Source organism: Pseudoalteromonas sp. M58 (assembly GCF_042604605.1).
Classification (GTDB): domain Bacteria; phylum Pseudomonadota; class Gammaproteobacteria; order Enterobacterales; family Alteromonadaceae; genus Pseudoalteromonas; species Pseudoalteromonas tetraodonis.
Genome location: NZ_CP152390.1, coordinates 115,343 through 230,685, shown reverse-complemented (window position 1 = coordinate 230,685; position 115,343 = coordinate 115,343). Strand labels below are relative to the sequence as shown.

Annotated in this window: 101 protein-coding genes, 3 tRNA genes, 3 rRNA genes and 1 riboswitch (1 of these 108 cut by a window edge); of the genes, 43 read left to right on the top strand and 64 right to left on the bottom strand. The window is 41.5% G+C overall.

What is annotated here, in order from left to right; genetic code table 11:
* The first annotated feature begins 262 nt into the window (after positions 1–262).
* Together AAGD16_RS01110 and AAGD16_RS01105 are read left to right on the top strand one after the other, a co-directional pair.
* Entirely contained in the window at positions 263–1,534 is a 1,272-nt protein-coding gene (locus AAGD16_RS01110; RefSeq protein WP_028835945.1) for an aromatic amino acid transport family protein, read from the top strand.
* 128 nt (positions 1,535–1,662) lie between these two features.
* Positions 1,663–3,000: a M24 family metallopeptidase gene (locus AAGD16_RS01105; protein ID WP_377113112.1), complete on the top strand. Its 1,338-nt coding sequence runs from the start codon at positions 1,663–1,665 to the stop codon at positions 2,998–3,000.
* A 63-nt stretch (positions 3,001–3,063) separates the two neighbouring features.
* Here the strand turns inward: AAGD16_RS01105 and speD are convergent, their stop codons facing one another.
* From speD to AAGD16_RS01065, 8 genes are all read right to left on the bottom strand, one after another.
* Positions 3,064–3,876, bottom strand: a complete 813-nt coding sequence (gene speD, locus AAGD16_RS01100) for an adenosylmethionine decarboxylase (protein ID WP_013463831.1) — start codon at positions 3,874–3,876, stop codon at positions 3,064–3,066.
* 87 nt (positions 3,877–3,963) lie between these two features.
* Complete coding sequence (locus AAGD16_RS01095; protein WP_013463830.1) at positions 3,964–4,377, bottom strand: OsmC family protein; 414 nt, start codon at positions 4,375–4,377, stop codon at positions 3,964–3,966.
* A 95-nt stretch (positions 4,378–4,472) separates the two neighbouring features.
* A complete protein-coding gene (locus AAGD16_RS01090) occupies positions 4,473–4,811 on the bottom strand; it encodes a DUF3802 family protein (protein WP_013463829.1) in 339 nt (112 codons plus the stop codon).
* 136 nt (positions 4,812–4,947) lie between these two features.
* Positions 4,948–6,417: a succinylglutamate-semialdehyde dehydrogenase gene (gene astD, locus AAGD16_RS01085; protein ID WP_024602227.1), complete on the bottom strand. Its 1,470-nt coding sequence runs from the start codon at positions 6,415–6,417 to the stop codon at positions 4,948–4,950.
* Between the two features lie 15 nt (positions 6,418–6,432).
* On the bottom strand, positions 6,433–7,449 hold the full coding sequence (astA, locus tag AAGD16_RS01080) for an arginine N-succinyltransferase (RefSeq protein WP_290191523.1): 1,017 nt from the start codon (positions 7,447–7,449) through the stop codon (positions 6,433–6,435).
* Between the two features lie 84 nt (positions 7,450–7,533).
* The gene (locus tag AAGD16_RS01075) at positions 7,534–8,739 is read right to left on the bottom strand and encodes an aspartate aminotransferase family protein (protein ID WP_013463826.1); all 1,206 of its coding nucleotides are present in this window, start codon (positions 8,737–8,739) and stop codon (positions 7,534–7,536) included.
* Between the two features lie 370 nt (positions 8,740–9,109).
* A complete protein-coding gene (locus AAGD16_RS01070; RefSeq protein ID WP_028835941.1) occupies positions 9,110–10,270 on the bottom strand; it encodes an HDOD domain-containing protein in 1,161 nt (386 codons plus the stop codon).
* 45 nt (positions 10,271–10,315) lie between these two features.
* Complete coding sequence (locus AAGD16_RS01065; protein WP_013463824.1) at positions 10,316–10,897, bottom strand: aminodeoxychorismate/anthranilate synthase component II; 582 nt, start codon at positions 10,895–10,897, stop codon at positions 10,316–10,318.
* A gap of 231 nt (positions 10,898–11,128) precedes the next feature.
* On the opposite strand from AAGD16_RS01065, the gene AAGD16_RS01060 reads away from it, so the two are divergent.
* The 3 genes from AAGD16_RS01060 (at position 11,129) to glpD (ending at position 14,553) form a co-directional block, all read left to right on the top strand.
* Entirely contained in the window at positions 11,129–11,371 is a 243-nt protein-coding gene (locus AAGD16_RS01060; RefSeq protein ID WP_013463823.1) for a YdcH family protein, read from the top strand.
* A gap of 168 nt (positions 11,372–11,539) precedes the next feature.
* Complete coding sequence (gene glpK / locus AAGD16_RS01055) at positions 11,540–13,045, top strand: glycerol kinase GlpK (protein WP_377113103.1); 1,506 nt, start codon at positions 11,540–11,542, stop codon at positions 13,043–13,045.
* 5 nt (positions 13,046–13,050) lie between these two features.
* Positions 13,051–14,553, top strand: coding sequence for a glycerol-3-phosphate dehydrogenase (gene glpD / locus AAGD16_RS01050; RefSeq protein WP_377113100.1), 1,503 nt, complete (start codon positions 13,051–13,053; stop codon positions 14,551–14,553).
* 7 nt (positions 14,554–14,560) lie between these two features.
* Here glpD and AAGD16_RS01045 read toward each other — a convergent pair whose 3' ends face one another.
* Positions 14,561–14,959: a thioesterase family protein gene (locus tag AAGD16_RS01045; protein ID WP_024602231.1), complete on the bottom strand. Its 399-nt coding sequence runs from the start codon at positions 14,957–14,959 to the stop codon at positions 14,561–14,563.
* A gap of 31 nt (positions 14,960–14,990) precedes the next feature.
* Here AAGD16_RS01045 and AAGD16_RS01040 point away from each other — a divergent pair, with 31 nt between their 5' ends.
* Positions 14,991–15,695 (top strand): 2OG-Fe(II) oxygenase, encoded by a 705-nt coding sequence (locus AAGD16_RS01040; RefSeq protein ID WP_024602232.1) that lies wholly within the window; start codon positions 14,991–14,993, stop codon positions 15,693–15,695.
* Between the two features lie 137 nt (positions 15,696–15,832).
* Here the strand turns inward: AAGD16_RS01040 and AAGD16_RS01035 are convergent, their stop codons facing one another.
* From AAGD16_RS01035 to AAGD16_RS01010, 6 genes are all read right to left on the bottom strand, one after another.
* Entirely contained in the window at positions 15,833–17,065 is a 1,233-nt protein-coding gene (locus AAGD16_RS01035; protein ID WP_377113095.1) for a cysteine desulfurase-like protein, read from the bottom strand.
* A 10-nt stretch (positions 17,066–17,075) separates the two neighbouring features.
* A complete protein-coding gene (locus tag AAGD16_RS01030; RefSeq protein WP_013463817.1) occupies positions 17,076–17,708 on the bottom strand; it encodes a 2OG-Fe dioxygenase family protein in 633 nt (210 codons plus the stop codon).
* 201 nt (positions 17,709–17,909) lie between these two features.
* A complete protein-coding gene (gene acnB, locus AAGD16_RS01025) occupies positions 17,910–20,507 on the bottom strand; it encodes a bifunctional aconitate hydratase 2/2-methylisocitrate dehydratase (RefSeq protein ID WP_069440233.1) in 2,598 nt (865 codons plus the stop codon).
* A gap of 255 nt (positions 20,508–20,762) precedes the next feature.
* Entirely contained in the window at positions 20,763–21,827 is a 1,065-nt protein-coding gene (locus tag AAGD16_RS01020) for an OmpA family protein (protein ID WP_013463815.1), read from the bottom strand.
* A 320-nt stretch (positions 21,828–22,147) separates the two neighbouring features.
* On the bottom strand, positions 22,148–23,557 hold the full coding sequence (locus AAGD16_RS01015) for a YdiU family protein (protein ID WP_377113090.1): 1,410 nt from the start codon (positions 23,555–23,557) through the stop codon (positions 22,148–22,150).
* Between the two features lie 8 nt (positions 23,558–23,565).
* Positions 23,566–24,264, bottom strand: coding sequence for a DNA-3-methyladenine glycosylase I (locus tag AAGD16_RS01010; protein WP_013463812.1), 699 nt, complete (start codon positions 24,262–24,264; stop codon positions 23,566–23,568).
* Between the two features lie 187 nt (positions 24,265–24,451).
* Positions 24,452–24,631, top strand: a riboswitch (Lysine riboswitch).
* A 127-nt stretch (positions 24,632–24,758) separates the two neighbouring features.
* Here AAGD16_RS01010 and dapA point away from each other — a divergent pair.
* From dapA to AAGD16_RS00985, 5 genes are all read left to right on the top strand, one after another.
* Positions 24,759–25,643, top strand: a complete 885-nt coding sequence (gene dapA, locus AAGD16_RS01005) for a 4-hydroxy-tetrahydrodipicolinate synthase (protein WP_013463811.1) — start codon at positions 24,759–24,761, stop codon at positions 25,641–25,643.
* 15 nt (positions 25,644–25,658) lie between these two features.
* A complete protein-coding gene (locus tag AAGD16_RS01000) occupies positions 25,659–26,399 on the top strand; it encodes a 2,3,4,5-tetrahydropyridine-2,6-dicarboxylate N-succinyltransferase (protein ID WP_377113085.1) in 741 nt (246 codons plus the stop codon).
* Positions 26,399–27,604, top strand: a complete 1,206-nt coding sequence (locus tag AAGD16_RS00995; protein ID WP_377113082.1) for a PLP-dependent decarboxylase — start codon at positions 26,399–26,401, stop codon at positions 27,602–27,604. Before AAGD16_RS01000 ends, AAGD16_RS00995 begins: the two co-directional genes overlap by 1 nt.
* 5 nt (positions 27,605–27,609) lie before the next feature.
* Positions 27,610–28,731 carry a succinylglutamate desuccinylase/aspartoacylase family protein gene (locus tag AAGD16_RS00990; protein WP_090495045.1) on the top strand — a complete coding sequence of 374 codons (1,122 nt, stop codon included), beginning with the start codon at positions 27,610–27,612 and terminating at the stop codon, positions 28,729–28,731.
* Positions 28,732–28,908: 177 nt separating this feature from the next.
* The gene (locus tag AAGD16_RS00985; protein ID WP_033102728.1) at positions 28,909–29,940 is read left to right on the top strand and encodes a phospholipase A; all 1,032 of its coding nucleotides are present in this window, start codon (positions 28,909–28,911) and stop codon (positions 29,938–29,940) included.
* A 55-nt stretch (positions 29,941–29,995) separates the two neighbouring features.
* On the opposite strand, the gene AAGD16_RS00980 is transcribed toward AAGD16_RS00985, so the two are convergent.
* Entirely contained in the window at positions 29,996–30,889 is an 894-nt protein-coding gene (locus tag AAGD16_RS00980) for a bifunctional GNAT family N-acetyltransferase/hotdog fold thioesterase (RefSeq protein WP_028835930.1), read from the bottom strand.
* Between the two features lie 122 nt (positions 30,890–31,011).
* Here AAGD16_RS00980 and AAGD16_RS00975 point away from each other — a divergent pair, with 122 nt between their 5' ends.
* Entirely contained in the window at positions 31,012–31,758 is a 747-nt protein-coding gene (locus AAGD16_RS00975; RefSeq protein WP_377113077.1) for a spermidine synthase, read from the top strand.
* On the opposite strand, the gene dtd is transcribed toward AAGD16_RS00975, so the two are convergent.
* Positions 31,755–32,192 (bottom strand): D-aminoacyl-tRNA deacylase, encoded by a 438-nt coding sequence (gene dtd, locus AAGD16_RS00970; RefSeq protein ID WP_033102725.1) that lies wholly within the window; start codon positions 32,190–32,192, stop codon positions 31,755–31,757. The genes AAGD16_RS00975 and dtd overlap by 4 nt on opposite strands.
* Complete coding sequence (locus AAGD16_RS00965; RefSeq protein WP_013463803.1) at positions 32,193–33,074, bottom strand: virulence factor BrkB family protein; 882 nt, start codon at positions 33,072–33,074, stop codon at positions 32,193–32,195.
* An 86-nt stretch (positions 33,075–33,160) separates the two neighbouring features.
* Here AAGD16_RS00965 and AAGD16_RS00960 point away from each other — a divergent pair, with 86 nt between their 5' ends.
* From AAGD16_RS00960 to AAGD16_RS00945, 4 genes are all read left to right on the top strand, one after another.
* Positions 33,161–33,814, top strand: coding sequence for a DUF2959 domain-containing protein (locus AAGD16_RS00960; RefSeq protein ID WP_377113072.1), 654 nt, complete (start codon positions 33,161–33,163; stop codon positions 33,812–33,814).
* Between the two features lie 138 nt (positions 33,815–33,952).
* Positions 33,953–35,044, top strand: coding sequence for an MBL fold metallo-hydrolase (locus tag AAGD16_RS00955; RefSeq protein ID WP_350606230.1), 1,092 nt, complete (start codon positions 33,953–33,955; stop codon positions 35,042–35,044).
* A gap of 401 nt (positions 35,045–35,445) precedes the next feature.
* On the top strand, positions 35,446–35,871 hold the full coding sequence (locus tag AAGD16_RS00950; RefSeq protein WP_016900061.1) for a BLUF domain-containing protein: 426 nt from the start codon (positions 35,446–35,448) through the stop codon (positions 35,869–35,871).
* A gap of 79 nt (positions 35,872–35,950) precedes the next feature.
* Positions 35,951–36,682 carry a CBM9 family sugar-binding protein gene (locus tag AAGD16_RS00945; protein WP_368485232.1) on the top strand — a complete coding sequence of 244 codons (732 nt, stop codon included), beginning with the start codon at positions 35,951–35,953 and terminating at the stop codon, positions 36,680–36,682.
* Positions 36,683–36,841: 159 nt separating this feature from the next.
* On the opposite strand, the gene AAGD16_RS00940 is transcribed toward AAGD16_RS00945, so the two are convergent.
* Positions 36,842–37,159, bottom strand: coding sequence for a hypothetical protein (locus AAGD16_RS00940; protein WP_016900062.1), 318 nt, complete (start codon positions 37,157–37,159; stop codon positions 36,842–36,844).
* A 210-nt stretch (positions 37,160–37,369) separates the two neighbouring features.
* On the bottom strand, positions 37,370–39,193 hold the full coding sequence (gene typA, locus AAGD16_RS00935; protein WP_013463797.1) for a translational GTPase TypA: 1,824 nt from the start codon (positions 39,191–39,193) through the stop codon (positions 37,370–37,372).
* A gap of 508 nt (positions 39,194–39,701) precedes the next feature.
* Between typA and glnA the strand changes: the two genes are divergently transcribed.
* The 5 genes from glnA (at position 39,702) to AAGD16_RS00910 (ending at position 44,786) form a co-directional block, all read left to right on the top strand.
* Complete coding sequence (gene glnA / locus AAGD16_RS00930) at positions 39,702–41,108, top strand: glutamate--ammonia ligase (protein ID WP_013463795.1); 1,407 nt, start codon at positions 39,702–39,704, stop codon at positions 41,106–41,108.
* 114 nt (positions 41,109–41,222) lie between these two features.
* Positions 41,223–41,744: a DUF4124 domain-containing protein gene (locus AAGD16_RS00925; protein WP_377113065.1), complete on the top strand. Its 522-nt coding sequence runs from the start codon at positions 41,223–41,225 to the stop codon at positions 41,742–41,744.
* Positions 41,745–41,824: 80 nt separating this feature from the next.
* The gene (gene glnL, locus AAGD16_RS00920) at positions 41,825–42,895 is read left to right on the top strand and encodes a nitrogen regulation protein NR(II) (RefSeq protein WP_128583479.1); all 1,071 of its coding nucleotides are present in this window, start codon (positions 41,825–41,827) and stop codon (positions 42,893–42,895) included.
* 15 nt (positions 42,896–42,910) lie between these two features.
* On the top strand, positions 42,911–44,296 hold the full coding sequence (gene ntrC, locus AAGD16_RS00915) for a nitrogen regulation protein NR(I) (protein WP_010391999.1): 1,386 nt from the start codon (positions 42,911–42,913) through the stop codon (positions 44,294–44,296).
* A 31-nt stretch (positions 44,297–44,327) separates the two neighbouring features.
* Entirely contained in the window at positions 44,328–44,786 is a 459-nt protein-coding gene (locus AAGD16_RS00910) for a Crp/Fnr family transcriptional regulator (protein ID WP_013463792.1), read from the top strand.
* A gap of 1 nt (position 44,787) precedes the next feature.
* Here the strand turns inward: AAGD16_RS00910 and AAGD16_RS00905 are convergent, their stop codons facing one another.
* Both AAGD16_RS00905 and AAGD16_RS00900 read right to left on the bottom strand, forming a co-directional pair.
* On the bottom strand, positions 44,788–45,453 hold the full coding sequence (locus tag AAGD16_RS00905) for a hypothetical protein (protein WP_128583478.1): 666 nt from the start codon (positions 45,451–45,453) through the stop codon (positions 44,788–44,790).
* A 56-nt stretch (positions 45,454–45,509) separates the two neighbouring features.
* Complete coding sequence (locus AAGD16_RS00900; protein ID WP_013463790.1) at positions 45,510–45,788, bottom strand: hypothetical protein; 279 nt, start codon at positions 45,786–45,788, stop codon at positions 45,510–45,512.
* Positions 45,789–46,033: 245 nt separating this feature from the next.
* Here AAGD16_RS00900 and AAGD16_RS00895 point away from each other — a divergent pair, with 245 nt between their 5' ends.
* The 4 genes from AAGD16_RS00895 (at position 46,034) to AAGD16_RS00880 (ending at position 50,282) form a co-directional block, all read left to right on the top strand.
* A complete protein-coding gene (locus tag AAGD16_RS00895; protein WP_013463789.1) occupies positions 46,034–46,417 on the top strand; it encodes an RNA-binding S4 domain-containing protein in 384 nt (127 codons plus the stop codon).
* A 96-nt stretch (positions 46,418–46,513) separates the two neighbouring features.
* Complete coding sequence (locus tag AAGD16_RS00890; protein WP_128583477.1) at positions 46,514–46,942, top strand: hypothetical protein; 429 nt, start codon at positions 46,514–46,516, stop codon at positions 46,940–46,942.
* A gap of 200 nt (positions 46,943–47,142) precedes the next feature.
* Complete coding sequence (gene acnA, locus AAGD16_RS00885; protein ID WP_377113057.1) at positions 47,143–49,887, top strand: aconitate hydratase AcnA; 2,745 nt, start codon at positions 47,143–47,145, stop codon at positions 49,885–49,887.
* 158 nt (positions 49,888–50,045) lie between these two features.
* On the top strand, positions 50,046–50,282 hold the full coding sequence (locus AAGD16_RS00880) for a hypothetical protein (RefSeq protein WP_024601183.1): 237 nt from the start codon (positions 50,046–50,048) through the stop codon (positions 50,280–50,282).
* A gap of 10 nt (positions 50,283–50,292) precedes the next feature.
* Here the strand turns inward: AAGD16_RS00880 and AAGD16_RS00875 are convergent, their stop codons facing one another.
* The 4 genes from AAGD16_RS00875 to AAGD16_RS00860 all read right to left on the bottom strand — a co-directional run bounded on the left by AAGD16_RS00875 (position 50,293) and on the right by AAGD16_RS00860 (position 55,317).
* Positions 50,293–50,823: a DUF4124 domain-containing protein gene (locus AAGD16_RS00875; protein WP_013463785.1), complete on the bottom strand. Its 531-nt coding sequence runs from the start codon at positions 50,821–50,823 to the stop codon at positions 50,293–50,295.
* Positions 50,824–50,959: 136 nt separating this feature from the next.
* Entirely contained in the window at positions 50,960–51,700 is a 741-nt protein-coding gene (locus AAGD16_RS00870; protein ID WP_013463784.1) for a phosphoadenylyl-sulfate reductase, read from the bottom strand.
* A gap of 42 nt (positions 51,701–51,742) precedes the next feature.
* Positions 51,743–53,440 carry an assimilatory sulfite reductase (NADPH) hemoprotein subunit gene (cysI, locus tag AAGD16_RS00865; RefSeq protein WP_036955679.1) on the bottom strand — a complete coding sequence of 566 codons (1,698 nt, stop codon included), beginning with the start codon at positions 53,438–53,440 and terminating at the stop codon, positions 51,743–51,745.
* A gap of 62 nt (positions 53,441–53,502) precedes the next feature.
* On the bottom strand, positions 53,503–55,317 hold the full coding sequence (locus tag AAGD16_RS00860; RefSeq protein WP_377113051.1) for an assimilatory sulfite reductase (NADPH) flavoprotein subunit: 1,815 nt from the start codon (positions 55,315–55,317) through the stop codon (positions 53,503–53,505).
* A 298-nt stretch (positions 55,318–55,615) separates the two neighbouring features.
* Between AAGD16_RS00860 and AAGD16_RS00855 the strand changes: the two genes are divergently transcribed.
* On the top strand, positions 55,616–57,226 hold the full coding sequence (locus AAGD16_RS00855; RefSeq protein WP_013463781.1) for an endonuclease: 1,611 nt from the start codon (positions 55,616–55,618) through the stop codon (positions 57,224–57,226).
* Positions 57,227–57,523: 297 nt separating this feature from the next.
* Here AAGD16_RS00855 and rpsQ read toward each other — a convergent pair whose 3' ends face one another.
* The 11 genes from rpsQ to rpsJ are packed head-to-tail and all read right to left on the bottom strand — an operon-like array spanning position 57,524 to position 62,490.
* Positions 57,524–57,781, bottom strand: a complete 258-nt coding sequence (rpsQ, locus tag AAGD16_RS00850; protein ID WP_013463780.1) for a 30S ribosomal protein S17 — start codon at positions 57,779–57,781, stop codon at positions 57,524–57,526.
* Positions 57,781–57,972, bottom strand: coding sequence for a 50S ribosomal protein L29 (rpmC, locus tag AAGD16_RS00845; RefSeq protein WP_004588692.1), 192 nt, complete (start codon positions 57,970–57,972; stop codon positions 57,781–57,783). The genes rpsQ and rpmC overlap by 1 nt, the downstream gene beginning before the upstream one ends.
* Positions 57,972–58,385, bottom strand: coding sequence for a 50S ribosomal protein L16 (gene rplP, locus AAGD16_RS00840; RefSeq protein WP_008108352.1), 414 nt, complete (start codon positions 58,383–58,385; stop codon positions 57,972–57,974). The genes rpmC and rplP overlap by 1 nt, the downstream gene beginning before the upstream one ends.
* Before the next feature lie 12 nt (positions 58,386–58,397).
* Positions 58,398–59,099: a 30S ribosomal protein S3 gene (gene rpsC / locus AAGD16_RS00835; RefSeq protein WP_008108350.1), complete on the bottom strand. Its 702-nt coding sequence runs from the start codon at positions 59,097–59,099 to the stop codon at positions 58,398–58,400.
* A gap of 12 nt (positions 59,100–59,111) precedes the next feature.
* Positions 59,112–59,444: a 50S ribosomal protein L22 gene (gene rplV, locus AAGD16_RS00830; RefSeq protein ID WP_004588690.1), complete on the bottom strand. Its 333-nt coding sequence runs from the start codon at positions 59,442–59,444 to the stop codon at positions 59,112–59,114.
* Between the two features lie 13 nt (positions 59,445–59,457).
* Positions 59,458–59,736, bottom strand: a complete 279-nt coding sequence (gene rpsS, locus AAGD16_RS00825; protein WP_004588689.1) for a 30S ribosomal protein S19 — start codon at positions 59,734–59,736, stop codon at positions 59,458–59,460.
* A gap of 15 nt (positions 59,737–59,751) precedes the next feature.
* Positions 59,752–60,576: a 50S ribosomal protein L2 gene (rplB, locus tag AAGD16_RS00820; RefSeq protein WP_007376192.1), complete on the bottom strand. Its 825-nt coding sequence runs from the start codon at positions 60,574–60,576 to the stop codon at positions 59,752–59,754.
* Between the two features lie 17 nt (positions 60,577–60,593).
* Complete coding sequence (gene rplW / locus AAGD16_RS00815; RefSeq protein WP_008108343.1) at positions 60,594–60,896, bottom strand: 50S ribosomal protein L23; 303 nt, start codon at positions 60,894–60,896, stop codon at positions 60,594–60,596.
* Positions 60,893–61,498: a 50S ribosomal protein L4 gene (gene rplD, locus AAGD16_RS00810; RefSeq protein ID WP_008108340.1), complete on the bottom strand. Its 606-nt coding sequence runs from the start codon at positions 61,496–61,498 to the stop codon at positions 60,893–60,895. The genes rplW and rplD overlap by 4 nt, the downstream gene beginning before the upstream one ends.
* A gap of 17 nt (positions 61,499–61,515) precedes the next feature.
* Positions 61,516–62,151 (bottom strand): 50S ribosomal protein L3, encoded by a 636-nt coding sequence (gene rplC, locus AAGD16_RS00805; protein WP_008108338.1) that lies wholly within the window; start codon positions 62,149–62,151, stop codon positions 61,516–61,518.
* A 27-nt stretch (positions 62,152–62,178) separates the two neighbouring features.
* Positions 62,179–62,490 carry a 30S ribosomal protein S10 gene (gene rpsJ, locus AAGD16_RS00800; protein ID WP_002957900.1) on the bottom strand — a complete coding sequence of 104 codons (312 nt, stop codon included), beginning with the start codon at positions 62,488–62,490 and terminating at the stop codon, positions 62,179–62,181.
* A 427-nt stretch (positions 62,491–62,917) separates the two neighbouring features.
* Here rpsJ and plsB point away from each other — a divergent pair, with 427 nt between their 5' ends.
* Entirely contained in the window at positions 62,918–65,356 is a 2,439-nt protein-coding gene (plsB, locus tag AAGD16_RS00795) for a glycerol-3-phosphate 1-O-acyltransferase PlsB (protein ID WP_024601283.1), read from the top strand.
* A 52-nt stretch (positions 65,357–65,408) separates the two neighbouring features.
* Here the strand turns inward: plsB and tesB are convergent, their stop codons facing one another.
* Positions 65,409–66,266, bottom strand: a complete 858-nt coding sequence (gene tesB, locus AAGD16_RS00790) for an acyl-CoA thioesterase II (protein WP_013463778.1) — start codon at positions 66,264–66,266, stop codon at positions 65,409–65,411.
* Positions 66,267–66,349: 83 nt separating this feature from the next.
* Here tesB and AAGD16_RS00785 point away from each other — a divergent pair, with 83 nt between their 5' ends.
* Together AAGD16_RS00785 and AAGD16_RS00780 are read left to right on the top strand one after the other, a co-directional pair.
* Positions 66,350–66,805 carry an EVE domain-containing protein gene (locus AAGD16_RS00785; RefSeq protein ID WP_013463777.1) on the top strand — a complete coding sequence of 152 codons (456 nt, stop codon included), beginning with the start codon at positions 66,350–66,352 and terminating at the stop codon, positions 66,803–66,805.
* Between the two features lie 126 nt (positions 66,806–66,931).
* Positions 66,932–67,963 (top strand): cytosolic protein, encoded by a 1,032-nt coding sequence (locus AAGD16_RS00780; RefSeq protein ID WP_377113040.1) that lies wholly within the window; start codon positions 66,932–66,934, stop codon positions 67,961–67,963.
* A gap of 21 nt (positions 67,964–67,984) precedes the next feature.
* Here the strand turns inward: AAGD16_RS00780 and AAGD16_RS00775 are convergent, their stop codons facing one another.
* Positions 67,985–68,176: a hypothetical protein gene (locus AAGD16_RS00775; RefSeq protein WP_013463775.1), complete on the bottom strand. Its 192-nt coding sequence runs from the start codon at positions 68,174–68,176 to the stop codon at positions 67,985–67,987.
* On the bottom strand, positions 68,176–69,243 hold the full coding sequence (locus tag AAGD16_RS00770; protein WP_013463774.1) for a potassium channel family protein: 1,068 nt from the start codon (positions 69,241–69,243) through the stop codon (positions 68,176–68,178). Before AAGD16_RS00770 ends, AAGD16_RS00775 begins: the two co-directional genes overlap by 1 nt.
* Before the next feature lie 166 nt (positions 69,244–69,409).
* On the opposite strand from AAGD16_RS00770, the gene AAGD16_RS00765 reads away from it, so the two are divergent.
* Positions 69,410–70,357 (top strand): chemotaxis protein CheV, encoded by a 948-nt coding sequence (locus AAGD16_RS00765; RefSeq protein WP_013463773.1) that lies wholly within the window; start codon positions 69,410–69,412, stop codon positions 70,355–70,357.
* Between the two features lie 170 nt (positions 70,358–70,527).
* Positions 70,528–71,841, top strand: coding sequence for a short-chain fatty acid transporter (locus AAGD16_RS00760; RefSeq protein ID WP_377113030.1), 1,314 nt, complete (start codon positions 70,528–70,530; stop codon positions 71,839–71,841).
* Positions 71,842–72,278: 437 nt separating this feature from the next.
* Here AAGD16_RS00760 and AAGD16_RS00755 read toward each other — a convergent pair whose 3' ends face one another.
* From AAGD16_RS00755 to AAGD16_RS00730, 6 genes are all read right to left on the bottom strand, one after another.
* Positions 72,279–72,479 (bottom strand): hypothetical protein, encoded by a 201-nt coding sequence (locus tag AAGD16_RS00755; RefSeq protein WP_036955663.1) that lies wholly within the window; start codon positions 72,477–72,479, stop codon positions 72,279–72,281.
* 175 nt (positions 72,480–72,654) lie between these two features.
* A complete protein-coding gene (locus AAGD16_RS00750; protein WP_081875104.1) occupies positions 72,655–74,790 on the bottom strand; it encodes a peptidase domain-containing ABC transporter in 2,136 nt (711 codons plus the stop codon).
* A gap of 308 nt (positions 74,791–75,098) precedes the next feature.
* Positions 75,099–75,305: a hypothetical protein gene (locus tag AAGD16_RS00745; protein ID WP_013463769.1), complete on the bottom strand. Its 207-nt coding sequence runs from the start codon at positions 75,303–75,305 to the stop codon at positions 75,099–75,101.
* Positions 75,305–75,502: a hypothetical protein gene (locus AAGD16_RS00740; RefSeq protein ID WP_013463768.1), complete on the bottom strand. Its 198-nt coding sequence runs from the start codon at positions 75,500–75,502 to the stop codon at positions 75,305–75,307. The genes AAGD16_RS00745 and AAGD16_RS00740 overlap by 1 nt, the downstream gene beginning before the upstream one ends.
* Positions 75,503–75,696: 194 nt before the next feature.
* Positions 75,697–76,938: an HlyD family efflux transporter periplasmic adaptor subunit gene (locus AAGD16_RS00735; RefSeq protein WP_016900067.1), complete on the bottom strand. Its 1,242-nt coding sequence runs from the start codon at positions 76,936–76,938 to the stop codon at positions 75,697–75,699.
* Positions 76,939–77,096: 158 nt separating this feature from the next.
* A complete protein-coding gene (locus AAGD16_RS00730) occupies positions 77,097–78,113 on the bottom strand; it encodes a metalloprotease (RefSeq protein WP_013463767.1) in 1,017 nt (338 codons plus the stop codon).
* Between the two features lie 357 nt (positions 78,114–78,470).
* On the opposite strand from AAGD16_RS00730, the gene AAGD16_RS00725 reads away from it, so the two are divergent.
* Entirely contained in the window at positions 78,471–79,688 is a 1,218-nt protein-coding gene (locus tag AAGD16_RS00725) for an EAL domain-containing protein (RefSeq protein ID WP_036955658.1), read from the top strand.
* Here the strand turns inward: AAGD16_RS00725 and AAGD16_RS00720 are convergent.
* Positions 79,685–80,752 (bottom strand): hemolysin family protein, encoded by a 1,068-nt coding sequence (locus tag AAGD16_RS00720; protein WP_028835911.1) that lies wholly within the window; start codon positions 80,750–80,752, stop codon positions 79,685–79,687. The two genes, AAGD16_RS00725 and AAGD16_RS00720, sit on opposite strands and share 4 nt — an antisense overlap.
* Positions 80,753–80,836: 84 nt before the next feature.
* On the opposite strand from AAGD16_RS00720, the gene AAGD16_RS00715 reads away from it, so the two are divergent.
* Positions 80,837–83,329 carry a prolyl oligopeptidase family serine peptidase gene (locus AAGD16_RS00715; RefSeq protein ID WP_377113023.1) on the top strand — a complete coding sequence of 831 codons (2,493 nt, stop codon included), beginning with the start codon at positions 80,837–80,839 and terminating at the stop codon, positions 83,327–83,329.
* 165 nt (positions 83,330–83,494) lie between these two features.
* Positions 83,495–84,199, top strand: a complete 705-nt coding sequence (locus tag AAGD16_RS00710) for a response regulator transcription factor (RefSeq protein ID WP_377113020.1) — start codon at positions 83,495–83,497, stop codon at positions 84,197–84,199.
* Here AAGD16_RS00710 and AAGD16_RS00705 read toward each other — a convergent pair.
* The 7 genes from AAGD16_RS00705 to nudE form a co-directional block, all read right to left on the bottom strand.
* Positions 84,196–85,707, bottom strand: coding sequence for a YifB family Mg chelatase-like AAA ATPase (locus AAGD16_RS00705; protein WP_036980878.1), 1,512 nt, complete (start codon positions 85,705–85,707; stop codon positions 84,196–84,198). The genes AAGD16_RS00710 and AAGD16_RS00705 overlap by 4 nt on opposite strands.
* Before the next feature lie 34 nt (positions 85,708–85,741).
* Positions 85,742–86,356 (bottom strand): trimeric intracellular cation channel family protein, encoded by a 615-nt coding sequence (locus AAGD16_RS00700; protein ID WP_024601286.1) that lies wholly within the window; start codon positions 86,354–86,356, stop codon positions 85,742–85,744.
* 754 nt (positions 86,357–87,110) lie between these two features.
* Positions 87,111–87,187: transfer RNA gene (locus tag AAGD16_RS00695), tRNA-Met, on the bottom strand.
* A gap of 60 nt (positions 87,188–87,247) precedes the next feature.
* Positions 87,248–87,324 (bottom strand) — tRNA-Met (locus AAGD16_RS00690).
* 82 nt (positions 87,325–87,406) lie between these two features.
* Positions 87,407–87,483, bottom strand: a tRNA-Met gene (locus AAGD16_RS00685).
* 141 nt (positions 87,484–87,624) lie between these two features.
* On the bottom strand, positions 87,625–88,422 hold the full coding sequence (gene cysQ, locus AAGD16_RS00680) for a 3'(2'),5'-bisphosphate nucleotidase CysQ (protein ID WP_028835908.1): 798 nt from the start codon (positions 88,420–88,422) through the stop codon (positions 87,625–87,627).
* Entirely contained in the window at positions 88,415–88,987 is a 573-nt protein-coding gene (gene nudE / locus AAGD16_RS00675) for an ADP compounds hydrolase NudE (protein ID WP_024601288.1), read from the bottom strand. Before nudE ends, cysQ begins: the two co-directional genes overlap by 8 nt.
* A 286-nt stretch (positions 88,988–89,273) precedes the next feature.
* On the opposite strand from nudE, the gene yrfG reads away from it, so the two are divergent.
* Entirely contained in the window at positions 89,274–89,921 is a 648-nt protein-coding gene (yrfG, locus tag AAGD16_RS00670) for a GMP/IMP nucleotidase (protein ID WP_024601289.1), read from the top strand.
* Between the two features lie 267 nt (positions 89,922–90,188).
* On the opposite strand, the gene AAGD16_RS00665 is transcribed toward yrfG, so the two are convergent.
* The 3 genes from AAGD16_RS00665 to AAGD16_RS00655 form a co-directional block, all read right to left on the bottom strand.
* The gene (locus tag AAGD16_RS00665) at positions 90,189–90,815 is read right to left on the bottom strand and encodes a dUTP diphosphatase (RefSeq protein WP_024601290.1); all 627 of its coding nucleotides are present in this window, start codon (positions 90,813–90,815) and stop codon (positions 90,189–90,191) included.
* A gap of 52 nt (positions 90,816–90,867) precedes the next feature.
* Complete coding sequence (locus AAGD16_RS00660; RefSeq protein WP_013463756.1) at positions 90,868–91,236, bottom strand: YacL family protein; 369 nt, start codon at positions 91,234–91,236, stop codon at positions 90,868–90,870.
* A gap of 123 nt (positions 91,237–91,359) precedes the next feature.
* Entirely contained in the window at positions 91,360–91,584 is a 225-nt protein-coding gene (locus AAGD16_RS00655) for a hypothetical protein (RefSeq protein ID WP_036955616.1), read from the bottom strand.
* A gap of 315 nt (positions 91,585–91,899) precedes the next feature.
* On the opposite strand from AAGD16_RS00655, the gene uvrD reads away from it, so the two are divergent.
* Genes uvrD through AAGD16_RS00635 form a run of 4 tightly spaced genes read left to right on the top strand, consistent with a single transcriptional unit; the run spans position 91,900 to position 98,140 of the window.
* A complete protein-coding gene (gene uvrD / locus AAGD16_RS00650) occupies positions 91,900–94,065 on the top strand; it encodes a DNA helicase II (protein WP_008108265.1) in 2,166 nt (721 codons plus the stop codon).
* Positions 94,043–96,133, top strand: coding sequence for a GNAT family N-acetyltransferase (locus tag AAGD16_RS00645; protein WP_036955614.1), 2,091 nt, complete (start codon positions 94,043–94,045; stop codon positions 96,131–96,133). The genes uvrD and AAGD16_RS00645 overlap by 23 nt, the downstream gene beginning before the upstream one ends.
* On the top strand, positions 96,102–97,226 hold the full coding sequence (locus tag AAGD16_RS00640) for an ABC transporter substrate-binding protein (RefSeq protein ID WP_377113011.1): 1,125 nt from the start codon (positions 96,102–96,104) through the stop codon (positions 97,224–97,226). The genes AAGD16_RS00645 and AAGD16_RS00640 overlap by 32 nt, the downstream gene beginning before the upstream one ends.
* 56 nt (positions 97,227–97,282) lie before the next feature.
* Positions 97,283–98,140: a chemotaxis protein gene (locus AAGD16_RS00635; protein WP_377113008.1), complete on the top strand. Its 858-nt coding sequence runs from the start codon at positions 97,283–97,285 to the stop codon at positions 98,138–98,140.
* Between the two features lie 427 nt (positions 98,141–98,567).
* Here the strand turns inward: AAGD16_RS00635 and rrf are convergent.
* From rrf to rhlB, 5 genes are all read right to left on the bottom strand, one after another.
* A 5S ribosomal RNA gene (gene rrf, locus AAGD16_RS00630) occupies positions 98,568–98,682 on the bottom strand.
* Between the two features lie 132 nt (positions 98,683–98,814).
* A 23S ribosomal RNA gene (locus tag AAGD16_RS00625) occupies positions 98,815–101,701 on the bottom strand.
* A gap of 294 nt (positions 101,702–101,995) precedes the next feature.
* Positions 101,996–103,531: ribosomal RNA gene (locus tag AAGD16_RS00620) — 16S ribosomal RNA — on the bottom strand.
* Together the 16S, 23S and 5S rRNA genes form the textbook arrangement of a ribosomal RNA operon.
* A gap of 528 nt (positions 103,532–104,059) precedes the next feature.
* On the bottom strand, positions 104,060–105,553 hold the full coding sequence (gene gppA, locus AAGD16_RS00615; RefSeq protein ID WP_013463751.1) for a guanosine-5'-triphosphate,3'-diphosphate diphosphatase: 1,494 nt from the start codon (positions 105,551–105,553) through the stop codon (positions 104,060–104,062).
* A 45-nt stretch (positions 105,554–105,598) separates the two neighbouring features.
* Positions 105,599–106,876: an ATP-dependent RNA helicase RhlB gene (rhlB, locus tag AAGD16_RS00610; RefSeq protein ID WP_010392673.1), complete on the bottom strand. Its 1,278-nt coding sequence runs from the start codon at positions 106,874–106,876 to the stop codon at positions 105,599–105,601.
* A gap of 91 nt (positions 106,877–106,967) precedes the next feature.
* Between rhlB and trxA the strand changes: the two genes are divergently transcribed.
* Both trxA and rho read left to right on the top strand, forming a co-directional pair.
* Entirely contained in the window at positions 106,968–107,294 is a 327-nt protein-coding gene (gene trxA, locus AAGD16_RS00605; protein WP_013463750.1) for a thioredoxin TrxA, read from the top strand.
* A 192-nt stretch (positions 107,295–107,486) separates the two neighbouring features.
* Positions 107,487–108,746, top strand: coding sequence for a transcription termination factor Rho (rho, locus tag AAGD16_RS00600; protein WP_013463749.1), 1,260 nt, complete (start codon positions 107,487–107,489; stop codon positions 108,744–108,746).
* A gap of 78 nt (positions 108,747–108,824) precedes the next feature.
* Here rho and AAGD16_RS00595 read toward each other — a convergent pair whose 3' ends face one another.
* Positions 108,825–111,647, bottom strand: coding sequence for a tetratricopeptide repeat protein (locus tag AAGD16_RS00595; RefSeq protein WP_377113002.1), 2,823 nt, complete (start codon positions 111,645–111,647; stop codon positions 108,825–108,827).
* Between the two features lie 170 nt (positions 111,648–111,817).
* Between AAGD16_RS00595 and AAGD16_RS00590 the strand changes: the two genes are divergently transcribed.
* The gene (locus AAGD16_RS00590) at positions 111,818–112,399 is read left to right on the top strand and encodes a DNA-J related domain-containing protein (RefSeq protein WP_377112999.1); all 582 of its coding nucleotides are present in this window, start codon (positions 111,818–111,820) and stop codon (positions 112,397–112,399) included.
* Positions 112,400–112,408: 9 nt separating this feature from the next.
* Here AAGD16_RS00590 and dbpA read toward each other — a convergent pair whose 3' ends face one another.
* Entirely contained in the window at positions 112,409–113,797 is a 1,389-nt protein-coding gene (gene dbpA / locus AAGD16_RS00585) for an ATP-dependent RNA helicase DbpA (protein WP_377112996.1), read from the bottom strand.
* A gap of 194 nt (positions 113,798–113,991) precedes the next feature.
* Here dbpA and AAGD16_RS00580 point away from each other — a divergent pair, with 194 nt between their 5' ends.
* Positions 113,992–115,343: the 5' portion of a TonB-dependent siderophore receptor gene (locus AAGD16_RS00580; RefSeq protein ID WP_377112993.1), read on the top strand. It continues 724 nt past the right edge of the window; the window shows 1,352 of its 2,076 coding nt (coding positions 1–1,352); it begins with the start codon at positions 113,992–113,994; its stop codon lies beyond the right edge, outside the window.

The window sequence follows — 115,343 nt, the reverse complement described above, 5'->3', positions numbered from 1 at the left end:
ATAATAAACACGGTGCTGAAACGAGTAAAAAGCATTTATGAGTATGTCCCGCCTTTCACACCAACCATGATTATTATTCACGCATTTCGCGGCATATTCCCGCGCTAATTGCTTGCCTTTTAAACACTGTTTCATATTCGTGACAGTCAGTAACTAATACGCTACAACAAATTTATATCCAAGACATAAAAACACATGAAATGAGTGCCTAAAAACTATATTCTTCGGCGCAATTATTATGATAAATAATGGATACACACACATGACAACATCTCAAGGTGCAACGCTTTCAAATGCACCAGCACAAGACGCACACACGTCTAAATCAAAATGGAATCTGCATGATACGCAGTGGACACTTAGTCTTTTTGGCACCGCAGTAGGTGCTGGTATTTTATTTTTACCGATTAATATTGGTATTGGTGGTTTTTGGCCGCTGATTATTATGGCGTGTTTAGCCTTTCCGATGACCTTTTTAGCCCACCGTGGCTTGGCGCGTTTTGTATTATCGTCAAAAAATAAAGAGGCTGATTTTACCGATGTGGTAGAAGAGCACTTTGGCGTAAATGCGGGTCGACTGATCTCCTTGTTATACTTTTTATCAATTTTTCCTATTTTGCTTATTTACGGTGTGGGTTTAACCAATACGGTAGACAGCTTTATGGTCAATCAGCTAGGGATGGAGTCGCCGTCACGCGTTGCGTTATCGGGTATCTTAGTTGCGCTGATGATTGGCTTAATGATGGGCGGTGAGCGCTTAATGCTGCGCGCCTTTGCTATTTTAGTGTATCCGTTAGTGGGTATATTATTCTTTTTATCGCTGTATTTAATCCCAAGCTGGCAAATGCCGGATACAAGTTTGCCTGAGCTAGGCAGCTTTAGTAAAACACTTTGGTTATCAATTCCTATTATTGTATTTTCGTTTAGCCATGCAGCGGCTATTTCAAGCTTTGTTAATAAACAACGCAGCCACTACGGTGAACTAGCAACGTCTAAGTCAGAAGCGATTCTAAAACGTACTAGCTTATTATTAATCACCTTTGTTTTGTTATTTGTGTTCTCATGTGTGCTATCACTTACCGGTGAACAAATGGCAGAAGCCAAAGCGGCAAACGTTTCTGTTTTGTCTTACTTAGCTAATATTACAGAAAACTCATTCATTGCAACGCTGGGACCTTTGGTTGCCTTTATTGCTATTATGTCGTCGTTTTTAGGTCACTTTTTAGGGGCGCGCGAAAGCTTTACCGGATTAGTAACTAAACACTCAAGCATGAGCCCTAAAGTGGCTGACAAAGTGGGTGCGGTACTGATGTTTTTTGCTATTTGGTTCTGCGCGGTTAAAAACCCAAGCATACTAGATATGATGGATCAGTTATCGGGCCCAATCATTGCGATGATTTTATTCATTATGCCAATGATTGCGGTTTACAAAGTACCTAGCTTACAAAAATACCGTAACCGTTTAAGTACCTTATTTGTACTGGCGGTCGGTTCGTTAGCCGTTTGTGCGTTACTGTACAGCATGCTTAGCTAAACGTTTTGACTCTAAAAAGCCCAGTATTTTGCTGGGCTTTTTTGTGCCTGCGGTTTATCGCAAATGATTTTTTTATCGTATTGCTTGTGAGATGTTAGCTTATATATTCGCCTAAAAATAAGCCAACTATGCAAAACAATAAATGCGTTTTTTTATTAGCCTTTATACTCATACTTCTTAGCCCTGTAATTAAAGCCGCTGAGTCCCCGACTATTTTATCAATGAAAGACAGGGCCGCGTTTATCGATAGCATTACCGAAAAACGCATCAATACGTTATTACCCACATTAATGCAGCAACACAATATAGATATGTGGCTAATGATAAGCCGCGAATATAATGAAGATCCGATATTAAAAACCATGCTGCCAGCAACGTGGTTGTCGGCAAGACGCACCACCATTTTAGTGCTAGCACGCAATGCCTCAGGGGCTGTAGATGCTTTTGCTATTGCGTCTTATAAAATAGGGAATGTGTTTAAAAAGGCATGGGACAAGAAAGCCCAGCCCAATCAGTGGCTTGCTCTTAATGAGCTTATTGAGCAATACCAACCGCGAAATATTGCTCTCAATACATCTACAGACTGGGCACACGCTGATGGCTTAGTGCATGGCGATTACACCACTTTAATGGCCAACTTACCTGCGACATATAAAAATAAAATAACCTCAGCCGAGCCGCTGGCTGTTGCATGGTTAGAGCAACGCATTCCAGAAGAAGTGGACATGTACAAACACATTGTTGCTATTGCTCATTCTATTATTGCTGAGGGCTTTTCAAATAAAGTAATTACGGTGGGCAAAACAACCAGCGACGACTTAGTATGGTGGTTTAGAGAGCGCGTAAGGGAGCTTAAACTGCAAACGTGGTTTCACCCAAGTATTGCAATACAACGCGCCGACAGTAAATCGTTCGACCACGAAGACAGTTTTACCAATGGCTATGCCGACAATGTTATTCAAGCTGGCGATTTACTGCATGTTGATTTTGGTATTACGTATTTACGCCTAAATACCGACACTCAACAACATGCGTATGTTTTAAAACCAGGCGAGACAAAAGCCCCAGATTACCTTGTTGATGCGTTAAAAAAGGGTAATAAGCTACAGGACATTTTTACGGCTGAATTTACAGCTGGTAAAACGGGTAATCAGGTATTAAAAGCCGCCCGCGAAAAAGCCATTGCACAAGGTTTAAAACCCACTATTTATACGCACCCGCTTGGCTATCATGGCCATGCAGCTGGCACGACATTAGGCATGTGGGATTCACAGCAAGGTGTGCCGGGTGATGGCGATTACCCACTGCATTTAAATACCGCTTATTCTATTGAGCTTAACAATGCGGTGTTTATAAAGCCGTGGAATAAAGAAATAAGAATAATGCTAGAAGAAGACGCCCTGTTTGATAAAACCGGTGTGTGGTATCTAAATGGCCGACAAACCGAGTTGTTACTCGTTAAGTAGCATTAAACAACACATACAAAAATGGCGCTCAGTGAGCGCCATTTTTTATTTAATGCGTTGCTATTATTCTGTATCTGGCAGATTACGACCATAGAATATTTCTTGCATTTCACGTGTTAGTTTTGAGCGAATCTCTTCTTCTTCGTCATCTGACAAATCATCAGTAGATAAACCAAATAAATACGTATTTAAATCGGTTTCTTTTAACATCATTTTGGTATGAAACAGGTTTTCTTGATACACGTTCACGTCCATCATTTGGTACGCTTCTTTAGTATCTTCTGTCATGAAGTTTTGAATCGAGTTAATTGCATGGTCAATGTAATGTTTAACGCCGTTAATATCACGGGTAAAGCCACGTACACGGTAGTCAATTGTAACCACATCAGACTCAAGGCTATGGATTAAGAAGTTTAACGCTTTAAGTGGCGAAATAATGCCACAGGTTGATACTTCAATATCAGCACGGAAAGTACAAATACCATCATCAGGGTGTGCTTCAGGGTACGTGTGAACACAAATGTGGCTTTTATCAAGGTGTGCAACCACTGAGTCAGGTAACGGCCCTGGTGCTTCGTCAGCATCATAATTTTGCTGCTCTTCTACCGGCTCTTCTGAAACCAAAATAGTTACGCTGGCACCTTGTGGCTCGTAATCTTGACGTGCAATATTTAAAATATTGGCACCAATAATATCAACCACATCACCTAAAATGTCGGTTAGTCTATCTGCACTATACTGCTCATCGATATATTCTATATATTCTTTACGTTGTTGCTCTGTTTTTGCATAGCAAATATCGTAAATACTAAAGCTTAGGCTTTTAGTTAAATTATTAAAGCCATGAAGTTTAAGTTTATCGAAGGGTTTGTTCATATAAACCAACCTATAAATTAGTGAAATCTGCACCTGCAGAATGAAAAGTTCGCGGATTTTATACGAATTTTACTCACGGAAAAAGCGTTATTTTCCCTGATCTTGAACAACTTCATGGCTGTGGGTAATTTCTACTGTTTTATCAAGCATTAATGCAACTGAACAATACTTTTCTGCCGAAAGCGAAACCGCTCTTTCTAGGTGCTTTTCAGACACATTATTACCAGTTACAACAAAGTGTAAATTAATTTTGGTGAACACGCGCGGGGCTGTTTCTGCTCGTTCAGCGGTTAACTGCACATCTACTGATGAGAACTCTTGCTTAGTTTTTTTTAAAATACTCACCACATCAACCGATGAACAACCACCAACCGACATCAATACCATTTCCATTGGGCTAGGTGCTGCTCCGTCACTGCCCGCATCAAACACGACATTATGATTGCTGTTAGAGCGACCGATGTAAGTATTACCTTCAACCCATTTTACATTTGCTTGCATTGTTTTATCTCAATAATTTATATTCATTACACGCAGACACTCACGCGCATTTAAAATTAAATAGCGAATAAAGCGTGGTTTTAAAGGGGGAAATATTAACTAATAGCGTTATCAAATAAGTTTTTGACTAGCCCAGCAAACTCATCAATAAAAGCATGCTGTTCGACTGTGACGGTGTGAGAAGTCACACTGCTGAGTACTTCTTGTAAGTCGTAAACAATGCCATCAACTTCGCGTACAATTTGACTACGCTGCTCTGTAGATAGATCGGGGTGTTGTTGACAAATGCGTATGACATTTTCGGCAATTACATCTTCAATTAACTCAATAACCGTTGGTGCACCTGGCTTTATTTCACCTGGTTTTTCAAACAACGCTAAGTTCTGAGTTAGGTACATTATTAAGTCATCGTACCCTTGCCTGTTTAAAACCATTGTCTACTTACCTCAAAAATACTGGTTGCTTAATTTAAGCAGAAAGCACTGATAATTGCTAGCTTTGTGAGATTGCAGTATAAAAAAAGCAGCCGAAGCTGCTTTTTTAGTGATTTATTACTAGTTTAAAAATCAGTTAATCGATTTTTAAACCTGGGCTTAGTGTTGCTGGCATGGTTACTTTTTCAAGTTCCACAGACGCAACAGGGTATGCACAGTAGTCAGCGGCATAATAAGCGCTTGCTCTGTGGTTACCTGAGGCACCAATACCGCCAAACGGCGCTGCACTTGATGCACCGGTAATAGGACGGTTCCAGTTAACAATCCCCGCACGGATACGACGTAAGAAATGATCGTAATCGGCTTGGTTATCACTTAGTAGGCCTGCTGATAAACCAAAGCTCGTGTCGTTTGCTTTATCAATTGCTTGGTCAAAGTCATCAAAACGGAATACTTTTAGAAGCGGACCAAAATGCTCTTCATCTGGGAAATCATTGATATTTGTACACTCAATAATACCCGGTGTAACAAAACCAGTGTTTGCTGTGTGCTCAAGTTCAACCAGCACTTCGCCACCCATGGCCTTTAACTCATCTTGTGCTTTAACCATTCCAGCGGCAGCGGCCGTTGAAATCATAGAGCCCATAAATGGTTGGTCAGCATCGTCGTAATTACCAACTTTGATTGCTTTAGTGGCTGTAATTAGGCGCGCTAAAATTTCATCGCCTTTAGCACCTGTTGGTAAAAACAATTTACGAGCACACGTACAGCGTTGGCCGCTTGAGATAAACGCAGATTGCACAATATCGTGCACAACAGCAAGCGTATCTTCTGCATCTTTAACGATTAGCGGATTATTACCACCCATTTCAAGCGCTAAAATCTTACCTGGTTGACCTGCGAACTGTTCATGTAAAATATGACCCGTACGAGAAGAACCTGTAAAGAATAAACCATCAATGCCTTTGTGTGACGCCAATGCTTTACCTGTTTCAACCTCACCTTGTACAAGGTTAATAACCCCTGCTGGTAAACCGGCTTTTTCCCATAGTTTAAGGGTTAGCTCAGCCACCATAGGTGTTAGTTCAGAGGGTTTAAATACCACGGTATTACCAGCTAAAAGTGCAGGTACAATGTGGCCATTTGGTAAATGCCCAGGGAAGTTATAAGGACCAAATACAGCAACAACACCGTGTGGCTTATGGCGGATCATCGCACGGCCTTGCGGCATCGCGTTTTCAACGTCGCCGGTACGCTCTAAAAATGCTTTTTCAGCAATGGCAATTTTTCCGACCATGGCACCCGCTTCAGTACGCGTTTCCCAAAGTGGCTTACCTGTTTCTTGAGCTATTGCCACAGCCAACTCTTCGCTATGCTCTTTTAACGTTGCAGCAAAGGTTTTTACAATTTCTAAGCGCTGCGCAAAGCTTTTATCAGCCCAGCTATAAAATGCTTCACGCGCAGAGGCTACGGCGCTATCTACTTGCTCAGCGCTAGCAGCTGATGCCTGCCAAATAACATCGTTATTTGCAGGGTTAACTGAGTTAAATTCTGTGCCTTGGCCTGGTGACCATTGACCATTAATAAATTGTGCAGGATGAGTCATATACTTTCTCCTAAATTAAACTGGGGTAGCCGTAACAAAATCGCCCGATTTCAAATGTAATGCATCAGCAAGTTCTTGCGTAAGTACTAGGCTGTTTGATCGCTCGTCAAATGCCATTGGCGCTACTGTTGCTCTAAAGTCTTCAAGTTTGTCATTGGCTAACAACACCATGGTATCGCCTGTCATTTCGCCAATTTCAACGCTAAAGTTTTGTGCATTGCGAATTGTCGCAATGTTATCTACTTTTGCTTCAACGGTTGGGCCCGCATCAAAAATGTCAACGTAACCATTAAAAGTAAAACCTTCACTTTTTAATAGTTGAATTGCAGGGCGCGTATTGTCATGCACTTGACCTATAACCGCTTGCGCGTCTTTACTCAATAAGTTGACGTAAATTGGGTATTTAGGCATAAGCTCAGCAATAAATACTTTTTGCCCTATTCCCGTCAGATAATCTGCCGTTGGGAAGTCCATAGAGAAAAAGTGCTCTTCAAGCCACTGCCAAAATGGGCTACTACCGTTTTCGTCAGATACACCGCGCATTTCTGCAATAACGGTTTGTGCAAAGCGTTGTTGATGCTGTTTTATAAACATAAAACGTGCTTTTGAAAGCAGCTTACCGTTACAATTTTTACGATAGCCGTTTTTTAAAAACAGTGTGCACAGCTCTGTCGCCCCAGTGTAGTCATTACAAAGGGTGAGAATATCTACCGCTTTATACACATCTAGCGTGCGCGAAGAGTGAATCACTTTACTCAAATGATAATGATAAAATGCGTCATCTAAGCCAACTGCGGCTTCAATACCTGAAGTACCGACTACTTCACCAGTTTCAGTATCTTCAAGAACAAATAAGTAACCCTCATCACCTGGTTGTGATGTCGTTTTTGTAAATGAGTTAACTGAATGCACTATCTTCTTTTGTAATAACTCTTCATTATTAGGCAAAGAAGTAAAGCCATGTCCCGACTCGTCGGCGATGGTTACTAAAGCTGCATAATCACTTTTTTGGATTGGGCGAAGGATCATCATGAATCCGCTTACTCCCTTATATATAACGGTAAATAGGAACTGCAAGGCAAACTACGTTTGCCCCTAAAGAAGTTGAATTAGCAATTACGCATTTACAACGTGGGCTACTGCTTTTTCAAAGCGTGCCATACCTTCGCGAATATCCGCTTCTGGTATTACTAAAGAAGGTGTGAAACGAACCACATCAGCACCAGCAACCAATGACATTAAGCCATGCTCAGTTCCGGCAACTAAAAACTCTTTTGCACGGCCTTTGTATTGCTCGTTTACCACAGCACCAATTAATAAACCTTGGCCACGAATTTCACTAAATACGTTGTACTTGTCGTTAATGGCATTTAATAGCTCAGTAAATAACGCCGACTTTGCTTTAACGCCCGCTAAAACTTCTGGGTTATTTACAGTATCAAATGCGGCTTCTGCAACTGCACACGCTAATGGGTTACCACCGTAAGTAGAACCATGTGTACCCACTTTAAGATGCTGTGCAATCTCAGTGGTTGTTAGCATAGCGCCAATTGGGAAACCGCCACCGAGAGCTTTTGCTGAGGTTAAAATATCAGGCACTACGTTTAAACCTTGGTATGCGTATAGCTCACCTGTACGGCCAACACCTGATTGTACTTCATCAAAAATAAGCAGTGCGTTGTGTTTAGTACATAAATCGCGAACGCCCTGTGCAAATTCGTCAGTTGGCGAAATGATACCGCCTTCACCTTGAATTGGCTCCATCATTACCGCACAGGTGTTATCGCTGATCAGTGCTTCAAATGCGGCAAGGTCATTGTAATCACAATGAACAATGTCGCCTGGCTTAGGACCAAACCCATCTGAATAGGCTGCTTGACCGCCTACAGTAACGGTGAAGAATGTACGGCCATGGAAACCTTTATTAAAGGCGATGATTTGCGATTTTTCTGCGCCAAATTTATCAAGCGCAAAACGACGCGCTAACTTAAGTGCCGCTTCGTTTGCTTCTGCGCCTGAGTTTGCAAAGTAAACTTTTTCAGCAAAGGTCGCATCAACCATTTTTTTAGCTAGGCGAAGTGCCGGCTCGTTGGTCATTACATTTGATAAATGCCAAATTTTTTCGCCTTGCTCTTTTAATGCGCCCACTAATGCAGGATGGCAATGGCCAAGACAGTTAACGGCAATACCACCAGCAAAGTCGATAAACTCTCGTCCTTGTTGATCCCATACACGAGAGCCTTCGCCTCGAACAGGAATTACGCTTGAAGGTGCGTAGTTAGGAACCATTACGTGATCAAATAATTCGCGATTGACTGTCATTTTATTTCCTCTTAATTGTGTGCATCACAAAGCAGTAGAATAGGGGTGTGATTATTGTTAATAACCAAATGTGCCGGCAAAAATTAATAACTGTATATTTGCCTGAAACTACGTTGTGGTTCAATTTTCAGGCGCTCATTATTTCAGAAATTTAGGGGGATGTCTCTTCAAAAACTTTCATGTACCCCTTTAAAATAAAGGGCTTAAGATATTATTTCATAGATAGTGAATAACTATTTGAGAGCTAATTATGATGTGCATTTACCTTAGTGAGCGCCTCTACAACGAAAAAAGCATGGCGCTTATAAATCAACTGCATATGAATAAGTAGAATTAAAGTGAATGAATAGTCGCAAAAAAATTAACAGATTTAATCAATTTGAAGTGCCAAATTAGTAAAATTACCTGTTTTTAGGGTATCTAACTCTTTTTTAGTAAACTGATAATAGCTAAACCAGCTTTGTAATTCATCGTCTTCAATCAGCTGGTGCTCTTTTAAATTTAAATATTGAGAATAACAGCGAGCCTTTAAAATCACTTGCGATAATGGCAATAAACTATCGCCCTTTTCAACCCCATTCACTAACTGCTGCATAACACTGTTAAAGGGCAAATATTTGAACGACATGGTTTCTATGACCTTGGCGCTGACAAGCAGTGATTTTTCGTGTAGCAGTGTTGTTAAAAATAACGGATCTGGTTTTAACTCTAATAGCGCGGTGTGTAGGTTTTTATCACCTTCTTCACGAGCACGCAGTACTTTGCGCTGCCATACCTGATCAAACACTTTTAGGTATAAGCGCACTAAAGCAATTTGCCCTACATTCAGTAACATGCCCAATGTAAACGCATGCATTGGGTTTACCCCGTTAAGCTGGGCAAGCGTTTGCGCTGCAATGGCACACGACATGGTGTTGTCTTTTAACCTGCGCTTTAATAACGTGAATGGTTCTGTGCTATGTGGCATCCAATGACGCACAGCAAAGGTAGGCACTACCAGCTGTAAATTATCTAACCCTACATAACGCAATGCTAATGCAGGCGAGTCTACTTTTACTGAGGTGGTTTTACTGCGCTGCTTACGATAAAAGGGTAAATTAACTAAGGTAACCAGCTCTCGCCCCAACCAACTTAAATCGTTAATTAGCGGCTCTAAACGGCCAACCGAGGCGGCGCGAGTAGCCAGTATATCGAGTATGGCGCACACGTTATCTTCTATGCCAATGGTGTCTTTAATCACAAAATCGATGTCTTCAAGACGTTTAGCAATCACGCTTTCAATAACGGTATGGAGTTTTTGACTGGTTTTAGCCTGTAACTTTTGATGTGAAGAGCTTTTTTGTTGGCGCTTTTGCTGCGCAGCTACTTCTACTTCTAATAAGGTGCGTTTTTTAACGGGTTTGCCGTCATTAAGATCTAAGGTATGAATAAAACCAATTTGCTGATTGGCAAAACTATGACCCAGTAGCAAATCATGCGCTCGTTGGTTTAGCACATTAACAATACGCTGTTGCTGCAATATGTCAGTCATAAGCTCTATCTTAGGGCAAAAAGTAAATAGCTTGCAGGTATAAGCCTAGAAGCGCGTTAAAAAGTTATCAAGTAAAGCTAAGCCCTGCTCGGTCAAAATCGCTTCAGGGTGAAATTGCACACCTTCAAGTGCGAGCTCGTTATGTAATAATCCCATAATTTCATCACGCTGCCCAGCGATGCTTTGAGTCCATGCTGTTACTTCTAACTCCTTTGGCAATGAGTGCGCTTCAACAATTAATGAATGGTAGCGGCACACCGTAAGTGGATTAGGTAGGCCCTTAAACATGCCTTGGTGCTGATGATAAATAGGCGATGTTTTTCCATGCATAACCTGTTTAGCTCGCACTACTTTACCACCTAGCACTTGAGCAATGGTTTGGTGCCCCAAACAAATACCTAATATAGGATAAACTCCTTTAAACTGCTCTACCACAGATAACGACACTCCCGCTTCAGTCGGGTTTTTAGGCCCTGGAGAAATCACAATATGATCTGGGTTTAACTGTTTGATCTCACTCAGCGTTATTTGGTCGTTACGTTTTACCAACACGTCTTGATCTAAGCGCTGAAAATACTGTACCAAGTTATAGGTGAACGAGTCGTAGTTATCGATCATTAAAAGCATGTAATAAAGTACTCAAAGTAATTAGGGCCTGTCGCAGGCATATTCTAACTGAAGCCTTTGCAGGTGTCAGTGTTTTGCAGCCCAGCAAACATAAATAGACACACTAACAACCAACAACGGTTGATTTATTTTAGATCAGCCCAAGCTCTGTTGTATGGGGACACCCCAAGTCACTGATCATTTTTATATAACGTGACGTGCATTATGCAACAGCCATTTAAGGAGTAACCTATGTTAGGCGAAGACCATTCATTAACGAAAGATTTTCCTGATTACACGCAAACTATTGCAAAACTTAATGCAAACGATGAAAACTTTGCAACCAAAGCAAAGCAATATAATGAAATCGATAAAGAAATTCGAGTGCTTGAGCTACAAGACTCACCCATAGATGACGAAGCCATGCAGCAGTTAAAACACGACCGAATGGTATTAAAAGATTGGCTACATCAACAATTAACGGATGCTAATTAATTGTTGTTATTTGGCGCCTATTAAATTGTAGGCGCCAGAATTGAGTGTTCACCTCCCTCTCCTACCTTTCGCTCATCTATAATTTTAACCATTATGGTGCAAAAGCATTGCTATTCGTTTAGCTTAAAGACAAGCTGTCTTTATCTAAATTAAACAACACTATTTTTTATGTCTAAATACATACTCTCGATTGACCAAGGAACGACAAGCTCTCGAGCTATTTTATACACTAAAGATGCCGAGGTTTTTGACACGGCTCAACAAACCTTCCCTCAACACTTTGTGAAAAATGGTTGGGTTGAACATGACCCTGTAGATATTTGGCAAACCGTATTAAGCAGCGTTAAAAACGTATTATCGCAGCAACAAGTCACTGCCGCCGACATTATTGCCATTGGCATTGCTAACCAACGAGAAACCACCTTAGTGTGGAATAAAAAAACCGGGCAACCTATCTACAATGCGATTGTGTGGCAAGACCGACGTACCAGTGAATATTGCGATAATTTACGTCATGCTGGGCATACACAAATGGTGAATGATAAAACCGGTTTAGTGCTCGATCCTTACTTTTCTGCAACCAAAATTCGTTGGATTTTAGATAACGTCAAAGGCGCTAAAGAGCAAGCACACGCAGGTGAACTAGCATTTGGTACGATAGATACCTACTTGCTATGGCAACTCACTAACGGTAAAGCTCACAAAACCGATGCTACCAATGCCTCTCGTACATTACTGTTTAACATTCATCAGCAATGCTGGGATGAAGAGTTACTGGCTTTATTTAATATTCCAGCGTCGATGCTACCTGAGGTAATGGACTCAGCGGCTGACTTTGGGGTGACTGCAAGCGAGCTATTTGGTGGTGAAATTTCAATTTGCGGTATAGCAGGCGATCAACAAGCCGCCTTAATTGGTCAAGCTTGTTTTGAAGAAGGAATGGCAAAAAGTACTTACGGAACGGGCTGCTTTTTAATGCTTAACACTGGTGATAAAGCACTAAAATCAAATAATCGTTTATTAACCACTCTTGCGTATCGGCTCAACGGCAAACCCACCTATGCGATTGAAGGCAGTATTTTTATGGCTGGTGCCACCATGCAGTGGATAGTAGAAGGCTTAAAGTTATTAGAAAACGCGGGAGAAAGTGAAGCCCTCGTCAAAGATGTTCCCTTGGATCATGGGGTATTCTTGGTTCCCTCGTTTACAGGCTTAGGTGCGCCCTATTGGGATGCAAATGCCCGAGGCGCAATTTTGGGCCTAACCCGAGACTCAGGCATTAGCACTATTGTTGCAGCTGCCTTGCAGTCGGTGGGTTATCAAACCAAAGATTTACAAAAAGCTATGGAAGGTGACGGACTCCGCCCTAGTATTCTAAGAGTTGATGGCGGCATGGCAAACAATAATTGGGCAATGGCGTTTTTAGCCAATATTTTAGGCGCAAGCGTTGAGCGCCCCACTCTAACCGAAACCACTTCGTTAGGGGTTGCTTACTTAGCCGGTTTGCAAACTGGGGTGTATGAATCAACTGCGCAGCTTGCCAGCATGTGGAAAAGCGATCGTCGCTTTGAACCAACCATGAGCAGTGAAGAGCGCAACGATTTATACGCAAAGTGGCTACATTGCATTGCACAAGTTAGACTTTCTAATAGCAATGACGGCGAGAGTGAGTAAAATCTATGAGCGCACACGACAACGAATATGACTTACTCATTATTGGCGGCGGTATTAACGGCGCTGGCATTGCTGCCGATGCCAGTGGTCGCGGTTTAAAAGTATTATTGTGTGAGCAAAACGATTTAGCCTCAGCCACCTCCTCTAATAGCAGCAAGCTTATTCATGGCGGGCTACGCTATTTAGAGAATTATCAATTTAGATTGGTAAGAGAGGCATTACGTGAACGTGAAGTGCTATTAAAAAAAGCGCCGCATATTATGTGGCCACTGTCTTTTCGACTGCCGCACCAAGCACATTTGCGTTCGCCATGGATGATTCGTGTGGGGTTATTTATTTACGACCACCTAGCCAAGCGTAATACTTTACCCGCTTCAAAGGCGATTGAGTTTAACAGCGATAGCGTTCTTAACAGCAGCATTACCCAAGGCTTTGAATACGCAGACGGCTGGGTTGATGACGCACGTTTAGTGATTTTAAACGCCCAAGCGGCGCATAATTTAGGCGCTACCATTGCAACACGCACGCGCTGCATTAAAGCAACGCGTAACGCAGATTATTGGGATGTGATTTTAGAGCAACAAGCCAGCAAGCAGCACCTAAATATAAAGGCAAAAAGTGTTGTAAATGCCGCAGGCCCATGGGTCGCGTCATTATTTGAAGATGTATTTACCCAGCCCACACCGCACACTATTCGCCTTGTGAAAGGCAGTCATATTGTAGTGCCCCGACTCCACAATGAGCCAGTTGCCTATATTTTACAAAATGAAGATAACCGCATTGTATTTGTCATTCCTTATGAGCAAGATTACTCACTGATTGGCACCACTGATGAAGAGTACACCGGCGATATTGCTGATGTAAAAATTAGTGAGCAAGAAATACAGTATCTCATCAGTATCACTAACCATTACTTTAAAAACACAATAAGCGCGGCCGATATTGTGCACAGCTTTAGTGGGGTGCGGCCACTATTAGATGACAAATCAACAGATGCTCAAGCGGTGACCCGTGATTACAAGCTGATATTAAGCAACGACACCGATCATGCCCCATTATTAAGTGTGTTTGGTGGTAAAATTACTACCTATCGAAAGCTTGCAGAAAATGCCGTTAATAAGTTAGCGCCTTTTTACCCACAAATGAGTGGCTCATGGACGAAAGATGCCCCTTTACCAGGCGGTGACTTTAGTAACCAAGCATACCTTAGCGCACAGTTAGAAAGCAGCTACCCTTGGCTGGCAATCGACACATTAAAACGTATGGTTCGCAGCTATGGCACGCTTAGTTATCAATTACTGGGGAACAGCCAAGCAATCGGCGATTTAGGTTATCACTTTGGTCATGGTTTGTATGCGCAAGAAGTTGATTACTTAGTAAACCATGAATGGGCAAGAACCAGCGCAGATATACTTTGGCGACGAACAAAGCTTGGGCTGCGCTTTACTGAAAAACAAGTCATTGCCTTGGGGCAATATTTAACTAAACATCCTGCTTGTCATAGTTAAGCTGCGATTAACTAACTGCTACAAGGTGCTGTGTTAATGCGGCTTTTTCATCAGTCGAAAGTGGTTGCTTTGTTTTACTAACAAAGTCATAACGTACCATCACCGTTTTACCAATGGCGCAGCACTTATCTTGCTGCCATGCTTCTTGGCGGATCACAAATGAACTATTGCCAATTTGCTCTATGCTGGTGTTAATTGTCACCTCATGGGCATAAAATAGTTCGCCAACAAACGACACTTCAACTTTAGCAATGATTAACTTCCAGTTGTGTGGATTTAGATCTGGCGTAAAAAATTTAAAAATAGGTACTCGGGCCGCTTCAAACCATACGGGGAGTACGGTATTGTTGATGTGTCCGAGTGCATCCGTTTCGCTAAAACGCGGCATCACTTTTTCAGTAAACATAATAATCCAATAATAATTAAACAGGTAACTCATGACGGACTTTATCCGCGTGTATGACAACGCGCTCAGTAATGAATTTTGCGATAACTTTATCACTACCTTTTCTCAAAGCCCGCATATTAAACAAGGGATGACATCGGGCGGTGTTGATCTTAATAAAAAAGATAGCCACGACTTATACTTAAACAATCATCCTGAATACGCAGAACAATTAAAACATATTCAACAAACCACTGCACAGTATGTTTTCAACTACATTGAAGAACATATTTTTATGATGATTGGGGCATTTGGTTTAAAGGTATATCACCCAAAAACAGGACAACCGGTTGATTTAACTCACGCCAACTATGACGAGGTAGGTAAACCACAACTCCCCTTATTGGTACAGCAAATTTTTAGACTCGGTAATATTCAAGCGCAAAAATACGAAGTAAATAAAGGCGGTTATCCGTATTGGCACAGTGAGGTGTATCCGCAGCTACAGCATAATGAAGCACTGCATCGGGTGTTGTTATTTATGTTTTATTTAAATGATGTTGAAGAAGGCGGAGAAACCGAGTTTTATTATCAAAATCGTAAAATAGCCCCTAAAAAAGGCAGTATGGTGGTTGCCCCAGGCTACTTTACCCATACACATAGAGGCAATAAGCCAGTATCAAACGATAAGTATATTTTAACCTCATGGGTTTTGTTTAATCGAGCAGAGCAAATTTATGGAACGCCACAAAGCTAAAGCGGTCAGCGGTCAGCGGTCAGCGGTCAGCGGTCAGCGGTCAGCGGTCAGCGGTCAGCGGTCAGAAATTAACTAACTGCTGACTACTGTCAAGTATTTGCATTAAACTGAAAGCTGACGGCTTATAGCTGACAGCTTCAAATCAGCTCATCAAACAAGTCAAACAAAGTGTCCATCTCTTCAATGGTGTTGTAGTGCATACAACCAATGCGTACTACGCCGCCCTTATCAAGCACACCCAGTTGTTTGCATAAACCTTGGGCGTAAAAATTACCATCCCATACACATACATGGTGTTTACCCAAAAGTTCAGACATTTGGCGAGGCTCTAACCCTTCAAAGGTCAGTGCGAACGTAGGGGTACGCTCACTCAAACGCTCTAAATCGTCTATACCAAACAACTTAATTTTTGGGTAGTTAACTAGACGCGTTAAAAAGTATTCACTCAATGCCATTTCATGTTGTTTTGTTTTAGCAAACGCAACACGTAATTTTTCTCGGCGTGAGTGACTGTCATCAAGTTCGCTAATCGCCGCTATGTAATCAACCGCCGCAATAAAGCCTGCAAGTGCCTCAAAACTTTGTGTGCCGGTTTCCCAGCGACCTGGTGCAACATCTTTTGCTGGCTCTACTTTATAAGGTGTAAACCCTTCTAAGTGCTCAGTTTTACCATAAACCATGCCTAAGTGCGGGCCAAAAAACTTATATGCAGAACAAGCTAAAAAGTCGCAATCTAACGCTTGTACATCAATCAGTTCATGTGGCGCATAATGCACCGCATCAACATACACCAACGCACCCACATTATGAGCAAGCTCTATAATACGTTTAATATCGTTAATAGAGCCAGTGGTATTTGATGCATACGTAACCGCAACCAATTTAGTGTTAGCGTTTAATAAGCTTTCAAAATGCGCCATATCTAAACTACAATCGGCTTCGTTAATTAGCGCTGTGTTAACCACTGCGCCTTTATCTTCAGCGGCTTGCTGCCAAGACGATACATTTGAAAAATGATCAGCATTGGTCACTATAATTTCATCACCTGCTTGCCAATTGCGTGAAATTGCTCGGCTAAAGCTAAATGTTAGGCTAGTCATATTAGGGCCAAACACAATATTTTGTGCACTGGGCGCATTTAACAAATCAGCCGCCGCTTGACGCGCATTCGCCATCAGCTCAACCGTTTTGTCACTTGAGAAAAACGCACCGCCCAAGTTTGAATTGTAATGCCCTAAATAAGCGGTCATGGCACTGAGTACCGACTGGGGTACTTGTGAGCCACCTGGCCCATCTAAAAACACCGGTGACTTGCCATCAACAGTTTGCATTAAAGCAGGAAATTGCGCGCGCAATTGCATTAAATTCATTTTATTTCTCTTAAGCAGTTAGTACAAAGCAATCCAGGTAACCTGGTTTGTTAGCATCAATTTTGTTCATTGGCGTGGCGTTATGCCATACCTGACGGTCATTAATTAGTGCAAACATGCCGTCTTTTATTTCCATTTTAAAACACGGTTCAGCTTGTTGGTTTTCATAAACCAATAGCTCACCACCTTCTAAATTTTCATGAGAAACACCACATACACACACATGGTCAAACCCATCTTGATGCACACCTTCTGGAGCTGCTGGCGTATCGCTATCAATGGCAAGCATTCTAAATTGGTGAATTTCAATATCACGCTCTGCGTCAATGCCGGTGATCGCTGCAAATTCGCTAACAATGCTTTTCATACCCTCAGACTCAAGCAAGCTTTGCTCTAAGTTTTCGTAAGTACGCTCAACATTACCTTGAAAGGTATTAATTGAATCGTCTTGCACAAACGCTTTGGTCGCTTGAAGATTAAGCTCACCATTTTGTAATTTAACCACTGAATAACGGCGTTTACGAAACGCACCATCTGCATAAGGATTTGCAGGTAAGTTATCAAAAGAAGGCTTAACCAAATCAATATTGGCTTGGTTAATAAAACGAAGTTGCAGTAAATTCTGGTTGTTTAATGCGGTCATAAAATCCTGCTTATAATAATGATAATATTGTCGAGGATTTTAATGCATATAGAGAGGATTTTTTGCTTTATTAACCATATCAATGACGACATTTAACGAAAGTTAATACAATCATGCAACGAATTAAGCATTAACTATCTAATATTTTATTTGGACAATAAAAAACCCGCCAAAGCGGGTTTTTTAAACACACTCTATAAATTATACAGCTTGCTGAATAATTACGTTGTCTGCCTTTTTAGTGTACTGAGGCATACGGTGAAAGTTCAAGTAACGGTAGGTATCTGCTGCCGTTGCATTGATCTTCGCTGCGTATTCTTGGTACTCAGTAGGTGTAGGTAATTTGCCTAAAATTGCTGCTACTGCTGCCAGCTCTGCTGATGCTAAGAATACGTTTGCCCCTGTACCTAAACGGTTAGGGAAGTTACGTGTAGAAGTAGACACAACCGTTGCTTTGTCCGCAACACGTGCTTGGTTACCCATACACAGTGAACACCCTGGCGTTTCAATACGTGCACCAACACGACCAAAAATACCGTAGTAACCTTCGTCTGTAAGTTGGTCTTTATCCATTTTCGTTGGTGGAGCAACCCAAAGCTGTGTTGGGATACGCCCTTTAAAGCCATCGAGTAATTTACCTGCAGCACGGAAGTGACCAATATTAGTCATACAAGAACCGATAAATACTTCATCGATTTTCTCGCCTGTCACATCAGAAAGTAGGCGTGCATCATCAGGATCATTTGGCGCACACAGTACTGGCTCTTTAATCTCAGCAAGGTCGATTTCAAGTACGTGTTTGTACTCTGCGTCTTTATCAGCTTCCATTAGCTCTGGGTTTGCTAACCAGTCTTGCATTGCAGTAACACGACGTTCAATCGTACGTACATCGCCGTAACCTTCAGAAATCATCCACTTAAGCATAACAATATTAGACTCAAGGTATTCGCTGATAGACTCTTTAGAAAGCTTAACAGTACAGCCAGCAGCTGAACGCTCTGCAGATGCATCGGATAGCTCAAACGCTTGCTCAACCGTTAAGTGCTCAACCCCTTCAATTTCTAGTATGCGACCAGAGAATTCGTTGATTTTACCTTTCTTCTCAACCGTTAATAGGCCTTCTTTGATACCAAAATAAGGGATAGCATGTACAAGGTCACGTAAAGTGATACCCGGTTGCATTTCACCTTTAAAACGAACCAAAATTGATTCAGGCATATCTAGTGGCATTACACCCGTTGCAGCTGCGAACGCTACCGCCCCCGAACCTGCTGGGAATGAAATACCTAATGGGAAACGTGTATGTGAATCACCACCCGTACCTACGGTATCTGGTAATAACATACGGTTTAACCATGAGTGAATTACACCGTCACCAGGGCGAAGCGATACACCGCCACGATTCATAATAAAATCAGGAAGCGTATGGTGCGTGTTTACATCGATTGGCTTAGGGTAAGCGGATGTATGACAAAAAGACTGCATTGTTAAATCTGCAGAGAAACCTAAACAGGCTAAGTCTTTAAGCTCATCACGCGTCATAGGACCTGTTGTATCTTGCGAGCCAACCGTGGTCATTTTAGGTTCACAGTATTGGCCTGGGCGAATACCGGCAACGTTACATGCTTTACCAACCATTTTTTGCGCAAGCGTAAAGCCTTTGTCTGATACTTCAGTCACTGCTGGTACTTTAAATACGTCAGTTGCGCCTAAACCTAATGATGTACGTGCTTTGTCTGTAAGACCACGACCAATGATCAATGGAATACGACCACCAGCACGAACTTCGTCTAAAATTACCTCTGATTTAAGTTCAAATGTAGAGATCACATCATCAGTACCATGACGTTTCACAACACCTTCATAAGGGTAGATGTCGATTTGGTCACCCATGTTGAATTCATCAACATTTAATTCGATTGGTAACGCACCCGAGTCTTCCATTGTATTGAAAAAAATAGGCGCAATCTTGTTACCTAAACATACACCACCCACGCGCTTGTTTGGTACGAATGGGATATCATCCCCCATAAACCAAAGCACAGAGTTTGTTGCAGACTTACGCGAAGAGCCTGTACCAACAACGTCACCTACGTAAGCAAGTGGTAACCCTTTAGTTTTTAATTCTTCAAGCTGAGTGATTGGACCTACTTCACCGTCTTTGTCAGGGTTAATACCATCACGCTCATTTTTAAGCATGGCTAATGCATGAAGCGGAATATCAGGACGTGACCATGCATCTGGTGCTGGTGATAAATCATCGGTGTTTGTCTCGCCAGTGACTTTAAATACCGTAACAGAGATTTTTTCAGCAACGGCTGGCTTATTGATAAACCATTCTGCAGCAGCCCAAGACTCTATAATTTGCTTGGCGTATGCATTACCTGCTTTTGCTTTTTCTTCTACATCGTAGAACGCATCAAACATTAATAATGTGTTCGAAAGGCCTTTTACTACAATTGGCGCTAACGCTTCGTCATCAAGTAGTTCAACCATTGGCGCAATATTGTAGCCACCGAGCATAGTACCTAGTAACTCAGCTGCTTTTTCTTTAGAAATCAACGGAGAAACAGCTTCACCTTTAGCAACAGCCGCTAAAAATCCTGCTTTAATGTAGGCTGCATCATCAACACCTGGTGGTACGCGGTTGATCAGTAGTTCTAGGATGAACTCTTCTTCACCTGCCGGTGGCGTTTTAATTAGCTCAATAAGATCAGCCGTCTGCTGAGCATCTAATGGCGCTGGTACGATACCTAACGCGGCACGTTCTTCTACGTGTTTACGATATTCTTGTAGCACAGTATTGCCCTCTTGGTGACGTTAAAGTATTCGGTGGTGTTTACTAAACACACCATAACCCAATACTTATAGTATTCTATCTGCCGATTATAAAGCTTTTGTGCATAGATTAAAATCCATCCAGTTAGGCAACTAGTTATACCGATTATTAATAATATGAATAGTGAACAAAGTAAAACCAACTCCCATGAATACCTATTAAGCAACCATAAAAAAACCCAGCTTAAGCTGGGTTTTTACTCAATAATGAGGCTATTAACGTAATACTTTTACACGTTTAATAGATTTTACGTGTGCTTCAACGCGGCGGTTTTCAGCATGCGCTTTTGCCGTATTCGCTTCATTTTTAAGGCGTTCTTCACCTAAACCTGCCGTTGTAATGCGATCTTCTGCAATACCATCAGCAATTAGCTTTTTAGCTACTGCATCAGCACGTTTTTTAGATAACCATTTATTGTAAGACGCTTTACCTACTGCAGAAGTATGACCTTCAAGAAGCACTGTTGTATCTGGGTACTCTTTTAAGAAAGTCGCTACTTCATCAATATCATTTAAGTACTGCTGTGAAACTGACGAGTCATTGTTAGGGAATGTTACTAACAAGCTTACTGTTACTTCAGTATCTTCATAAAGTGTACAACCATCGCTACCAACAGCATCTGTCATAGGTGTATTGGCACATTTATCATCTACATCAGGAATGCTGTCTTTATCTGTATCAGCAAGTGCTACCGGCACAGGAACAATTTCTGGCTCTGGCTGTGGTGCAGGCTCAACCGGTGCTACTGGCGCCGATTTTTGACCAAAGAAGTAGTTTATACCTAATTTAGCGCCAACATCTGTGTAGCCTTTGTCTAAACCTTGGTAAACACTAGTTTCAGCATTAACAAAAAAGTTGTCTGTAACAAAGTGTCGGTAACCTACACCTGCGTTTACAAACGTGTTGTCATCAACAACATCAATATCTTTCAGACCAAATAAACCGTAGAAAGGACCGCCACCAAAGTGGTAAAGTGCATCGATACCGTAACGTTCGCCGTCAATATCGTTGCGGTTGTTCAATACTTTGTCGTGAGCATTAAAGTCTAGGTCTGCGTACTCTAAACGCGCACTCCAGTAATCATTAAAGCGGTAGCCTAATTCAGCACCCCAGCCTGTTGACTCATTAACGTCAAGGCCAGCTTGCTCACGCATGTTTTTCCACGAAGCATCGTAATAATCGCCGAATGCACCGATGTAAAAGCCTTCTTGCTCGGCTGCGAAAGTAGATGCGCTAGTTGCAGCTAACGCAATAGCCATTGTAAGTGATTTTAATTTCATTGTTTTCTTCCCATTTTAACAACTAAAAATGTAGCTAAGCATTGCTAGCTCTTCTAACTTACCTATACAGTAACTGAGTCTTTGTTAATCAATACTTAACGCAAATATATTTTTTCAATATCTAGGATAATAAAACTAGCTCATAAAAAATGTCGATGAACACAGGCTAGCTCAAAAAGCAAACAATCGCTTTAAACCCCACACGATCACTGGCTTTTGTGGAGTTATGGTATCACCCGTTCATAGTTTGCTCTATGAATGAACGTCGCTGGGGTAAAAAATGACCTTTTATATTCATTTTAAAATGCAAAAAACCATACTTAAGTACCACAAAAAGTACGATAATTCTTATCATCTTCGGGCGGCGTTTGAAACTCTGTGGCCTGCACATGGTTTGTGTAAGGGCTCGCCATCACTTGGCTAAAACGACTGAGTAGCTCACTATCCCCATGCGTAGTGTACTGAGTAATAATATCTTCAATAATATGGTTACGTGGGATCACGCTCGGATTGGCTTGTCGCATCACTTGATAGCTGTGCTCATTAGTTCGTGTTTGCCATTGCTGTGCCCAAGAGGTAAGTGCTGATGGTATTTCAGCTTGCCCATTTAACGACTCAGTGAGTGCATTAAAAGTATTGGTATAATCAAGCTGGTGTTGTTTTAATAACCCTAGTAACTCCCCCACCAACTCATTATCTTTATCATCCGCGACTGTTAACCCTAACTTTTGCGCCCACATCGCGCTAAATTGTTGGTTAAATTGCGTTGAAAAGCCCTCAATTAAAGGCGTCATCATTGCCACCGCTTGCTCGTCATCGTCACTGATCAGCGCTATTAGACTCTCTGCTAAGCGGGCACAGTTCCAACTTGCCATGTTTGGCTGATTACCAAACGCATAACGCCCTTGTTTATCAATAGAGCTAAACACGGTATCAAAATCAAACTGGTTCATCATGGCACATGGGCCGTAATCTATGGTTTCACCACTAATTAAGGTGTTATCGGTGTTCATAACACCATGAATAAACCCCACCCTCATCCAACTTACGACTAATTTGACTTGGTTGGCGATCACTGCAGCTAAAAAATCTAAATAACGCTGAGCGCCAGTGCTGTTAATCTCGGGATAGTGTCTTTGAATGGCTAAGTCGGCTAAGTTTTTTAGGCTAGTAACGTCACCTTGAGTGGCTAAATATTGAAACGAGCCCACCCGAATATGACTGCTGGCGAGTCGGGTTACAATAGCACCTGGTTGAGGTGGGTTGCGATAGACGGTTTCGCCACTGCCAACCACGGCTAAACAACGCGTTGTTGGAATGCCAAGCGCGTGCATAGCTTCGCTCATTACGTACTCACGAATAGCTGGACCTAATGCACAGCGGCCATCGCCTCCGCGCGAAAATGGCGTAGCACCAGCGCCTTTTAATTGCAGATCCCAAAGCTGATTTTTATCATCGCTAATCGCACCGAGCAAATGCGCCCTACCATCCCCTAGTCGCGGTGAAAAGTGACCAAACTGATGACCAGAATATCCCAGTGCCACCGGAGAAATCGCTTGGGGTTCATTACCGCTAAATATATTTGCTCGGGAATCTGCATCCACTTGTATATTAAATTGCTTAGCTAGGGGCTCATTCCATAACAATAACTGTGGCGCTGTCACCTTGGCTGGATGATCGCTAATTGCAAACCCCTCACCAATGTCGGTATACCTTGGCACTAATTTCATAATTAATCCTATTGTTTTTGGCTGATACCTACGCGATTGTCGCCTACACCATAAGCGACAATTAAGCTTAGCTCTTGCATGCTTAAGCCGCTTTGCTGCTGCAGTTCATTAAAGAATGCCTGCGCCGCACTTAGTGACTTTTTAGTTTGTAATCCGCCATCTATAATTTTATGGGCACGCAAATAGCTTTCTACGTCTCTTGAAAGTAAAAAAGTATCTTTTCCTAAGGCGCGCAGCGCATAAGGGCCGGTATTACCACCAAGCCTTGCACCATGCTTTTTTAAATACGCCCACAAGCCAATAATATCTTCACTTGGCCAGTTAGCAATAAACTCACTAAAGCTGCCGTATTGCTCTGCAACTTCGTGGATCATATACGCATTTTCAGTAATAGTTTTTACTTTTTTATAGTTGCGTACAATCCGCTCATCACTGGCTTTTTGCTCAAGCATATCCGGTGGCATCATCAATAGTTTTTCAACATTGAAATCCCAGAAAACCTCTCTAAATCCGGCCCACTTACTGTTGATCACCGACCAATAAAAACCACTTTGAAAAACTTTCCGAGTAAATTCTTCTAGCCAATCATCATCACTTAATGTGACGAGTTGCTTTGTTGATAAAGGTTTTGCGAGTAACAACTTAAGCATTTTTTCAGAGCCCTTTCGCTCTACCGCTCGCTTATAAATATCACTAAATTTTTCCATCTGCTTAATACCTTACTTCGACAATAGTACTAGTGTACGAGAAAAGCAGCTAATACGTAATAACTGTCAATCAGGATGAATCTATCTATATTTAGTCACTTGACACCTAGACGGCTAAAGTGGTTTAATCGCCACACTTACCCTATTACATTGTATTTGCTGATTGATTTTTCAATAGCAAGTGCAAAGGGCTGGAAGAGGTGCGTTATTCAGGTAGCGTATGTTAGGAGCGCAAACTCCATTGAGCATACGTGAGGGGAATTAACGCCGAGAGGTAACACTTTTTTGTGAAAGGTTGCTTCGGGCGACTAGGCTGAATCCTAGCGACTGTCACCAATAACATATTTGGTGGAGAGCTTCTGGTCTTAGTATAATAAGGCCGTGCGCCCTATTATTTAAGCCCATTCGCTCTTCGAATTATAAACACATTCAAAGAGTCAGGCATCCTAAATACCCGCCAAAAACTCGACGAATGCCCTATAAGTTCGTGAGAGATGATCAACAACTTCAATATTAACAATTTCCATTTATGGACTGCGCTGATCACCCCATTTGATCAAAATGGCCTAGTTGATTACGCAACCTTAGACACCTTGGTGGCCGAACAAGAAGCCGCTAACAATGGCATTTTACTGCTAGGTAGCACCGGCGAAGGGTTAGCCCTGACCCTCAAAGAACAGCAAGCCATCGTAGAGCATGTCTGCCAATTACAGCCGAGCGTCCCCCTTATGGTTGCGGTAGGCGGTAGTAACTTAAAGCAACAGCTTGAATGGGTTAATTACTGCAACCAGCTGCCTATCCATGGTTTTTTACTCGGCTCGCCTTTGTATGCCAAACCCGGTGCAGTGGGGCAAACGCATTGGTTTGAAAGCTTACTCAATGCCAGTTCTCATCCTTGTATGCTTTATAACGTACCAGGACGTAGTGCGGTTAGCATTCCCATTGCAACCATTGAAAACCTCAAACAACATAAAAATTTATGGGCACTGAAAGAAGCCAGTGGCTCTATCTCTCAATTTGAAGCCTATCGACAAGCAGCGCCTGAACTAGCCATTTTTAGTGGTGACGATGCCCTCATGCCTTATTTTGCCCAAGCAGGTGCAAAAGGTTTAGTGTCGGTTGCAGCCAATGCATGGCCAGTGCAAACCCATGAGTTTGTAAAGCGCAGTTTAAGCGGCCAACACCCTAATCTTTTTGTCCAGTGGTCTAGTGCTATCAATAGCTTATTTTCAGTAGCCAACCCTATCCCAGTCAAAGTGTTAATGCATTTACAAGGGCGTATTGGCAGTCCGTATTTACGCCCACCTTTAACACACCTTGAGCTGACACACACAGATGACATTTCATCGGCAAACAACACCATTTTATCTTGGCATTAAATACAGGTTTTTATAATGAACTGGTTAGAACTATTAAATAATTTAGAAACGGGCGCGGTTCGCGCAGCAACACAAGACGAAAACGGCCAATGGCACGCTAACGTAGAAGTAAAGCAAGGCATTTTAGAAGCCTTTAAAAACGGTCAAAACACCGAGTTTGCTGGCGGTTTTGTTGATAAACATAACTTAGCGCCGCAAAGCTTTGAAGCCACAGCAGGCGTTCGCATGGTACCCGGTGGTTCAAGTGTGCGCCGTGGTGCACATGTTGCCAAAGGCACTATTATTATGCCACCTGCGTACGTAAATATTGGTGCATTTATTGACGAGGGCACTATGGTAGATAGCCACGCGCTCGTAGGGTCGTGTGCTCAAGTAGGTAAAAATGTGCATTTAAGCGCAGCGGTACAATTAGGCGGAGTACTTGAGCCCATTGGTGCCAACCCTGTGGTCATAGAAGACGATGCATTCATTGGTGCAGGCTGTGTGATTGTTGAAGGCGTGGTAGTTAAAAAAGGCGCGGTACTTGCCCCAGGTGTTCGCTTATCTGCAACCATCCCTGTTTATGACTGCGTAAATGAGCGCCAGCTTGATAAAGGCGAAGCAATCCCTGAATACGCGATTGTGATCCCTGGATCTCGCCCTGCGTCAAACGATTGGGCGCGCGAGCAAGGCTTAAGCATGTCGTGTGCGTTAATTGTTAAATACCGTGACGAGCAAAGTGATGCGTCATTATTGCTTGAAGAGGTTTTACGTTAATGACCTTTTTGAGCACGCCCGTTAAAACCGCTATTGATAAGCTAGCAACTGAGCTTGATACGCCCTTTTTTGTTTATGATCTTGATTCACTAAACACACATTTAACGCGTTTAGTGGCACAAACCGAGGTAAAACTCTGGTATGCAGTTAAAGCGAACCCGTTATCTAGCGTGATCCAACGCTTAAATAACGCTGGTTTTAACTTTGATGTCGCCAGTAAAGGCGAGCTTGAGCAAGTCCTTGCTCAAGGAATTAACAGTGAACGCGTGCTCAACACGGGGCCTGCAAAAAGCCCTAAACAAATTAAGCACTTTATTGCGCGTGGCGTGCGTACCTTTGTGGCCGAAAGTCTCAATCAGGTACGTTGGCTCAACGAACAAGCGATTGCTCAGCAGTGCCAGTTGCAGGTTTTATTAAGGGTACAATTACGCTGGCCTGAGGGTGATAAAAATCCTTTAGGGGGCGATAGTCTTACTCCATTTGGCTTAGGGTGCGACGAGTGGCAGGCGCTAAATACCAGTGACTACTGTGCACTTAATTTTGACGGTCTGCATATTTTTCAGTGGGGCAACATGCTTAGCAGCGACAAACTCGCTGAGCTGTGGACACAAATGATTACGCCGTTAAGGCAACTTGCTGAGGATTTAAATATTAACCTCAAGGTGCTGGATTTAGGTGGTGGTTTAGGTATTCCCTATACGCTTGATACGCCCACTCTAAGTTGGGATGCACTCATAGAGGCGCTTGCAAAAATTAAATGCGATGCGGGGGTTACTGAGCTATGGATGGAACTAGGTCGCTACGCTGTAGGCGAATGCGGCCACTACGCCACACCTGTTGTTGAGCGCAAACTAAATTACGGCCAACAACAGGTGATTATGAGCGGCGGCATTAATCATTTATTGCGCCCTGCGGTCACCAGTCAAGATTTCCCTGCGCGTTTATTACGAGATTCAAATGCAGAAAATCAAGCAATGAGCCTATACGGCCCCTTATGTACTGCACTTGATTGCTTAGGAGAGCACCAATTACCCAGTGATTTAAATGAGCAAGACTGGCTAGTATTTAGTCAATGCGGTGCCTATGGTTTTACCGAAAGTATGCCGTACTTTTTATGTCATGAACTGGCCGGTGAATATGTAATAGACAATGGCGTATTGAGTTGCGTGCGACAAGCAGAAGATGCAAGCCACTACTTGAGGTAAAAAAGATGAATAACACCACAGCTATTAGCCAAGAAAATATTGTAGTTGGCGAAGTCGCAAACGGACTACCACTGACTATTCCTGTGTATCGTTTAAAAGGCGATGGCACCGGCCCAAGTGTGTATGTACAAGCAAATATGCATGGCGCAGAAGTGCAAGGCAACGCGGTAATTTACCAATTACTTGAGCAACTAAAAACACTTAATTTAAAAGGTGATATTACCTTAGTTCCTTACGCTAACCCCATTGGCTGTAATCAAAAGTCGGGGGAATTTACCCTTGGCCGGTTCGATCCCATTACGGGGACTAATTGGAATCGCATGTATCACTGCAATAATAAACTGGCGACCCAGTTTGCACAGCAGTTCAGCGATGCCGATGATAAGATTCTGAAAACAGCCTTTAAAGCCGCGTTAATTAATGACGTTGAGCAACAACTCAACGGCCCTGATTATCGTTTAACAACGGGGAAACGGATTGCGCTAAACTTACAAAAATTGGCGCATCAAGCAGATATAGTTTTAGATTTACACACCGGCCCTATTTCTAGTCAGCACTTATATTGCCCTGAGTATGCGACCGATAGCGCGCGTTACTTTAATATTCCCCATGTGCTGGTTATTCCTAATGCCTTTGATGGCGCAATGGATGAAGCAAGCTTTTGTCCATGGTGGCAGCTTAGTGAGCAACTTGCTCAGCAAGGGCGTGAATTTAACGTGCAAGTTGAAGCCTTTACGGTAGAGCTTGGCAGCCAAGAAAAAATCGATTTAAGCGCGGCTCTAGACGATGCCAATAGTATTTTAAGTTATTTAAATCATAAGCAAGTATTTGTTGATGCCCCCTACAAGCCAAAATTGATGACAAGATATGGCTGCCAACTAAATGATTATATCGCTTATTACGCGCCTATGGGTGGCATGGTTGAATACCTCGCACCTCTTGGCGGGCATGTTAAAGCTGGAGAACCCATTGCTAAAATACTGCGAATGGAGCGCTATTTAAGCGAACAACCGCTGCAAACTCTAAGCTTTGATCTCGATGCAATTGCGATATTGCATTTTGCCTCAGCGAGTGTGAATCAAGGTACCGAGCTGTATAAATTTTTTACCAACGTCTTTGAGCTTTAGCTCACCCCTTCTCATTGCGTGAGAGTTAGCTAGTAAATAACTAGTTACACAGTAAAAGCGACTTAGGTCGCTTTTCTTTTTAAAGTATTAAAGTTCAGGACAAATTCACCATTTATGTGTTAAAAAGGCGCTATAATTAGCAAAATACTGACTTCCCTCACTTACAAAGGAATTATAATGAGTTGGCGCCATTGGATACTACTTTCTACATTACTCAGCACAACCGTTGTTGCTGAAGAAACAGCAAATAACGAGCAAAACAATGAACTTGAGCTGGTTAAACAATGTATTTTAAATGAAGTGATCGGTGGAGACGGTAAACAAACGCTCGATCAATTACGTAAAAAGTGTTCTGCCGTTGAAGAAAGCAAGCAGCTAACGGCTATCGACAAACGCCAAGCCCGTGAAGCGGTTGGTAAAAAAAATCGTAATGTAATTACCCCGCATAAACGTAATTATATTTTACCTGTTTCTTATATGTCGAACCCAAACACTCGCCCGTTTGATGGATTTGCAGAGTTAACCGATAAAAAAGATGGCGACCCACTTGATAACCTAGAAGCTAAATATCAGCTATCAATTAAAGTGCCTTTGTATGATGAGTTTGCCGATTCAGACCAAGCGATATTTTTTGGCTTTACTTTGCAGTCATACTGGCAAGTATATAACGACGATATTTCTTCCCCTTTTCGTGAAACCAACTACGAGCCAGAAGTATTTTGGATTAATTACTTAGACCCTGAAAACGTTTTATGGGGCGATGAAATGGCAATAGCCATTGGTATTTCGCACCAATCTAATGGTCGTAGTCAGCCAAACTCGCGTTCTTGGAATCGCATTTATGCCGATTTCATTTGGGAAAAAGACGGCTTTGTATTTAGCTTTAAACCTTGGTATCGCATTCCTGAAAACAAAAAGCCTGCGCCGTTAGATGCACGAGGTGACGATAACCCAGATATCTATAAATACATGGGTTACTTTGAATTTGGTGGCGCGTATCGCTTTAACGATCATGAATTTAGTTTTATGACTCGCAATAATTTAAATTCAGATAACCGCGGGGCAATTCAGCTTGATTGGTCATTCCCATTATGGGGAAGAGTTCGCGGCTACGCACAATATTTTAATGGCTATGGCGAAAGCTTGATAGACTATAACACCGATATTGAACGCTTTGGTGTGGGTATATTACTGACAGATTTACTGTAAAAAATGCTTATAAAAAAAAGCCAAGCAACTCCCTTGGCTTTTTCGTTTATTCTTATTATTTTTTAACCACAAATTGCCCTTCAAACTGAGCAACCACCTCGTCACCATCAAAAATGGTTACCGGCACTAGGTAACTTGCTTTACCCGCATCTTGTAACTCATTTAAGTTCCCTTTACAGGTTTGAATATTCACACAGCCCTTAGGGTCAGTATTCAGTGGCTTTAAATACTTAATGTTGGCATCTGCTAACACGATATTCCCTTCAAGCCCGGCTTCTTTTAATGCTAAATACGTTGCACCCCAACCCGTTAATGTAGCTAGGCTATAAATAGAGCCCGCAAACATAGTGTTGTGTAAATTTAAGTTAGCATTTAAATCTGCACGAGTAGTAAATTGCCAATCTGTGTAACTTTCAACTTTTATTCCCATTGCATCACTAATGGGGATTGATTCACGCCATGTGTTTTGCAGTACTTGAGTCCAATTTGGGTGGCGAAACCAACCTGGTTCACTCGGTTTGAGCTTAACCATTTTATAATGCTGTACATCACCATAAGCCAAATGTGCTTTTTCTTTATTTTCATAGCCATGGCGCTGATAAAATTCCAGTGCTCGCTCGCGAGCAAACAACACTAATTCATCAGCATCTTGATTCCACGCTATTTTTTCGAGTTCATGTAGCAAGCGGCTACCAATATGTTGATTACGGTTACCCTCTGCAACCGCCATATAACGTACTTGAGCTTGTTGCTGATTATTAAAGTGCAAACGAGCCACACCCAATACTTCACCCGCTTTATTTTTAATGAAGCGATGCTCAGCCTCTTGCTCTAAATCGTCTTGCTCAGAGCCCCGAGGTTCGCCCCATGGGGCACGTAAAACCTGCCAGCGTAATTGGTAATAGGCTTGCCAGTCTTCACTACTTTGTGGGGTGCTCACTTGAAACATACATACTCCATAAATTAAAAATGTAAAATATTACGCTGTGCATTTTGTGAAAAACACCATACTCGATCTGGATAAAACTGCAAATAAGACTTTGGTGCTGAGAAAACAGCTGTAAAAAATTAATGACAAAAGCCGTTGCGATTTACCTCCGCTGGTTTATGCTCAATAGCATGAATAAATATATCCATTGCAGTAGTGGCCTGATCAGCCAACATTTTATTGAGCATAGCTCATCGCTAGGCCAGTTACTTTATTGGCATAATCAACATGGTGAGCACATACAAGTAAGAGAGTATCAACAACTTCGCTGGCTACTCATTAATAACACGTTGCAGTCTGTTATTTTAAAAGCAAAACCACATGCATTACTGTTTCCACACCTTGCTTATTTAGCAACGGCTTGGCAACAGCTACCTGCGCCTAAAAAAGTACTCGAACTGGGGTTAGGTGGCGGTGCCATTCGTAATTACTTATTAGAACAGTATCCTCAAGTGCAGGTTACTTCAGTAGAGAAAAACCCCCATATTATTGACTGTTATCAACAATTTTTTGCCCCCAGTGAACAACAACAGATTCATTGCGAGGATGCGCAAACAATTTTAAAATCAGCAGAGCAGATGGACTGGGTCATTTTAGATTTATTTAGTGAATTAGACGCCCCGCGATTTTTATTTGATTCATGCTTTTATCAAACAATTTATGATGCACTTGATCAACAGGGCATCTTATTTATTAACTTTTTATCGCAGCACTCATCACAACTCACTCAGTTACAACATGTACTACTGACTGTATTTGGGAAGGCTATTAGTATTCAAAAAATTACCGGCTTTGTTAATCATATTGTGATTGTAGAAAAAGCACGTTAAGCGGTTAAATTAAAGGTAACCGGCCCATCGTTACATAAACTCACCTGCATATCGGCTGCAAATTCACCGGTCGCGACCTTAATACCGAGTAATTTAGCCTGCTCTACAAAGTAATTATATAGCGCTTGCGCTTGGTCTGGTGTAGCTGCCGATGAAAAACTAGGCCGCATGCCTTTTTTTGTATTGGCTGCGAGCGTAAATTGCGATACGACTAACAGTTCGCCTTGTATGTCTTTAAGGCTGAGATTCATTTTATCGTTTTCGTCATTAAAAATACGGTAATTGGTGACTTTGTGTAATAGTTTATCAGCGCTGCTTTCATCATCTTCTTTTTCCACCCCCAGCAATAATACAATGCCTTGTTTAATTTCACCGACAAGCTGTTGGTCTATCACCACATTAGCATGTGTTACTCGTTGAATTAATCCCTGCATTTACTCTGTATCCTCTGCTTGTTGATCTTTTTTATTGTAATGCTGCATGTTAATACACACAGTGAATTCAGCGCCTAGTAGCACCACGACCCACGACAAGTAAACCCATACAAACAAAATGGGAATGGTTGCTACCGCACCATAAATCACTTCATAAGATGGAAAATGGCTAATGTACAAAGCAAAGCCTTTTTTGGTTAGCTCAAATAACATGGCAGCAAATAGCGCACCGGGAACGGCCGCCTTAAACGAAACACGAGTATTGGGCACTAAGGTGTAAAGCATAATAAAACCGGCCATAGAGATAGCGTACGGTAGTAGCTTTAACAAGAAACCACTAAACCCTGGGATCCCTTGATCTGCAAACGATACCAACGACACAATATATGAGGTTACACCGATACTGGCGCCCAGTAACACGGGCCCTAAGCTGAGTACCATCCAATATACGGCAAACGATATCATCATCGGGCGTTTTTTCTTTACTCGCCAAATACGGTTTAGCGTGGCATCTACATTACGAATAAGTAGCAAGGCAATGGCTGCTAAAAAGCCAATACCTACTGCCGTCATTTGATTGGCATTACTAGCAAACGAGCTAATATGCTCTTTAATAACACCAGAAGAGGTCGGCACAAAGTTAGTAAACAAAAAGCTCTCAATGGCTAAACGGGTCGACTCAAATCCTGGAAAAGCAGAAAATATTGCCACACCTACAGCAATAAGTGGGACTAACGAAAGTAAAGTAACGTACGCTAAATACCCTGCATTAATGGTTATTTGATCGTCAATACAGCGATTAAAATATTGCATCCACCAGCCTGGTTGCAGTTTTAAAAACGCCTTAACTTGCTGTTTATAATGGGAGAGCTTATCATTCATACAATTAACTTTGTTGGTGAGCTTTTGATTATAATAACAATCAAGGCCATAATTTACAGCATTAACACTCGTAAATAGGAATTCAGATGAAAAAACAAACATTTTTAGGGACAACCATACTTGCGTTAATGCTGATGCTCTCTGGTTGTCAGTCTGCTTATTATTCGGCAATGGAAAAAGTAGGTGTTCATAAGCGTGATATTTTGATTGACCGCGTTGAAGAAACAAAAGACTCACAACAAGAGTCTCAACAAGAATTTCAATCAGCACTTGAGCGTTTAACTACACTCATTAATTTTGATGGCGGTGAGTTGCAAGATGCTTACAATCAACTTAATGACGATTACGAGTCAAGCCTTCAAGCGGCAAACGAAGTATCAAGTAATATTAATAAAGTTGAAGACGTAGCAGAAGCTTTATTTGATGAGTGGAATGATGAGTTAGAGCAATACAAAAGTGCCTCACTTAAGCGTGAAAGCAGCAAAAAGTTAGCAGCAACACAACGTCAATTCGACCAGTTACTTCGCTCAATGCGCAGCGCCGAGAGTAAAATGGAGCCGGTATTATCATCTTTAAAAGACAACGTATTGTACTTAAAGCATAACTTAAATGCGCAAGCGGTAGCGGCTATCAAAGGTGAATTTACTAACTTAAAGCGCGATATTCAGTTATTAATGAATGATATGAACAAATCGATTGAAAACTCAAATAAATTTATTGAGCAAATGAATAAATCCTAAATATTTAACCTATTAAACTGAGCCCGCTAAAAATAGCGGGCTTTTTTATACACACTTTTTGTTACTTTTTTGTCCTTTTTTAGCAAACTGCTTTTGTTACACTTTCAGTAAGATAAAAATAACAACTAAAAATGAATTATGAAAATACATACACTTAGCTTAATCATCGCCTCCAGTGTGCTCGTTGCATGCAGCACTGCGAATAATATTGAGGTTATTGCAGGCCCTGATACCGTTATTCCACTTCATCAACAAGGTGAGCAAGCTGGGCGCTACCACAACCTCTACCCAGGCAAAAAAAGTTATCCTGTTAGCTGTGAAACTGATTGCTACCCAAAAAACAATAACTTAGTTTGTGAAACAGAGGCTGAAAACTGCCAATATCAAGGTCAGCAAAAAAATCCGCAGGTTAATGCGGGCTTTACTATTCGTTGGCTCGGACACGCAGGCTTTGTGATCAAAACCCCGAATGGCCAACAAGTTGTGTTTGATCCCGTAAAAGAGCAATTTGACTCGCCTATTGATTTAGCTTTTCGCCTTACTTCAGGATTTTATCGCAAGCCTGGCGACTGGCTCACTGACAATGAATTGAAAAACTTAGTCGCCGTTATGTATTCTCACATTCACTACGATCATTTCAATAAAGCCGATATTGAAGAAATTGGTAATCAGCCTCGCTACCTAACCCCCCTTGGCATGGCTGATAACTTTCCAACAGGTGGCTTTAACATTAGTGAAATGGCATGGTATGCAAAAACTAAAATTGATGATTTAACCATTCATGCGCTACCTGCGCATCATTTTAGTAGTCGTGTGTTAGTGCCTTTTATTTATGAAGATAACAATAAAGACCTATGGAATGGCTGGTTACTTGAGCAAAGTGGCAGCACTTTATTTTTTGCAGGCGACACTGGTTATTCAAAACACTTTAACGATATACAGCAAAAATATGGCGATATCGATGTGTGCTTAATGCCTATTGCCTCTTATTACCATAAAGAGAACGGCAACTGGTACCGTTATGTTCATACCACTCCTGAGGATGCCTTAACCGCAGCACAAGCGCTTAACTGTAAAGTAATGATACCGTGGGGCTATGGTAACTCAAGTTGGAAGATGGGCGATCACAGCAGCCATTCAGCGCTACTGCGCTTATTGCATATGCATAAAAAAATGGATTCGAAGATCCCTCTGTATATTTTAAATGAAGGTGAAAGCATCCAGCTTTAATTAGGGGCTGTTGACCTTTCAAGGTTAAATTTGCAGCAGTCTGTTTGGTATTTAGGCAAGGCAGAGCCTATGTAGTGTGGTTATTCCCCATAAATAAGCGATAACTTAGCATCAATGCCAAACAGGCGCTGCCCGAAGGGTTCTGCCTAGGGGCGATTTACTCTTTGTTGCCTACATGGATGTAGGTAAGGGGCGTGAGCAGGACGCGGAAGCTTTGCTTGGTTTTTACTTAGCCCACTAGGTTACAAACCTCGCGCCGCGATTAAATCGCACTTAGTTTGAACAAATATTAATCCGCAAAGGTCAACAGACCCTAGTCATTTACACAAAATGCGTTTACATAATTAGTAATAACCCCCTCACTGAACTATCTTTAATTAACTAAACAGTCAGGGGGTTTTATGTTTCTTGTGCGACTCATTTACGCCAGTAAAATAAGTAGTGGTTTTGGGCCTGAAGATATAGAAAATATTTTACAAAGTGCGCGAACCTACAATGTAAAAACAAATGTCACCGGCATGTTATGTTTTAGTAATGAGTACTTTTTACAATGCCTTGAAGGCTCCAGAACCGCTGTTAATAATACCTATCAACAAATATTAAATGACAAACGCCACCACAATGTAATTATGCTCAACTATACCCAAATTCCCGAAAGAGAGTTTGAAACATGGTCAATGGGCTATGTGCCGCAATCACAGCTAACCGAATTACTTAATCTAAAATACTCGGGTAACATTGACTTTAACCCTTTTAAAATGTCGGGTGAAAGCGCGCATTTATTAATGTTGGCATTAAAAACAAGCATAACTGGGGCAATAAGTTAATATAATAAATACAACTATGAGATTGTTTTTAATTGCTATTTAAGCCAAGCTAAATCATCTTTAATTGATGAGCTTATTAATGAAAAAAACACTACTCGCTTTTAGTTTACTTTTCACCCAACCACTTATGGCTATTGAAGTTAGTCATACATCAACAGCTATTATTATTGATGGTGTCTCTGAAAGTACATGGGATAGCGCCACATGGCATCCTATGCCGCACCTAATGGATGGCGCACTTCCCTCATCAGAGGCCGATTTTAAAGGCCGATACCGTCTTCTATGGGATGAAAACTACTTGTATTTACAAGCAGATATTAGTGACGATGTGCTGATTGATACTCACCCAAATCCAACTGATAAATACTGGGATGATGATGCCTTAGAAGTGTTTATAGATAGTGACGCATCGGGTGGGAATCATCAGTTTAATCATACCGCGTTTGCTTATCACATTGGTCTTGATAACCAAGCAGCCGATTATGGCCCTGATAAAAAAGCGCATTTATATACCGACCACTTAGTTAGTAACTGGAAGCGTAATACCACTGCGCCCTATAACATCACGTGGGAAGTGGCGATAAAACTCTACCCGAATGATTATCAACAAGGCGCAAAAAATACGCCGCTTAAATTAACTGAAAAACACGTTATTGGCTTTATGCTCGCATATTGCGATAACGACGGCAGTAAAGTTCGTGAGCACTTTATGGGCTCACACGAAGTACAGCCAGTGAACGGTGACAGAAACCGTGGATTTATAGATGCAGATGTATTTGGGAAAATCACTTTGCTACCGAAAAGTAAGTAATCACTAACTAAATAATTGATAACGAAGGTTGGGTTGAGCTAAGCGAAACCCAACAAAAATACCCTATTAACAAAAACAGAGACTTTGCAATATAGATTATTTAATTCTCAAGCACGTTTTTCCTTATATAAAGAGCGCTGCGCCCTAATAAAGCTAATTTCAGCCACCCTTTTGCTCATGATTAATAATTTTAAGAAGCAAATCAATTCTGCGATTTGTTTTTTTGGTCTGCTCCCTAATCATTCCCTGCACCACAGCTGAAGCAAGGAAAATAAAACATATTATTTGAAATATTTCAGTTTCAATATCATAGAAGCTATTAGCAATTGATAACAAAATAAAGGGTAAAAAAATTGATATGAGATCTTTCAAGCCCCAATCATTTTTTCCTAACGTTTCAAATTCATCTTTATATTTTTGCAGTTCAGCAATATGTTCTATCTCTAGTTTTGCCATAATTTCATTTTCGGTATTCACACTAGCTCACACGCACATAGTAAATATAGCTTTGATAATAACTTAATACCTCTTTTAGGTTCAATATTAAAAACTGTTTAACAGTATCGAACCAACTGCGATGCTTTAACCTGTGGACTTACGCTCTTCTCTGGCTAACTATTATCCACAAAAAAGCCGCTGTATTTTGCAATACAGCGGCTTTTAACATCATGATTCTAAATTAATAGATTATGACTTTGGCGCACGACCCGCACGTTTACGCTCATTTTCAGTTAAATGACGTTTACGAATACGAATGTTCTCAGGTGTAACTTCTACTAACTCATCATCAGCAATAAACTCAAGCGCTTGCTCAAGTGAATAGTTAAGAGCTGGTGTTAGTGTTTGTGCTTCATCGGTACCAGATGCACGAACGTTAGTAAGTTGCTTACCTTTAAGCGCATTAACTGTAAGGTCGTTATCACGGCTATGAATACCGATAACCATACCTTCGTATACTTCAACACCGTGACCGATGAATAAACGGCCGCGCTCTTGTAAGTTAAATAATGCGTTAGTTAGTGCTTTACCTGTTGCATTTGCAATCATTACACCGTTCTTACGAACACCTAGCTCGCCACCTTTGTGCGGACCGTAGTGATCGAACGTATGGTAAAGTAAACCAGAACCCGATGTTAACGTCATGAACTCAGTTTGGAAACCGATTAAACCACGGCTTGGGATCATAAAGTCCAAACGCATACGGCCTTTACCATCTGGGGCCATATCAGTAAGCTCACCCTTACGAAGACCAATTTGTTCCATGATAGAACCCTGGTGCTCTTCTTGACAGTCAATTGTTAGTGTTTCATACGGTTCTTCTAACACACCATCAACAGTACGTAAGATAACTTCTGGACGAGATACAGCTAACTCGTAACCTTCACGACGCATGTTCTCGATTAAGATACCTAAGTGTAATTCACCACGACCCGATACACGGAAGCTATCTGGGTTATCAGTGTCTGCAACGCGAAGTGCAACGTTGTGTACTAATTCTTTGTCTAAACGCTCACGGATATTACGTGATGTTACAAACTTACCTTCTTTACCACAGAAAGGTGAGTTATTTACAGAGAACGTCATCGTTACTGTTGGCTCATCAACACTTAGTGGAGGTAATGCTTCAACGTTGTTAGGACAACAAAGCGTATCTGAAATCTTAAGCTCGCCAAGACCCGTTACCGTTACGATGTTACCAGCGTAAGCTTTGTCAGTGTCAATACGCTCAAGACCTAAGTAGCTTTGTACTGAACCAATTTTACCGTTACGTTTAGACCCGTCAGCGCTAATAACCGTAACTTGTTGGTTAGGTACAACTGAACCGCGTTTGATACGACCAATGCCAATTACACCTTTATAAGAGTTGTAATCAAGCTGTGAGATCTGCATTTGGAAGTCACCTTCAGGATCTGCATCCGGTGGTGATACTTCGTCAACGATCATCTTGAACATAGGTTCCATGTTATCAGATGCTTCGTCTAAATCTAATGTAGCCCAACCATTGATTGCTGATGCGTAGATTACTTTAAAGTCTAACTGTTCATCAGTTGCGCCTAGGTTGTCGAATAAATCAAAGATTTGATCCATAACCCAATCAGGGCGAGCACCTGGCTTATCAATTTTATTGATAACAACGATTGGCTTTAAGCCTTGCGCGAATGCCTTTTGCGTTACGAAACGCGTTTGTGGCATTGGACCTTCCTGAGCATCAACAAGTAGTAATACTGAGTCAGCCATCGAAAGTACGCGTTCAACTTCACCACCGAAGTCGGCGTGTCCAGGAGTATCTACGATATTGATATGGTAATCATTCCATGAGATAGCGGTGTTTTTCGCTAAAATGGTAATACCACGTTCTTTTTCAATGTCGTTTGAATCCATCACGCGCTCTTCATTACCGCCGCGTGTTTCTAATGTACCTGATTGCTCAAGTAGTTTATCAACCAGTGTTGTTTTACCGTGGTCAACGTGGGCGATAATTGCTATATTTCTTAACTTTTCGATGCTCATATATTCACTCAGAGAAATTGAATCTCATTGATCCTGCAGGGGCTATACGTTCTCACCTGCGCTTTCACGAGATGTCCCAGCATAGGATTTAAAAGGGCGCATATTATCCCCTATAAATGGAATGGATGAAAGTTTATCCAAAATAAAATTTCAAACTTTCTCAATAAAATAATTAACCCATTGTTTTAAAATAATTAATTATGATAATTAATTTTTAGATATTTATATAAAAAGATGGTTTTGGGTTAATTTAAAGCGACTTTACTGCGTATTTTGCATTTTCTTTGTGCTAGTCTAAGGTGATTAATTTACAAGCAATTATTGCTTTGTAAATATTGCACCATTTTGGAAAAATTACGCACTAAGATGGTGCTCAATCTATATCACCTTTATTTTATTTATATTTTTTTACATAAAAAACAAATAATTATAATAGTGGCACAAAATCAGCTTGTAGATATTCAACGTATCTAAGCAGCAATAATAAAACCCAATAGTTGGAGGACACATGTCACAATCGGTTTTAGATTTTATTAAAGAAAATGACGTTAAGTTCATTGATTTACGCTTTACTGACACAAAAGGTAAAGAGCAACATGTTTCTATTCCTCATCATCAAGTTGATGAAGACTTTTTTGAAGATGGAAAGATGTTTGACGGTTCTTCAATTGCTGGCTGGAAAGGCATCAACGAATCAGACATGGTGTTACTACCAGATGCAGATTCAATTAAACTTGACCCTTTCACAGAAGAAACAACACTAATCGTTCGTTGTGACGTGGTTGAACCTTCTACATTACAAGGTTACGAACGCGACCCTCGCTCAGTTGCTAAGCGCGCTGAAGAGTACATGCGCTCTACGGGTATTGCTGACACTGTTTTATTTGGCCCAGAACCAGAGTTTTTCGTATTTGACGACGTTAAATACAAATCTGACATGTCTGGTTCAATGTACAAAATTGATTCTAAGCAAGCAGCTTGGAACTCAGATAAAGAATATGCAGATGGCAACACAGGCCATCGCCCAGGTGTTAAAGGCGGTTACTTCCCAGTTGCACCTGTTGATGATTTCCAAGATTGGCGTTCTGCAACGTGCCTAGTTTTAGAAGAAATGGGTCAAGTTGTTGAAGCGCATCACCACGAAGTGGCGACTGCCGGTCAAAACGAAATTGCAACGCGCTTTAACACTATGGTGTTAAAAGCCGATGAAATCCAAGAAATGAAATATGTTATCCACAACATGGCTCACCTTTACGGTAAAACGGCAACGTTTATGCCTAAGCCGGTTGTTGGTGATAACGGTTCTGGTATGCACTGTCACCAGTCTTTAGCAAAAGATGGCGTAAACTTATTCGCAGGTGATAAATACGGCGGACTTTCTGAAGATGCACTTTACTACATTGGCGGTATTATCAAACATGCTAAAGCGATCAACGCTTTTGCTAACGCGTCAACTAACTCGTACAAACGTTTAGTACCTGGTTTTGAAGCACCGGTAATGCTTGCATACTCGGCTCGTAACCGTTCTGCGTCAATCCGTATTCCAGTGGTTCCATCTGCAAAAGGTCGTCGTATCGAAGTACGCTTCCCAGATCCAACAGCTAACCCATACCTTGCTTTCTCTGCAATGCTTATGGCTGGCCTTGACGGAATTAAAAACAAGATCCACCCTGGCGATGCTATGGACAAGGACTTATACGACTTACCAGCTGAAGAAGCGGCAGAAATTCCAACAGTTGCTTCTTCATTAGATGAAGCATTAGCTGCGCTTGATTCAGACCGTGAATTCTTAAACCAAGGTGGTGTATTCACCAATGACCTAATCGATGCTTACATCGCACTTAAGTCAAAAGAAGTTGAAAAACTTAACATGACAACTCACCCAGTTGAGTTTGAAATGTACTACAGCTGTTAATTTATTAACCGATAAATAATGTGTGTTTTAAGCCCGCTTTGCGGGCTTTTTTTATGGTAAATTTAACGGTTCTACACTAAAGTGAAGTTAGTTTAAACAATGCAGGATAGCTGGATGGTAGGTAAGATTTTGTTGCTATTAATAGCTTTAATGTTAAGCCTTAATAGCCATGCGAGCGATAAAAAAATTTACGCATGGAAAGACAAAAATGGGGTGCTGGTTTTTTCAGATACTCCTCAGCCTGGCGCTAAAGAGGTTAAACTCACGAGCCAACATCTCAGCATGCCCGCTACAAACACCGATATTCTTGATACTGCTCCTACTAAAACAGCAGTAAAGTTTAGTATTAGTATTTCATCGCCTGAACCAAACCAAACTATCAGGGAAAACACCGGCTCTGTGTATGTCTCTACCCGTATTGCCCCTCGATTTGAAGCTGGATTTACTATTGGTTTATTTTTAGATGGCGTTGCCATTGGTGAACCTAGTGACACCACTACACTGGCGTTAAGAGATGTGGAGCGAGGCCAACACACACTGCAAGTTAAACTTTATAATAAACAAAATCAGGTAATTGCAACCAGTCCTGAAAGTGTATTTTTTATGCACCGTAAAGGCCTTAACATAGGTCGATAATTACAATTAAGTACGCGTGTTTAGCGTATATTTTCTAAAAACCTTGCCTACCTTCCCAGGCGCACTAAAATGGTGCAATGATGATTAATAAAACACATTTTAGCCCAGAGCTACTGAATATAATTTGGCAAAACCAAACCACCGCCCTGATGTTACTTGATGAAAGCTTTAAGCTTATTTACGCTAACACCAGTGCCAGTGAATTACTTGGCTTAGGCGAAAAACGTTTGCTAGGACAAGCATTCGACGATTTATTTAACTACCATTCTATCGACTTAAAACGCATTGCACAGTACTCGTTAGTTGATGGTGTAGACTGCCACCAGCACAGAGCTGACGTGGTGTTTATCGATTCTCGCCATGCAAAATTAGCGGTGAGTACTCGGCGAATAAAACATAACGACACCTATTATATTTTATTTGAATGTCGACAAACCGATGACGAAATAAAGCATGACCAAGTCTCAAATCAAATGCATCAATACCAAGCTGCGCGTAACTTAATTCGCGGTTTAGCTCATGAAATTAAAAACCCGCTGGGTGGAATTCGCGGGGCGGCGCAATTATTGCAGTACGAGGGTGATCAACAAGAAAGAGATCAATGTGCAGAACTGATAATTGAACAAGCCGATCGGTTGCGTGAATTAGTTGATAAACTCCTTGGGCCTAACCAACTACCGCAAAAATCGTATGGCAATATACATCAAACATTAGAGTCGGTTGTTAAACTCAGTACGTTAGATAACAACCGCAATATTCGGTTAGTTAAAGACTACGACCCGAGTATTCCTGATGTTTATATTGATCAGAGCAAGGTTCAACAAGTGGTGCTAAACATTGTGCGTAATGCACAACAGGCATTGGTAGATGGTGGCGAAATAAAAATAAAAACACGGATTAATTATCAGCATCGTCGTCCGGGAAAAGCCCCTAAAAAGGCATTACTTATTCAAGTAATGGATAACGGCCCAGGTATTGATGCTAATTTACGCGACACCTTATTTTACCCTATGACCACTAATAAAGAAGGTGGCTCGGGACTTGGATTATCTATAGCGCAAACCTTGATTGATCAACATGATGGCTATATCGAATGCGATAGTTGGCCAGGACATACTGAATTTAATATTTATCTGCCATTTACAGATTAATACTTTGGAGTTTGCATGAAAACAGCTTGGCTTGTAGATGATGATGCCTCAATTCGCTTTGTACTAGAAAAAGCACTGACTCGCGCAGGGTTTGAAGTAGAAAGCTTTGCAGATGCGCAAAACGTTCTTAATGCACTAAAATTTAGTCAACCCAGTGTGTTAATTTCAGATGTAAGAATGCCGGGGATGGACGGGATGGCGTTACTTGAGCTGATAGCTGAGCAAACCCCTGGCCTACCCGTTATTATTATGACCGCACACTCTGATTTAGACTCAGCGGTTAATGCTTTTCAAAAAGGTGCGTTTGAGTACTTAGCTAAACCGTTTGATTTAAATGAAGCCGTTGCGCTAGTGGAAAGCGCCTATCGTGCTAATTCGACCAAAAAAACCAAACGAAAAAGCGCGCCACCCAAAAGCGCTCATATTATTGGCGAAGCCCCTGCTATGCAGGAAGTGTTTCGTGCTATAGGTAAGCTGTCAGCATCCAGTATGAGCGTACTCATCAATGGTGAATCAGGTACCGGTAAAGAGTTGGTTGCCAGCGCCTTGCACAATCATAGCCCGCGTAAAGAAAATCAATTTATTGCTCTTAATATGGCCGCTATTCCTAAAGAGTTAGTTGAGTCTGAATTATTTGGCCATGAAAAAGGCGCTTTTACGGGGGCCGATAGCGTGCGTAAAGGGCGCTTTGAACAAGCCAATGGCGGTACCTTATTTTTGGATGAAATAGGTGATATGCCACTTGATGTACAAACCCGCTTGTTACGCGTATTAGCCGATGGCGAGTTTTACCGCGTTGGCGGCCATCAAAGTATAAAGGTGGATGTGCGCATTATTGCTGCCACTCACCAAAATTTAGAAGAGCTGGTAAAACAAGGTAAGTTTAGAGATGACTTATTTCATCGTTTAAACGTGGTTCGCTTACGCTTGCCGGCTCTACGCGAGCGCCCCGAAGACATAGAACGCTTAGCGCTACACTTTTTACATAAAAGTGCAAAAGACCTGCAAGTAGATAGTAAAGTACTTAGCCCTAAAGCGATTAAACAACTGTGTTTATTTAATTGGCCAGGAAATGTTCGCCAGCTTGAAAACACCTGTCGATGGTTAACCGTAATGGCACCTGGGGAGCTGATTGGTGAGCAAGATTTACCCCCTGAAATTATTGATAATGCCGCCGCAACTCAAGAAGGCGATTGGCTAGATTCATTTCAGCAATGGCTTAATCAAGAGTTTAAACAAGGTAAAGAAAATATTTGGCCGGATATTCAAGCCCAGCTGGAAACCCGCTTAATAAAAACAGCACTCGCTAATTGTTCAGGCCATAAGCAAGAAGCCGCGGTAAAAATTGGTTGGGGTCGCAATACGTTGACCCGTAAATTAAAAGAGCGCAATATTAGCTGATATTTTATAAGGCTAGCGCCCTAGGTTATTGATGAAGTTAATTGAAAACATCCCTTTGTTTAAGCAAATGGAAATTATAAATCGCTTAGAATTCTTTAAAGAGTTCACGCTTAATGAACGTCAAATTCTTTTAGAGTCGTTTGGATTATTATACTTAGTAAGTAAAAATCAGTTTTTATTTAAAGAGTTTGATAATGACAAGCGACTTTTTATTGTCCTCAGTGGCTCTTTGATGGTGTTTAAGCATAGTCACCTACTGGAACTGGGTAGTATAGAACCTGGTGAATTTATTGGTGAAGGCGCGTTTATTAATAACCGAGAGCGCAGCATTAATGCACGCGCCAAAGAAAATGCCATCGTACTGGCTATTACTGCCGACGCCCTTACCCGCCTGCCTAATGTTATACGCGAAAAAATTAAAGACCGTATTATTGAAGGAATGAGCCTGCGCATAGCTAAACTAAGCGAACATATAGAAACCCACGGTTAAATCAGTCCATATAAACAATTTGTAGTGAGCAATCAAGCCAACCGGGGGTGTTAACACTTGCGGTAAATGTGTAGGTATCTGACGGCTTGGCGCCAAAGGGGGTATTTACAAGCGGCTGCGAATGACTGTATGTTTGCGAATAGTCTTTATAATAAACAACAACATAACCATATAAATATTCCCAACTTAACCTCACGATTGCGCCACTTGGTAATGTAAACTCAACAGCTTCATTTGCAAATTTGACTGCTAAATCATTGTATTTATCTTCGCTGCAATGAGTTGTTCTCAGCTGTTTAGGCATAACAAAATTTCTATTGGCATCAGCATTTTTTAAATAAAAGCCTATATTGCCATCACCATAAAAATGATTTGAACGACTTGTATAATTAACTTGTGGCGCGTACCCTAACTCTTGCATTATAGCTGCAAGTTGCTCCGTCTCTTTGGGGTAAATTTTATCGCTTGAGAGTAGTAATGTGGCCTCACCAAAATCTGATGGGATTGCTAGTTCTACATATTCATAGGGAAGAGTTTGTGCATTTAGTGCAGCATCTAGCTGGTTGCGCTGTTCACCTTGCAAGTTTTCAATAAAAACATAAACAGTAGGTCGCTGGCACGCAGCTAATAAAAACACCAATATACATATTAAAATTCCATTTTTCATTATCACCCCCAAATGATTACAAGCGTAGTCTATAAGGGGGGATTTAAAATGGCAATTTAATTTATTTGGTTATTTAACCATGCATCAACACTCTGGCGATTATAAAGTACTTCATTAAATAAACGATGTCGTTCAAATACCAGCTCGCTTTGTTTGGTTTTAAGCCCGCTGACTAACTGACTATGGGTGTCATTAAACTTGGAGATAACTGAAAAACCACGTTCAGTGTCTTCTTGTACCTGCTGAGCCAAATGCTTTCTAACATCATCAGCAGTTAACATATCTGAATTGTCTAAGCCCATTAGCTCTTTTTTCATCGCTAATCTTATGCCCATGTTTTACTCCACTGTTTATATTCAATCTCTTTTTACGACAGATATTGGCAATAAGCGCGCCAATGTGTAATTTTTTTCACGCGAAGTGTAGCCTTGAATTACTTCAGTTTTTTTAAAGACAAATGAAAGAGGTAAAAAGTTTCATAAAAAATGCACAATCATCGCATCTAACAAACGCACTTTGATGCAAAATAACCAGCTAGCCTTTATACTACAGCTAATACCACCCCCCACAGAGAAACATGATGAACGAAGAATATATAGAAATTGAATTAGAAGAAGAGCCTATAGAGCTTTGTAAATTATTAAAAGTATTAGATCTAGTTGAAGGTGGTGGCCAAGCAAAAAATCTAATTAGCGGTGGCTATGTGGGTGTTAACCATGAAATTTGTACAATTAAACGGAAAAAATTATACAGTGGCGATGTTCTTACATTTGATGGCGAGTTGTTCCAACTGACGCTAAGTGAAGATGCAACTCCTGCAGAGCGTCCTGTTATTGATGAAACAGTTACAGCAGAAAAAGCCGCGCCCGTAGCAACAACAGAGCCGGCTAAAAATAAGCGCAAACGTACTAAAAAACCTAAAGTGGATGAAAAAACGGGTCGTCGTCCTATTTCGTTTGGCTAACATTCGCTTACGTCATATGTGTTATTAAAAGCCAGTTTGCATCACTGGCTTTTTTATTCTTTAATAGAATATCAATAATAAAAAATCGATGCTTACATGTCAGAAAACACTGCAAACCGCTGGATAAAACCCGTACTCATCACCGCCCTGTTATGGAATATATTAGGTGTTTTTGCATTTATCATGCAGCTATCATTAACACCCGAAATGGTAAGTAAACTCCCACAAGAACAACAGCTTGCTTATAACAACCAACCTCTATGGGCTACTTTAGCGTTTGCTATTGCAGTATTTGGCGGCGCATTAGGGTGCGTACTTTTATTATTCAAAAAATCACTAGCCGCATTAACATTAATAATCTCTTTGGCAGCGGTTTTAGCTCAGCAATACTATAATTTTATGATTATTAATAGCATCAGCTTGTTTGGCGTTAGCGCTATTTTTATGCCTATTGCAGTGACCTTAATTGCGATTGCATTGGTGTATTTAAGTTTCCACTTAAAACAACAGGACTACTTTAAATAACACTTTTTTGAGTTTAGTTTTGTGGCCAATTATTACTCAGAGCATCCCTTGAATTTTAACTTTTGGCCTTCATCTCTATTTATATAACAGTCAAAAAAATTACACTGCATGGTATTTTTTTATCATGGTACACAGTTTGCAAACTACTACAGAGCTCACTTTTTCAAGAATATCAATCTAATTTATTGAAGGGACAAATAATGAAAAATAGTTTCGACACCCAACAACAGCTTACTATCAATGGCGAGCAATACCATATTAACTCGCTCATGGGACTTGGCGATAAAGCCAAACGCCTGCCTTTTTCGTTAAAAATATTACTAGAAAATTTATTGCGTAATGAAGATGGTGTGAATATTAAAGAGCAAGATATTCAGGCACTACTGGATTGGGATCCAAAGGCTAAGCCCTCGGCCGAAGTAGCCTTCACCCCTGCCCGCGTAGTAATGCAAGATTTTACCGGTGTCCCTGCTATTGTTGACTTAGCCGCCATGCGTGATGCGATGGAAAAGCTTGGTGGCGATCCTGCAAAAATAAATCCGCTTTCTCCGGCTGAACTGGTGATCGATCACTCAGTACAAGTGGATGGTTACGGTAAAGATGGCTCATTCGACTTAAATTCAAAACTAGAATATGAACGTAATAAAGAGCGCTACGAGTTTTTACGTTGGGGTCAAACCGCATTTGATAATTTAAAAGTGGTGCCACCAGCCACAGGTATTGTCCATCAAGTAAATTTAGAATACTTAGCACGTGTAGTATTTAATGATACAAAAAACGGTAAATCGTTAGCCTATCCAGATACACTGGTTGGTACTGATTCTCACACAACCATGATCAACGGCCTAGGCGTACTCGGTTGGGGTGTAGGCGGTATTGAAGCCGAAGCCGCCATGCTTGGCCAACCTATTAGCTTGCTTATCCCACAGGTTGTGGGTGTTAAATTAAATGGTCGCTTACCTGAGGGCACTACAGCAACCGATTTAGTACTTACTGTTACTGAAATGCTGCGTAACCACGGTGTGGTAGGTAAGTTTGTTGAGTTTTATGGTGACGGGCTTGCCGACTTACCACTGGCCGACAGAGCGACTATTGCCAACATGGCACCGGAATATGGCGCAACCTGTGGTATTTTCCCTATTGATGATGAAACGATTAATTACTTACGATTAACTAATCGTGATGAAAAGCAGCTTAAACTGATTGAAGATTACGCAAAACATCAAGGTTTATGGCGTAATGATGGCGATGAAGCACATTATACCGATAAGCTAGAACTAACTTTAGATGATGTAGTACCAAGTCTTGCTGGCCCGAAACGTCCACAAGACAGAATCACACTGGATAAAGCCGGTGATGTTATTGGTCAACACTTAAAAGACTTCCAAGACGAACGTATGGCACGTCGAGATAAAAGCGATGAAGAGCAAGCGCGTATTGAAAGTGAAGGCCCTACTACCAATCCTGACGAACCCACTGATGAAGCGCAGTTTATGGGCGCAGCAAAAGTTAACTTTAATGGCCAAGAGTTTGAATTAAACGATGGCGCCTGCGTCATTGCTGCAATCACAAGCTGTACTAATACCTCTAATCCAAGCGTAATTTTAGCGGCAGGATTAGTGGCTCAAAAAGCACGTCAATTAGGTATTAATGTAAAACCTTGGGTTAAAACGTCTTTAGCACCAGGTTCGCAGGTGGTTACCGATTACCTTGAAAAAGCAGGGTTAATGAATGATCTTGATGCGCTTGGTTTTAACTTAGTTGGTTATGGCTGTACCACCTGTATCGGTAACTCAGGCCCATTAGCGGATGAAATTTCAGAAGCTATTCAAAAACATAAACTAATTGTAAGCTCTATTTTGTCGGGTAACCGTAACTTTGAAGGGCGTATTCACCAAGACGTTAAAATGAACTTCCTCGCGTCGCCACCACTTGTAGTAGCTTATGCTATAGCAGGTAGAACCGATATTGATGTATACAACGAACCACTTGCGCAAAATAAGCATGGTAACGATATATACCTTAAAAATATTTGGCCAAGCGTTAAAGAAGTGAGTGAGCTTGTAAAAAATACGGTAACTAAAGAAATGTTCGAAAAAAGCTACGCCAATGTTTACGATGGCGACAGTCGCTGGCAAAAAATTCAAATACCTGATGGTAAGCTTTACGATTGGGATGCTGCCTCGACTTATATCAAAAAAGCGCCATTCTTTGATGGTATGAGTGTTGAACCACCGGGGATCCCAAAAATAGAAGGTGCGCGCTGTCTAGCTAAACTAGGAGATTCAGTGACTACCGATCATATTTCACCAGCAGGTGCGATTAAAGCGGAGGCACCCGCAGGACTTTATCTACAAGAAAATGGGGTAGAAAAAGCACAGTTTAATTCTTATGGTTCTCGCCGTGGTAATCACGAAGTAATGATGCGTGGTACGTTTGCTAATGTGCGCCTTAAAAACTTACTCGCCCCTGGTACTGAGGGCGGTGTAACCCGCACTCAACCTGACGATAAGCTAGAGAGTATTTATGATGCGGCAATGGCATATCAAGAGAGTGGAACACCATTAGTGGTTCTAGCAGGTAAAGAATATGGTACCGGCTCCTCACGAGATTGGGCTGCAAAAGGTTCATTACTACTCGGTATTAAAGCTGTGATAGCACAAAGCTATGAGCGTATTCACCGCTCGAACCTGATTGGTATGGGCGTATTACCTTTACAATTTAAAGAGGGTGAAAGCCATGAATCATTGGGCTTAACGGGGCAAGAACAATTTGATATTCAAGGTTTATACGACAAAACCGACGAAGTCAGTGTCATTGCCACTAACAGTGAAGGTAAACAAGTTAGTTTTAGTGCCGATGTGCGTATTGATACCCCTAAAGAGTGGGATTACTACAAACATGGCGGGATTTTGCAGTACGTATTACGCAATATGCTCGACTAACTAGCCATTAAACAAGGTAGCTTAAAAGCCTAGCTCAGCAATGAGCTGGGCTTTTTTACATTCGCTATAGAAGTAAATATTGATACACCCTTGCGCTAAATCAATGTTGCTCTATCAAGATACCATACACTAAGAAGACACGCTGCGCAGAGGTCGCCATGTCTTCAATAGTAATGATAAGACTACTTAAAACATCTATTTTGCTTGGGTTATGCCTGATTGTGACAGGCCATGTATTAATTGTATCGAGCTACTTTACCAGCCAGTACGGTATTAAAGGCATTATTACTGCAGCAGCGTGCATTGCAATTGGTGTGTTTTTATCACTGCCAACTAAAATTTATTTAACCATATTATTAATGGAAGCAGAAAAGCGCTACTTGAAATCGCAGTAACCACCTAGGGCTAAAAGCCGCTGAAACTTTCGACTTCTTTACTGCGTTGCTCAATTCTCTTTTTGGCTTTTTCAGCATCTTCAAACAACTTATTAATTGACTCACTGTTGTATATTTCAGGCGCTCGCTGAGGAAAAGGTTTTGCAGCAGATTTAGCACTGCCACTTAATATAGCTGTATCTTCGGCTACCACAACATTAATATCTGCAGGGTCAAGGTGCACTTCAATACTCTTGCCATTTTTATTTGGCACATCGGAGAAATGCCACTGCCCTTGCTCATCTTGCCACTTATAAATTTTACTTTGAGAGTCAGATGCTAACGGTGACGATGTGATTTTATCTCCTACTTTTTTAAGCTCAAGTGTGAGCTGTTCGAATGTATTAGATGAAAGCGCTACCACTTTATCTTTAATAGAAAAAGATTCATTTTTAATCAATGAGCTGGTTAGCCAAGGTTGCCCATTTGGCTTTTTAAGATAAAACAAAGAGATAAGAGCAATGACCATTACTGATATTGCTAAGTAGGTAAAGTATTTCATAGCGTTCCTGCTGTAAATTTAATCCTTTATTATCATTAATATAATAAAAAAACAGCAGTCAGGCAATTATTTTCCACAAAATAAAAACGCAGCTTTAGCTGCGTTTTTAAATTTATAGCTTTGAATAATAAGGTAATTAAATTCCATCACCATCAATATGCAAGCCACACTCACGGTTCAGCCCAAAAAAGCGGGTTTCTTCTTCGCTCATTCCTGGCTCTAATTTACGCGTAGTGTGTACATCACCCATAGACACATAACCTTGCTCCCATAATGGGTGGTATGGCAGATCATGTTTAGTGAGGTATTGGTACACATCACGATTATTCCACTCAATAATAGGGTACACTTTTACTGTACCCCGGCTTATTTCTAAAACTTGTTTTTCAGCACGGCTCGACGATTGATCTCGACGCAAGCCACTAAACCAAGTGCTCGCGTTAAGCTCTTTTAAAGCACGCGTCATTGGCTCTACTTTATTGAGCTGGTTGTATTGCTTAATACCTTCTTCACCAAGCTCCCATAGTTTTCCAAATTTAGCCTCTTGCCAAGCAGGGCTCAACTGCGCTTTATACACTTTTAAATTAAGTGATAAACGCTCGCTCATCTGATCGATAAACTGATAGGTCTCTGGAAATAGATAACCCGTGTCTGTTAGTACAACTGGTATATCGGGGCGCTGTGATGTCATTAAATGCAACATTACCGCTGCTTGAATACCAAAACTCGATGATAAAAACGCGGTGTCAGGCAAGTGCTCTAGCGCCCATGCAACGCGCTGCTCAGCACTCATGTTAGCCAGCAAACCGTTCGCATCAGCTAACATAGCCTGTTGGCTTTGCTTATCTAGCTGTAATATGTTTTTAAATTCACTCATGGTCAATTTTAAACCTCACCAGCGCGGTGCGCTGCTTTTAAATTATGCGTAAAAATCGGTAACAGATACTTTTACTTCTGCAACAATACCCTTGCGAATAACAAAATCACCAAAGCATTCGCCTTCATTGCGCTCACTAACCCATTGCCCAATCAGCTTATCAAATGCCTCTAGGTAAACTTCTTCGCCCACATTTTCAAGATAAAGCTTAGGGATACGCGTACCCTCCGTATTCCCGCCAAGGTAAACGTTGTACTTACCTGGGCCTTTACCTACTAATCCAGCTTCAGCTAGCATGGCACGACCACAGCCGTTAGGGCAACCAACCACACGCATAATAATGCTGTCATTAGGTACTCCATGCTTGGCCAATAAGCCTTCTATTTTTTCAATTAAACTCGGTAAGTAACGCTCGGCTTCGGCCATCGCTAAAGGACAAGTCGGCAGTGATACACACGCCATTGAGTTTTTACGTTGCTCAGTGTCTTTGTCATCAATCAAACCGTGTTCACGCGCTATTTTTTCAATGATTGCTTTTTGACCTGCAGGTACACCGGCAATAATTAAGTTTTGATTGGCGGTCATGCGAAAATCACCTTGATGAATTTCTGCAATCTTACGACACCCTGTTTTCAGTGGCTTATTGGGGTAATCTAAAATACGACCACTTTGGATAAAGAGCGTTAAGTGATGTTTACCGTCAATGCCTTCAACCCAACCAATACGATCCCCTCGATGAGTAAACTCATAAGGGCGGCTTGGTGCAAAGCTCACGCCTGCACGTTTTTCAACTTCTGCTTTAAATACATCAGACCCAACACGGTCAAGTGTGTATTTAGTTTTTGCATTTTTACGATTTGAGCGGTTACCCCAATCACGCTGAACAGATACCACGTGCTCAGCAATTTTTAACGTATCTTCTAGGCTAATAAAGCCAAAGTCGTCCGCTTTACGCGGGTAGGTTGCTGTATCGCCATGGGTCATGGCAAGGCCACCCCCTACTAGCACGTTAAAACCAACTAATTTACCGTTATCAGCAATCGCCACAAAGTTTAAATCGTTAGCATGTACGTCCACCTCATTATTAGGTGGTATCGTCACTGTGGTTTTAAACTTACGCGGTAAATAAGTTGAGCCTAAAATTGGCTCTTCTGTAGTTTCAGATTTTTCACCATTGAGCCAAATTTCAGCGTATGCCTTCGTTTTAGGTAATAAGTGTTCAGAAATTTTTGCTGCCCACTCGTAGGCCTCTTGATGTAACTCAGACTCAACCGGATTGGTAGTACATAACACATTACGGTTAACATCACCGGCGGTTGCAATAGAATCAATACCCACGCTATTAAGTAGCTGGTGCATACCTTTAATTTCAGGTTTTAATACACCATGGAACTGAAATGTTTGGCGCGTAGTTAAACGAATACTGCCATAGCTGGTTTTCTCCCCAGCAAACTTATCAATTGCTAACCATTGCTCGGGCTTAATAATACCGCCAGGCATACGTGCACGCAGCATGACATTATGTAGTGGTTCTAGCTTTTGCTTAGCACGCTCGGGACGAATATCGCGGTCATCTTGCTGGTACATGCCATGAAAACGAATTAACTGGAAATTATCGGCAGTAAAACCACCGGTAATTTCATCTTTTAAATCTTGCGCTATAGTGCCGCGTAAAAAGTTACTTTCTCTTTTTAAACGTTCGTTATCAGAAAGCTTTACGGTTTTATCTTGTTCGCTCATTTTAAATCCTAAATTTGTTACAGTGACGGCTGTTAGCTTTTAATAAAATAAACAACGTGCACTTAATACACGTCTTTCTGATAGCGATTTGCGCTACGCAAATCTTTTAAGTATTGATCGGCCTCTTCATTACTTTTGCCGGTATTTTCTGTGATGATATCAATTAAGGCATTGTGTACATCTTTGGCCATACGGTTTGCATCGCCACACACATAAAAATGAGCACCCGCTTCTAGCCAGTCAAACACTTCTTTTGAGTTTTTACGTAACTTGTCTTGCACGTAAACTTTTTCTGCTTGGTCACGGCTAAACGCCACATCTACTTTACTCAATAAGCCTGATTTTAAGTAACCTTGAATTTCTACTTGGTATAAAAAGTCTTGGGTAAAGTGTGGGTTACCAAAGAATAACCAGTTTTTACCCGTAGCCTCTCGCGCATCACGCTCTTGTAAAAAGGCACGGAACGGTGCAATACCTGTACCTGGCCCTACCATGATGATCGGTGTGTCATCATTTACTGGTAAGCGGAAGTTGTCGTTATGTTCAGTAAATACTTTTACTTTACAGCCTTCTTGCGCACGGCGTGCTAAATAGCCTGAACAGCCACCTAAATGCTCTGTGCCAAACACTTCAAACTCAACCAATGCAATAGTTAAATGCACTTCGTCCTCAACCTCGCTTTGGCTAGAAGCAATTGAATATAAACGCGCTTGCAATTTACGTAGGCAATCAACCAGTGTTTGTGCTTCTAATTTAGCTGGGTTTTGTGCAACCACATCAAAAATTTGGCGAGGCTCAATATATTCACGCATTGCGGCTTTATCTTCCACAAGCTTAAGAAGTTCAGGCGTGCCTGTAGCCGTGGCATATTTTTCGACAAAACCAGGGTACGATTGTGTCAGCTCTAGTTTTTCAATTAAGGCATCACGCACGCTAAGTTCTTCATCGCCAAGTTTAACGCGGCTAGTTGGATCAATTTGCGTTTGCGCTAGTAGCTCATCTACACGGGCTTCATCATTTAAAAAGTAAATGCCTAACGAGTCACCCGGCGTATAGGTAATGTCAGAGCCTTCAAGTGAAATTTCAACATGGCGTACATCTTTGGTTGAGTCACGACCGGTAATTTTTTGCACTAAGCTTAGCTCTGCCGCAAACGGGTTTTGCTTAGTGTATTGGCTAGCCGCTGTCGTGGGCGTGCCAAATGGCATTGATACAACTTGGCCGCCTGTGGCATCTTGCTGAGCTTTTAAATCTGGTTCAAACGCATTTAACGCGCCCTCAATCCAAGTGGCGGCTTCATCATCGTAATCAACGTCTAGGTCGGCACGTTGATAAATAACCTCTGCACCGAGTTTAGTTAAACGCTCTTCAAAGTCTTTAGCGGTTTGACAGAAAAATTCATAGCTAGAATCACCTAAACCTAATACCGCGACTTTAACGCCATCAAGCTTTGGCGCTTTTTTGGTAATTAAAAATTCGTACAGTGTTTCGGCATCTTCAGGTGGCTCACCTTCACCATAAGTTGATACAACAACGGTTAAAAACTTTTCTTTTTTCAATGCGGTTGGCTTGTAATCTGACATGCTAACCAGCTTTGCAGCTAACCCACGAGATTCAGCTTGCTCTTTAAGCTTAGTCGCCACCGCTTTAGCGTTACCTGTTTGTGAACCATACAAAATAGTAAGTACTGCTGCCTCAGAGGTTGCTGGTGTACCTGCAATTGGCGCACCTAGCGCTGCTGAATTAGCATTAGCAGCCAAATAGCCGCTAACCCACGCTTGCTGAATTGGATTAAGCTCAGCCACTAAACCTTGTAGCTTTTGTACTTGCTCTTGCGAAAGCGGACTTGCTAGCGCATTGAGTTGACCTAACAACATGAATTTTTCCTCATAACCCTGAACGTTAAACACAATGCTTGTTCACATTGTTTAAAATGAGTGCCACCTCATTCAGAAGGTTCTGTTGAGGTTAATTGAGTATGCAGGATAGCCGTCTAAGCATAGATAAAAAAAGAATAGAATCTGCTTTGATATTCCATTTAGTTATTAATCTAGTTAAAAACCAGTGAAATTAACCTAAAGGGTTTTTATTGCCTTTTATGAAATTCTAATTTAACAATTTTGTAACCTTTATGATCTAATGTATATTGCTTAAAACTATAAAATAGGAACACCTATGTTACACGGCATATATAAAAACAAATTACTTTTGAGCGCGTTGTTATTGAGCTCTTTGCCTGCGATGGCTAATGTGGTTAATGGCAACTTTGAACAATGGACAGGCAACACCCCACAAGCATGGACGGTGATTGATAGCGGTATTAACGTATCTGCCAACAGCGCAGTCGTGAGTACAGGCTTACAAGCAGCAGCGATTAGCGTAAATACTGGCACACAAAGTAACACTGACTTTTTACAGCAAGTCGCGGTGGAAATGGGTGAAACTTATGAATTTTCAGTGGATGTGTATCATACCGAAGGTCATCTTAAGGCCCGTTTGTTCATAGATGGTTATAAAGGCTATTCAAATCCAGCACAAACCAATCAATGGCAAACCATAACTTACAGCTATACCGCTGATAGTAGTAAAACGATTGATGTCGGTTTACGCTTTTACGATACAAGCGGCTTTGATGGTAGTGAGTTAGTTTATGTTGATAACTTCTTACCTAATAATGACAGCAGTGATTCTCCAAGCTGCGCAGATAACAGCCTTACTTTTAACCTAACTACAGATAACTACGGCGAAGAAACCAGTTGGCAAATAACACACAACCAAGCTGGTATGGTTGCAAGCGGCAGTGGTTATGCCGCAAATACTCAATACACCGAACAATTATGTTTAACCAATGGCGACTATACATTTACTATTAACGACAGCTACGGCGATGGTATTTGTTGCTCATTTGGCAGTGGCAGCTACGCCTTGAATAATGAAGCCAATTTGCTTGCCAGTGGATCAAGCTTTCAAGCAAGTGAGTCTACCGCATTCTCATTAGGTGCTACCCAGCCAACACCGACGCCAACAGGCTACTATGTTACAACTCAAGGCTTAACTGGCTACACGCTAAAAACTGAGCTTTATAACATTATTAATAACCATAACGCTCAAGGGTATTCTGCTATTTGGAGTTTTTACGACGCATCAGCACGCGATAAATACTTTGAAAATGATAATAGTATTTTAGATATGTACAGTGAAAAGCCAAATGGAGTTGATAGCTACACTTATACTGCTGTAAGCGATCAGTGCGGTACCTACAATAGCGAAGCCGATTGTTATAACCGTGAACATTCATTTCCTAAAAGCTGGTTTGGCGGCACCATAGAACCAATGAACTCTGATGTTCATCATATTTACGCCACTGACGGCTATGTAAATTCAAAGCGTAGCAACTTCCCGTTCGGTGAAGTGGCCAGCGCTACGTTTACTTCAACCAATGGCAGTCAATTAGGTTCTGCAAGTAGTGCGATTAATTACACTGGTACTGTATTTGAGCCTATTGATGAATTTAAAGGTGACTTTGCTCGTGCTTATTTTTACATGGCTACACGCTACCAAAACGTAATCGGCTCTTGGCAAAATAACACCACGGCTAGTAATGCCGTACTTAACGGCTCTAGTAACCAAGTATTTGAAAATTGGGTCGTGGCTATGTTATTAAAATGGCATAACAACGACCCCGTTAGCCAAATGGAATTAGACCGCAATCAAGCAGCGTTTGAATTTCAGGGAAATCGTAACCCGTATATCGACCACCCTGAATTTGTAGAAATGATTTGGTAAAAGGGCTCCGGGCTTCGGGCTTCGGGCTTCGGGCTTCGGGCTTCGGGCTTCGGGCTTCGGGCTTCGGGCTTCGGGCTTCGCAGAAAAGCATATGCCTTTGCACTTGCAAAGGCTTTTCTTACGCCTATTTTATAATAATATTTTATTGCACTTAGGTTCGTAACACTCAACCCAAACTACGGCGCTATAATTTACTTCTGCCAGCTAAAGGCTGAAAGCTTACCGCTAAAAACTGCTCTAAACGTAAAAAGCCCCAGCTAATGCCGGGGCTTTTCATAAAACAGACTTAATTAAAAATTAAGCTTGTTTTGGACGTTCAACAACATCTACCAAAGTCCAAGATTTGTTCTTAGAGATTGGAGCGCATTCACGGATAGTAACTACGTCACCCGCTTTTGCAGTGTTATTTTCGTCATGTACGTGTAACTTAGTCGTACGTTTGATGAATTTCCCATAGATTGGGTGCTTCACGTAACGTGCGATAGCAACAGTGAAAGATTTTTCCATCTTGTCGCTGATTACACGGCCTTGAAGAGTACGAATTTTATCGCTCATTATTGACCTGCCTTCTGGTTAATAATTGTTTTTACACGCGCGATATCGCGACGTACTGTTCTTAGCGTGTGTGTCTGAGCTAACTGACCAGTGCTTGCTTGCATGCGCAGGTTAAACTGCTCACGAAGAAGACCTAGAAGTTCAGCATTTAGCTCTTCTACGCTTTTATCTTTTAGTTCGCTTGCTTTCATCACATTACCGTCCGAGTTACGAAAGTTGTTTTGAATGGCAGTTTACGAGCAGCAAGGTTAAACGCTTCACGAGCAAGCTCTTCTGAAACACCTTCCATTTCGTAAAGTACTTTACCAGGCTGAATTTCAGCAACCCAATATTCAACAGAACCTTTACCTTTACCCATACGAACTTCAAGAGGTTTTTCTGTGATCGGCTTGTCAGGGAAGACACGGATCCAGATTTTACCTTGACGTTTCACGTGACGCGTCATAGCACGACGAGCTGCTTCGATTTGACGAGCAGTCATGCGGCCACGACCAGTAGCTTTCAAACCGAAAGTACCGAAGCTTACTTTGTTACCGTTTTGCGCTAGACCACGGTTGCGGCCTTTATGCATTTTACGGAATTTTGTACGTTTTGGCTGTAACATTACTCGCTACCTCTACTTAGCACTTTTTTTGGCTTTCTTTGGTGCGCGTTTAGCTGGCTTCTCTTGCTCTTGTACTAGTGGTAAACCACCAATAACTTCGCCTTTGAAGATCCAAACTTTAACACCAATGATACCGTAAGTGGTTAAGGCTTCAGAAGTTGCGTAGTCGATATCAGCACGAAGAGTATGTAGAGGTACACGACCTTCACGATACCATTCTGAACGTGCGATTTCTGCGCCGCCAAGACGACCGCTAACTTCAACTTTAATCCCTTTAGAACCGATGCGCATTGCATTTTGTACCGAACGCTTCATAGCGCGACGGAACATAACACGACGCTCTAGCTGAGAGGCAATGCCGTCTGCTACTAGTTGTGCATCTAGTTCTGGTTTACGTACTTCAGAAATATTAATCTGAGCAGGTACACCAGCGATTTTAGTTACCGCTTGACGTAATTTTTCTACGTCTTCGCCTTTTTTACCGATAACAACACCCGGACGAGCCGTGTGAATAGTTACTCGGATAGATTTTGCTGGACGCTCAATAACGATTTTAGACACAGAAGCCGCTTTTAATTCCTTAGTAAGGAATGTACGTACTTTGTGATCGCCAAAAAGCTGTGCAGAGAAATCTTTTGAATTCGCGTACCAGGTAGAAACCCAAGGTTTAGATATACCTAGGCGAATACCAGTAGGATGAACTTTTTGTCCCATTACTTATATCTCCTAGCTATCTGAAACCACAACAGTGATGTGGCTTGTACGCTTAAGGATGCGGTCTGCGCGTCCTTTAGCACGTGGCATAATACGTTTCATTGTTGGACCATCGTCCACAAAAATCGTTGTTACACGTAGCTCATCAATGTCAGCACCTTCGTTATGCTCTGCGTTAGCAATAGCAGACTCAAGTACTTTCTTAACTAATACAGCCGCTTTTTTCGGGCTGTACGCCAGGATTTCTAGTGCGCGATCGACAGGTAACCCGCGGATCTGATCTGCAACTAGACGTGCTTTTTGCGCCGAACCAGAGGCGAATTTATGTTTAGCTAATGCTTGCATTTATCTTCCCCTCTTAACGTTTCTTCGCTTTCTTATCCGCAGCATGGCCACGGTAAGTGCGAGTTGGTGCAAATTCACCTAGTTTGTGACCGATCATTTCGTCAGAAACGAAAACTGGTACATGCTGGCGACCATTATGGACAGCAATGGTCAATCCGATCATGTTAGGTATGATCATTGAACGACGGCTCCAAGTTTTAATTGGCTTCTTTTCACCGCTTTCCAAAGCTTTCTCTACCTTCTTCAGCAAGTGTAGGTCTATAAAAGGACCCTTCTTGAGAGAGCGTGGCATGGCTATTCCTCAATATTACTTAGTACGACGACGTACTATAAATTTATCCGTACGCTTGTTCTTACGCGTCTTAGCACCTTTAGTCGGCTTACCCCATGGAGACACAGGATGACGACCACCAGATGTACGACCTTCACCACCACCGTGTGGGTGATCAACCGGGTTCATGGCAACACCACGAACTGTCGGACGAATACCACGCCAGCGATTTGCACCTGCTTTACCAAGTGAACGAAGCATATGCTCAGCATTGCCTACTTCACCTAGTGTCGCACGACAATCAGATTCAACTTTACGAACTTCGCCTGAACGAAGACGTAATGTTACATATTGACCATCACGTGCAAGGATTTGAACGTATGCACCAGCAGAACGTGCAATTTGAGCACCTTTACCTGGTTTAAGTTCTACGTTGTGAACAGTCGAACCTACAGGCATATTACGCATTGGTAATGCATTACCAGGTTTGATTGGTGCATCAACACCAGACTGGATTGCATCGCCAGCTTTTAAGCCTTTTGGTGCGATAATGTAACGACGCTCACCGTCTGCATATAATACAAGAGCGATGTTTGCGCTACGATTTGGATCATATTCTAAACGCTCAACAGTGGCTGGAATGCCATCTTTAGTACGTTTAAAATCGATTAAACGGTAATGCTGCTTATGACCACCACCGATATGACGAACCGTAATACGACCATTGTTATTACGACCACCTGATTTAGAGTTTTTCTCTAATAGTGGTGCGTAAGGTTTACCCTTATGTAAATCTGGGTTAACCACTTTAACTAGGTGACGACGACCCGCAGAAGTTGGCTTACACTTTTGAAGTGCCATAATTCTAACTCCCCTTATTACTCGGCGCCGCCGACAAAGTCCAGCTCGCTACCTTCTTTAAGAGTAACGTAAGCTTTCTTCCAGTCGCTACGACGACCGAAACGCATGCCAGTACGTTTTGTTTTACCCTTAACGTTAAGTGTGCGAACACCAGTTACTTCTACTTCAAAAAGCTTCTCAACTGCCGCTTTAACTTCAGCTTTAGTTGCGTCATTTGCTACTTTGAAAACAATCGTGTTGTTTTCTTCAGCAGCGATTGTGCTTTTTTCAGAGATGTGTGGAGCAAGGATCACTTTTAAAAGACGTTCTTCACGGATCATGCTAGCGCCTCCTCAAGTTGCTTAACAGCAGCAGCTGTAATTAGTACCTTGTCGAAAGCAATTAAGCTTACAGGATCGATACCAGCTACATCACGTGTGTCAACCTTGTACAGGTTACGTGCCGATAAGAAAAGATTTTCATCTACTTCTTCAGTCACGATAAGAACATCTTTAAGCTCAAGTTCTTTAAGCTTAGCAACTAGTTCTTTAGTTTTTGGTGCTTCAAGACCAAAACTCTCAACAACGATTAAACGCTCTTGACGAACTAATTCAGATAAGATGCTTTTGATCGCACCGCGGTACATTTTACGGTTTACTTTTTGGCTGTGGTCTTGTGGTTTAGCTGCGAAGCTAACGCCACCTGAACGCCAAATTGGACTACGGATTGTACCAGCACGTGCACGGCCAGTACCTTTTTGAGCCCATGGTTTTTTACCACCACCGCTTACTTCAGAACGTGTCTTCTGAGCACGAGTACCTTGACGAGCACCTGCTGCGTATGCAACAACTACTTGGTGTACTAATGCTTCGTTAAACTCACGTCCAAAAGTAGCTTCAGAAACTTCAAGAGCGCCAGAAGCGTCTTTAATTGCTAATTCCATCACTAAATCTCCAGGACTTATGCTTTAACAGCTGGTTTAACGATAACGTCACCGCCGATAGCGCCAGGTACTGCACCTTTAACTAAAAGCAGGTTACGCTCAGCGTCAACGCGAACTAGTTCAAGGTTCTGAGTTGTTACTTGCTCATTACCCATTTGACCGGCCATTTTCTTACCTTTAAACACCTTACCAGGTGATTGGTTTTGACCGATTGAACCAGGAGCACGGTGAGATAGAGAGTTACCATGTGTAGCGTCTTGCATGCTGAAATTCCAGCGCTTAACACCACCTTGGAAACCTTTACCTTTAGAAGTACCGGTTACGTCAACTTTGTTGATTTCGTTGAATAATTCAACCGTAAGCTCTGCGCCTACTTCAAAATCGCCTTCACCACCATTTAGGCGGAATTCCCACAGACCGCGACCCGCTTCAACACCAGCTTTAGCGAAGTGACCCGCTGTTGCTTTGTTTACACGGCTTGCTTTTTTAGTGCCTGCGGTTACTTGAAGCGCGTTATAACCGTCTGTTGCGTCAGATTTGATCTGAGCAATGCGGTTAGGAGTCGCTTCAATAACTGTCACAGGGATAGATACACCATCTTCAGTGAAGATACGTGTCATACCCACTTTACGACCGACTAGACCTAATGCCATTTTCCTAAAACCTCTCTAATCTTCCGATTAACCCAGGCTGATTTGAACATCAACACCAGCAGCAAGGTCTAAACGCATAAGTGCGTCTACAGTCTTGTCAGTTGGTTCTACGATGTCGATCAGACGTTTATGGGTGCGGATCTCGTACTGATCACGCGCGTCTTTATTAACGTGCGGTGATGTAAGTACAGTAAAACGTTCAAAGCGTGTAGGTAGTGGAATTGGACCACGTACTTGTGCGCCAGTGCGTTTCGCAGTTTCCACGATTTCCGCCGTTGATTGGTCAATCAAACGGTGGTCAAAAGCTTTTAGGCGAATACGAATGCGTTGATTTGACATTCTTAAACCTCAATATAAAGAGCATTTAAAGAGCATAAAAAAACGACCGAAACAATCTTAATAATTAAGATGCCGGTTGTTAGATTATATCTACGTTGAGTTCCAAATCGGAACTCCTGTTTATTAGCTTGAAATCCAAGCTTAATTTATTCTTTCTTGTTCCCGAGGGAATTTTGAAAGCCTGCGTATTATAATGATGCTGGTGATAAATGCAACAACTATTTAGACATAATTGCTTTGCAATTGTCGTTTAAAAAATAGCTAAGTTTATTAATAGTGAACGTAATGGAAGTGATGATGTCACTATAATGTCATAGCTTGTCGATTAATCTGCAGAGGATTTTTTAGATAATATGTTATCCTATGCGCTAATTTTGCTGTTATATACCCATATTGATTTGGGTAACTACTCTCTTATGGTGAGTCAATGCGTATTTTAAATTATGGTTTAAATCTTATCTCTGGTGGTATTAGCCGCTTGTTTGTTAAAAGCAAAGTACTGCCTGAGAAGCCGTTAGAGCAATTTGAGTTAAACCCTAAAAACCCGACCTTTTATATAGTGCGTTTAAATTCACGCTTTGATTTAGCGGCACTCGCGCGCGTATGTAAACGAAATGGCTTGCCCGACCCTACCGAGCAGCAAGTGTTAGGTGACCAAGCGTTAGATCGTTTTATTGGCATTAAAAACCCACCACCGTTATTTGGTAATAAAGAAAAGCCTACCAACGCATTAGATCAGGGCAAGCAAATCATTGAACACTTATTAAATAGTGGCCAAAAAAATGTGCAGGTTGTGCCTGTGACTATTTTATGGGGCAGAGCGCCGGGTAAAGAGAAGCCAGGACTGAGTACTTTACTTTCGCACTCACTTACGCCCAGCTGGTTTAGAAAAATATTTGTTGTACTTTTTTCAGGTAGAGACAACTTTATTCGTTTTAGCCAACCACTTGATTTATCACTACTGGTGAACGAAAAAGCCGATGTAAATGAACTTCCTCATAAACTACTTCGCGTAGCTAGAGTACACTTTAAGCGCCAGAAGCTGGCTGCCACAGGGCCTAAAATCCCATCTCGTGATCAGTTATTTAGCTCACTACTGGCATCCCCAACGATAAAAAAAGCGATTCAAACTGAAGCGTCTGAAAAAAATATTAGCCAAGCCCAAGCGCGACAAAACGCATTAAAGCTTCTTGATGAAATTGCTGCTAATTACAGCGACGCCACCATTCGCGTTGCCGATCGCATATTAACCTGGCTTTGGAACAAGCTGTATAATGGGATTGATATAAAGTACACCGAGCAAATCCATGACCTAACCAACAAGGGCCATGAAATAATCTACATGCCGTGTCATCGTAGCCATATGGATTACTTGCTACTGACCTACTCTATTTACCATCAAGGGCTTGTTCCACCGCATATTGCAGCGGGTATTAACTTAAACTTTTTCCCAGCCGGTGGCATATTCCGCCGCAGTGGCGCGTTTTTTATTCGCCGCTCGTTTGCTGGTAACAAACTTTACTCAGCGGTATTTAAAGAATACTTAAGCCAGTTATTTATCAAAGGTTACTCGGTAAAGTTTTATACCGAGGGTGGGCGCAGCAGAACGGGACGTTTACTACCCCCTAAAACCGGCATGCTCGCAATGACAATGCAAGCCATGTTGCGCGGTATAGACAGACCTATATCTATTGTGCCGGTATATATTGGTTACGAGCACGTCATGGAAATCAATACCTACTTAAAAGAACTTGCGGGTAATGATAAAAAAGGCGAGTCGATATTAGGTATTTTTAAAGCGATTAAGAATTTAAAAAACTATGGTCGTGGTTATTTAAACTTTGGCGACCCTATTTCTATCAATCAGTATTTAAATGATAACCAGCCTGACTGGCGTGAATCAATTCATGCAACCGATGTGCAAAAACCACAATGGTTAGGGCCGCAGGTGGCTAACCTTGCTGATCAGGTTATGGTTAAAATTAACAATGCCGCCGCACTTAACTCAGTTAACTTACTGGCGATGATACTGCTGGTAAACGATAAGCAGGCATTGAGTAAGCCAAAGCTGTTAGCTCAGCTTGAGTTTTACTTACGATTGCAACGTGAAGCCAGCTATAGCAGTAAAATAACCGCACCCGATGAAACACCAGAGCAGCTACTTGAACATGCCTTAAAGCTTAATAAGTTTGATGTGATCAGTGATGAGTTTGGCGAAATAATTGCGATAAGCGATAAAGAAAAAACCTTATTCAACTACTACCGTAATAACATTTTACATATTTTTGCGGTGCCTAGTTTAGTGGCGCTGCATTTATTTAAGCAACATCAAAGCACCGTAACTCAGTGCCATCAGCTGGTGAAATCTTTTTATCCATTGTTTGCTAAAGAGTGGTACTTGCAAGAGTTAGATGAGAGCTACGTTACTCGTATTTTAACTAACTTTAGTGATCAAGGCTTAATTGCGCTTGATGGTGATAACATTAAAGTGACTCAAAATAACGATAGCTTTGCCAAACTCGAAATGCTCGGTCGTGCATTGAGCTTTACTTTGCAACGTTATGCGATTGTGATTGGCTTTATTCAAACCAGCCAAGGGATTGAAAAAGCAGAGCTTGAACGTGAAAGCTATGTGCTGGCGCAGCGCTTGGGTACGTTACATGGCATTAAAACGCCGGAGTTTTTTGACAAAAAGGTACTCAGTAGCTTTATTTCAAACCTACGCGAACAAAAGCTAATTAGTGAGTCAGATAATGGCTTACAAGGCAGTCCAGCGTTGTGCGAGACTTACAAACAACTACAAACGCTATTACCGGCACGTATTTGGCAGTCAATAACAGATATTGTGCACGCTCAATGCAAGTAAAATAAAGCCATACCCACTATATTGAAGATATTCAATATAGTGGGTATTAGGATTAGCGCTGGCGCATTACCCCTTCTTGAATAGTAGAGGCTACCAAGTTTCCTTGGCGGTCAAAAAACTGCCCACGTACCAGCCCTCTTCCTGAGCTCGCGCTTGGGCTATCAATAGTATATAAAATCCAATCATCCATTCTAAACGGACGATGAAACCACATAGCATGGTCAATCGTCGCCACTTGCATATTCGGCTGCATAAACGACACGCCATGTGGTTGTAATGCGGTTGGTAAAAATTCAAAGTCGGACGCATACGCTAATAAATAGTTATGAATACGTTGATCGTCAGGCATATCGCCATTGGCTTTAAACCAAATATGTTTTACTGGTTCGATGGCTTCTGGTTTAAAGGGGTTATGAAAATTCACTGGGCGCATTTCAATCGGCATTTCACGAATAAATTTATTACGGATAGCTTCTGGAATATGCTGTGCATTTTCTTGATAAAACTCTAATGAAGAACGTAGCTCTTCAGGGGCAGGAACATCTGGCATGGTCGCTTGATGCGATAACCCTTGTTCATCACCTTGAAACGACGCCGTCATGTAAAAAATAGGCTTACCGTACTGAATCGCGCTAACACGACGCGTACTAAAACTTTTACCATCGCGAATCGTTTCAACGTCATACACTATCGGCTTTGCAGCATCGCCTGGGCGTAAAAAGTAAGAATGTAATGAGTGAACAATTCGCCCCGCTGGCAGTGTTTCTTTGGCTGCTGAAAGCGCTTGCCCCATAACTTGACCGCCAAACACCGCTCTAAAACCTAAGTCTTGGCTTTGTCCTCGGTATAAACCTTGTTCAATTTCTTCAAGTGATAACAACGACAATAAATCATCTAATACTTGGCTCATTATTTCTTCCTCAATCCCCTAATTTCTAAATGATACTATACAATACTGGAAAAATACCAACACACTGAGTGAGGAAAACTAATATGGCTTTTTGGCTATTTAAAACCGAACCCGACGCCTTTTCAATTGATGACTTAAAGTATGCCCCTGAACAAACCACGTTATGGGAAGGCGTGCGAAACTACCAAGCGCGTAACTTTATCCGCGATGATGTTAAACAAGGTGATTTAGTGATGATTTATCATTCTAGCTGTAAACAGGTTGGCGTTGCGGGAATAGGAATTGTCACTAAAGCCGCTTACCCTGATCCGACTCAGTTTGACTTAAGTAGCGATTATTATGATGCCAAAGCAACCGTTGAGACCCCCCGTTGGTTTGTGGTGGAAGTAACCTACCATTCTCATCTCAGTAGCATAGTGAGCTTGCAAGCAATTAAGGCAAATGAGTCAGTGACAGACATTGCACTTAAAAAAGGGGGACGTTTATCGGTCATGCCAGTGACCGAAAATGACTGGAATGAAATTTTGAACATGGCTTAATAGTCGCAAAGGTAACATACATTTTGCCATTAAAAAGCCAGTCCACCAGCGCAGTATAGCTTGGCTCAATTTCTCTTATGCCCTCAGATTTGCTATGATCTGCGGCTTGTGCGCACTGGAGGAAAAATGAAATTACTATACTGGTTAGATGAATGGTTAACTCTCAGCGATAATGAGAAGCAAGCAAAACTACCTACCTCTGGTGGGGATTTACTCGGTGATGTGTATGTAAAATATCACTTTGTTGATCTCAATAAACCCTTACTTTTTACTTTTTCACCTGCCGGTACTGATGTACAAGAGCGTGATTTGAACGAAGACTTTGCACCTTGGGGCTATCATTTAGCACAAAAGCAAAACGTTAATATTATTGCGTTTCAGCATTTGGGTAAAAGTAATTGGTTTCGTAACCGCAATTTAATCTTTTTTATTGAGCAACTATCAACCCTACTCTCTCCTTTTGAAACCAAGCTAGGTTATGGACTTAGTCGTGGCGGCTTTGCTGTGGGTGCATTTGCTAAATTACTCAAACTCGACAAAGTACTGCTTTTCCATCCTGTTAGCACTAAAAACAAACTTATCGCCCCTTGGGATGACCGCTCAAGTACCGACATTGCCCAACAATATGACTGGCAAGGTGACTACCATGATTTAGATTTAGGGGATGCAGAGGGCTACATTATTTACGACCCAACCAACCGCATTGACCGCCAACACGCTAAACGCTACCAGCAGCTCACTCACTTACGCGTATTTGGGATGGGGCACGGCACTCATGCCACTTATTTAAATAAGTTTGGCTTTTATAAACAAGTGGCTGTTGATTTTATTGCTAATCAACAAATCGACATTGCACAATTTAGGCTACAAACAAAAACACTGCGTTTAAAAGAGGATTATTATAAAAAACTTAATAAAGTCAATGCTAATTCGCCGCATCGTCAAGCGTTATTAAGTACCGCTCACACTATTTTAATCGACGAAAAAGCAGCGCACGTGCAAGAACACCAAGAAAAAATTGATATTCAACCTTTAATAGACGTAGCCATTAAGCATCAAGATGAAAATCCAAATGATGCCATTAAACTATTAGAAGTGGCTCAACAGCTAGCGCCAGACGACCCGCTGGTTGAGCATAAGCTGAGACAATTAGAATAAGTAACAAAAGGTACTCATTCATTACTTTTTCTTGGCGTGCCCTTGCTTGGGCACAATCGAAAAGTAAAGAATCAGCGCTATCCACGAAAAGAAGATAGCGCCGACTAGCCAGCCATTTTTTTCATGGCCTTGGCTACGCTTACTGTTAAGAATTATCATAATAGGGAAAATGTAAGCACATAAAACGATAATTAAAAACGCAATTTCAGTCATTATTTTTCCAAGCTAGGCCAGTCAACTTCATTACTCAATACTCGCTCTTGCGCAATGTAATGCAAAATATCTCCGGCGTTTACTGCATAATCTAAAGGCGGATTTAAATCCATATTTTTTGCACTTAAATTATGAGCCACACCTAACAATATTGCATCATGATCGTACTTAAAGTGATGAAATAATTTGCCAAACTCCATGGTTTTTACATTACTAGGGATTTGTAAACTAAACTGCGTATCACCATGCAAGGTTGATAATAGTTCCTCTTGTACACGACTTGAGCCTGGGTCTTGCATTGAGCGCACTAAAATCTCTGCCGATTTAGTACTGCTACACTCTACGTTGTGGCAATGCTCTAATAACATTTCCACTTTCGTTTCATCAAAAAAGTGCGCACTTATGTGACAATCTTCTTTGACTAAACGGCTAATACGCAGTGCGGTGGTAAATGTTTGGTCGTCATCTTGGCCATCAATAATCACTTTATCGGCGTGGCGAATGGCAACGCGTTCTAATTCATCCAAATCGGTGAAACTGGTTAGGCGAGCAAAATCAACATTCTCATTACTTAAAAACGGATGCTCTATTTGTTCAGTAACCGCTAATAAGATACGGCGATCTGTCCGCTTAGTATCAGCCAAAATGTAGTCGATCATTTTTTTGGTACGAGCATTATGCCAACCAAAAATAATAATATGATTGCTACTGTGAGCAAAGTTTTTATCACCAGTCATAGCGCGCCTAATTAAGTAAGTTACTGTTTGTCCTGTTTTACCCAACAAGACACCAAATAAAGCCAAACCAAAAGGTATTTGTATTAATGCGACAATCCATCGACCTAAGTCAGTTGATGGACTTAAATCCCCATACCCTACCGTTGAAGTGGTTACCGTGTAGTAGTAAAAAAAAGTACCCGGTGAAAGCAGTGCCTGCTCATTTGCCACTAACAATAAGCACCAAGTAAGCAGCATATGTAAGGATGTTGCTATTACAACAGACTGCCAACTTACCTGATCAATATGGCTGCGCAACAGCACAACAATACGTTTAAAAATATGATGCATAATTTTTTGTTAATCGATTGATTATTTAAATCATTTAGTAACACGATACTGCACATGATAACACTTAAGCAACGTTTTACTGTAATCGAAATATTCACGGTTCGTTATGAAGAAAAATAAGAGTAAACTATAGTTATTAAGTTATGAGGAAAAATATGGGTCTATTATGTCAGGTGTTTTAGCGTCAGTTGATCAGCGTACTCAGCTTGTAGGCGAAAATCGTTTAGAGTTGCTACTTTTTTATTTGCATAGCCGCCATTTATTTGCACTCAATGTATTTAAAATAAAAGAAGTGGTAAAGCTTCCCCGTTTAAGCAAAATACCGCACTCTCACCCTAAGGTAACCGGTGTAGCCAATATACGCGGTGAATCTATCCCAGTGATTGACCTTCGCCAAGCCATTTCTATGGCTAAAAAAGAATATGGTGAAGATTGTAATCTGGTCATAACTGAATATAACCGTACCACACAAGGTTTTTTAATTGGCAAGGTTGATCAAATCATGAATATGACCTGGTCTGACATTATGCCGCCCCCCAGCTCTGTGGGTAAAAATCATTATATTACGGCACTAACTAAAGTACAGCGTGATGGCCAAGAGCAATTAGTTGAAATTATTGATGTAGAAAAAGTACTCGCTGAAATAGTTGAGTACGAGGTCAATATTACTGATGGGGTGTTGGATGAAACCATCGTAAACGAATTTGCAGGACGCAAAATATTGCACGCCGATGATTCGCCAACAGCACGTAAACAAGTTAGCGATACGTTATCGCAGCTTGGTATCGAAATTATTCCTGCCAGTAACGGTCTAGAAGCCCTACAAATGCTCAAAAGCTGGGCTGATGAAGGACGCGATGTTGAAAAAGAGCTGCTAATGGTGATTACCGATGCCGAAATGCCTTCGATGGATGGCTATCGCTTAACCTATGAAATACGTAACGACAACCGTTTAAAAAACTTACATGTGGTGCTTAACACGTCCCTGAGTGGTAGCTTCAACCAAGCCATGGTGGAAAAAGTAGGCTGTAATGCATTTTTATCAAAATTTCAGCCCGACTTACTCGTTCAAGAAGTACAAAATCGCTTAAAGCAAGTGCTTGGTGATTCTTAATTGAGCATAACTAGCAAATACCGACCAAGGTAAGTATTTGCTAGCGACACCCCCTCATCAACAACCTTTAAAAAGTCTGCCTTGCTGAGCATTTATTCAAAGCGGTGTTTGCTAATCCTAAGATTTCATGATTAATTAACAAATAAGTTTTCACTAACTCGTTATTAATTATGCTTAATAAAGTTGCCAGTCCATTTACCAAGCTCGTCGAGCGCTACTTACCCGACCCATTTATATTTGTTATTTTGCTCACCATTATTACTTTAGTCATTGCGAATTTAGCGACCCCTGCAACCACACTTGAGGTAATAACATCATGGGGGAGCGGGTTTTGGAACTTACTAAGCTTTGCCATGCAAATGCTGTTGGTATTAGTAACAGGCTATATGCTTGCCAGTACCTCTTTAATAAGTAAGTTACTAACAAAATTAGCAACGCTTGCTAATACGGCCCCAAAAGCCATTATTTTAGTGACATTTATTTCGCTTTTAGCAAGCTGGCTTAATTGGGGGTTTGGCTTAGTGATTGGTGCTTTATTTGCTAAAGCCATTGCTAAACAGACTCGAGTGGATTATCGGCTATTAGTGGCAAGTGCCTATTCAGGCTTTGTAGTATGGCACGGCGGATTGGCAGGCTCCGTACCACTAACCATTGCCAGCGAAGGGCATTTTTCACAGGCGACTATGGGTATTATTGGCACACAGCAAACCTTATTCGCAGGCTTTAACATTGCGATTCTGATTGGCTTATTTATTATTATGCCGCTGGTTAACCGCTACATGCTACCGAGTGAAAAAGACAGTGTTTATATTGATCCTTCACTGCTTGAAAATACCCTAACTGATAAAGTCGCAATAACACGCCCTGCTCAACATTTAGAGCAAAGCAAACTGCTAGGTATGGGCATTGGTTTAATCGGACTTGCCTACTTAGGTTATTACTTTTTCATCGCAGGTGGCGGCTTAAACCTCAATAGTGTAATTGCCCTGTTTTTGTTTATGGCAATCACTCTGCATCAAACACCCCATAATGTGCTTAATAGCTTGCAACAAGCGATTCCGAGTGGCGCAGGAATTGTAATTCAGTTCCCTTTTTATGCTGGCATTATGGCGGTCATGGTAGATACTGGACTGGCGCAACAAATATCACAGGGCTTTATAGCCATAGCGGATGCCGATAGCTTGCCATTTTACAGCTTTATTAGTGCAGGACTCGTTAATATGTTTGTGCCCTCAGGTGGCGGACAATGGGCGGTACAAGCGCCTATTGTTATCCCTGCAGCACAAGAGCTTGGTGCAGATATGGCGCGGGTTGCTATGGCTGTGGCGTGGGGAGATGCGTGGACTAATTTAATTCAACCCTTTTGGGCATTACCGGTATTAGCCATTGCAGGGTTAAAAGCTAAAGATATTATGGGCTTTTGCGTGTTACAACTAATTATTACTGGGGTATTTATTTCGTTGGTATTGAGCTTTTATCCGTAGAGAAAAAAACTTATTAGTAAGCAAAAAAATAAAAAAAGTGATAATACAATGAAAAACTTACCCATATTATGAACTTTCTTTTGATTCTTAAGCTTATAATCTAAAAGCTGATCACCCATCAAGGAAGAGCAGTGAGGACATGTGCACAATGAATTATCATGTAATAAACAGCAACGTTCGCAGCGGCTCTGCTTCCTCTTTTTTAACATTATTGCTAAATTAAACCCAATAGTCATATTAAAGCTACTACTTTTTATCTTTCAAAAGATATGCTCGCAACTTTCTATTGAAGTAAATAACAACTAAGACTATGAGCATATAATAAGCAAATTTATATACTTCATCTGTAAAGTGAATATAATTTTCATATAATAAGTTAAGAGAAGACCATATAAAAAAAGTTGCAATTACCTGAATTAAAAGTACTTTACATCTCATTACTTCAAATCAAACCAAGCTACTGCAGCTATGTATACAGCACCAGCAACAAGTGCCCCTTTAACGCCCAACATACCACCAGCAGACATTGCCGAAGATAAATATTTTGAAGAAAAATCTCCCCAACAATTTTCTGCACATCCACCATTCACTTCTTGAAATTCATTCACGTTTAATTCACGCACTTTGTTATACTCCATATATCCGATGCTTTTTAGCTAAGTCATCGGGTTGTTAATATGCTCCCCTTCAATTAGGTGAGCGGTTAATAGGCTGGCTTTAGCTGCTCGCTAAAGTTAACTAAAGCTGGCCGTTTTTTGTTGTTTGCATTTGGCAAACCACCAAAATTTTTAAAGTTATTTTTACTGCCCAACATTACGCACTTACTGTTTGCTGTTGCATATTCACCAGCTCTCCACCTTTAAGTTCAAATACTTTATCTGCCATATTAATAGTTTCTTGGCGGTGGGCAATCATAATGCGTGTAATGGGTAAGTGCTGAATTTGCTCGCTTATTTTAGCCTCGTTATCTTTATCTAAATGGCTTGTTGCTTCGTCCATAAACAACACGCAGGGCGACTGATATAACGCACGGGCAAGTAATAACCGCTGTACCTGCCCACCCGATAAGTTTGAGCCCATATCACCTACTAACGAATTGTAACCCATGGTCATGCGAGTAATATCATCATGAATAGCGGCATTTCGGGCACATTGCTCTATTTTTAAATAATTAGGTTGTGGGTCAAAAAAGCTGATGTTATCGGCGATTGAGCCAGCTAATAGTGTGTCATCTTGCATCACCGCGGCTATTTGTTTACGGTAGTTTTTTAGGCCTAGCTGGGTAATATCTTTACCATCAAGCAACACTTTGCCTGAGGTAGGTTGTAGTAACCCGAGCATAATTTTCATCAAAGTGGTTTTACCCGCACCTGATGGGCCTGTAATCGCAATCGAGTCGCCGGCATTGAGCGTTAAGTTAACATTATTTAGAATAGGCGCTTGCTCTTCACTGTAACTAAAGCAAATATTGTCAAGCGTCAGCTGGCCTGTTACTTTACCTTCGTCATCACCTGTATAGGCCATTTCACCGTCACGATTAGCCTCTTGCTTGGTCAGGGCTATATCAGCAATACGGTCTAAGTGTAAGCGCATCATTTTAAATTGAATAATTTGCTCAATTAAATTAGCAAAACGGCTAGTTAGCTGGTTTTTGTAGGCAATAAACGCCAGTACCATACCCACTGACAAGCTATTACTCATTACCATTAGTGCAGCAAAGTAAATCACCAATACATTCTCAAGGCCAAATAACAGTTTATTGAATGAATCAAAGCTAATATTTAATCGCCCTAAACGAATTTCGCTGTTTATTACTTCGGCATAGCGGTTTTGCCAAATGCCTTGGCGCTGCGATTCATTGCCAAACAGCTTTATAGTTTGCATACCGCGAATATTTTCTAAAAAGTTCGATTGCTCTTTGGCAGAATGTTGAATCATTTCTTCGGTGGCTTGGTGCAGTGGCCTGTAAAGCGCTAAACGCACTAAGGTATAAAGCACAATTGCGCCAACAACTACCGCAGTGAGTTTTAGCGAATAGATAAGCATCATAATAAGGACGGTAATAGCCATCACGCCATCGACCAGTGTTTCGACAAACCCAGTAGTAATGCGTTCTCGTATTTGTGCTAATGAGCCAAAGCGCGAGACAATATCGCCAACATGGCGCGACTCAAAATAATTCATTGGTAGTCGCAATAAGTGCCTGAGCAAGTTCACCCCCATTTGCATATTGAGCAAACTCGAAAGCCGCAAAATCAGCCAACTCCGCACCGCATTAGTCACCACTGAAATAATCGCTATCAGCGCAAAGCCCATAGCCAGTACCGTTAATAACGATTCGTCAAAACTAATTAGTACTTCATCCACAACCCACTGCATATAATACGGGGTCATTAAGGCGAATAGTTGTAATACTAATGACAATGCAATCAGTTTTAGCAACCCTGCTTTTAAGCCCTTCATGGTGCTCCAAAGCTGGGTAAACTTCATTCTTGCTTGTTCTTGTTTAGCTTCAAACTTGCTGGTTGGCGTGAGCTCTAAACAAATGCCGGTAAAGTGTTTACTAAACTCTTCCGAGCTTAAACTACGCTTACCCACAGCAGGGTCGTTAATAGCAAATTTAGCTGAAGGCCCTTTACCAGAGACTTTGGTCAGCACCACAAAGTGATTCATATCCCAGTGCAATATACACGGTGTTTGCAGTTTATGGACTTCTTCGATTGGGCATTGCAGCGCACGACTGGCTAGCCCTAAATTATCACCCAGCTCAATCAGCTGCTGTAAGTTCATACCCTTTAGATTCGCCGAAAAGCGCTTACGCATAGCCGGCATATCCAGCCTATGACCGTGATAGCTTGCCACCATTGCCACAGAAGCTAGGCCGCATTCAGCTATTTCGGATTGAAGGATAAGGGGTATGCTATTTTTCAGGCTAAAGTTTAAATCCAAAACACTATCCTAAGTTAAATCACGAATTGAGCAGCTAAGCTATAATAGAAACAACTTCACTATTTGATACATTAAATTAGCTAAAAACACACATAAGATAATAAAAACAATAGTACTAATACTTTTATTCTTTTCAATCTGCTTTTCTAATGCTAAGAATATACAAGTAAATATAAATATCAGATAGTTATCACTTGAATTTTTAATGAAAATGAAGAACACACTCAAAACAAATGTTATTAATGCAATTGATTTCATTCCTACCCCTTATTGATTTAAGGCCCAACCAAAGATTGGACCTTAATTACTTACTCTGTCGCCATTGAATAAAGTGAAGAGCCAATATACCAACCACCTGCAGCAGCAGCGATTACAGGAAAGAAAAATGCTCCTGCCGCGGCGCCAGCGATCGAGCCCGCAACGCCAACAATACCAAGCCCTAAGCCAATCGTATTATCTGCATTTAATGCCCCACCTGTAACGACTTTACATTCTAATTCGTTTAATTCTTTCATTATTTCTGACTCGCATAATATGCAGCACCAGCTGCAACTAGAACCAACCCGCCGGTCATAAACATAGCACCAGCTAATGCGCTAGTCGTAACAAAAGCGGCCCCCCAAGCTCCAGCTCCACCAATCAAACCTGTTGCACCTAGAGATCTTCCTCCACCATTTACTTCTTGAATTTCTTTTACGTTTAATTCACGCATTTTGTTATACTCCATAAATCCGATGCTTTTTAGTTAAGTCATCGGGTTGTTAATATGCTCAACCTTACAATTAGGTGAGCGGTTAATAGGCTGGCTTTAGCTGCTCGCTAAAGTTAACTAAAGCTGGCCGTCTTTTTCGGTTGTTTGCATTTAGCAAACCACCAAAACTTTTAAATTTTCCTTTATTGCTACAATTAACTTACTCGTCCTTTTAGGCTATACAGCGGCTCGAGTAACCATTCAATTAATGTGCGCTGCTCTAGCATAATATCTGCCTCAAACAACATGCCGCTTTTTAGCTCAAATGCTTTACCATAAGCCTGCATTTGTTGCTGGCTAAGTGTTGCTCGCAAGCGGTATACTGGCTCTTGCAGTGCGATAGGCAAGCGTATTTCGTTTGGGGTAATGAGCGCCTTATCAATCCGGCTAATTTTGCTGTTAATAAAACCAAAGCGTTGATAAGGAAAGGCATCAAATCGCAAACGCGTATCGTTACCAAGCGCAATAAAACCTGCTGAACGTGTAGGTAATAGTAATTCAGCCACTAATTCTGAACCTTCGGGAATAATATGCAGTAGCGGTTTGGCTTGGGTGAGTGTTTCACCTTCCACCACTTGAATACCCGTGACTGTACCGCTATTACTTGCGGTGACGGTGTATTGATAGTTACTTTTAATTTGCGTAAGTTGGTTTTGAACATCCGCTTGTTGGCGTTTAAGACTATTTATACGCAACGTGTATTGCTGGGGCACGTTGGCAATATTAAAGCTTAGTTGGCTTAACTGGTTTTCTTGCTGCATCAGCAAGCGTGCTAGGTTTTGTTTTTCTTGCTTAGCATCCAACAGGGCTTGCTGTTGTTGCTCACGCTCAATATTTGATAAAAAGCCATTTTTATTAAGCTGGTTAAGGTTACTTTGTTGGCGGTTAAGTAGCGCTAGTTTTTCATCAGTAAGTTTAAGTTGGCTTTGTAATGCAGCTTGCTCATTAGTTAGTGCACGTTTTTGTGCCTGCAAGTTAAGTGACTCTTGCTTTTGTAGGGTGTGGTTTTGTGTAATTTCGTCATTAAGTAGTTGTATTTGCATACTTAGCTGTTCAACTAGCTGGGTACTCAAGGCTATGCCTTGGCTGTTATTTTGCTGCACAATGATGGTCGCCAACGGCTGACCTTTATTAACGGCATCACCCTCTTGTACAAATAGCTGCTCAATCATACCACCTTGATTAGCAAAGCTTTGGATAACCCCTTTATTAGGCATTAAAAAACCGCGCACGGTTTCTTTGCGTGAGTATTCTGCAGTGAATAAAAAGGTAATAACTGTGACAGCCACACAGGCCAAAATAAGCACAGTTAATTTTATTGATAGAGGTTGTATGAGGGTAATCGCCCCCGTTAAACGCTCACTTTGCTGAGCGATAGCTTCCTTTCTAAATAACATCCCTGAACAATCCCTGAACAACCCTGATATCGGAACACTACATCTTCAGTTACAAAAAAACAACAACAAACATACAAAAACCTTTAAAAACAGCAACAACCGAACAAAAAAAACAGCACAGTGCACATTTTTTAAACTTTCCATGCTGTTTTTTGTCGTTAGCTCGATAAAATTTTCATTGGCAAACTCAGTATTGGATTGTCAGAGTCAGCAAAATGCATCATCACTGCTACATGGCCTGCAACCACCAGCGCATACATGACCGCTGAAAAGCCTTGGCCATATTTATCTAATGGCAATAAATGCGAATAATGACGGCCGCGCCATTCAAACACAATTTCCAGCGCCCCAACAAACAAAAAGAACACTAATAACATTAAACCAAAGGTGTAACTTAGCCATAAGCCAAATAACACTCCCAATAAACATACACTCAGCCCCACCCACGATCGCATTGAAAAGCTAATACTCTTTAAAACATGTCCGCCATCAAGTGGTAAAATAGGCAGTAAATTGAATAAGTTAAGCAGTGCACTAAGTACCGCAACGCCTGCAAATATTTCCATTTCTGTGGCGTAAAAAAGCACCACGCCTAGCACTGAGGTAAACAAACCAAAGGCAGGGCCCATTAGTGAGATCACCACATCTTGCCAGCGCGTAGTTATTTTATCGTCGCTAACGGCTAACCCGCCTACAAAAGGAATTAAATAAATGCCTTTGGTTTTTATCCCAAAATACTTCATAGCTCGTACGTGGCCATATTCGTGTACCACCAGGCAAGCAATCAGCATTAACGCAAATTCAATGGTAAACAGCCAAGCATAACCGGCCACCGATGCGCTCGCTAGGGCCACTTTAACCACCTTAGCACTTTTAAATAACTTAAAACCTAGCGCCGCAAGCCCCAAAAAGCCTTTTTTAGATTCGCCTTGCGCCGCCACAGGCAAAGCTAACTGAGTGGCAAACTGATTATCTACAAATAGCGCAATACTCTGTTGGTTAACGTCACTGCTATCAATACCAATTAGCTGCTCATCAAGCATAAACTCAACATAGTTTTCACGTGGATTTTCAAATGCAATCGCTTGCTGATCATGAAATATTTTTACAATTTGTTGCTTATCTAGCATAAGCGTAAACGGTTGTTCGGCTAGATTCAGATCGATTTTTATCATTGTTATATCAGTTCGCTTAATTAGGGGTACTATTTTGAGGCAGAAAAATCCTGTCGATAGCAAGGCAAAAACTTCGTTATTTAGTTGCTCTAATGGAGAATTTTTTAACGCAGCTCGCGTCTGATTTGCCCCCTCAAAATGATTAAGTATTATTGCGGCTTGGTATTATAACCATTATAAATTATGGCGCTAGTATATCTACCCATCTAAAAAACACGAGCAAGATAGAATAATTTGTCGATTGGATTTTGCTGATATTTAAAATTTAAAACAGCAATAAATACTGACAAAAACAATTCAAGCGACTATTTTTAAAACAGAAGGATATAAATTACGACCGTTAAGTTAAGGACAACAATGCACACAAAATTACCAAACATACTCGTTGTCGATGACTCAAAAGCCATTTTGATTGTCATGAAAGCTATTTTTAATGAACTCGAAATGTCGCAATCCACAACCACCTGTTTAAACCCTGTTAAAGCACTTGAAAAAGTAAAAGCTGATATAAACTATTTTGATGCCATATTTACCGATCTAAATATGCCAGAAATGGATGGCATGGAGCTGATCCGTAACTTAGGTGAAATAGGCTATTGTGGTGCAATTGTTATTATTTCTGAAATGGGCCCGAAAATAATCAGCCTAGCCGCTGACCTCGCTAAACAGCACAATGTGCATTTAATTGGCAACCTATCTAAGCCTGTGCAACTCAATCAGGTAAATACGTTACTTACCAAAATCGCTCAGTTAAACAGCCACACACTTGTAAAAGAGCGCCCAATCACTAAAGAAAAACTAATTAACGCATTAAAAAATAATGAAATAACACCTTACTATCAACCTAAAATAAATATAAACACCAATCAAATACAAAGTGTTGAAGTGCTGGCTCGCATTGTATCAAGTAAAGACGAACGAGTTATTTTACCAAGCCGTTTTATCAGCCTGGCTGAGCAATGCGATTTAATCAATGACATTACGTTTACGCTATTTGAAAAAGCCTGTGGTGACATCAAGCAGCTAAAAGAGCAGCTAGGTACAAACTTGAAATTGTCATTTAACTTATCGCCGTGTCAGTTAGATGATTTAAACAGCCCCAATAAGTTATTACAGCTTCTACAAAAACATGATGTTTTACCTAGTGATGTGGTGCTTGAAATAACCGAGCAGCATGCCCTTTCAAGCTACACTCAACTCGAAACCTTAAATAGATTAAGAATATTCGGCTTTGGTATTTCACTCGATGACTTTGGCACTGGTTTTACTAATATTAACCAACTGAAACAGCTGCCATTTACAGAAGTAAAAATAGATCGCTCTTTTATTAGCCACATAGAAACCGATAAGTTTTCTCAAGTGGTAGTCAGCTCACTAATTAATATGACAACCCAAGAGCAACTTGAATTAGTGGCCGAAGGGGTTGAGCGCCCCGAAGAGCTGGCCTACCTCAAGCATTATCAAACAAATTTAGCTATACAGGGCTTTTTATTTAGTTGCCCAAAAGCAAAAGCTGAATTTATCTCGTGGGCCCAACACTGGATAAAAACAGCTGCTAAAACAAAAAACAGCTAACGAGATTCATTATCGTCGGCGCTGACGATATGCTCACTATCAGCTAAACGCTGGTGCCAACGCTGCTTTGCTACGGCGCGCATATTGGTTGATTGATCTCGCTCATCCACAATTTCTAAGCCCATTAACGCTTCTATCATATCCTCGAGCGTTACAATTCCTTGTACATCACCGTATTCGTCAATCACTAAGCAAATGTGGGTACGTTGGGTGAGTAATGTTTGTAATAACGACGACACGTTTTGCGTACTCGGTACCGTATAAATAGGCTTAACCAGCTTACTAATTTTGTAGTCTGTACCTAAGCGGTGGTATGCCAACATAATATCGTTTTTATGTACAAAGCCTATGATATCGTCAGCGTCTTTGTCATAAATTAGCACTCGAGAGAATGACGACGAACCGTGTTCACTCAAGTATTGATTAACGGTAAGGTCTTTATGGATTTTAAAAATGACCGTGCGCGGTGTCATTAAATCGGTTAGTTTTGCATGCCTAAAGTGCAGCAAGTTACGAATGATTTCTGATTCATCAGCATGAAGCGCCCCAGACTCACTACCAATGTCGGCCATTGCTTCTATTTCTTGGCGAATATAATAGGCCTCATTATGCTTTTGACCCATCAAATTAGTTAGCTTTTGTGCTGCCCAAACAAAAGGCTTAAGGACTAGTACCAAAATACGTAAACCATAAGTCACACTAGGCGTTAAAGCACGCCAATAATTAGCCCCCAGCGTTTTAGGAATAATTTCAGATAACACCAGTACCAATAAAGTCATAATCGCAGACGCAATCCCCACAGCCGCATCTGAAAACACCACGGCAGCCTGTGCGCCCACGCCCGCAGCACCAGCAGTATGTGCAACAGTATTAAGTGTTAAAATAGCCGCTAATGGCTGATCGATATTACTTTTTAGCTTCTCTAGTTGCTTAGCCAGTACTGGCCGCTCTTTACGAAGCAGCGCAACATAACTAGGTGAAATGCTCAATAGCACCGCTTCCATGACAGAACATAGAAACGAAATCACAATCGCTGTAACCATGTAAACGATTAATAGTGTCACTTTTTTTCCTCTAAATTGGATATATGAGCATCATAACAATACATGCTATATTTGGCCAAATCTCCAATAATAATAGGCATAGTAATGAATTTAAGCGCACCTTGGCATCGTTACGCAAAACGTTTTACTCACTTGGCAGCCCTACTCACATTAAGTAGTTTGAGTTTAACGGCATTAGCTGCCCCACTCGATCAATCAAAAATTCAGTTTATCGGGCCTCTTGCAGAAGACATGCAAGCAAAGCCATTTCAAACACCGCATGGCGACGTGATTATCAATAATCTGCTTGCACAACTTGAATCAAATAAAGAAAGCTTTGTTGTGTTTGGTAAAAAGCACAAGTGGCAACCACTTGATAAAATTAACGCGCTTACTTTAGGCGGTTTACAAGCACTTAAATTTAATATTGAAACTAACCGATTTACTCAAGGCTCCTTAAACATTAAAGGAATAGAGCAAGGCCAGGTTTTTATTAACGGTGAGAAACAAAGTGGTGAAAACCAACGCTATCAGCTTGCTTTAAATAACGGCTCACACACCGTTATTGTCATTGCTCAACAGGTTGCTAATTGGAATGATGTCACCTTAGAGTTTGTGCCAAAAGCAGAAACTGACGCCGTGACCCTAACGACAAATAAGACCAAGCGCTTATCGGCTAAGCAATTGTTTGACGCCCCAACTATTAGCGGCTTGTCTTTGTCACCTGATGCTAAGCATTACTTAAGTACAACAAAGCGTTACAGCGATAAAACAGGCAACGACGCCATTACCACAACCGAGCTTAAAAATACTAATAACCAAACGGTATACCGATTTGAAGAAGCGCAGCCTAGCCAATTCACTTGGAGTCCTGATAATCAATTTTTAGTCTATTTACTCAACGGCGAATTAAAGCAGTTAAACCGTAAAACTTTCGCTATAAAAACCTTAGCCTCAGGCCTTGAGGGGGCAAGCAACTTTAGCTATTACAACGATAATAGTATTCTTTTTAGCTGGTCCAAATCACCTGAAGAAACCAATAGCCTCACTAAACATCATAAAGGCTTGCAAGACCGTTGGTCTTACGCCCGTACGGTTAGCCAATTATATTTACTCGATACCCACAGTGGTTTAACCAAAGCCCTGACCGAAGGCGTATTAAGCCATCAACTTGAAGATGCTAATAGCAACCGTGGAAAACTATTAATAAGTCGTCCAGTAATGGCCATGCAAGCCTCAACCCATCCAGAGACTGAGCTGGTTGAACTTACATTAAAATCCAACAGCATAAAATCGTTAGGTAAGTTTAAAACCTTTAATCAAGCGAAATATACCGCAAACAATATTTATGTTGTTGCAGGCCCTGATTTTAAAAATGGCGCAGGCAGAGTACTACCGCAAACCATGCTGGCGAATAATTATGATGGCCAGCTGTATTTACTAACCGATAACGCTAAAAAAGTAACGGCGTTAAGTAAACAATTTGACCCTGCGATTGGCACATTGGAAGTACTAAGCAATGGCGATGCGTTAATCAAAGTGACAGAAAAAGACACCCAACCACTGTATTTATATGATCTGAGTAAACAACGCTTTAAAAAGTTAGATACAGGGTTTGATATTGTAGAACAGTTTAGTTTTTCAAATACTCGCAATACCCAGCTACTGCTCTCTGGCAGTAATGCTTCAAGCGCCCAACAACTCAAGCGCTTTGACGTAAGCAAAAATAAGGTGGAGTTAATCTGGGATTCAAACCCGATTGCATATGCCAATACCACGATTCCTAAGCTTGAAGAATTTAGCTTTACCAATAAGCGTGGCGTAGAAATATCTGGTCGTGTTTATCTGCCAAGTAATATTGATAAAACTAAAAAGCACCCAGCTCTGGTTTATTACTATGGTGGCACCTCACCTGTGACTCGTGGATTTACAGGGCGTTACCCTTTTAATTTATGGGCAGCAAACGGCTATGTGGTTTATGTGGTACAGCCAACTGGTGCAACGGGCTTTGGACAAACTTTTTCAGCGCAACATGTCAATGCGTGGGGCGATTATACCGCCGATGACATTATGCAAGGCACAGAGGCATTTTTAGCTAAATATGATTTTGTAGACAGAAGTAAAGTCGGTAATTTAGGGGCATCTTACGGTGGGTTTATGACGATGCTGCTTGCTACTAAAACCGATATGTTCAGCGCGTCTATTGCTCATGCGGGAATTTCAAACTTAACTTCTTACTGGGGTGAAGGATGGTGGGGATATTTATACTCAGGCGAAGCCTCTAAAAATAGTTTCCCGTGGAATAACTCTGAACTTTATAGCCAACATAGCCCAGTGTTTCATGCCGATAAAGTGACCACGCCATTACTGCTTATTCATGGTGACAGCGATACGAATGTGCCAGTAGGTGAAAGCTTAACTATGTACACCGCGCTAAAACTGCTAAATAAAGATGTTGAAATGATTGAGTACAAAGGAGCCGATCATCAAGTATTTGCTCGCGATAAGCGCTTTAATTGGTGGAACACTATGTTGGCTTACTTTGATAAAAAGTTAAAAAATGAACCACAATGGTGGGATTCAATGTACGGCCAGTAGTCATTTAAATGCGCACTTAAAATAATTTATAAAAAGTGCGCAATACAAAGGTAATTTCATTATTCTTTTTTGTAATATAAAGTTACCGAAAAAAATTAAACTCTGTGTTATGCATGTAACGAATAATGCTAACATGCAAGGCTACTATTAAAAAAATAACAGACTATGGCAATTAATGTTTTATTGGTTGAAGATGACGAGCTGCTAGTAAAGCGCATCCAAAATCATTTTATAAATACCGAGTTCTCTATTGACGTTGACGCAACGGGTGCCGATGCTTTAAGCATGGTCAAAAGCCGTGTAAATCTGCGCAGTGCTATTTCCTTGGCAATTATTGATATTGTGCTGCCAAAGCGCAATGGTTTACAACTTGCCAAAGAGTTAAATACGCTCACCGATATTGGTGTTATTTTGTTATCGAGCCGTGACTCACAAGCTGATCGTATTGCTGGTCTTGCTCAAGGTGCCGATGACTATATTTGCAAGCCTGTCGATTTACTCGAGCTTGAGTTGAGAATGCGCGCTTTATACAAACGTATTGCAAACAATCAACACGACGATGACAGTGAAGAGTTTATCGAATACGCTGATTTTAAACTCCATCCAGATAACCGCACACTCATTACAGCCAGTGGGATTGAATCACGGCTCACCGAAGCAGAGCATAAAGTGCTTATTTGTTTAATCGGCAATGCCGGTAAAGCCACTTCACGTGAAAAAATATCAGAAGAAATTGGCCAGCCTGATTGGAGCCCCAACGATCGTACCGTAGACGTGTTAGTGGGTCGTTTACGTAAAAAGCTTAACGATGAGAAAGATCAAAAACGCATCGTCACCGTGCGTGGTAAAGGCTATATGCTATCTATTTAGTATTGGGTTAACTGCGATAATAAACGCTCAAATGCCCGATAATTAAGCGCTTCTTTAAGCTCATTTAAACTAATTTGTGGCGCGCCTTTTAAATCACTAATGGTACGCGCTACTTTTATCACTCTATGATAAGAGCGCGGCGATAACGCCAGCTTTTCACTGGCTCTAGCTAAAAACTGTAGCTCCGCAGCGGGTAACTCGCAGTATAAGCTCATTTCTTTGTTATTTAGCCGCGCATTCACTTTACCTTGGCGTTTTAATTGTATTGCATAAGCCGCTTCTACTCGCGCTCTCACTTCAGCACTGGTTTCTTCTGCAGTCGTACTTTGTAGCTCCACGCTGCTTAGTCTAGGGAGCTCAATTTGCAAATCAATTCTATCGATAAACGGTCCCGATACCCGCGATAAATAACGCATCACTTGATCAGGGGTCGCCCGTTTATCATGATGGCACCCTGTCGGGCTGGGATTAAGTGCTGCAATAAGCTGAAACTGTGCCGGAAATTCCATTTGTCTTGCCGCACGCGAAATCGTCACGGTTCCGGTTTCCATTGGTTCTCGTAACGAGTCCAGTACTTTGCGCTCAAATTCAGGCAGCTCATCTAAAAATAATACGCCATTGTGCGCTAACGATATTTCACCGGGTTTAGGGTTAGACGAACCGCCTACCAGCGCAACTGCAGAGCAAGTGTGATGAGGATTTCGAAATGGTCGCTGACGCCAGTTGGTTAAATCGATTGAGTGGCCAATAATGGAATACAAAGCAGCGGTATCAATGGCTTCATCATCTGACATAGTTGGCATTATTGTAGACATTCGTTGCGCAAGCATTGATTTGCCGGTTCCTGGTGGCCCTAAAAATAGTAGGTTATGTCCACCTGCGGCAGCAATTTCTAGTACTCGTTTAGCACCGGGTTGGCCTTTTACATCACTTAAATCGAGTAAAAAGTCTGGCGCTTGGGTACAGTCAGGGTAGGTAATATTCAATGGTAAAGGTTGTTGGTTGAGTAAGTCTCCCCACACCTCTTGTATAGAGCTTACCGCTTTTCGTTTTACACCGCTGACAAGGCTGGCCAAACTATCGTTTTCAAGAGGAAGAAAACAGCAACGGTTTTGCTCTTTAGCCCCGAGCACTGAGGGTAAAATAGCATTCACTGCACGTATTTCACCATTAAGTGCAAGCTCACCATAAAACTCATACTTATGAATATCAGGGCAGACTATTTGCCCCGATGCGACCAAAATGCCTACCGCAATCGCAAGGTCAAACCGCCCGCCGTCTTTTGGTAAATCGGCAGGTGCTAAATTAACGGTGATACGTTGATCGGGAAATCCAAATTGAGAGTTTTCAAGGGCGCTGCGTACTCTATCCTTGGCCTCTTTAACCGATGCTTCGGGTAAGCCGACAATATGAAATGCAGGTAAACCATTCCCTAAATGCACTTCAACCATAACCTCGGGGGCATTAATTCCTACTTGTGCGCGAGAAAATATACGGGCTAACGACATTCCTTATCCTAGTTAACTGCTGTATTAAACCAGTTTAGTCAGGATATTTAAAAACATGTAATATAATCTTCCATTTAATGGCCGAAAAGCGCAGCAATAAGGTCATTAACATACTCAAGATCATCGCCACTTCCACCGTTAAAGATAGGTTTATAGCTAAGGTATACACAATACCACCAGCAATACAGGTAATAGCATAGAGCTCACCTTTGAGGAGCATAGGAATATCGCGAGCAAGCACATCGCGAATCAATCCACCAAAACAGGGGGTGATCACCGCCATAATAATAACCGTCATATCAGGCATACCGGCCAATTGCGCTTTTTGTGCTCCCATTACCGCAAAAAAGGCTAAACCAAATGCATCGGCTGTTTGTAAAACATAATAAGGAATCGATTTTTGTTTATTGATCAGTCGTGTTGTAACAAGCACTGCGGCTAAAATAGCATAGAAGTAGCTTTGATCGTGTAACCAAAATACGGGTTGATCGAGTATCACATCGCGAACAGTACCGCCACCAATAGCCGTAACGGTTGCAAGCACAACCACACCAAAGCCATCCATTTTCTTTTCATAGGCAACCAAGGTGCCCGATATAGCAAATACCGCTACGCCAATTAAATCAAACCAGTGATAGAGTTCAGTCATAATTTTGATTACAAAAAGTTTTAAAGAGTTTAACGCATAGCATACTAAATATTCAGCAATAACACTTTCAAAAAGTAAAATTAGAAAAGAACAGCAGAAATACATGTTAAAAATAGCGTGAGGGAATATGAATTTTAGGCATAAAAAAACACGCTTTAGGCGTGTTGCTTTACTATAACTGTTTATTTCAGTGGTTGCGGGAGCCGGATTTGAACCGACGACCTTTGCTGGCTAATGAAGAGCTGAGACCGACGAGCTACCCATTTCACTGAATTTTAAGCATAAAAAAACACGCTTTAGCGTGTCGATTTAATAAAAACATGTTATTTCAGTGGTTGCGGGAGCCGGATTTGAACCAACAACCTTTGCTGGCTAATGGAGAGCTGAGTCCGACGCGCTTTTAGACGCACTGAATTTTAGGCATAAAAAAACACGCTTTAGCGTGTCGATTTAATAAAACATGTTATTTCAGTGGTTGCGGGAGCCGGATTTGAACCAACGACCTTTGCTGGCTAATGGAGAGCTGAGTCCGACGCGCTTTTAGACGCACTGAATTTTAGGCATAAAAAAACACGCTTTAGGCGTGTCGATTTAATAAAACATGTTATTTCAGTGGTTGCGGGAGCCGGATTTGAACCAACGACCTTTGCTGGCTAATGGAGAGCTGAGTCCGACGCGCTTTTAGACGCACTGAATTTTAGGCATAAAAAAACACGCTTTAGGCGTGTCGATTTAATAAAACATGTTATTTCAGTGGTTGCGGGAGCCGGATTTGAACCAACGACCTTCGGGTTATGAGCCCGACGAGCTACCAGACTGCTCCATCCCGCGCCTGAAATTGCAGATTTATTTATAGTTGCTTACATTACAACTTGGCTTCCAATGAAAAATTGGTTGCGGGAGCCGGATTTGAACCGACGACCTTCGGGTTATGAGCCCGACGAGCTACCAGGCTGCTCCATCCCGCGCCTGTATATTTTAAGTCTATCGACTACTTAATTTAATCTCTTAAGTTAGAGTTTACAGTAACCTAAAACCTCTAAAGGAAATTGGTTGCGGGAGCCGGATTTGAACCGACGACCTTCGGGTTATGAGCCCGACGAGCTACCAGGCTGCTCCATCCCGCGCCTGTAATTTCTTTGTAACAGTATCGTGTTATTCACAAGCCTGTTTCGAAGAGAGCGCTATAATATAGGAATAAACCTATAATGCAAGGTTTTACTAATTAAAAACGTTTAAGTGAACAAAAACCCATCAAACGGCTATTATTACACTAATCGCTGATGTGGGTTTATCATTTTTTGCCACTCCCAATCGGGATGACCCATAACAATAAAGTCTGGGTTTTCTGTGCTTTCCCTTTGGTTATAGGTCAGAGGGTTAAACTCAGCATCGGTAATACACCCCCCCGCCTCTTCAACTATTACTTGTGATGCGCCAGTGTCCCATTCACCAGTGGGACCAATTCTTAAAAAGCAGTCAGCTTTACCTTCAGCAACAATACAAGCTTTAAGCGAACATGAGCCTAAAGCCACCGTTGCAAATTGCGCATTTAAATACTGACTCACGGCTTCTATTTTTTGGCGGCGACTTACAGCCAAAGTTAAACTTTCGGGAGGCGCTACAAATATTTGTTTATCATGCTCGCCTTTACGCTTAAACGCCCCATTATTAGCGGTAGCAAAATAGGTCACGCCTTTTGCTGGCCAATGAATCACTCCCAATACAGGATGATTATTTTCTATCAGCGCAATATTAACGGCAAAGTCGCCGCTTTCTAATATAAATTCACCGGTGCCATCCATCGGATCAAGCAGCCAATAGCGTTGCCAGTGCTGCCTGTCTTCCAATGCTGGGATCGGCGTCTCTTCGGACATAATAGGAATATCGGGAGCTAGCGCTTTTAAGCCAGCAACAAGTACATCGTTTGCGGCTAAATCTGCTTTAGTAACTGGCGTATTGTCTGATTTTTCTTGTTGACCAATATCATCTTTTTTATAAATAGCCATAATTGCATCACCTGCACTTTGGGCAAGTGTTATGCATGGTTCAAGTAATTTATCCATTAGTCGCTCCTGAGGCTAAGTACTTATCTAATAATAGCAGAGCGGCAACACTACGTGCTTCAGTAAAGTCAGGTTGTTCTAATAGCGACTGCCACTGCGCAAGTGGCCATTTAACAAGCACTAATGGCTCTGGCTCATCACCTAATAGGGTTTCAGGGTATAAATCTTTAGCAAAGAGAATATGCATAGTGGCATTGAAATAACTAGGCGCCATAGTGACCGTTTTAAGTGCTTCAAAGTATTCAGCACCAAAGCCAATTTCTTCTTTGAGCTCTCGGTTTGCCGCTTGCTCAGGTGTTTCACCGGGGTCAATTAATCCTTTAGGGAAACCTAACTGATAATCATTGGTGCCGGCGCAATACTCTCGAACGAGTAGTAGTTCGTTTTCAGCTGTGATGGGTACAATCATAACGGCTCCACGGCCACCGCCGCGAATTCGTTCATACTGACGCTCTTCGTCATTTGAAAATTTTAGTTCTAAAGACTCCACAGTAAATAAGCGACTTTTAGCGACAACATTATTACTGAGAATTTGTGGTGGTGTTGGGTGCTTTTTCTGTGTCATGGGCATCAATTTGCTATCATTGCAGTTATACTAATCATATACCCAAATGAGTATAAGATGCGAGTTTCAGTTTGAATTAAAAGCAATTTAAATGCAGAATTAATCATAAAATATCTTACCCGTAGTTAAGGTTAAATATTTATCTGGCGTTATTGAATTCGCCCTTAATATTTCATCATTGGGTATATGTTTTTAAAGTTCAATTAACAGAGCCCATTATATTTCGCTTGCAAGCATTTCATCGCAACGTAGTCATTTAACGCCTCAATTTCCACAAGGATATATCATGCTCAATTGGTCAAAAATCGATACTGTATTACTCGACATGGACGGGACTTTACTTGATTTACATTACGACACTGACTTTTGGCTCAATGTTGTTCCACAACAACATGCTCTGGCTCAAAATATCAGTTTTGAGGCAGCCCGCGCAGATATCTTAAAACGCTATCAGGCTGTGAGTGGCAAAATTCAGTGGTACTGCTCTGACTATTGGGAAGCACAGCTAAACTTACCTATTCTCGAACTAAAGCGCCAGTCTGCTCACTTAATCAAAATTCGTGAAGACGTTCCGCATTTTTTAACTGAACTTCGACGTGCAGGTAAAGAACTCATTTTACTTACCAATGCTCATCCAGAATGCGTAATGCTTAAATTTGAACATACCGCCATTGATAACTACTTAGACGGGGTGGTGTCAACGCATGAATATGGGGTAAGTAAAGAGCAACAAAGTTTATGGCACAAGGTTCAAGGGGATTTAGGGTTTGATAAACGCCGCACATTATTTGTAGATGACAGCTTACCGGTATTAAATGCCGCACGAGAATACGGCATTGAGCATTTACTTGCGGTTGCTAACCCGAATAGCCAGCAACCACATAACGATATAACCGATTACTTAAGTGTCACCGATTACCGTAAGCTTATTTAGGGTCTGTTGATCTTTCAAGGTTAAATTTGCAGCAGTCTGTTTGGTATTTAGGCAAGGCAGAGCCTATGTGGTGTGGTTATTCCCCATAAATAGGCGATAACGCAGCATCAATGCCAAACAGGCGCTGCCCGAAGGGTTCTGCCTAGGGGCGATTTACTCTTTGTTGCTCGGTTTTTACTTAGCCCACTAGGTTACAAACCTCGCGTCGCGATTAAACCGCCCCTAATTTGAACAAATTGTAATCCGCAAAGGTCAACAGACCCTGGCTTATTCGCCCTGAGGGTAACGCGCTACTAAGCCTTGATATACCTGTTTTGCAAAATCTACATGCTCAGTATCAAGGCTTTTAACTACTTCAACTAAGTGTTCGTTATCTTCTTTGCCATGCCACACTTTAATGTAGCTACCCTCTTTGTAACCATGATCCTGACGGAAGAAGTTCAGCGTATTTTTACCCACATAGCCACGATATAAATCATCAATATCCATACCGATTTGTGCCATACAACCGGCAAAAGCAGCCGCGTTAAAGGTTTTATTGGCAACCGCACTGGCTGCTAATAATTCAAGCGTTTGTTTAAAATCATCACCTTGCTGTGGGGCGCTCATTTGAGTTTGTAGCTGTGTTGCTATTTGCTCGTAGCTGGTCTCACCGTCGATACGTAGCGATAAACCAAAATGAAAAATATCAACCAGCTCTAAAATTACTTGTTCAGTATCTGGCGTTTGTTTTTTCCACCATTTCCAACCGTAATGATCCAGCATTTCTGCACATTCAACCCAAATAGCTCTATACCATTCAAAGCCTTGACTAAACCATTGCTCATGTACTTTGGTATTCATGGCATTTTGCATTTCTAGCATAACAACTAGTTTGTTTAAATTCGCAGACATATTGGTTCCACTGTTGGATTTATAATTAGGGTAATAATACAGATAATATAACTTAACGACCAGCCGAAAACTCATGCCACGAGTTGATCAGATCAACAAAGTCTTCAAAACCACAACCACTGCTTAAATCATTCTCTTCCAGCATGAGTTCGTCATCTTGGTAGGCTAATATATCTTCGTTATCTTGATGCAGCGCATGTGCTTCAAATAACGCTTCATCTTTAGAAAGAATTAGGTCAATTTCTTGGCCTTTAAGTGTTACCGGCTCAAAGCTTGAACTCACCGAGCTAATAAGTGCCTGCACCATCGCCACTTTATCTTTGCCTATTTCTTCATTTAACCAGCGGCCTATAATCGCGTGCTCGCTGCTAATTTTAATTCTTAACCCACTAATAGGATCGCGAATGAATTGGTATTCCATAACTTTATTCCAGTACTGCTAATACAACAGATTATAACCTAATCAGCTATGAATAATGAAAGCCAGATACAAAAATAGCGCCATAAGGCGCTATTAAAGTATGCTCACTATAGCTAACTATAGCTAACCGCCTGAGCGATAGCGGGCAGCATCAATAATTGCCCATAAATGGAATACGGCTCCAACAATGGCTGGAACAACTAAAAACCATAACGCGTAGCCGCCAAAAACCAAAATGGCAAACACCAGCGCCGCTAAAATACGACCCTGAACCAACTGCCCTAAACCTGGGAAAAAAATATTACATAGAGCGGCGATTACATTTCCGCCAGAACCTTGTTGAGACATACTAACCTCTGTAGTTTAATTAATTTTGTATTTGTACTTATTATTTATACTTACACACTTTATGCCAATTTATTAAGGCTTACAAATCATACAGTTAAATTATTACGAATTTATCAGTTTAGTATTTTTTGCCAAAAATAAGTCAAATTAGCAATTTTGAATAGCTATTTTAGTTACTTGCTCAGTTTATACTGTTAACTATTCAACAACTTAAATACGTATTTTATAAATAGCTGTTTATAAAAACAGTATTTTATTTAGCCTAACAAAAACACCTGTTATACTGCTCTCATTATTGATTAAAAAGGCGTAACGATGGACGTTTCAGAATTACTCGATGGCTTAAATGATAAACAACGCGATGCCGTTGCAGCGCCATTACAAAACATGCTGGTATTAGCAGGAGCAGGTTCAGGTAAAACTCGAGTATTGGTTCATCGTATTGCCTGGTTAATGCAAGTAGAGCAAGCCTCTGCCTATAGTATTTTTGCGGTAACCTTTACTAATAAAGCCGCTAAAGAAATGCGCTCACGGGTTGAAGAAACATTAAAAGCCCCTGTAGGCGGCATGTGGATTGGTACTTTCCATGGTTTATCGCACCGAATTTTGCGTGCACATCACCGTGAAGCAAACTTACCAGAAGCCTTTCAAATTTTAGACTCTGACGATCAGCTTCGTATGATCAAGCGCTTATTAAAATCGATGAATATTGATGATAAAAAATGGCCGGCAAAGCAGTTTGGTTGGTACATAAGCGCTAAAAAAGATGAAGCTCTGCGCCCTAAAGATATTCAGGCATACGATATTAACGAGCAAATGATGCTGCGTGTTTACGCGGCCTATCAAGAAGCTTGTGATAGAGCGGGCCTAGTTGATTTTGCAGAAATATTACTACGTAGCTATGAGGTTCTTAAAAATAACCCAACCTTGCTGCGTCATTATCAGCAGCGCTTTGCGCACATGCTTGTAGACGAGTTTCAAGATACCAATACTATTCAGTATGCGTGGTTAAAACTACTTGCGGGCGATACCAGCAGCATCATGATTGTAGGCGATGATGACCAAAGTATTTATGGTTGGCGCGGCGCAAAAATAGAAAACATTAAACGCTTTTTAACCGATTTTGATGCAGAGACGATTCGCCTTGAGCAAAACTATCGCTCGACTGCCACTATTCTTAAAGCCTCAAACGCGTTAATTCAAAATAACTCCGAGCGAATGGGTAAAAGTTTATGGACCGATGGTAACGACGGTGAACCTATTTCTATTTATGCTGCTTTTAATGAGCTAGATGAAGCGCGCTTTGTGAGTAGCAAATTACGTAGCTGGCTTAATGCGGGTAATGCACTTCAAGATGCGGCTATTTTATATCGTAGTAATGCGCAATCGCGGGTACTTGAAGAAGCAATGCTACAAGAAGGTTTAAAATACCGAATTTATGGCGGTATGCGATTCTTCGAACGGCAAGAAATTAAAGATGCTCTTTCATACTTACGCTTAGTGGGTAACCGCCAAGATGATGCGGCATTTGAGCGAGTTATTAATACGCCCGCCCGCGGCATTGGCGATAAAACATTAAGCCATATACGTGACTGCGCTCGCGCTGAATCTTTGCCGCTTTGGTATGCTGCTAAAGCCATTGTAGAGCAACAGCATTTATCGGGTCGCGCTTCTGGAGCTGTTGCCAAGTTTGTTGAGTTAATTGAACATATTGAAGATAAGATTAGTGACTTAACGCTGCACGAGCAGGCTAAATATGCCATTCAAACCTCAGGGTTAATGGCAATGTATCAGGCTGAAAAAGGTGAAAAAGGCCGTGCTCGGGTTGAAAACTTAGAAGAATTAATTAGCGCCTGCGATCAATATGAACTCCCTGAAGAGGAAGAATTCAGTTCACCACTACAAGGCTTTTTAGCCTACACCTCGCTTGAATCAGGTGAAGGGCAAGCTGATGAACATGAAGATGCGGTACAAATGATGACGCTTCACTCAGCTAAAGGCTTAGAGTTTCCGCTGGTATTTATGGTCGGTGTTGAAGAGGGCATGTTCCCATCACAACAAAGTAATGAAGAAACGGGCCGTTTAGAAGAAGAACGCCGCCTTTGTTATGTAGGTATGACCCGTGCTATGGATAAACTGTATATAAGCCACGCAGAAAGCCGCCGTTTATATGGTCAAGAAAAATACCACAGCCCATCGCGTTTTTTACGTGAAATACCCGAAGACTGCGTAGAAGAAATTCGCATTAAAACCCAGGTTTCTCGCCCGCCAGCAGCTGGTCGCTTTAGTGCATCGGTTAGCCATGCCGCCTTTGAAGAAAGCGGGTTTAATTTAGGTCAACGGGTGCTACATGCAAAATTTGGCATTGGTACGGTGCTTAATTACGAAGGCAGTGGCGCACAATCGCGAGTACAAGTTAACTTTGACGACTTAGGTAGTAAGTGGTTAGTAACAGCTTATGCAAGACTACAAGCCGTTTAACCGCGTTATAGAGCATCTGCAACAGCAGCTAACGAATGCTAAACATCGTCAGTTACTGTTGCTTACAGGCGATAAAAATTGGTGTTATGAGCAATGCACTCAGCTGCTTGCTCAATTACAGCAACCCTCTTTTGTTCTTTCTAAAAACACAAATTTAGTTAATGCACATTGGCCAGAGCATACCCATCAAATTTTAGGGCAAGAGTGCGCCCATGCTGTTTATGATGGCTACAGTGGACTGGTGCCAGATAAACTAGCAGCCTTAGCTGGCGTAGTTCAAGCGGGTGGCTTTTTAATTGTATTACTTCCACCGCTCGAATCACTTGAACATTGGTGCGATCCTGCGCTGCCATTATTTCAATCATTTGGACAAGCGCATCAATACAGCTTTTTTAATCAACGCTTAAAGCACTTACTGAGCAACGCCTCCTTATTACATTTTAATCAACAAGATGGCTGGGTTACTCTTGCCGACATTGATTCATCAGCAGGTACAATAGATTTTACCGAGCAACAACAATGTGTTGAATTAATAAAAAAAACCGCGCACGGACGGGCAAATAGACCATTATTGATTAATGCTGATCGAGGACGGGGAAAATCAGCGGCATTAGGGATTGCCGCAAGCGAGCTCAGCGATAAAAAAATCCTCATCAGCTCTATGCAATTTCGCGCATTGCACAGCAGCTTTAAACATTTAGCAAACGCACTTAATTTGGAGTATCAAGCAGGCAATAAATGCATTGCAAACATGCAATATATTGCACCTGATCAACTACTTAACGAACAGCCTGAGTGTGACTTGCTATTAATTGATGAAGCAGCAGCAATCCCTGTTCCAATGCTCATAAAACTACTCCACCTTTATCCTCGCGTGGTATTTTCAAGCACCATGGTTGGCTATGAAGGCAATGGTCGCGGCTATATTCTAAAGTTTACTCGCTACATTAAAACGCATTTTAAAAATATGCGCAGTATGACTCTTGAGCAGCCTATTCGCTTTGCAAAGCAGGATCCATTAGAGCTGCACATTCGCACGTTATTAGCCTTAGATGCTGAACATCACAGCGTCACCTTACACTCTACCCCTTTGCAATTTAAGCAATTACAGGCACATCAACTTGCTAGTAACGAGTCACTACTTTATCAAGTGATTGGGTTGCTAACGCTGGCACATTATCAAACCAGTGTGAATGATTTACGCCACTTACTAGACGCCACTAAACAACATGTATTTGTTTGCCAACAAGGTGATAATATTCTCGGTGTCTGTTTAATTGCGATTGAAGGTGGGTTTAATGCCGCCATGAGCAATGAAATAGCACAAGGAAAGCGCAGGCCTCAAGGTCACTTAATGGCACAAACGTTAGCACAATTGAGTTTTAATGCTGATGTTTTAAAACAACACTGCGCCCGCGTGGTGCGTATTGCCATTGATCCACAGCATCACAACAAAAAAATAGGCACACAGTTACTTAAATACTGTGAACAGCAATTGCAGAGCGAGTGTCATTGGTTTGGTGCCAGCTTTGGTGGCAATGCGCAATTACTCAGTTTTTGGCAAAGTAATGGCTTTGATTTAGTTAAACTCGGTTTTCAAAAAGATAAGGCAACGGGCGAGCACAGTGCATTAGTTGTTAAAAGCTTAACTAAAAGTGACCAACTAGTAGAGCAATTAGTAGCACAGTTTGAAGCCGATTTCCCTTTGCAACTACTCGATCACTATAGTCAGCTTGATTATCAACTGGTCGCGAAAATTGTCTCTCATTTTAATACTCATACTGGCAGTATCACTGAGCAATTAAGATTAAAGTCTATGTTAACAAGTGACTACCAGCTTTTTAATATAAAACCATTGCTCTGGCGACGTTTTTGGGCATTGCCGTATAGCTTGCCAACCGATGACGATAATTTCCAATATGTTTTTATTAGGCTAGTATTACAAAATTGGACACCGAAAAATATCCAAAGTCAGTTAGGTTTGAATGGCACAAAGTCATTTAATACATTATTTAAAAAGGCTGTAAATAATTGGTATGAGCGCATTTCACATAATAGCAAACCTTAACATTGTCCTTATAGCATTAGTGCTTGGGCAAACTTTCGCGCATGCCGAGCAAACCAACAACAAAGTAATTAAGCTGGGCATGTCTACTGCACTGACTGGCCCTGCTAAAAATATTGGCCAACAGTTACATAAAGGTAGCAGCGTTTATTTTGACAAAGTTAATAACGCTGGCGGCATTAATGGCGCTAAGGTGCTACTTTTAGTGGCTGACGATCACTATGAACCCAAACAAACAGTTAATAATACTCGTGAGTTTATTTACACAAATAAAGTTGATGCCCTGTTTGGTGCCATGGGTACCCCAACCAGCCATGCAATTATACCTTTACTAGAACAATCAAAAATTCCGTTCTTAATGCCTTTTAGCGGGGCGAGCTTTCTACGTGAAAAACCGTCAGTTAAAGCATTTAACTTAAGAGCAAGCTATAACGACGAAGCACAAGAACAAATCAAATACCTCGTTGAAGAGCATAAACATACTAAAATAGGGCTGTTTATACAGGCTGACGAATTTGGCTTATATGTAGAATCAGGACTAAGAGAAGCACTCGCTAAATATAACCTTACACCGGTAATAGTTGCTCGCTACAAACGCAATAGCCAAGATGTGGAGTCGGCACTTAATACCTTAAAATTAAGCGGAGTTACGGCAATCTGTTTAGTCGGCACTTATGAACCACTCTCTGAGTTTATTAATAGCGCCCAAAAGCAAGGGTTTAATCCTGAATATACTAGCGTTTCGTTTGTACCCAGCTTTGACTTATTTGATGAAGTAAACTCACCCTCACATATTATGGTAACGGAGATTGTTCCAAACCCACTAAATTGTAACGATAATTTTTGTACTGAGTTTTTAGCCGATATGCAAGCGAGCAACATTAAAAAACCGAGTCGTCTTCATTTTGAGGGTTATATTAACGCTATGGCATTTAGCAAAGCAGCGAAAAACTGTCAATTCCCCCTTCAGCAATCCTGCCTGATGAATGAGCTTAATTCTTTATTAGTAACCGATACACTTATCCAAAAGTTATTCATAAATACTGAAAACAACAATAAACGTAATGTTTATCGCTCTTATTATGTGAATAAATAAATACCTTGCAAATATTGTTCTATCCTTAGTATACAAACTTAGTATGTGAGGAAGCCATGGACTTAATTAATTTTAAAGTGGGTTATAAAACCATTTCACTTAAGATTCTTGATATCTTATTAACGGAACAATTTCATAATAACCTCACGGTGCTGCCTAACGATAACAAGAGCTTCCTAGGCGTTAAAGATTATATGGGGATCCCAACCCCAGTATTTGACTTAGGAATAATTTTAAATGGCGTGTCTACAGAGCACAGTAACCGAGATGCGTTAAAGCAACTTAAATCTTGGCAAAAACAACTCAATACGTGGTTTAATCAATTAGAACAAGCGTTACTAAGTTCGCAAAATTCGTTAAATACGAGTCAATGTGAGCTTGCTGACTTTGAACAATTTTATATGGAATTTAAAACCGATAACGACGAATTAAAAAGTACGATGTCACGCTTTAATGAGCCGTTTAAATCACTTTTACAAAAAGTAGAAGACGCTATTAAAGTACATAAACAAAAAAATAGTAAACAAGTCCTCATACAGCTTGAAATTGTAAAGCGCCATGAGCTGATTCAATTAGAGCGCTTATTTGAATCAGCCAAAGAGCAAATAACCTTAGACTATAAACCGATTATTGTTTTTACAACAAAAGATGGAATGACCCCGCATGTTGGCTTATTAGTTGATAAAGTAGAAGATAATATTGAATATAGACAAGAAGATATAAAACCTCTCGATAAGTTGACTGAAATAGGCTTTGATATTGATCCACAAACAAGAAATATGATGCATGGATTAATTAAGCTAGCCGATAAACACAGCGTACTTATTGATCCAAGCGCTATATTTAAACCCAAAGAACTTCAAGCTTCTAACAACACACAAGAGCATGAAACCGAAGCCTATGGACTGTTCTAAGCTAATTATTTGTTATAAACAACACTTATTAACAAAAGTTCGGTTGGTAGGCTTTAGGCGCTGATTCTTTTACTTTTACCTAATACCTTTCACCTCGAACCTGCATTTTCACTTTCCTGCAGACGTAAAAAAACCCGTCACATTGCTGTAACGGGTTTCTCTTATTTGGAGCCTGGTAATGTCGTAGTGCCCACCGCGGTAGAGAGCCACACTACAAGGTACACTTATGTTTTTTAATGGGATGAATTGGACTCTGAGGTAGTCGGTGCGTTCTTTTACCCATGAGTTTCGTAATACTCAACCCATGCTACGAAGTACAGGTTGACACTGTGCAACTGATAGCTGACGGCTGATAGCTAATATTTTTACTTTCCTGCAGACAACAAAAAACCCGTCACATCGCTGTAACGGGTTTCTCTTATTTGGAGCCTGGTAATGTCCTACTTTCACATAGCAAATGCTACACTATCATCGGCGCTGTTTCGTTTCACTACTGAGTTCGGCATGGGGTCAGGTGGGTCCAAAACGCTATTGTCACCAAGCAAATTTGGTGTAAGGTCGATTTAATCGAGCTTACTAAAATTTGGAATTCTGATAATAAAGTCTTCAAGTATCTACTTTAGTTATATTAACTTCTTCGCTTAAACTATCACATAAAACGCGTTTGGCGTTGTATGGTTAAGCCTCACGGGTAATTAGTACAAGTTAGCTTAATGGCTCACACCACTTCCACATCTTGCCTATCAACGTTGTAGTCTTCAACGGCCCTTCAGAGACTTTAAAAGTCTAGTGAGAACTCATCTCGAGGCCTGCTTCGCGCTTAGATGCTTTCAGCGCTTATCAGTTCCGAACGTAGCTACCGGGCAATGCCATTGGCATGACAACCCGAACACCAGCGGTTCGTTCACTCCGGTCCTCTCGTACTAGGAGCAACCCTCTCAATTCTCAAACGCCCACGGCAGATAGGGACCGAACTGTCTCACGACGTTCTAAACCCAGCTCGCGTACCACTTTAAATGGCGAACAGCCATACCCTTGGGACCGACTTCAGCCCCAGGATGTGATGAGCCGACATCGAGGTGCCAAACACCGCCGTCGATATGAACTCTTGGGCGGTATCAGCCTGTTATCCCCGGAGTACCTTTTATCCGTTGAGCGATGGCCCTTCCATTCAGAACCACCGGATCACTATGACCTACTTTCGTACCTGCTCGACGTGTCTGTCTCGCAGTTAAGCTGGCTTCTACCATTACACTAACCGTACGATGTCCGACCGTACTTAGCCAACCTTCGTGCTCCTCCGTTACTCTTTGGGAGGAGACCGCCCCAGTCAAACTACCCACCAGGCACTGTCCGTAACCCCGATTCAGGGGCCAACGTTAGAACATCAAAACTACAAGGGTGGTATTTCAAGGACGACTCCACAAAAACTAGCGTCTCTGCTTCTAAGTCTCCCACCTATCCTACACATGTAGGTTCAATGTTCAGTGCCAAGCTGTAGTAAAGGTTCACGGGGTCTTTCCGTCTAGCCGCGGGTACACAGCATCTTCACTGCGATTTCAATTTCACTGAGTCTCGGGTGGAGACAGCGTGGCCATGGTTACACCATTCGTGCAGGTCGGAACTTACCCGACAAGGAATTTCGCTACCTTAGGACCGTTATAGTTACGGCCGCCGTTTACCGGGGCTTCGATCAAGAGCTTCTCCGAAGATAACCCCATCAATTAACCTTCCGGCACCGGGCAGGTGTCACACCGTATACGTCATCTTGCGATTTTGCACAGTGCTGTGTTTTTAATAAACAGTCCCAGCCACCTGGTCACTGCGGCTCCAATCAGCTTAGAGAGCAAGTCTCATCACCAATCGGAGCGTACCTTCTCCCGAAGTTACGGTACGATTTTGCCTAGTTCCTTCACCCGAGTTCTCTCAAGCGCCTTAGTATTCTCTACCTGACCACCTGTGTCGGTTTGGGGTACGATTCGGTATAATCTGAAGCTTAGAGGCTTTTCCTGGAAGTATGGCATCAGCAACTTCATCACCTTGGTGACTCGTCTCGTGTCTCAGCCTAACAGCAACCCGGATTTACCTAAGTCACTAGCCTACACACTTTCACATGGACTACCATCGCCATGCTTGCTTAGCCTGCTCCGTCCCCCCATCGCAATTATACCAAGTACGGAAATATTAATCCGTTTCCCATCGACTACGCCTTTCGGCCTCGCCTTAGGGGTCGACTTACCCTACCCTGATTAACATGGGATAGGAACCCTTGGTCTTCCGGCGTGCGGGTTTTTCACCCGCATTATCGTTACTCATGTCAGCATTCGCACTTCTGATACGTCCAGCATACCTCCCGGTACACCTTCAACCGCTTACAGAACGCTCCCCTACCACTCAAAATAAATTTTGAATCCGCAGCTTCGGTGCATAGTCCCCGTTACATCTTCCGCGCAGACCGACTCGACCAGTGAGCTATTACGCTTTCTTTAAAGGATGGCTGCTTCTAAGCCAACCTCCTGGCTGTCTGGGCCTTTCCACATCGTTTCCCACTTAACTATGACTTTGGGACCTTAGCTGGCGGTCTGGGTTGTTTCCCTCTTCACGACGGACGTTAGCACCCGCCGTGTGTCTCCCGGATATTACTTTACGGTATTCGGAGTTTGCAAAGGGTTGGTAAGTCGGGATGACCCCCTAGCCTTAACAGTGCTCTACCCCCGTAAGTATTCGTCCGAGGCTCTACCTAAATAGATTTCGGGGAGAACCAGCTATCTCCCGGTTTGATTAGCCTTTCACTCCTAACCACAGGTCATCCCCTAACTTTTCAACGTTAGTGGGTTCGGTCCTCCAGTTGAGTTGATGTTACTCAACCTTCAACCTGCCCATGGCTAGATCACCGGGTTTCGGGTCTATACCTTGCAACTATTCGCCCAGTTAAGACTCGGTTTCCCTACGGCTACCCTAATCGGTTAACCTCGCTACAAAATATAAGTCGCTGACCCATTATACAAAAGGTACGCAGTCACCCAACAAGTGGGCTCCTACTGCTTGTACGTACACGGTTTCAGGTTCTATTTCACTCCCCTCACAGGGGTTCTTTTCGCCTTTCCCTCACGGTACTGGTTCACTATCGGTCAGTTGGGAGTATTTAGCCTTAGATGATGGTCCACCTATATTCAGTCAAAGTTTCACGTGCTCCGACCTACTCGATTTCACTTAAAATGCGTTTTCATGTACGGGACTATCACCCTGTATCGTGGCACTTTCCAGAGCCTTCCATTAACACATAATAAGCTTAAGGGCTGTTCCGATTTCGCTCGCCGCTACTATCGGAATCTCGGTTGATTTCTTTTCCTACGGGTACTTAGATGTTTCAGTTCTCCGCGTTCGCCTCGTTAACCTATGTATTCAGTTAACGATACCTGCAAGCAGGTGGGTTTCCCCATTCGGAAATCCTAGTCTCAAGTGCTTTTTACTAGCTTGACTAGGCTTATCGCAAGTTAATACGTCCTTCATCGCCTCCAACTGCCAAGGCATCCACCGTGTACGCTTAGTCACTTAACCATACAACCCAAACGGGTCTTTGTTTTGTGACAGTTTAACTTCGCCAGAAGTTAATATTGAATACTAAAGTAGATACCAATCAACAAACGTTAAACGTTCATTAAATGGCACTGAATGATACTGCTATCATTCTTTTTTACTTTTGAAAACTCTGTACAAATACAATGTATTCATACGAATTTTATTATCAGCTTTTCCAAATTTTTAAAGAGCATATTAATTAGCAAACTCAAAGAGCAAACTAACTAACAATCATCTGTGTGGACACTACGAACAAATAAGTTCTAAATCGTATAAGGAGGTGATCCAGCCCCAGGTTCCCCTAGGGCTACCTTGTTACGACTTCACCCCAGTCATGAATCACTCCGTGGTAAACGTCCTCCCGAGGGTTAGACTATCTACTTCTGGAGCAACCCACTCCCATGGTGTGACGGGCGGTGTGTACAAGGCCCGGGAACGTATTCACCGCGTCATTCTGATACGCGATTACTAGCGATTCCGACTTCATGGAGTCGAGTTGCAGACTCCAATCCGGACTACGACGCACTTTAAGTGATTCGCTTACTCTCGCGAGTTCGCAGCACTCTGTATGCGCCATTGTAGCACGTGTGTAGCCCTACACGTAAGGGCCATGATGACTTGACGTCGTCCCCACCTTCCTCCGGTTTATCACCGGCAGTCTCCTTAGAGTTCTCAGCATTACCTGCTAGCAACTAAGGATAGGGGTTGCGCTCGTTGCGGGACTTAACCCAACATCTCACAACACGAGCTGACGACAGCCATGCAGCACCTGTATCAGAGCTCCCGAAGGCACCAAACTATCTCTAGTAAGTTCTCTGTATGTCAAGTGTAGGTAAGGTTCTTCGCGTTGCATCGAATTAAACCACATGCTCCACCGCTTGTGCGGGCCCCCGTCAATTCATTTGAGTTTTAACCTTGCGGCCGTACTCCCCAGGCGGTCTACTTAATGCGTTAGCTTTGAAAAACAGAACCGAGGTTCCGAGCTTCTAGTAGACATCGTTTACGGCGTGGACTACCAGGGTATCTAATCCTGTTTGCTCCCCACGCTTTCGTACATGAGCGTCAGTGTTGACCCAGGTGGCTGCCTTCGCCATCGGTATTCCTTCAGATCTCTACGCATTTCACCGCTACACCTGAAATTCTACCACCCTCTATCACACTCTAGTTTGCCAGTTCGAAATGCAGTTCCCAGGTTGAGCCCGGGGCTTTCACATCTCGCTTAACAAACCGCCTGCGTACGCTTTACGCCCAGTAATTCCGATTAACGCTCGCACCCTCCGTATTACCGCGGCTGCTGGCACGGAGTTAGCCGGTGCTTCTTCTGTCAGTAACGTCACAGCTAGCAGGTATTAACTACTAACCTTTCCTCCTGACTGAAAGTGCTTTACAACCCGAAGGCCTTCTTCACACACGCGGCATGGCTGCATCAGGCTTGCGCCCATTGTGCAATATTCCCCACTGCTGCCTCCCGTAGGAGTCTGGGCCGTGTCTCAGTCCCAGTGTGGCTGATCATCCTCTCAAACCAGCTAGGGATCGTCGCCTTGGTGAGCCATTACCTCACCAACTAGCTAATCCCACTTGGGCCAATCTAAAGGCGAGAGCCGAAGCCCCCTTTGGTCCGTAGACATTATGCGGTATTAGCAGTCGTTTCCAACTGTTGTCCCCCACCTCAAGGCATGTTCCCAAGCATTACTCACCCGTCCGCCGCTCGTCAGCAAAGTAGCAAGCTACTTTCTGTTACCGCTCGACTTGCATGTGTTAGGCCTGCCGCCAGCGTTCAATCTGAGCCATGATCAAACTCTTCAATTAAAAAGTTTTATGTCTTTCGACAGCTCAATGAATTCTGAATTTATTTAATATCTTTCGATATTGAATTGACTGTGCTGAATAATTACCTAAGTAACTATTCTGTTGGTCACTCAGTTTCAATTGAGACTCTAAATTTGTTTGCCTCACTACCTAAATAGCTTGGCTGTTAGAACTCAATCTGTACGAGTGCCCACACAGATGATTGCTTTATATTGTTAAAGAACGTTGCGATTAAAGTGTTTAACTTTATCTCGCTAGGGCTGCGCATACTACGCTTTCCTATTTTTTTGTCAACACTTAATTTTTTTAAACTTGAAAGTTTTCGAAACTAAGTTTTACTCGACTCACTAAGTAGCTCGTGCCTCGCTATGCGTTGGCCTTCCCCGTCTCAGTGGGGTCGCATTATAGGGAGATCCGAAAACAGATCAACCCTTTTTTGAAGAAAACTTGAAATAAATGACTGTTCGAACAAAATTACAACTAAACGCTCATTTTAACCACTAAAAACTGTGGTAAAGAGCGGTTTAACTAGTTTACTTTAAGTTTCCAACCACATTTTTTCTGATACTTAATCTCTTGATTTAGCTCACTTGCCATTAATGGGTGATTTTTTAACCAATCGTTTTCAAATTGAATAGCTAACTCTTCATTTTCAGCTGTTATCTTAAAGTTAGGCAAGACATCATCTTGGCGGCGCATAGATAAAATAACGGCAACACGTAATAGTCGAACGATATACGTTGCAACGTTACTGTGCGCACCTAAATGATCTAAACATCCTTTTTGAAGGTCTGAACGATGGCTGTTGGCAATCGCAACGATCACTTTGTGTTCTGATTGCGAAAAACCTGGCATATCGGTATTTTCTAAAATGTAAGCGGTATGTTTGTGGTATTGCTTGTACTCTATTAATAAACCAATCTCATGAAGTTGCGCCACCGCATTTAAAAGCGGTAATCCACTTAATGCTTCTATCGGCCAATAGTGATTAACCTCGCTAGCTAATTGTAAAGCTAAGCCGGATACTCGCGATGCTTGCTTTTGATCCACATGATAACGATTCATAAAACCATCAATAGTACGTTTACGAATGTCGTTATTATGCAGTTCCGGTAGCATGCTATATAAAACACCTTCACGAAGCGCGCCACCAGCCAATCCCATTTGTTCTATTTCTAGTGACTCAAACAGTGCAATTAAGATAGCCAGCCCAGATACAAACACTAAACGTCGCTCTTCACTTAACCCTGGCAAGTCGAGTTCAGCTATAGTCTCATAAGCAATAGATTGTTGTTTAATGGTGTATAGCTTTTCAAGGGTGAGCATTTCATTTAAATTTTGTGCCACCATGATTTCTTGAATAGCTTGTACGGTCCCTGACGCACCAGAGGCAAGTTGCCAACCAGCCGTTTTATACTCAGGCGCTATTTCATCAATAACAGTACGCGCGGCTTCAATAGCAGTATTAAAGTTCGCTTCATTTAACTGGCAATCTTTAAAGTAGCGTTCAAGGTAAGTTACACACCCTATATTAAGACTTTTATAGTGACGTGCTTCAAAGCCTTGACCAATTACCACTTCAGTACTCGCACCACCAATATCAATAACTAGCTGTTTGCCCGCACATGAAGAAGTGTGCGCAACTCCTTTGTAAATAGTTCGCGCTTCTAGCTCACCACTAATAACATTAACTTTATGGCCTAATATTTTTTCAGCACGTAATTTAAAGTCGTCGGCGTTGGTTGCTAAACGAAGTGTTGCAGTGGCAACAATGGTGATGTTTTTCTTGGGAATATCTTGCAAACGTTCCGCAAACAAGGCCAAACACTCCCAGCCTCGTTGCATAGCCTCTAAGCTCAATAGATTATTATCATCAAGCCCAGCGGCGAGTCTTACTTTGCGTTTGACGCGACCTATTGTTTGCAAGCCACCCGCCACTGATTTGGCAATAAGCATATGAAAGCTATTTGAGCCCAAATCAATGACTGCATATACATTTTTTTGCGGTTTAAGTTGCCCCACCGTTCAAAAACCTCTAGTTACGAATACTATCAAACTAACGGTCGGTTAAGACCGTCCTTTTTGGTAACCATTATTTGGGCGACGTCCGTTGTTATTACTACGATTACGTGGACCGGTAGAAAAATTACGTTTTCTGTGAATAGTCGGCTTGGTCAAATCATCTAGCAATGCACTTTTATCGTAATGCGATAAAGGAATGCTGTGCTCGATGTACTCTTCAATTTCATGAAGGTTATAAGCATACTGCTCACACGCAAAGCTAATTGCATGACCCGAAGCGCCTGCACGAGCTGTACGACCAATACGGTGAACGTAATCTTCGCAATCATCAGGTAAGTCAAAGTTAAATACATGACTTACTTCTGGAATATGTAAACCACGCGCAGCAACATCGGTAGCCACTAAAAAGTCTAGCTCGCCTTTACTAAATTGCGCGAGTATTGATTGACGTTTCTTTTGGTTTACATCACCGGTGAGCATACCCACTCGATGTCCATCTGCTTTTAACCATGCATACACAGTTTCACAGCTGTGTTTGGTATTTGCAAAAACAATGGCTTTCTCAGGCCATTCTTCTTCAATCAAGGTTAACAACAGCTTAATTTTATCTTCTTGTGAAGGATGAAATAGCTCTTCTTGAATACGTTTACCCGTTTTTACATCGGGTTCTATTTGCACATGCTCTGGGTTTGTCATGTGTTCAAATGCAAGCTCTTGTACACGATACGACAGTGTGGCAGAGAATAATAAGTTTAAACGCTCTGATGTATCCGGCATACGACGGAACATATAACGGATATCTTTAATAAAGCCTAAATCGAACATACGATCGGCTTCATCTAGCACGACTACCTCAATTTCATTAAGGGTGTAACAGCCTTGCTTGTACAGATCTATTAGGCGACCTGTAGTACCAATTAAAATATCAACGCCTTTTTCTAGTTGTGCACGTTGTTTTTCGTAATCTTCGCCACCATATACTAAACCTAAGTTAAGATTACAGTGCGGCGCTAAAATTTTTGCATCTTTGTGTATCTGAATCGCAAGCTCCCGAGTTGGGGCCATGATCAGGGCTCTTGGATGTTTACTAGGTGCTTTGCTAGATTGTAATAACCGATGGCATGTGGCGGTTAAAAACGCCAACGTTTTGCCTGTACCTGTTTGTGCTTGGCCCGCAATATCGCGCCCTTCACAAATAAACGGTAGGCATTTAGCTTGAATGGGTGTGCAATATTCAAACCCACTTTCGGTTAACCCGGCAACCACTTCCGGTGCAATAGCAAAGTCTGAAAACTTTTTATCGGTCAAATGTGTCTTAGTCATAGCGTTTAAGCATAACGTTTAAACTTGCAATAAGAAACAAGAGTGTTTAAATACGCACTAAATATTTCGCCTAACTAAACCGGAGAGCGCAATGAGCGAGAAAATAATCCAAATTACCGACGATAGCTTTGAAGCTGACGTATTACAATCAGACAAACCTGTACTAGTAGACTTTTGGGCTGAATGGTGCGGACCGTGTAAAATGATCGCCCCAATCCTAAGCGAAGTTGCTGAGGAATTTGATGGCCGTGTAACGATTACTAAATTAAACATTGACCAAAACGCAGGTACTCCACCTAAATTTGGTATTCGTGGTATTCCTACACTACTACTTTTCAAAGATGGTCAAGTGGCTGCAACTAAAGTAGGCGCACTATCAAAAACACAATTAGTTGAGTTTTTAGAAAACAACATCTAAGTAAGTGCAAATTTATAAAAAAAGGGCGCTCAGCCCTTTTTTTATTATTTATTTTACAGAAGTACTGGACGCTGCAGTAATGACCTGCTAGTTTATAAAGCCAACTAATCCTTAGTTATATTCAACAAACCTCACTCAACGATCTAATAAAGCGATTTTGAGTATGACAACTGTAATAAAGAACCCACCAATATGCATTTACGCGAATTAAAAGACAAGTCTATAAAAGAGCTTGTAAACTTAGCTGAGTCCATGGGGCTCGAAAACGTAGCCCGCTTAAGAAAGCAAGACATTATTTTTGCTATTCTTAAATCCCATGCCAAAGGCGGAGAGAATATCTTCGGCGGTGGTGTATTAGAAATTTTGCAAGATGGTTTTGGCTTTTTAAGATCATCAGAAGCTTCTTACTTAGCTGGCCCAGATGATATTTATGTATCTCCAAGCCAAATTCGCCGTTTTAGTATGCGTACTGGCGACTCTATTTCAGGTCTTATTCGTCCGCCAAAAGATGGTGAGCGTTACTTTGCTTTACTTAAAGTAAACGAAGTTAATTTTGATAAACCTGAAAACTCTCGCACTAAAATCCTTTTTGAAAACCTGACACCACTACATGCAAACGAACGTTTTCGTATGGAACGTGGTAACGGCAGTAAAGAAGATATTACCGCACGAGTTCTTGATTTAGCGTCACCCATTGGCCGCGGCCAACGTGGTTTATTAGTAGCACCGCCAAAAGCGGGTAAAACCATGTTGCTACAAAATATTGCGCAATCAATCACACATAACCACCCTGATGTTACATTAATGGTTTTACTTATTGATGAACGTCCGGAAGAAGTGACTGAGATGCAACGCCTAGTAAAAGGTGAAGTTATTGCATCAACATTCGATGAACCAGCATCTCGCCATGTACAGGTTGCTGAAATGGTTATTGAAAAAGCAAAGCGCTTAGTTGAGCACAAAAAAGACGTGGTGATTTTACTTGATTCAATCACACGTTTAGCACGTGCTTACAACACCGTTATTCCATCATCAGGTAAAGTATTGACCGGTGGTGTAGATGCTAATGCATTACATAAGCCTAAACGTTTCTTTGGTGCTGCACGTAACGTTGAAGAAGGCGGTAGCTTAACAATTATTGCGACTGCGCTTATTGATACCGGCTCTAAAATGGATGAAGTTATCTACGAAGAGTTTAAGGGTACGGGCAACATGGAACTACACCTTAACCGTAAAATTGCGGAAAAACGTGTATTCCCAGCTATCGACTTTAACCGTTCTGGTACGCGTCGTGAAGAATTACTTACTAAGCCTGATGAGCTCCAAAAGCTGTGGATTTTACGTAAGATAGTCCATGACATGTCAGAAATTGATGCCATGGAATTTTTAATCGATAAACTATCAATGAGTAAAACCAACGATGAGTTTTTTGATTCGATGAAACGTCAGTAATCTGAACGCTGGTTAAATAAACGTTTTTAAATAAAAAAGACACCAGATGGTGTCTTTTTATTTTTAGAGTAAATCAGCTTATCCGTATTGCTTAAGCAGTACCAGCAAGTCATTTACTAATGTTGTTAACTTTTGAGTGTTAATTTGTGACTGAAGTAATTCGTCATCTAGTGCTTTTGCCACTAATGCTATTTCTTTAAACTCAAACATTTGTGCCGCACCTAAAACTCGGTGGCTATCTTTTTGCAGCGATTTATAATCTCCAACTTTAAAATGCTGTTCAATTAGCTCACTTTCTGTAATCAGGCTTTGTTTAAAACTCGCTACTAAATCACTCATATCTACATGAATACTTTCTGTCGATGAATCCTCATTTGCTGAGCTTAAGTATTTAGCTAAAACAGTGTAAAAAGATTCTTTATCTATTGGTTTTGCTAAATAATCGCTAAAACCAAGTGATAAGTAGTGGTCAATCTCGTGGCTCATGGCATTGGCCGTTAACGCTAAAATAGGCTGCTCATAGCCACATTGTTTGAGTAGTTCAAACGCAGAAATACCATCCATAACGGGCATTTGAATATCTAAAAGCACCAAATCCGGATACAGTTTTAAACTTTGCTCTACGGCTTGCTCACCATTTTCAACGGCAATCACTTCAAGTCCTAGGGAGTGTAAATAACGACTGATCAGTTTGCGGTTATCACTGTGATCCTCAGCAAGCACCACCTTACCGGATAACAACCTATGCCCTGCAGCCGATTTAGCCTGCATATCATCGTGGCAAACTTGCTCTTCAACTTGTATACAAGGCAAATAGAACGAAAACTCACTGCCCTTTTTAAACTCACTCTGCACGCTAATATAGCCACCCATCATAGCTGCTAACTGCTGCGACAAACTCAAGCCCAAACCGGTACCGCCAAAACGTCGGCTAATGCTGTTATCTGCTTGGCTAAAGCATTCAAAAATAAGCTTAAGCTGTGAGGAGCTCATACCAATTCCGGTATCTTGAATACAAAAGAGCAGCCCTTGATCCGTTTTGCTAACAGCAATTGTTACGTGCCCCTTATGAGTAAACTTAATGGCATTGGCGCATAAATTAATAAGTATTTGTTTTACTCGAGTTAAATCTAGCCGCGTAAAATAGGTATCACCTAACTGACTCTCTAATATCAGTGACAAGCCTTTCGCTTTAGTTTGTGGAGAAAACATAGCATGAACATCGTTGATCAATCGCACCATATCAAAACAGCTAATGTTAAGTTCTAGCCTGTTTGCTTCGATTTTACTTAAATCAAGCACATCATTAATCAGGCTTCTTAAATGCTCACTTTGTCGTTGTATTACCCTAAGCTCATCTTGTAATTGCTCAGCCTTGTACTGACCACTAATAAGATCGTCAGTTTGCGCCAAAATAGCGGTTAATGGCGTTCTAATTTCATGGCTTATATTCGCTAAAAACTGGCTTTTAACCTCGTTAGCTTCACGCAGTTCTTGCGCCACACTTTGCAGCTCTTTGGTACGCTGTTCAACTTGTTCGCTTAACTTTAACTTAGCTTGCTTTTCTGTTCGGCGCTTATAAACAGCAATTACCGTAATTAAAATTAATATGGCAACAATCACCAACAAAAACGTTAACTGTGAACGTTTAGCTATTTGTAATTCTTGTAAGTATTGTTGCTGTTTTAATTGTTTAATTTCTTGGTTTAGCTGATTTGATTCAAACTGAATTTGAAATTGACTGACCGCTTTTGAGGCTTCTTCGGTATTAACACTGCGCTGATAATCAACATACTGTTGATGCAAATTTAACGCTTTTTCATAATCCCCTAAGCTAGCATGGATCAGCGCTTCAACCCCCAAACCGTCTTTTATGCGCATGCCATTATTATACTCTTTGGCAAGCGTAATTGAACGCTCTGAGGTTTCTTTGGCATTTTCTGTATCGCCTTGCACAAATTGAACAGTCGATAACACGTGTAAGGCAGCCGCTAGTAACGACTTATTATCAGCCTCAAGTGCAAACTGTTGCCCTGCATTAGCATGATATAACGCGACATCAAATTTATTTAATTTAAGATTAATTGTGGCTAAATTGGTGTGCTTAGTCGAAAGCTGAAAGGCGTTATTAACACTTTGATAGTAGCGCAAAGCTAATTGGTTGTAATGCAACGCTAACTGGTACTGCCTCGATTCAGTGTACGCCACACCCATGTTACCGTATACCTGTGCAACGCCATCGTCATCACCAAGCTCTTGAAAAACTTTTAAAACCTCACGATACATCTCAAGCGCGGACTCATACCGAGAGAGACGAATATAAATACCGGCGATATTATGTAATATATCGGCTTTATCTTGTGCGCTCCCCTCTTTTTCATAAATGACTTTGGCTTGCTGATAATAATCGAGGGCTAGCTCCATGTTATACATATCAAAGTAAGCGAGCCCAATATTACTGAGTAAGTTAGCCTGTTTAATCGGGCTTTTAAGGGTAATGGCAATGTTTAACGCGCGATTATAATCAACGACCGCTTGTTGCACTAACCCTTGATAATAAAGCACCACGCCTTGCATTTTAATTGCACGAAAATAAAGTTTTGGCTGTTCTTTGAGGGTGCTATTCGCCTCTAGTAATTTAAAATACTTTAGTGCATTAGCTAAATCACTCTGTGTAAACGCCAGCTCCGCTAAGTCACTGTAAATGGTCACGCGTTGTAAATTTGGAAGATCAGGGTTAGCTAATATGTCTGTTGCAAGGCGGTGCTTTTTAGTCCATGTTTGCTCAAGATCGAACTGCTCAAACAAACTTGTCTGCTCATTGGATAAAGCGTCGTTTGATGCACCACTCAGTACAACCAAAAGACCAATAAAGCAGATGCGCTTTAACCGAGTCAGCATAAAAATATCCTTTAATCCTTGCTAGCCATAATAAAATGACACCCAAATAATATGTAAACATCTAATTTAGACCAATATAAAACAGGCATTCACGCCCACTCCTTGGGGTTTAATGTTACTTAGGTGTATGATAATTTGTTCAAGATACACCAATTAATAGATTGTAAACAATGCTTAACCCACTGATAGATGAGATTTTTGAACTATTAATCAATAATAAAGTGTGGATGGTTCATACTTTAGCATCGGAACTAAAAGAACGTGGGTTACTTGATACCTTAGCCGCTGATCCTGGGCGTGATTTATTTAAACGTAATTTTTTAATTATGAATGCACTTTATCAGTTACAGCAGCAAGTTATGCCAAAACAGCAGCTACTGATTAAAAGTTTACATATTGAGCTGGTAAGCGACCCTCGCCAAAACCAACTTCACCCAAACGATCCGCTGCGTGACTACTACTTAAACTGGCAAAATTTTGAAACATCAACAGCAGAAATTAACGCATTATTAGATAGCTTTTGGCAACGTTTCAGTAAGCCTAAACAACATGAAGCGCCTTTAAGTGCTAAGCAACATCAGCAATTAATCGCTCGCTGGCAATTAGTACAACCAATTACCTTAAAAACATTACAAAAGCGTTGGCGACAACTAGCCGTTCAGCATCATCCAGACAAACAAGGGGGTGATAATGAAGTGTTTAAACAATTAAAAATGGAATATGAGCAACTCAAGGCGAGCTGCTCATCTTAAAATGTAAAACTAGCGCGTCAGGCGACGAGCACGGATTTTACGCCCTTTAATATTGCCTTCGGTTAATTTACGTAACGCGGGTTTAGATGAGTTACGCTCTACCGCGACAAAAGCCACGTTATCAAGTACATTAATTTTACCCACTTGGCGCCCAGCAACACCGTCTTTTCCGGTTAATGCGCCTAAAATATCACCCGCGCGCACTTTTTGCTTTTTGCCTGCATCTATCATCAGCGTCACCATTTCAGGTTTGTATGGCGGCTTATCTAATAGGTTATAAGATGGCATTGGCTCAGGAGTAAAGTCACGCTCGTAATGGTCGCCAATTTGCGCTACTTTAAATTGCTCTGCCTCACCATAAATAGAACACGCAATCCCTTTTTTACCTGCTCGTCCTGTACGGCCAACACGATGTACATGAGTTTGTGGATCGTGAGCTAAGTGATAGTTAATCACCATGTCCATGTCATCAATATCTAAGCCGCGTGCTGCTACATCGGTAGCCACTAAAATAGACGCACTCTTATTGGCAAAATGAATCAGTGTTCGCTCACGGTCACGCTGCTCTAAATCGCCATGCAATGCAACGGCGCTGAAGCCTTCATCGGCTAAATCATCACATACTTGCTGTGTTTCTACCTTGGTATTACAAAACACCACACAACTTTGTGGGGTAAATTTAAGTAATAGTAATTTAAGGGTTGGATAACGTTGCTTATTATTATCCATTTTATAGAAGTATTGCTTGATAGTGCTTTTTTCTAGCTGCTCTTCTACTTTAATCATTTCAGGGTTGCTCAGAACACGCTTTGCAATGGCTTCGATTGATTTTGGAAAAGTCGCGCTAAATAACAATGTTTGACGATTTGTTGGAATACACTCAATTATGGCATCGAGGGTGTCTTGAAAACCCATATCAAGCATTTGGTCGGCTTCATCAAGTACCAGCGTTTCAACATCATCTAAGCGCAATGTACCTTTACGAATATGGTCGTCAACTCGCCCTGGTGTACCTACAATAATATGCGCACCATGTTCAAGCGAGCCAATTTGAGGACCAATTGATACCCCGCCACACAAAGTTAAAATTTTAATATTATGAATACCGCGTGCTAATTTGCGCATTTCAACCGCTACCTGCTCTGCAAGCTCACGGGTTGGGCACAGCACTAACGACTGGATACGAAAGCGTTTAACATTCAGCTTGGCTAAAACGCCTAGACTAAATGCCGCTGTTTTACCTGAGCCTGTTTTCGCTTGGGCAATAATATCTTTACCACTTAAAACAGGAGGCAGGCTTTGTGCCTGTACAGGAGTCATTTGGGTGTAGCCGAGTGTTGATAAATTATCAACTAACCCAGAAGGTAAGGCCAACGATGAAAAAGCAGTTGCAGTCACAGTAAATTCCATAGCAAAAAAATAACTTGAGAAAAGTCTCAATAAATATGCGGCTAATAATAGCAGATTTAACAATTAGCAACCATTAACAACGCACGATAAAAAGTGCAAATAAAGATATTGCAAATGATAGTTATTTTCATTAAGATCTGCGGCGTTTTACTATTCTAATAACTCTAAGCCGGAAGCTACTAATGAAACTTAACCCACTTTTTATCGCACTTTTAGCCAGTACCTCTGCAAATGTATTCGCTAACACCGCAAATATAGAGCGCATTGAAGTAAAAGGCAGTTACTTCAACGACTACAAAGTAGATAATGCCAGTGGGGCAATGAGAACCTCAACCTCATTACTCGATACCGCACAATCAGTCACTGTTATTACAGATACAATTGTAAATGAGCAACTAGCAACCACCTTAGGTGAAGTACTAAGTAACGATGCGAGTTTAACGCCAGGATCTAAGCAACGTAATCGTGAAGTATTTAACTTACGTGGTTTTGAGTTAAGTTCATCAACCGGCTACCTGCGTGATGGCCACCAGCATTGGTCGCACTATCAACAACCCATTGAAATTTTAGAGCAAGTTGAAGTAATTAAAGGACCATCGAGTATTTTGTACGGCCAATCGGGCCCTGGCGGCTTAGTAAATATGGTGACCAAAAAGCCAACCGCACAAACGTTATTTAATGCCAGTGCCGATGTCGATCAACATGGCTCAACTCGCTTTATGCTTGATGCTGGCGGCGCATTGACTGAAGCTGAAGATTTACGTGCCCGTGGCGTATTAGTAAAACAAAACGTTGAATACTGGCGTGAGTATCAAAACGGTGATAACCGCGAACGCGATCGTTTTTTAGGTGCATTAGTGGTTGATTACGATATTAGCGATAACGCCTTAGTACGTGTTCACTATGACCGTACCGATGACGAAGCAGGTCTAGATACGGGTGCTTGGATCGATAATGATGCCAATATCATTGGTAACGATAAAACAATTCGTGACATGTCTTGGGCCTTTACCGACATCACCGTTGAAAACATGGGCATTGATTTTATGGTGTTTTTAACCGACAACTGGCATGTAAATTTAGGCTACAACGAGCAAACATTTGAACGCCAACGCTTTGAGTCAGCACCACGTAAGCCAAGTGACTTTATCGAAGGCGATAGTTATCAGTCACGCCCTTACGATCGCTTTGATGATTGGCAGTTTAAAACTGCTTTTATCGACTTTATTGGCGAATTTGAAACCGTGGGTGTGCATCATCAATTATTAATAGGCGCTAATTCACTGGATTATTACTACGGCCAATTACGCACATCTGCTGATGCAATTAATTTTTCTGCCGGTCAAAATGAGCCTAATCGCCCTAATATAAGTTACAAATCAGATGATACTATTAGCTCATCTGCCTACGATTACTACGGGATTTATATTCAAGATTTGATTTCGTTCTCGCCTAAATGGCAACTATCACTGGGTGGTCGTTACGATAAACAAAGTAAAGAAAACAGCAATAACGAATCGTTCGTACCTAAGGT

Excerpts from the sequence above, each read along its gene's own strand:
- AAGD16_RS01110 (WP_028835945.1), top strand. The coding sequence starts at position 263 with ATGACAACATCTCAAGGTGCAACGCTTTCAAATGCACCAGCACAAGAC.
- AAGD16_RS01105 (WP_377113112.1), top strand. The coding sequence starts at position 1,663 with ATGCAAAACAATAAATGCGTTTTTTTATTAGCCTTTATACTCATACTT.
- speD (WP_013463831.1), bottom strand. The coding sequence starts at position 3,876 with ATGAACAAACCCTTCGATAAACTTAAACTTCATGGCTTTAATAATTTA.
- AAGD16_RS01095 (WP_013463830.1), bottom strand. The coding sequence starts at position 4,377 with ATGCAAGCAAATGTAAAATGGGTTGAAGGTAATACTTACATCGGTCGC.
- AAGD16_RS01090 (WP_013463829.1), bottom strand. The coding sequence starts at position 4,811 with ATGGTTTTAAACAGGCAAGGGTACGATGACTTAATAATGTACCTAACT.
- astD (WP_024602227.1), bottom strand. The coding sequence starts at position 6,417 with ATGACTCATCCTGCACAATTTATTAATGGTCAATGGTCACCAGGCCAA.
- astA (WP_290191523.1), bottom strand. The coding sequence starts at position 7,449 with ATGATGATCCTTCGCCCAATCCAAAAAAGTGATTATGCAGCTTTAGTA.
- AAGD16_RS01075 (WP_013463826.1), bottom strand. The coding sequence starts at position 8,739 with ATGACAGTCAATCGCGAATTATTTGATCACGTAATGGTTCCTAACTAC.
- AAGD16_RS01070 (WP_028835941.1), bottom strand. The coding sequence starts at position 10,270 with ATGACTGACATATTGCAGCAACAGCGTATTGTTAATGTGCTAAACCAA.
- AAGD16_RS01065 (WP_013463824.1), bottom strand. The coding sequence starts at position 10,897 with ATGCTTTTAATGATCGATAACTACGACTCGTTCACCTATAACTTGGTA.
- AAGD16_RS01060 (WP_013463823.1), top strand. The coding sequence starts at position 11,129 with ATGTTAGGCGAAGACCATTCATTAACGAAAGATTTTCCTGATTACACG.
- glpK (WP_377113103.1), top strand. The coding sequence starts at position 11,540 with ATGTCTAAATACATACTCTCGATTGACCAAGGAACGACAAGCTCTCGA.
- glpD (WP_377113100.1), top strand. The coding sequence starts at position 13,051 with ATGAGCGCACACGACAACGAATATGACTTACTCATTATTGGCGGCGGT.
- AAGD16_RS01045 (WP_024602231.1), bottom strand. The coding sequence starts at position 14,959 with ATGTTTACTGAAAAAGTGATGCCGCGTTTTAGCGAAACGGATGCACTC.
- AAGD16_RS01040 (WP_024602232.1), top strand. The coding sequence starts at position 14,991 with ATGACGGACTTTATCCGCGTGTATGACAACGCGCTCAGTAATGAATTT.
- AAGD16_RS01035 (WP_377113095.1), bottom strand. The coding sequence starts at position 17,065 with ATGAATTTAATGCAATTGCGCGCGCAATTTCCTGCTTTAATGCAAACT.
- AAGD16_RS01030 (WP_013463817.1), bottom strand. The coding sequence starts at position 17,708 with ATGACCGCATTAAACAACCAGAATTTACTGCAACTTCGTTTTATTAAC.
- AAGD16_RS01020 (WP_013463815.1), bottom strand. The coding sequence starts at position 21,827 with ATGAAATTAAAATCACTTACAATGGCTATTGCGTTAGCTGCAACTAGC.
- AAGD16_RS01015 (WP_377113090.1), bottom strand. The coding sequence starts at position 23,557 with ATGAAATTAGTGCCAAGGTATACCGACATTGGTGAGGGGTTTGCAATT.
- AAGD16_RS01010 (WP_013463812.1), bottom strand. The coding sequence starts at position 24,264 with ATGGAAAAATTTAGTGATATTTATAAGCGAGCGGTAGAGCGAAAGGGC.
- dapA (WP_013463811.1), top strand. The coding sequence starts at position 24,759 with ATGATCAACAACTTCAATATTAACAATTTCCATTTATGGACTGCGCTG.
- AAGD16_RS01000 (WP_377113085.1), top strand. The coding sequence starts at position 25,659 with ATGAACTGGTTAGAACTATTAAATAATTTAGAAACGGGCGCGGTTCGC.
- AAGD16_RS00995 (WP_377113082.1), top strand. The coding sequence starts at position 26,399 with ATGACCTTTTTGAGCACGCCCGTTAAAACCGCTATTGATAAGCTAGCA.
- AAGD16_RS00990 (WP_090495045.1), top strand. The coding sequence starts at position 27,610 with ATGAATAACACCACAGCTATTAGCCAAGAAAATATTGTAGTTGGCGAA.
- AAGD16_RS00985 (WP_033102728.1), top strand. The coding sequence starts at position 28,909 with ATGAGTTGGCGCCATTGGATACTACTTTCTACATTACTCAGCACAACC.
- AAGD16_RS00980 (WP_028835930.1), bottom strand. The coding sequence starts at position 30,889 with ATGTTTCAAGTGAGCACCCCACAAAGTAGTGAAGACTGGCAAGCCTAT.
- AAGD16_RS00975 (WP_377113077.1), top strand. The coding sequence starts at position 31,012 with ATGACAAAAGCCGTTGCGATTTACCTCCGCTGGTTTATGCTCAATAGC.
- dtd (WP_033102725.1), bottom strand. The coding sequence starts at position 32,192 with ATGCAGGGATTAATTCAACGAGTAACACATGCTAATGTGGTGATAGAC.
- AAGD16_RS00965 (WP_013463803.1), bottom strand. The coding sequence starts at position 33,074 with ATGAATGATAAGCTCTCCCATTATAAACAGCAAGTTAAGGCGTTTTTA.
- AAGD16_RS00960 (WP_377113072.1), top strand. The coding sequence starts at position 33,161 with ATGAAAAAACAAACATTTTTAGGGACAACCATACTTGCGTTAATGCTG.
- AAGD16_RS00955 (WP_350606230.1), top strand. The coding sequence starts at position 33,953 with ATGAAAATACATACACTTAGCTTAATCATCGCCTCCAGTGTGCTCGTT.
- AAGD16_RS00950 (WP_016900061.1), top strand. The coding sequence starts at position 35,446 with ATGTTTCTTGTGCGACTCATTTACGCCAGTAAAATAAGTAGTGGTTTT.
- AAGD16_RS00945 (WP_368485232.1), top strand. The coding sequence starts at position 35,951 with ATGAAAAAAACACTACTCGCTTTTAGTTTACTTTTCACCCAACCACTT.
- typA (WP_013463797.1), bottom strand. The coding sequence starts at position 39,193 with ATGAGCATCGAAAAGTTAAGAAATATAGCAATTATCGCCCACGTTGAC.
- glnA (WP_013463795.1), top strand. The coding sequence starts at position 39,702 with ATGTCACAATCGGTTTTAGATTTTATTAAAGAAAATGACGTTAAGTTC.
- AAGD16_RS00925 (WP_377113065.1), top strand. The coding sequence starts at position 41,223 with ATGGTAGGTAAGATTTTGTTGCTATTAATAGCTTTAATGTTAAGCCTT.
- glnL (WP_128583479.1), top strand. The coding sequence starts at position 41,825 with ATGATTAATAAAACACATTTTAGCCCAGAGCTACTGAATATAATTTGG.
- ntrC (WP_010391999.1), top strand. The coding sequence starts at position 42,911 with ATGAAAACAGCTTGGCTTGTAGATGATGATGCCTCAATTCGCTTTGTA.
- AAGD16_RS00910 (WP_013463792.1), top strand. The coding sequence starts at position 44,328 with ATGAAGTTAATTGAAAACATCCCTTTGTTTAAGCAAATGGAAATTATA.
- AAGD16_RS00905 (WP_128583478.1), bottom strand. The coding sequence starts at position 45,453 with ATGAAAAATGGAATTTTAATATGTATATTGGTGTTTTTATTAGCTGCG.
- AAGD16_RS00900 (WP_013463790.1), bottom strand. The coding sequence starts at position 45,788 with ATGGGCATAAGATTAGCGATGAAAAAAGAGCTAATGGGCTTAGACAAT.
- AAGD16_RS00895 (WP_013463789.1), top strand. The coding sequence starts at position 46,034 with ATGAACGAAGAATATATAGAAATTGAATTAGAAGAAGAGCCTATAGAG.
- AAGD16_RS00890 (WP_128583477.1), top strand. The coding sequence starts at position 46,514 with ATGTCAGAAAACACTGCAAACCGCTGGATAAAACCCGTACTCATCACC.
- acnA (WP_377113057.1), top strand. The coding sequence starts at position 47,143 with ATGAAAAATAGTTTCGACACCCAACAACAGCTTACTATCAATGGCGAG.
- AAGD16_RS00880 (WP_024601183.1), top strand. The coding sequence starts at position 50,046 with ATGTCTTCAATAGTAATGATAAGACTACTTAAAACATCTATTTTGCTT.
- AAGD16_RS00875 (WP_013463785.1), bottom strand. The coding sequence starts at position 50,823 with ATGAAATACTTTACCTACTTAGCAATATCAGTAATGGTCATTGCTCTT.
- AAGD16_RS00870 (WP_013463784.1), bottom strand. The coding sequence starts at position 51,700 with ATGAGTGAATTTAAAAACATATTACAGCTAGATAAGCAAAGCCAACAG.
- cysI (WP_036955679.1), bottom strand. The coding sequence starts at position 53,440 with ATGAGCGAACAAGATAAAACCGTAAAGCTTTCTGATAACGAACGTTTA.
- AAGD16_RS00860 (WP_377113051.1), bottom strand. The coding sequence starts at position 55,317 with ATGTTGTTAGGTCAACTCAATGCGCTAGCAAGTCCGCTTTCGCAAGAG.
- AAGD16_RS00855 (WP_013463781.1), top strand. The coding sequence starts at position 55,616 with ATGTTACACGGCATATATAAAAACAAATTACTTTTGAGCGCGTTGTTA.
- rpsQ (WP_013463780.1), bottom strand. The coding sequence starts at position 57,781 with ATGAGCGATAAAATTCGTACTCTTCAAGGCCGTGTAATCAGCGACAAG.
- rpmC (WP_004588692.1), bottom strand. The coding sequence starts at position 57,972 with ATGAAAGCAAGCGAACTAAAAGATAAAAGCGTAGAAGAGCTAAATGCT.
- rplP (WP_008108352.1), bottom strand. The coding sequence starts at position 58,385 with ATGTTACAGCCAAAACGTACAAAATTCCGTAAAATGCATAAAGGCCGC.
- rpsC (WP_008108350.1), bottom strand. The coding sequence starts at position 59,099 with ATGGGACAAAAAGTTCATCCTACTGGTATTCGCCTAGGTATATCTAAA.
- rplV (WP_004588690.1), bottom strand. The coding sequence starts at position 59,444 with ATGCAAGCATTAGCTAAACATAAATTCGCCTCTGGTTCGGCGCAAAAA.
- rpsS (WP_004588689.1), bottom strand. The coding sequence starts at position 59,736 with ATGCCACGCTCTCTCAAGAAGGGTCCTTTTATAGACCTACACTTGCTG.
- rplB (WP_007376192.1), bottom strand. The coding sequence starts at position 60,576 with ATGGCACTTCAAAAGTGTAAGCCAACTTCTGCGGGTCGTCGTCACCTA.
- rplW (WP_008108343.1), bottom strand. The coding sequence starts at position 60,896 with ATGATCCGTGAAGAACGTCTTTTAAAAGTGATCCTTGCTCCACACATC.
- rplD (WP_008108340.1), bottom strand. The coding sequence starts at position 61,498 with ATGGAATTAGCAATTAAAGACGCTTCTGGCGCTCTTGAAGTTTCTGAA.
- rplC (WP_008108338.1), bottom strand. The coding sequence starts at position 62,151 with ATGGCATTAGGTCTAGTCGGTCGTAAAGTGGGTATGACACGTATCTTC.
- rpsJ (WP_002957900.1), bottom strand. The coding sequence starts at position 62,490 with ATGTCAAATCAACGCATTCGTATTCGCCTAAAAGCTTTTGACCACCGT.
- plsB (WP_024601283.1), top strand. The coding sequence starts at position 62,918 with ATGCGTATTTTAAATTATGGTTTAAATCTTATCTCTGGTGGTATTAGC.
- tesB (WP_013463778.1), bottom strand. The coding sequence starts at position 66,266 with ATGAGCCAAGTATTAGATGATTTATTGTCGTTGTTATCACTTGAAGAA.
- AAGD16_RS00785 (WP_013463777.1), top strand. The coding sequence starts at position 66,350 with ATGGCTTTTTGGCTATTTAAAACCGAACCCGACGCCTTTTCAATTGAT.
- AAGD16_RS00780 (WP_377113040.1), top strand. The coding sequence starts at position 66,932 with ATGAAATTACTATACTGGTTAGATGAATGGTTAACTCTCAGCGATAAT.
- AAGD16_RS00775 (WP_013463775.1), bottom strand. The coding sequence starts at position 68,176 with ATGACTGAAATTGCGTTTTTAATTATCGTTTTATGTGCTTACATTTTC.
- AAGD16_RS00770 (WP_013463774.1), bottom strand. The coding sequence starts at position 69,243 with ATGCATCATATTTTTAAACGTATTGTTGTGCTGTTGCGCAGCCATATT.
- AAGD16_RS00765 (WP_013463773.1), top strand. The coding sequence starts at position 69,410 with ATGTCAGGTGTTTTAGCGTCAGTTGATCAGCGTACTCAGCTTGTAGGC.
- AAGD16_RS00760 (WP_377113030.1), top strand. The coding sequence starts at position 70,528 with ATGCTTAATAAAGTTGCCAGTCCATTTACCAAGCTCGTCGAGCGCTAC.
- AAGD16_RS00755 (WP_036955663.1), bottom strand. The coding sequence starts at position 72,479 with ATGGAGTATAACAAAGTGCGTGAATTAAACGTGAATGAATTTCAAGAA.
- AAGD16_RS00745 (WP_013463769.1), bottom strand. The coding sequence starts at position 75,305 with ATGAAAGAATTAAACGAATTAGAATGTAAAGTCGTTACAGGTGGGGCA.
- AAGD16_RS00740 (WP_013463768.1), bottom strand. The coding sequence starts at position 75,502 with ATGCGTGAATTAAACGTAAAAGAAATTCAAGAAGTAAATGGTGGAGGA.
- AAGD16_RS00735 (WP_016900067.1), bottom strand. The coding sequence starts at position 76,938 with ATGTTATTTAGAAAGGAAGCTATCGCTCAGCAAAGTGAGCGTTTAACG.
- AAGD16_RS00730 (WP_013463767.1), bottom strand. The coding sequence starts at position 78,113 with ATGATAAAAATCGATCTGAATCTAGCCGAACAACCGTTTACGCTTATG.
- AAGD16_RS00725 (WP_036955658.1), top strand. The coding sequence starts at position 78,471 with ATGCACACAAAATTACCAAACATACTCGTTGTCGATGACTCAAAAGCC.
- AAGD16_RS00715 (WP_377113023.1), top strand. The coding sequence starts at position 80,837 with ATGAATTTAAGCGCACCTTGGCATCGTTACGCAAAACGTTTTACTCAC.
- AAGD16_RS00710 (WP_377113020.1), top strand. The coding sequence starts at position 83,495 with ATGGCAATTAATGTTTTATTGGTTGAAGATGACGAGCTGCTAGTAAAG.
- AAGD16_RS00705 (WP_036980878.1), bottom strand. The coding sequence starts at position 85,707 with ATGTCGTTAGCCCGTATATTTTCTCGCGCACAAGTAGGAATTAATGCC.
- AAGD16_RS00700 (WP_024601286.1), bottom strand. The coding sequence starts at position 86,356 with ATGACTGAACTCTATCACTGGTTTGATTTAATTGGCGTAGCGGTATTT.
- cysQ (WP_028835908.1), bottom strand. The coding sequence starts at position 88,422 with ATGGATAAATTACTTGAACCATGCATAACACTTGCCCAAAGTGCAGGT.
- nudE (WP_024601288.1), bottom strand. The coding sequence starts at position 88,987 with ATGACACAGAAAAAGCACCCAACACCACCACAAATTCTCAGTAATAAT.
- yrfG (WP_024601289.1), top strand. The coding sequence starts at position 89,274 with ATGCTCAATTGGTCAAAAATCGATACTGTATTACTCGACATGGACGGG.
- AAGD16_RS00665 (WP_024601290.1), bottom strand. The coding sequence starts at position 90,815 with ATGTCTGCGAATTTAAACAAACTAGTTGTTATGCTAGAAATGCAAAAT.
- AAGD16_RS00660 (WP_013463756.1), bottom strand. The coding sequence starts at position 91,236 with ATGGAATACCAATTCATTCGCGATCCTATTAGTGGGTTAAGAATTAAA.
- AAGD16_RS00655 (WP_036955616.1), bottom strand. The coding sequence starts at position 91,584 with ATGTCTCAACAAGGTTCTGGCGGAAATGTAATCGCCGCTCTATGTAAT.
- uvrD (WP_008108265.1), top strand. The coding sequence starts at position 91,900 with ATGGACGTTTCAGAATTACTCGATGGCTTAAATGATAAACAACGCGAT.
- AAGD16_RS00645 (WP_036955614.1), top strand. The coding sequence starts at position 94,043 with ATGCAAGACTACAAGCCGTTTAACCGCGTTATAGAGCATCTGCAACAG.
- AAGD16_RS00640 (WP_377113011.1), top strand. The coding sequence starts at position 96,102 with ATGAGCGCATTTCACATAATAGCAAACCTTAACATTGTCCTTATAGCA.
- AAGD16_RS00635 (WP_377113008.1), top strand. The coding sequence starts at position 97,283 with ATGGACTTAATTAATTTTAAAGTGGGTTATAAAACCATTTCACTTAAG.
- rhlB (WP_010392673.1), bottom strand. The coding sequence starts at position 106,876 with ATGACTAAGACACATTTGACCGATAAAAAGTTTTCAGACTTTGCTATT.
- trxA (WP_013463750.1), top strand. The coding sequence starts at position 106,968 with ATGAGCGAGAAAATAATCCAAATTACCGACGATAGCTTTGAAGCTGAC.
- rho (WP_013463749.1), top strand. The coding sequence starts at position 107,487 with ATGCATTTACGCGAATTAAAAGACAAGTCTATAAAAGAGCTTGTAAAC.
- AAGD16_RS00595 (WP_377113002.1), bottom strand. The coding sequence starts at position 111,647 with ATGCTGACTCGGTTAAAGCGCATCTGCTTTATTGGTCTTTTGGTTGTA.
- AAGD16_RS00590 (WP_377112999.1), top strand. The coding sequence starts at position 111,818 with ATGCTTAACCCACTGATAGATGAGATTTTTGAACTATTAATCAATAAT.